98 protein-coding genes, 1 tRNA gene and 3 pseudogenes (1 of these 102 running past the window's edge) are annotated in these 115343 nt (G+C 36.6%); 49 read left to right on the forward strand and 53 right to left on the reverse strand.

The window, feature by feature from the left end; genetic code table 11:
- Nucleotides 1-517: pseudogene (locus LB449_RS12445) on the forward strand (transposase); the annotation flags it as partial.
- 102 nt (nt 518-619) lie between these two features.
- Here LB449_RS12445 and LB449_RS12450 read toward each other — a convergent pair.
- From LB449_RS12450 to LB449_RS12495, 10 genes are all read right to left on the reverse strand, one after another.
- Nucleotides 620-1546: a hypothetical protein gene (locus LB449_RS12450; RefSeq protein ID WP_224455441.1), complete on the reverse strand. Its 927-nt coding sequence runs from the start codon at nt 1544-1546 to the stop codon at nt 620-622.
- Between the two features lie 291 nt (nt 1547-1837).
- The gene (locus LB449_RS12455; protein ID WP_224455443.1) at nt 1838-2449 is read right to left on the reverse strand and encodes a DUF6705 family protein; all 612 of its coding nucleotides are present in this window, start codon (nt 2447-2449) and stop codon (nt 1838-1840) included.
- 11 nt (nt 2450-2460) lie between these two features.
- Complete coding sequence (locus LB449_RS12460; RefSeq protein ID WP_224455444.1) at nt 2461-3525, reverse strand: hypothetical protein; 1065 nt, start codon at nt 3523-3525, stop codon at nt 2461-2463.
- On the reverse strand, nt 3525-4028 hold the full coding sequence (locus tag LB449_RS12465) for a hypothetical protein (RefSeq protein ID WP_224455446.1): 504 nt from the start codon (nt 4026-4028) through the stop codon (nt 3525-3527). The genes LB449_RS12460 and LB449_RS12465 overlap by 1 nt, the downstream gene beginning before the upstream one ends.
- Nucleotides 4029-4508: 480 nt before the next feature.
- Complete coding sequence (locus tag LB449_RS12470) at nt 4509-4658, reverse strand: hypothetical protein (RefSeq protein ID WP_224455447.1); 150 nt, start codon at nt 4656-4658, stop codon at nt 4509-4511.
- 2 nt (nt 4659-4660) lie between these two features.
- On the reverse strand, nt 4661-6901 hold the full coding sequence (gene katG / locus LB449_RS12475) for a catalase/peroxidase HPI (protein WP_394372323.1): 2241 nt from the start codon (nt 6899-6901) through the stop codon (nt 4661-4663).
- A gap of 402 nt (nt 6902-7303) precedes the next feature.
- Complete coding sequence (locus LB449_RS12480) at nt 7304-8890, reverse strand: 4Fe-4S binding protein (RefSeq protein WP_224455452.1); 1587 nt, start codon at nt 8888-8890, stop codon at nt 7304-7306.
- A gap of 2 nt (nt 8891-8892) precedes the next feature.
- Nucleotides 8893-10197 (reverse strand): NAD(P)/FAD-dependent oxidoreductase, encoded by a 1305-nt coding sequence (locus LB449_RS12485; protein WP_224455454.1) that lies wholly within the window; start codon nt 10195-10197, stop codon nt 8893-8895.
- A 119-nt stretch (nt 10198-10316) separates the two neighbouring features.
- Nucleotides 10317-10982 (reverse strand): TIGR04283 family arsenosugar biosynthesis glycosyltransferase, encoded by a 666-nt coding sequence (locus tag LB449_RS12490; RefSeq protein ID WP_224455456.1) that lies wholly within the window; start codon nt 10980-10982, stop codon nt 10317-10319.
- Between the two features lie 5 nt (nt 10983-10987).
- The gene (locus tag LB449_RS12495; protein ID WP_224455458.1) at nt 10988-11719 is read right to left on the reverse strand and encodes a DUF547 domain-containing protein; all 732 of its coding nucleotides are present in this window, start codon (nt 11717-11719) and stop codon (nt 10988-10990) included.
- 255 nt (nt 11720-11974) lie between these two features.
- Here LB449_RS12495 and cysQ point away from each other — a divergent pair, with 255 nt between their 5' ends.
- The 10 genes from cysQ to rodA all read left to right on the forward strand — a co-directional run bounded on the left by cysQ (nt 11975) and on the right by rodA (nt 23071).
- Nucleotides 11975-12775 (forward strand): 3'(2'),5'-bisphosphate nucleotidase CysQ, encoded by an 801-nt coding sequence (gene cysQ, locus LB449_RS12500; protein WP_224455460.1) that lies wholly within the window; start codon nt 11975-11977, stop codon nt 12773-12775.
- Complete coding sequence (gene cysC / locus LB449_RS12505; protein WP_224455461.1) at nt 12772-13365, forward strand: adenylyl-sulfate kinase; 594 nt, start codon at nt 12772-12774, stop codon at nt 13363-13365. The genes cysQ and cysC overlap by 4 nt, the downstream gene beginning before the upstream one ends.
- A gap of 4 nt (nt 13366-13369) precedes the next feature.
- Entirely contained in the window at nt 13370-14275 is a 906-nt protein-coding gene (cysD, locus tag LB449_RS12510) for a sulfate adenylyltransferase subunit CysD (protein WP_224455463.1), read from the forward strand.
- 52 nt (nt 14276-14327) lie between these two features.
- Nucleotides 14328-15584 carry a sulfate adenylyltransferase subunit 1 gene (locus LB449_RS12515; protein ID WP_224455465.1) on the forward strand — a complete coding sequence of 419 codons (1257 nt, stop codon included), beginning with the start codon at nt 14328-14330 and terminating at the stop codon, nt 15582-15584.
- 435 nt (nt 15585-16019) lie between these two features.
- Nucleotides 16020-17552 carry a bifunctional phosphoribosylaminoimidazolecarboxamide formyltransferase/IMP cyclohydrolase gene (purH, locus tag LB449_RS12520; protein ID WP_224455466.1) on the forward strand — a complete coding sequence of 511 codons (1533 nt, stop codon included), beginning with the start codon at nt 16020-16022 and terminating at the stop codon, nt 17550-17552.
- A gap of 34 nt (nt 17553-17586) precedes the next feature.
- Entirely contained in the window at nt 17587-18615 is a 1029-nt protein-coding gene (locus LB449_RS12525; protein ID WP_224455467.1) for a rod shape-determining protein, read from the forward strand.
- A gap of 9 nt (nt 18616-18624) precedes the next feature.
- Nucleotides 18625-19449, forward strand: coding sequence for a rod shape-determining protein MreC (gene mreC, locus LB449_RS12530; RefSeq protein ID WP_224455468.1), 825 nt, complete (start codon nt 18625-18627; stop codon nt 19447-19449).
- Nucleotides 19450-19953 carry a rod shape-determining protein MreD gene (gene mreD / locus LB449_RS12535; RefSeq protein WP_224455469.1) on the forward strand — a complete coding sequence of 168 codons (504 nt, stop codon included), beginning with the start codon at nt 19450-19452 and terminating at the stop codon, nt 19951-19953.
- Complete coding sequence (gene mrdA, locus LB449_RS12540) at nt 19950-21818, forward strand: penicillin-binding protein 2 (protein ID WP_224455470.1); 1869 nt, start codon at nt 19950-19952, stop codon at nt 21816-21818. Before mreD ends, mrdA begins: the two co-directional genes overlap by 4 nt.
- A gap of 2 nt (nt 21819-21820) precedes the next feature.
- The gene (gene rodA, locus LB449_RS12545; RefSeq protein ID WP_224455471.1) at nt 21821-23071 is read left to right on the forward strand and encodes a rod shape-determining protein RodA; all 1251 of its coding nucleotides are present in this window, start codon (nt 21821-21823) and stop codon (nt 23069-23071) included.
- Between the two features lie 14 nt (nt 23072-23085).
- Here the strand turns inward: rodA and rimM are convergent, their stop codons facing one another.
- The 3 genes from rimM to LB449_RS12560 form a co-directional block, all read right to left on the reverse strand.
- Nucleotides 23086-23616: a ribosome maturation factor RimM gene (gene rimM, locus LB449_RS12550; RefSeq protein ID WP_224455472.1), complete on the reverse strand. Its 531-nt coding sequence runs from the start codon at nt 23614-23616 to the stop codon at nt 23086-23088.
- A 14-nt stretch (nt 23617-23630) separates the two neighbouring features.
- On the reverse strand, nt 23631-24203 hold the full coding sequence (locus LB449_RS12555) for a 30S ribosomal protein S16 (RefSeq protein ID WP_224455473.1): 573 nt from the start codon (nt 24201-24203) through the stop codon (nt 23631-23633).
- Between the two features lie 153 nt (nt 24204-24356).
- Complete coding sequence (locus LB449_RS12560; protein WP_224455474.1) at nt 24357-24890, reverse strand: sigma-70 family RNA polymerase sigma factor; 534 nt, start codon at nt 24888-24890, stop codon at nt 24357-24359.
- Nucleotides 24891-25218: 328 nt separating this feature from the next.
- Here LB449_RS12560 and LB449_RS12565 point away from each other — a divergent pair, with 328 nt between their 5' ends.
- Genes LB449_RS12565 through dinB form a run of 3 tightly spaced genes read left to right on the forward strand, consistent with a single transcriptional unit; the run spans nt 25219 to nt 28742 of the window.
- Nucleotides 25219-25932, forward strand: a complete 714-nt coding sequence (locus LB449_RS12565) for a 3'-5' exonuclease (protein WP_224455475.1) — start codon at nt 25219-25221, stop codon at nt 25930-25932.
- Nucleotides 25932-27590: an ABC transporter ATP-binding protein gene (locus tag LB449_RS12570; protein WP_224455476.1), complete on the forward strand. Its 1659-nt coding sequence runs from the start codon at nt 25932-25934 to the stop codon at nt 27588-27590. The genes LB449_RS12565 and LB449_RS12570 overlap by 1 nt, the downstream gene beginning before the upstream one ends.
- Before the next feature lie 48 nt (nt 27591-27638).
- Nucleotides 27639-28742, forward strand: coding sequence for a DNA polymerase IV (gene dinB, locus LB449_RS12575; RefSeq protein ID WP_224455477.1), 1104 nt, complete (start codon nt 27639-27641; stop codon nt 28740-28742).
- Here the strand turns inward: dinB and LB449_RS12580 are convergent.
- From LB449_RS12580 to xrtF, 8 genes and pseudogenes are all read right to left on the reverse strand, one after another.
- Nucleotides 28739-29452 (reverse strand): heavy metal translocating P-type ATPase, encoded by a 714-nt coding sequence (locus LB449_RS12580; RefSeq protein ID WP_224455478.1) that lies wholly within the window; start codon nt 29450-29452, stop codon nt 28739-28741. The genes dinB and LB449_RS12580 overlap by 4 nt on opposite strands.
- A 32-nt stretch (nt 29453-29484) precedes the next feature.
- Nucleotides 29485-31125 carry an efflux RND transporter periplasmic adaptor subunit gene (locus LB449_RS12585; RefSeq protein WP_317196224.1) on the reverse strand — a complete coding sequence of 547 codons (1641 nt, stop codon included), beginning with the start codon at nt 31123-31125 and terminating at the stop codon, nt 29485-29487.
- 100 nt (nt 31126-31225) lie between these two features.
- Nucleotides 31226-31375: pseudogene (locus LB449_RS12595) on the reverse strand (permease); the annotation flags it as partial.
- Nucleotides 31376-31383: 8 nt separating this feature from the next.
- Complete coding sequence (locus LB449_RS12600; RefSeq protein WP_224455479.1) at nt 31384-32664, reverse strand: TolC family protein; 1281 nt, start codon at nt 32662-32664, stop codon at nt 31384-31386.
- A 4-nt stretch (nt 32665-32668) separates the two neighbouring features.
- Nucleotides 32669-36556 (reverse strand): efflux RND transporter permease subunit, encoded by a 3888-nt coding sequence (locus LB449_RS12605; RefSeq protein WP_224455480.1) that lies wholly within the window; start codon nt 36554-36556, stop codon nt 32669-32671.
- An 87-nt stretch (nt 36557-36643) separates the two neighbouring features.
- Nucleotides 36644-37042 carry an HYC_CC_PP family protein gene (locus tag LB449_RS12610; protein WP_224455481.1) on the reverse strand — a complete coding sequence of 133 codons (399 nt, stop codon included), beginning with the start codon at nt 37040-37042 and terminating at the stop codon, nt 36644-36646.
- A gap of 26 nt (nt 37043-37068) precedes the next feature.
- Nucleotides 37069-37503, reverse strand: coding sequence for an exosortase F system-associated membrane protein (locus LB449_RS12615; RefSeq protein ID WP_224455482.1), 435 nt, complete (start codon nt 37501-37503; stop codon nt 37069-37071).
- On the reverse strand, nt 37496-38047 hold the full coding sequence (xrtF, locus tag LB449_RS12620; RefSeq protein ID WP_003443530.1) for an exosortase family protein XrtF: 552 nt from the start codon (nt 38045-38047) through the stop codon (nt 37496-37498). The genes LB449_RS12615 and xrtF overlap by 8 nt, the downstream gene beginning before the upstream one ends.
- A 136-nt stretch (nt 38048-38183) precedes the next feature.
- Here xrtF and LB449_RS12625 point away from each other — a divergent pair, with 136 nt between their 5' ends.
- Nucleotides 38184-38645, forward strand: coding sequence for a GAF domain-containing protein (locus LB449_RS12625; RefSeq protein ID WP_224455483.1), 462 nt, complete (start codon nt 38184-38186; stop codon nt 38643-38645).
- On the opposite strand, the gene LB449_RS12630 is transcribed toward LB449_RS12625, so the two are convergent.
- Nucleotides 38646-40511: a polysaccharide biosynthesis protein gene (locus LB449_RS12630; protein WP_224455484.1), complete on the reverse strand. Its 1866-nt coding sequence runs from the start codon at nt 40509-40511 to the stop codon at nt 38646-38648.
- Between the two features lie 224 nt (nt 40512-40735).
- On the opposite strand from LB449_RS12630, the gene LB449_RS12635 reads away from it, so the two are divergent.
- The 4 genes from LB449_RS12635 to LB449_RS12650 are packed head-to-tail and all read left to right on the forward strand — an operon-like array spanning nt 40736 to nt 46476.
- The gene (locus LB449_RS12635; protein ID WP_224455485.1) at nt 40736-41500 is read left to right on the forward strand and encodes a polysaccharide biosynthesis/export family protein; all 765 of its coding nucleotides are present in this window, start codon (nt 40736-40738) and stop codon (nt 41498-41500) included.
- Between the two features lie 9 nt (nt 41501-41509).
- Entirely contained in the window at nt 41510-43897 is a 2388-nt protein-coding gene (locus LB449_RS12640; RefSeq protein ID WP_224455486.1) for a GumC family protein, read from the forward strand.
- Nucleotides 43898-43953: 56 nt separating this feature from the next.
- Nucleotides 43954-44400 (forward strand): C40 family peptidase, encoded by a 447-nt coding sequence (locus LB449_RS12645; protein WP_224455487.1) that lies wholly within the window; start codon nt 43954-43956, stop codon nt 44398-44400.
- 15 nt (nt 44401-44415) lie between these two features.
- Nucleotides 44416-46476, forward strand: a complete 2061-nt coding sequence (locus LB449_RS12650; RefSeq protein WP_224455488.1) for a ComEC/Rec2 family competence protein — start codon at nt 44416-44418, stop codon at nt 46474-46476.
- Here LB449_RS12650 and LB449_RS12655 read toward each other — a convergent pair.
- Genes LB449_RS12655 through LB449_RS12665 form a run of 3 tightly spaced genes read right to left on the reverse strand, consistent with a single transcriptional unit; the run spans nt 46473 to nt 51119 of the window.
- Nucleotides 46473-47012: a thioredoxin family protein gene (locus tag LB449_RS12655; RefSeq protein WP_224455489.1), complete on the reverse strand. Its 540-nt coding sequence runs from the start codon at nt 47010-47012 to the stop codon at nt 46473-46475. The two genes, LB449_RS12650 and LB449_RS12655, sit on opposite strands and share 4 nt — an antisense overlap.
- 4 nt (nt 47013-47016) lie before the next feature.
- Nucleotides 47017-48924 (reverse strand): peptide MFS transporter, encoded by a 1908-nt coding sequence (locus LB449_RS12660; protein WP_224455490.1) that lies wholly within the window; start codon nt 48922-48924, stop codon nt 47017-47019.
- Nucleotides 48925-48929: 5 nt separating this feature from the next.
- Complete coding sequence (locus LB449_RS12665) at nt 48930-51119, reverse strand: S9 family peptidase (RefSeq protein WP_224455491.1); 2190 nt, start codon at nt 51117-51119, stop codon at nt 48930-48932.
- Between the two features lie 202 nt (nt 51120-51321).
- Here LB449_RS12665 and LB449_RS12670 point away from each other — a divergent pair, with 202 nt between their 5' ends.
- Nucleotides 51322-52632 (forward strand): hydroxymethylglutaryl-CoA reductase, degradative, encoded by a 1311-nt coding sequence (locus tag LB449_RS12670; protein ID WP_224455492.1) that lies wholly within the window; start codon nt 51322-51324, stop codon nt 52630-52632.
- Nucleotides 52632-53543: a GYDIA family GHMP kinase gene (locus tag LB449_RS12675; protein WP_224455493.1), complete on the forward strand. Its 912-nt coding sequence runs from the start codon at nt 52632-52634 to the stop codon at nt 53541-53543. Before LB449_RS12670 ends, LB449_RS12675 begins: the two co-directional genes overlap by 1 nt.
- Before the next feature lie 58 nt (nt 53544-53601).
- On the opposite strand, the gene LB449_RS12680 is transcribed toward LB449_RS12675, so the two are convergent.
- From LB449_RS12680 to LB449_RS12710, 7 genes are all read right to left on the reverse strand, one after another.
- Complete coding sequence (locus tag LB449_RS12680) at nt 53602-55695, reverse strand: peptidylprolyl isomerase (protein ID WP_224455494.1); 2094 nt, start codon at nt 55693-55695, stop codon at nt 53602-53604.
- A 150-nt stretch (nt 55696-55845) separates the two neighbouring features.
- A complete protein-coding gene (locus tag LB449_RS12685; protein ID WP_224455495.1) occupies nt 55846-57135 on the reverse strand; it encodes a hemolysin family protein in 1290 nt (429 codons plus the stop codon).
- Entirely contained in the window at nt 57135-57326 is a 192-nt protein-coding gene (locus LB449_RS12690) for a hypothetical protein (RefSeq protein ID WP_224455496.1), read from the reverse strand. Before LB449_RS12690 ends, LB449_RS12685 begins: the two co-directional genes overlap by 1 nt.
- A complete protein-coding gene (gene lptC, locus LB449_RS12695) occupies nt 57326-57883 on the reverse strand; it encodes an LPS export ABC transporter periplasmic protein LptC (RefSeq protein ID WP_224455497.1) in 558 nt (185 codons plus the stop codon). Before lptC ends, LB449_RS12690 begins: the two co-directional genes overlap by 1 nt.
- A gap of 1 nt (nt 57884) precedes the next feature.
- Nucleotides 57885-59255, reverse strand: a complete 1371-nt coding sequence (locus LB449_RS12700) for a tetratricopeptide repeat protein (RefSeq protein WP_224455498.1) — start codon at nt 59253-59255, stop codon at nt 57885-57887.
- Nucleotides 59256-59267: 12 nt separating this feature from the next.
- Complete coding sequence (locus LB449_RS12705; RefSeq protein ID WP_224455499.1) at nt 59268-60518, reverse strand: lipid outer membrane transport protein FadL-like protein; 1251 nt, start codon at nt 60516-60518, stop codon at nt 59268-59270.
- Nucleotides 60518-61249: a type III pantothenate kinase gene (locus LB449_RS12710; RefSeq protein ID WP_224455500.1), complete on the reverse strand. Its 732-nt coding sequence runs from the start codon at nt 61247-61249 to the stop codon at nt 60518-60520. Before LB449_RS12710 ends, LB449_RS12705 begins: the two co-directional genes overlap by 1 nt.
- A 95-nt stretch (nt 61250-61344) precedes the next feature.
- Between LB449_RS12710 and LB449_RS12715 the strand changes: the two genes are divergently transcribed.
- The 4 genes from LB449_RS12715 (at nt 61345) to LB449_RS12730 (ending at nt 62365) form a co-directional block, all read left to right on the forward strand.
- A tRNA-Phe gene (locus LB449_RS12715) sits at nt 61345-61417 on the forward strand.
- Between the two features lie 49 nt (nt 61418-61466).
- Nucleotides 61467-61748 carry a GIY-YIG nuclease family protein gene (locus LB449_RS12720; RefSeq protein WP_224455501.1) on the forward strand — a complete coding sequence of 94 codons (282 nt, stop codon included), beginning with the start codon at nt 61467-61469 and terminating at the stop codon, nt 61746-61748.
- A gap of 88 nt (nt 61749-61836) precedes the next feature.
- Nucleotides 61837-62118, forward strand: coding sequence for a GIY-YIG nuclease family protein (locus tag LB449_RS12725; protein WP_224455501.1), 282 nt, complete (start codon nt 61837-61839; stop codon nt 62116-62118).
- 88 nt (nt 62119-62206) lie between these two features.
- Nucleotides 62207-62365: a GIY-YIG nuclease family protein gene (locus LB449_RS12730; protein WP_224455502.1), complete on the forward strand. Its 159-nt coding sequence runs from the start codon at nt 62207-62209 to the stop codon at nt 62363-62365.
- A gap of 74 nt (nt 62366-62439) precedes the next feature.
- On the opposite strand, the gene LB449_RS12735 is transcribed toward LB449_RS12730, so the two are convergent.
- The gene (locus tag LB449_RS12735) at nt 62440-64569 is read right to left on the reverse strand and encodes a prolyl oligopeptidase family serine peptidase (RefSeq protein WP_224455503.1); all 2130 of its coding nucleotides are present in this window, start codon (nt 64567-64569) and stop codon (nt 62440-62442) included.
- A gap of 185 nt (nt 64570-64754) precedes the next feature.
- A complete protein-coding gene (locus tag LB449_RS12740) occupies nt 64755-65747 on the reverse strand; it encodes an aspartate-semialdehyde dehydrogenase (protein ID WP_224455504.1) in 993 nt (330 codons plus the stop codon).
- Between the two features lie 156 nt (nt 65748-65903).
- On the opposite strand from LB449_RS12740, the gene LB449_RS12745 reads away from it, so the two are divergent.
- Nucleotides 65904-67775: an ABC-F family ATP-binding cassette domain-containing protein gene (locus tag LB449_RS12745; protein WP_224455505.1), complete on the forward strand. Its 1872-nt coding sequence runs from the start codon at nt 65904-65906 to the stop codon at nt 67773-67775.
- Here the strand turns inward: LB449_RS12745 and LB449_RS12750 are convergent.
- Nucleotides 67772-67933 carry a FeoB-associated Cys-rich membrane protein gene (locus LB449_RS12750; RefSeq protein WP_224455506.1) on the reverse strand — a complete coding sequence of 54 codons (162 nt, stop codon included), beginning with the start codon at nt 67931-67933 and terminating at the stop codon, nt 67772-67774. The genes LB449_RS12745 and LB449_RS12750 overlap by 4 nt on opposite strands.
- An 81-nt stretch (nt 67934-68014) precedes the next feature.
- Here LB449_RS12750 and LB449_RS12755 point away from each other — a divergent pair, with 81 nt between their 5' ends.
- From LB449_RS12755 to mfd, 3 genes are all read left to right on the forward strand, one after another.
- Nucleotides 68015-68788, forward strand: a complete 774-nt coding sequence (locus tag LB449_RS12755) for an O-methyltransferase (RefSeq protein WP_224455507.1) — start codon at nt 68015-68017, stop codon at nt 68786-68788.
- Between the two features lie 44 nt (nt 68789-68832).
- On the forward strand, nt 68833-69009 hold the full coding sequence (locus tag LB449_RS12760; RefSeq protein ID WP_224455508.1) for a hypothetical protein: 177 nt from the start codon (nt 68833-68835) through the stop codon (nt 69007-69009).
- A 61-nt stretch (nt 69010-69070) separates the two neighbouring features.
- Nucleotides 69071-72439 carry a transcription-repair coupling factor gene (gene mfd / locus LB449_RS12765; RefSeq protein WP_224455509.1) on the forward strand — a complete coding sequence of 1123 codons (3369 nt, stop codon included), beginning with the start codon at nt 69071-69073 and terminating at the stop codon, nt 72437-72439.
- Between the two features lie 141 nt (nt 72440-72580).
- On the opposite strand, the gene rfbD is transcribed toward mfd, so the two are convergent.
- Genes rfbD through LB449_RS12800 form a run of 7 tightly spaced genes read right to left on the reverse strand, consistent with a single transcriptional unit; the run spans nt 72581 to nt 79972 of the window.
- The gene (gene rfbD / locus LB449_RS12770; protein ID WP_224455510.1) at nt 72581-73450 is read right to left on the reverse strand and encodes a dTDP-4-dehydrorhamnose reductase; all 870 of its coding nucleotides are present in this window, start codon (nt 73448-73450) and stop codon (nt 72581-72583) included.
- Entirely contained in the window at nt 73447-73995 is a 549-nt protein-coding gene (rfbC, locus tag LB449_RS12775; protein WP_224455511.1) for a dTDP-4-dehydrorhamnose 3,5-epimerase, read from the reverse strand. The genes rfbD and rfbC overlap by 4 nt, the downstream gene beginning before the upstream one ends.
- On the reverse strand, nt 73996-74850 hold the full coding sequence (rfbA, locus tag LB449_RS12780; protein ID WP_224455512.1) for a glucose-1-phosphate thymidylyltransferase RfbA: 855 nt from the start codon (nt 74848-74850) through the stop codon (nt 73996-73998). It lies immediately after the preceding gene.
- 2 nt (nt 74851-74852) lie between these two features.
- Nucleotides 74853-75872 carry a dTDP-glucose 4,6-dehydratase gene (gene rfbB, locus LB449_RS12785; protein WP_224455513.1) on the reverse strand — a complete coding sequence of 340 codons (1020 nt, stop codon included), beginning with the start codon at nt 75870-75872 and terminating at the stop codon, nt 74853-74855.
- Nucleotides 75873-75875: 3 nt separating this feature from the next.
- The gene (locus LB449_RS12790; RefSeq protein ID WP_224455514.1) at nt 75876-77579 is read right to left on the reverse strand and encodes a DUF6909 family protein; all 1704 of its coding nucleotides are present in this window, start codon (nt 77577-77579) and stop codon (nt 75876-75878) included.
- A 20-nt stretch (nt 77580-77599) separates the two neighbouring features.
- On the reverse strand, nt 77600-79090 hold the full coding sequence (locus LB449_RS12795) for a GH3 auxin-responsive promoter family protein (protein WP_224455515.1): 1491 nt from the start codon (nt 79088-79090) through the stop codon (nt 77600-77602).
- A gap of 9 nt (nt 79091-79099) precedes the next feature.
- Nucleotides 79100-79972, reverse strand: coding sequence for a M23 family metallopeptidase (locus LB449_RS12800; protein WP_224455516.1), 873 nt, complete (start codon nt 79970-79972; stop codon nt 79100-79102).
- Between the two features lie 108 nt (nt 79973-80080).
- On the opposite strand from LB449_RS12800, the gene LB449_RS12805 reads away from it, so the two are divergent.
- Entirely contained in the window at nt 80081-80281 is a 201-nt protein-coding gene (locus tag LB449_RS12805) for a Sec-independent protein translocase subunit TatA/TatB (RefSeq protein WP_224455517.1), read from the forward strand.
- 42 nt (nt 80282-80323) lie between these two features.
- On the opposite strand, the gene LB449_RS12810 is transcribed toward LB449_RS12805, so the two are convergent.
- Nucleotides 80324-81088, reverse strand: a complete 765-nt coding sequence (locus LB449_RS12810) for a UDP-2,3-diacylglucosamine diphosphatase (RefSeq protein WP_224455518.1) — start codon at nt 81086-81088, stop codon at nt 80324-80326.
- A 310-nt stretch (nt 81089-81398) separates the two neighbouring features.
- Here LB449_RS12810 and LB449_RS12815 point away from each other — a divergent pair, with 310 nt between their 5' ends.
- From LB449_RS12815 to LB449_RS12830, 4 genes are all read left to right on the forward strand, one after another.
- Nucleotides 81399-82091: a head GIN domain-containing protein gene (locus LB449_RS12815; protein WP_224455519.1), complete on the forward strand. Its 693-nt coding sequence runs from the start codon at nt 81399-81401 to the stop codon at nt 82089-82091.
- 10 nt (nt 82092-82101) lie between these two features.
- Nucleotides 82102-83103, forward strand: coding sequence for a ligase-associated DNA damage response exonuclease (locus LB449_RS12820; RefSeq protein ID WP_224455520.1), 1002 nt, complete (start codon nt 82102-82104; stop codon nt 83101-83103).
- Nucleotides 83104-83452: 349 nt separating this feature from the next.
- Nucleotides 83453-84355: an ABC transporter ATP-binding protein gene (locus LB449_RS12825; protein ID WP_224455521.1), complete on the forward strand. Its 903-nt coding sequence runs from the start codon at nt 83453-83455 to the stop codon at nt 84353-84355.
- A gap of 5 nt (nt 84356-84360) precedes the next feature.
- Nucleotides 84361-88020: a M1 family aminopeptidase gene (locus LB449_RS12830; protein WP_224455522.1), complete on the forward strand. Its 3660-nt coding sequence runs from the start codon at nt 84361-84363 to the stop codon at nt 88018-88020.
- Nucleotides 88021-88434: 414 nt separating this feature from the next.
- On the opposite strand, the gene LB449_RS12835 is transcribed toward LB449_RS12830, so the two are convergent.
- Nucleotides 88435-88635 (reverse strand): hypothetical protein, encoded by a 201-nt coding sequence (locus LB449_RS12835; protein WP_224455523.1) that lies wholly within the window; start codon nt 88633-88635, stop codon nt 88435-88437.
- A 6-nt stretch (nt 88636-88641) separates the two neighbouring features.
- Complete coding sequence (locus LB449_RS12840) at nt 88642-89214, reverse strand: MarC family protein (protein ID WP_224455524.1); 573 nt, start codon at nt 89212-89214, stop codon at nt 88642-88644.
- Between the two features lie 167 nt (nt 89215-89381).
- On the opposite strand from LB449_RS12840, the gene LB449_RS12845 reads away from it, so the two are divergent.
- From LB449_RS12845 to LB449_RS12855, 3 genes are all read left to right on the forward strand, one after another.
- Nucleotides 89382-89951 carry a DUF3109 family protein gene (locus LB449_RS12845; protein WP_224455525.1) on the forward strand — a complete coding sequence of 190 codons (570 nt, stop codon included), beginning with the start codon at nt 89382-89384 and terminating at the stop codon, nt 89949-89951.
- A gap of 201 nt (nt 89952-90152) precedes the next feature.
- Complete coding sequence (locus tag LB449_RS12850) at nt 90153-91133, forward strand: ribonucleotide-diphosphate reductase subunit beta (RefSeq protein WP_224455526.1); 981 nt, start codon at nt 90153-90155, stop codon at nt 91131-91133.
- Between the two features lie 84 nt (nt 91134-91217).
- Entirely contained in the window at nt 91218-93665 is a 2448-nt protein-coding gene (locus tag LB449_RS12855; RefSeq protein WP_224455527.1) for a ribonucleoside-diphosphate reductase subunit alpha, read from the forward strand.
- Between the two features lie 113 nt (nt 93666-93778).
- Here LB449_RS12855 and LB449_RS12860 read toward each other — a convergent pair whose 3' ends face one another.
- Together LB449_RS12860 and LB449_RS12865 are read right to left on the reverse strand one after the other, a co-directional pair.
- A complete protein-coding gene (locus tag LB449_RS12860) occupies nt 93779-96010 on the reverse strand; it encodes a M56 family metallopeptidase (RefSeq protein WP_224455528.1) in 2232 nt (743 codons plus the stop codon).
- Entirely contained in the window at nt 96010-96375 is a 366-nt protein-coding gene (locus LB449_RS12865; RefSeq protein WP_224455529.1) for a BlaI/MecI/CopY family transcriptional regulator, read from the reverse strand. Before LB449_RS12865 ends, LB449_RS12860 begins: the two co-directional genes overlap by 1 nt.
- A gap of 227 nt (nt 96376-96602) precedes the next feature.
- Between LB449_RS12865 and dgt the strand changes: the two genes are divergently transcribed.
- On the forward strand, nt 96603-97949 hold the full coding sequence (gene dgt / locus LB449_RS12870; RefSeq protein WP_224455530.1) for a dGTP triphosphohydrolase: 1347 nt from the start codon (nt 96603-96605) through the stop codon (nt 97947-97949).
- 306 nt (nt 97950-98255) lie between these two features.
- Here the strand turns inward: dgt and LB449_RS12875 are convergent, their stop codons facing one another.
- Both LB449_RS12875 and LB449_RS12880 read right to left on the reverse strand, forming a co-directional pair.
- Nucleotides 98256-99032 carry an alpha/beta fold hydrolase gene (locus LB449_RS12875; RefSeq protein ID WP_224455531.1) on the reverse strand — a complete coding sequence of 259 codons (777 nt, stop codon included), beginning with the start codon at nt 99030-99032 and terminating at the stop codon, nt 98256-98258.
- A gap of 85 nt (nt 99033-99117) precedes the next feature.
- Entirely contained in the window at nt 99118-100410 is a 1293-nt protein-coding gene (locus LB449_RS12880) for an aminopeptidase P family protein (RefSeq protein ID WP_224455532.1), read from the reverse strand.
- A gap of 217 nt (nt 100411-100627) precedes the next feature.
- Here LB449_RS12880 and LB449_RS12885 point away from each other — a divergent pair, with 217 nt between their 5' ends.
- The 3 genes from LB449_RS12885 to LB449_RS12895 are packed head-to-tail and all read left to right on the forward strand — an operon-like array spanning nt 100628 to nt 104062.
- Nucleotides 100628-101293, forward strand: coding sequence for a succinate dehydrogenase cytochrome b subunit (locus LB449_RS12885; RefSeq protein ID WP_224455533.1), 666 nt, complete (start codon nt 100628-100630; stop codon nt 101291-101293).
- A gap of 11 nt (nt 101294-101304) precedes the next feature.
- Nucleotides 101305-103308 (forward strand): fumarate reductase/succinate dehydrogenase flavoprotein subunit, encoded by a 2004-nt coding sequence (locus LB449_RS12890; protein WP_224455534.1) that lies wholly within the window; start codon nt 101305-101307, stop codon nt 103306-103308.
- A 7-nt stretch (nt 103309-103315) separates the two neighbouring features.
- Nucleotides 103316-104062, forward strand: coding sequence for a succinate dehydrogenase/fumarate reductase iron-sulfur subunit (locus LB449_RS12895; RefSeq protein WP_224455535.1), 747 nt, complete (start codon nt 103316-103318; stop codon nt 104060-104062).
- Between the two features lie 56 nt (nt 104063-104118).
- On the opposite strand, the gene LB449_RS12900 is transcribed toward LB449_RS12895, so the two are convergent.
- Both LB449_RS12900 and LB449_RS12905 read right to left on the reverse strand, forming a co-directional pair.
- Nucleotides 104119-105036, reverse strand: a complete 918-nt coding sequence (locus LB449_RS12900; protein WP_224455536.1) for a WYL domain-containing transcriptional regulator — start codon at nt 105034-105036, stop codon at nt 104119-104121.
- Between the two features lie 171 nt (nt 105037-105207).
- Nucleotides 105208-106164, reverse strand: coding sequence for an NAD-dependent epimerase/dehydratase family protein (locus tag LB449_RS12905; RefSeq protein ID WP_224455537.1), 957 nt, complete (start codon nt 106162-106164; stop codon nt 105208-105210).
- Nucleotides 106165-106277: 113 nt separating this feature from the next.
- Here LB449_RS12905 and LB449_RS12910 point away from each other — a divergent pair, with 113 nt between their 5' ends.
- The 6 genes from LB449_RS12910 to LB449_RS12935 all read left to right on the forward strand — a co-directional run bounded on the left by LB449_RS12910 (nt 106278) and on the right by LB449_RS12935 (nt 113023).
- Nucleotides 106278-106805, forward strand: a complete 528-nt coding sequence (locus tag LB449_RS12910) for a hypothetical protein (protein ID WP_224455538.1) — start codon at nt 106278-106280, stop codon at nt 106803-106805.
- A gap of 9 nt (nt 106806-106814) precedes the next feature.
- On the forward strand, nt 106815-107303 hold the full coding sequence (locus LB449_RS12915) for a nuclear transport factor 2 family protein (protein ID WP_224455539.1): 489 nt from the start codon (nt 106815-106817) through the stop codon (nt 107301-107303).
- Between the two features lie 54 nt (nt 107304-107357).
- Nucleotides 107358-109412: a M13 family metallopeptidase gene (locus LB449_RS12920; protein WP_224455540.1), complete on the forward strand. Its 2055-nt coding sequence runs from the start codon at nt 107358-107360 to the stop codon at nt 109410-109412.
- A gap of 282 nt (nt 109413-109694) precedes the next feature.
- Entirely contained in the window at nt 109695-110327 is a 633-nt protein-coding gene (locus tag LB449_RS12925; protein WP_224455541.1) for a hypothetical protein, read from the forward strand.
- Between the two features lie 65 nt (nt 110328-110392).
- Nucleotides 110393-110854, forward strand: a complete 462-nt coding sequence (locus LB449_RS12930; RefSeq protein WP_224455542.1) for a TlpA family protein disulfide reductase — start codon at nt 110393-110395, stop codon at nt 110852-110854.
- Nucleotides 110855-113023 carry a peptidase domain-containing ABC transporter gene (locus tag LB449_RS12935; RefSeq protein ID WP_224455543.1) on the forward strand — a complete coding sequence of 723 codons (2169 nt, stop codon included), beginning with the start codon at nt 110855-110857 and terminating at the stop codon, nt 113021-113023.
- 7 nt (nt 113024-113030) lie between these two features.
- Here LB449_RS12935 and LB449_RS14100 read toward each other — a convergent pair.
- Nucleotides 113031-113327, reverse strand: a pseudogene (locus LB449_RS14100) (helix-turn-helix domain-containing protein); the annotation flags it as partial.
- A 495-nt stretch (nt 113328-113822) separates the two neighbouring features.
- On the opposite strand from LB449_RS14100, the gene LB449_RS12945 reads away from it, so the two are divergent.
- Nucleotides 113823-114017, forward strand: a complete 195-nt coding sequence (locus LB449_RS12945; RefSeq protein ID WP_224455544.1) for a hypothetical protein — start codon at nt 113823-113825, stop codon at nt 114015-114017.
- 38 nt (nt 114018-114055) lie between these two features.
- Nucleotides 114056-114250, forward strand: a complete 195-nt coding sequence (locus tag LB449_RS12950) for a hypothetical protein (protein ID WP_224455545.1) — start codon at nt 114056-114058, stop codon at nt 114248-114250.
- Between the two features lie 301 nt (nt 114251-114551).
- Here LB449_RS12950 and LB449_RS12955 read toward each other — a convergent pair whose 3' ends face one another.
- On the reverse strand, nt 114552-115343 hold the final stretch of the coding sequence (locus LB449_RS12955) for a S9 family peptidase (protein ID WP_224455546.1). The gene runs 1560 nt beyond the window's last position; the window shows 792 of its 2352 coding nt (coding positions 1561-2352); its start codon lies off the right edge, out of view; its stop codon occupies nt 114552-114554.

The raw sequence follows: 115343 nt of genomic DNA on the forward strand, positions 1-115343 counted from the left end.
TAAAACGCCAAAGGAAGCAGTTGGATAAAGAAGTAAAAGCGATTGAGGAAAAGATCCTGTCCTTGGTCAAGGAAGATCAAGAGCAGCAGCTCACCCTCTTAACCTCAGTGCCTGGAATAGGGCAGAAAACGGCCTTGTTTCTGATTGTAATTACCGATGGCTTCTCTAAATTCGAAAAGGCCTCGCAGCTTTGCAGCTATGTGGGAATAACACCCACTACAAGAGAGTCTGGTAGCAGCGTAAGAGGTAGGGCGAGGATCTGTCTTGCCTCCGACGAGCAGATTGCGAGAGGAAGGCATGAAACAGGAAACTGCGAAATCTACTGTTCTTGTGCGCCTTTAATGCCTGTAAGCACAACAAGGCTTGTAGAGAAATCTATGAGCGTATAGTAAACAAAGGCAAGAGTAAGAAACTAGCGCTGATTGCAGTGGCCAACAAGCTACTAAAACAATGCTTTGCGATAGCCAAATCAGGGCTGCCGTATGATGAAACTTACGTGTCTGTATTGCCGAAGTAAAGAGTACAATAGAAAGGAACAAAAAAGTTCAAAGTATCCATTAAAGGAATCTATGAGCCTAGAATAATTATGTCTCAAATTAATTAAGAAAAGAGTTGTTTTTTACCTCAGTTCTTTGTTGTGCGTTCGTGCTTTCATTTTTCCATCAATGTAATCTTGTTTGTTTTCTTTTTCCAACAGTTCATTTAAGAGTAGACTAGCAAACCATTCTGAAAATATTTTGGCTCCTTTATAGTTTAGATGTCCTAAATCTCCATATTTTGAATTTGAAAGAGGAAAGTTCGAGAAATCTAGGTATTCAATATCTGCATATCGTGATTTAACTATTTCCATATACTTTTCTTCGTTTTTATAGCCAGAATACTCTTTGTGTTGTGGACTTCTAATCAAAATAATTTTTCTGTCATTTTTTTTACAAAATTCGATTATGTCATCTAGGTAAGACAAGTTAGCTTCAGAAATATTTATTTTAACTGGAATAACTGAACTTGCAGTTTGTTTTAAACTTATCATACTATTGATAATTGAGTCTGTTTTATCTCTGTCCAAATATAAATATCCACCTATTTTAGTCGAAAAATTTAAATCATTCTCAAAAATTCTAGTAGATTTTTTTCTTATAGAAAGAGATAGCGCATTGGTGTAGGCTGAAGGATTGTTTTTAAATAACATTAAATCATCATCATTTAATGCACTAAAGTAACCTTTACTAAAAATAGCCCTTATGTTCTTTGACATATTTGCGTGTCTGCTCGCAGTTTTTCGTTTAGTGTTTTCATACATTATCAATATGTCTTTGGAAGTAAAGGTATTCGTTCCGTGATTGCTCGCATAATAAGCATAAACCATTATCCATTCTGTTTCTGAAGATGGAAGTTGCTTCATTATTACATCTTTAATTGAAGGAACGCTAGTTTCTTCTTCATCGATATCAACAATGTCAGGGGTATTAAGTTGCTTTAAATTATTAGATTGTTCGGGTAGCTCAGAATTAGCCAATAAGTTTTCTTCAGATAAGTCAACGCCCATAACTATATTACCTAGACCATTTTCTTTGATGTCTTTAAATTCAGATTGGACAGTATCTTTATCTCCTTCTAATTCAATTTCAAAACTCTTGTATTTCAGTTTAATTCTTAGGTTTCCAATATTTCAATGTATGTTTTTTAAATTATGCCCAACGGACTTGCATATGTTGCAGTAGCGGTAAAATATACTTGTTTTTTTGATTTATAATTAACTAAGCAAATCAAAAGCGACTTTAGGTGTAAACTTAAGCCGCTATTGAACATATGCATGGTTGTGGTTAGTTTTTTAATATCAGTTTTGTTTAATTAACACAATATTATCCATACGCCAAGGTAATGTTGGATCTGGTGCTGGGCCACTTACATCACGAAAATAGTTCATAGAAATATTAGCTTTTAAGGCTTCTTGCCCATTAATAGTTCTTTTAAATAATCTTAAAGTGCCTATGTGCCCTTCTAAAGGAACATCATTTATTGATAAGTCTAAGTTTTTTTCTCCATCTACACAATCATCAACAGGTGAGTATCTGCAATTATTATAGATATTGTTGCCTCTAATACTTGCAGCTCTACCAATACTTGGGTCATTTGCATCAGAAAGCGTGTTTATTTTTTCTACTCTATTTTCTATGTACTGATAGCCACCAATCAACAAATCCTCGTAAAAATCGCCGTTAAAATATTGAGTACTTTTTACTAATATTATCTTTAAAGAGGTATTCCCATTGGTATATAACCATGCACCTTCAAAATTATTGAGAGTATTATTTACATCTTTATAATATGAATTATCAGGGGCTTTACTTTTAGTAACATTTGCATCTTCCATATTTAATACTGGACTTTGTGCTTTACAATTGTAAAAAATTAATCCAATTGCTATTATTGATATTATTTTTTTCATCACTTTAAGTTTTAATTACAAGGGGTTTCGGTTACGGTTTCGTTGTCATTTTCATCTAACTCTAATTGTTTCCAATTGCTTAAGGTAGCATCTGTGGCTTCATAGAAGGAAATACCGTAATCACCAAAAAGCTCTAAAAAGGTTTTTTCTAAGTTGCTGCTATTACTATAATCTTCTCTCATTTCTTCCTTAATATATTTTCTTTTTTCATCATCATTATTCCCTTTAGCATTTTGCATATCGGCATCAATTTTATCAATAAGGGTTTGAATATTGTCTACTCTTAAAGCATAAGTGATGTTGTTTGGTGCTACAACCATAATAAATACTTCATCATTGAAAACGTCGTAGGATTCGGTGTGTAGCAATTTAAGAGCTCTTATATCTAGCCAAGAAGGCACTGCAAATTTGCCTTCAGGGTGCGAATGAATTTGGCCTATCCAAGTAGTGGTATAATTAAAAGGTGATCTTTCATCTGAAGGCCCTTCTTGTAAGCCATCATCATCGGTTACGTTTTTTCTGCCCTCTTCTGACCAAACATTTTTATAGCTCATAGACCACTCATTGTTACCTGCGCCTAATTTTGTTCTTAATTGGTTGACAACTGGTAATATATCTGAACCTAAACCATCGGTTTGTACTAATCTGTTTAAGCGTTCACATTTTATATCTTGTAGACACTCTTCTACGGTTCCTCTATCTGCCACACACTCACAAACTTCTTTGCTATTGCCTTGTAAAAGACAAACTTCATAAGCATCTAATTTACAATCCCCATTTAAATCGCCAGGCGGTGGATTTTCACATTCTTCACCTGGTGGAATAAGTACAGTTATTGGAGTATCGTCAGGTGATGTGCCATCGCCATTTCCTGAACCACCTCCACCACCCCCTGGATTAGGGTTATTGGTATCGTCCCTTGGATCGGAACCATAATCGGTAGCATCGCAATAATAGTAAGGTATTTCATGGTAGCCTGACCACATTGGACTGCTACTAGTACATCCTTGGCAATCATCCCCAGGCATATGACCGCAACCACAGGAATAGGCTACACTTTCATAAGTTACTATCACTACACCATCACAATTAGTTGGGTAGTAGGGGCTTCCTTGAGGGTCTGGCGGATAGCCACTTCCTGGTTCAGTTGGGCCACCGCCACCGGATGGTGGTGCATGTGTAATATCATCACAATACCCATTGTTGTAATATTACCTTCGAATACTTGATTTTGATCGTTTAGCCAGTTTTGGGTTGGTATGTATTGAGTAACAAACATATCAGGTTGTCCGTTCTTGTCCTCAAGAGTAAGATTATAAAAGATACTGCTTTGGTCATTTTCAGAAGTGATTCTCATGGTATAAGATTTATAATTACCTAAAGTAACTTCTTTTATGACATCCGTATAAACAGATATACCTAACGTGTCCTTCGTAGTTTTGCCATGTATGTTTTTTTGTTCTAGTTGCAAGTAAGGGTCAATATTTAACTGAGAAGATAGATTATTAAAAGTTTGTCCTACATTAACTTTGGAAAGTGTTTTTACAGTTGGTACAAATGCATTATTGTTTTCTTCCAATGATTATTCAACAGCGATGTCTTTTTCGCAAGCATTATTCAAAAGCAAAATTCCAAAAAGCAAGATGCCAAGTTTGAGATAAGTTACGATTCGTTTTTGTTCCATACCATTTATGGTTTAAAGTTAGTAATTCAAATTTATATTCACTCTATTTATTTTCAAATTGAGAATGAATAAAACTTAACATTGGGCCAGGTAACTACTTTTCAGTTTGAGTTAAAATTAACCCCAACTCGTTATATGTTTATAAAAAAAACACGCTTATCATTTATTTATTAGGGATAAACGTATGTCTTTATAGTTTTTATCAATACTGTTTGGTCTCAAGTTTTCTTTGGTTGATAACCATACACTTTTAAAGGGAATTTGAATACGGTTGAGCGTAAACTTATTTTGTGTCCAGCGTCAATCCGTTCATTCTGGCTTTAAGTTATCTTTCACCCTTCAGTCAAAACTACAAACCAAACTGGGTCTTAAAAGCTAACTCAACCCATTAAGAAATGTATCGTAAAACATCATTTCAACGCTGGCAAAATCAGAATAAAGCTTTTGTGTAAAAGCCCCTAAAGTCAAGGCATAAAAAAGGTGATTTGTTGCCAAACCACCTTTTTCAACTTTATTATAAATCAATATTAATCTAAATCGAATCTGTCCAGGTTCATCACTTTGTTCCAGGCTTTGGCAAAGTCCTTGACAAATTTCTTGTTGGAGTCTAAACTTCCGTAGACTTCGGCCAGGGCTCTCAACTCGGAGTTGGACCCGAAAATAAGATCGGCGCGCGTGCCTGTCCATTTTTTCTCTCCTGTTTTGCGATCGCTGCCTTCAAACAAGGTTTGCTCATCATTGATGGATTTCCAAGTCGTCCCAAGGTCCAGTAAGTTGATAAAATAATCATTGGTCAACACTTCTGGCTGGTCTGTAAAGACACCGTAATTGGAGTGATCGTAATTGGTATTGAGCGCTCGCATACCCCCAAGTAATACCGTCATTTCTGGTGCTGTGAGGGTCAATAAATTAGCTTTATCGATCAATAATTCCTCATCAGTTACCTTCTTATACCCTTTGGTATAGTTTCTAAATCCATCGGCTCTGGGCTCCAAAGCATCGAAGGAATCGACTTCAATCTGCTCTTCCAAAGCATCAGTTCTACCAGGGTAAAAAGGAATGTGCAACTCGTGTCCAGCTTTTTCGGCCGCTTTTTCTACCGCTGCATTACCTCCAAGCACAATCAAATCTGCCAGAGATACTTTCTTATTGCTTTTCTGAGCTGAATTAAAATCGGTTTGCACACGGTCTAAAACGCCAAGCACTTTCATCAATTGGTCTGGATTGTTAGCTTCCCAGTTGCGTTGGGGATTCAAACGGATATGAGCGCCGTTGGCTCCACCTCTTTTATCGGAATCTCTGTAGGTCGAAGCCGAAGCCCAAGCCACCGATACCAATTCTGAAATGGAAACATCAGAATCCAAGATTTTGGATTTTAAATTTTCAATGTCTTTATCATTAATCAACTCATGGTCTACTGCTGGGACTGGATCTTGCCAGTTGAATTGTTTTTTTGGCACGTCTGGTCCCAAATATCTTTCGATGGGTCCCATATCACGGTGCATTAATTTATACCAGGCTTTGGAATAAGCATCTGCAAATTCTTCTGGGTTTTCATAAAAATGACGTGATATTTTTTCGTAAGCAGGATCTTCCTTCAGGGCGATATCTGTCGTCAACATAAATGGCGCATGTTTTTTATTTGGATTGTGCGCGTCTGGAACTGTCCCGGCACCAGCATTGTCTTTGGGTTTCCACTGGTGTGCTCCGCCTGGACTTTTGGTTAATTCCCAATCGTATTCAAATAAATTTTTGAAGTAAGTATGACTCCATTTGGTCGGTGTATCGGTCCAAGCGCCCTCTAGTCCGCTAGTTATAGTATGTTCTCCTTTTCCAGATTTGTAATTGTTTTTCCAACCCATACTTTGCATTTCAATGGGTGCACCAGCTGGTTCTGCCTCTAAATACTCAGCATCATTGGCTGCGCCATGGGTTTTTCCAAAGGTATGTCCACCAGCTGTCAATGCTACTGTTTCATAATCGTTCATGGCCATTCTACCAAAAGTCACGCGAATATTGTGAGCTGCCCCAAGTGGATCTGGATTTCCGTTAGGTCCTTCTGGGTTCACATATATTAAACCCATATGAGAAGCGGCTAGTGGGTTTTCCAATTCTCCTTCAGAATAACGAGATTGATTGTCTAGCCATTCTTTTTCTGCTCCCCAATATACATCTTCTTCAGTTTGCCATATGTCTTCACGTCCACCGCCAAAACCTTGCATTTTGAGTCCCATGGATTCATGGGCTACATTACCTGTAAGAACAATTAAATCTGCCCAGGATAATTTTCTACCGTATTTCTGCTTAATTGGCCAGAGTAATAATCTGGCTTTGTCGAGGTTGGCATTATCTGGCCAGGAATTGAGCGGTGCAAAACGCTGCGATCCAGAACCAGCTCCACCTCTACCGTCTTGTATTCTATAGGTTCCTGCTGCATGCCAAGCCATACGTATAAAAAACGGACCATAATGTCCGTAATCTGCCGGCCACCAGTCCTGACTGGTCGTCATCAATTCTTCTAAATTTTTTTTGACTGCGGCTAAATCCAGAGTTTTGAATTCTTCCTGATAGTTAAAATCTTCGTCCATAGGGTTTGCCATGGCTGAATTTTGTCTCAGTATATTAAGATTAAGTGAGTTTGGCCACCAGTCTTTATTATCTTTTCCACTGCCAGCAGCCCCTTTCATATCTCCATCTAGAAATGGACAACTTGCAGAAGAGGAATTCACATCCCCAGCTTTTGATTTATTATCGGCATTATTTTTCATATCTTCCATTGTAAGCGTATTAAAAATTAGACTGTAAAGAAATTGAATATAATCTTTAATTAAGTATAAGTTTAATCTATATAATAAATGTAATCATAAGAAATTTTGATTCATTTCTAATAAATGAAATTTAATTAATAAAATGTGATTAAAGATTTAATTAAGTATTGTTTAAGAATGGACTGTATCAGGTTTTTTTGTAAAAACCTTAGAGTTAAACTCTAGTAGAATTAAAACAGAATAGTTTTTCCTTTTTATAACAAGGAAATTTAAGTCTTAGTTTAAGGTGTTCCCGTCTAATTTATTCTAGAATTTAAGTTTGGAGCAAAATGTAAAACTTAAAAACCTCTCTACTAAAAAAAAGTAAAGAGGTTTTTATATGATTCAATTTTACTTGATTGCTTACTTATTCTGATTCACCAAATCCATTAAATCCACATCGTTGCCTAATAAAACTTCTTGAGAATTAATTCTACCAGCTGGTGTATCATTCTCCAATTTTAAAACTCCTCGTGGACAAACGGAAGCACAAATTCCGCAGCCAACACAAGAAGATCTAACTATGTTTTCTCCTTTTTGTGCGTAGGCTCTCACATCTATTCCCATCTCACAATACGTTGTACAGTTTCCACAAGAAATACATTGACCACCATTGGTCGTAATTCTGAATTTTGAAAATAAGCGCTGTTGAAATCCTAAAATAGCAGCCATAGGACATCCAAATCTACACCAGACTCTATTCCCAAAAATAGGATAAAACCCCACTCCTACAACTCCAGAGAAGATGGCACCAATTGCAAAACCATAAGTTGCTCTTAAGGTTTCAGCTTCAAATAAAAAGACCTTATCTATAAGTCCAGAAAAGTGAAGTCCCAGCAAGGAAAGTATAACGACAAAAAAACCAATCGCCGCATATTTAGCATCGTTTTGCAATTCTTCACGCTTATAGACCATCGTCCAAGTAAAAACAATCGTCAATAAACTAGCTACACTTATCAGAAAAGCACTACCAGACAACCAATACTTATCAGTATTTAGATATGAATAAACAACCGCAGTCGTCATTATAACAACAAAAACAACAACTGTATGGACTAACCAACGCTCCAATTTCCAAGAAGACTGGGATTTGTCGCTCAAATGACGGAAAGAATCTCCAGCAGTTTCTGCTAATCCTCCACAACCACACACCCAAGAACAATACCAGCGCTTACCATATTTATAAGTTAAAATGGGAGTGATGATAAGGATAGAAAGAACTCCAAAAATAAGGAGTCCAATACCAACAGTCCCCGAATTTATAAACTGGTCGACTCTATATTGCTCAAAATTATAATAGTTTAAAGGCCATATGTTGACAAAGTTATAATAGGGTAATGAAAAATTATCTCCATTGAGTCTTGACATCAGCTCTGGAATTAAAAATGCAAATCCCAATTGGAAAAACATAACTGAAAATGTGCGTAAGCGTTGATAGCGATTATGACGATATTTCCAGAGGAATTTCACACCAAAACCAACAATAGCTAGGGTATACAAGGTGCCGTAGACAAACCATTGGCTTGCTGCATTCCCACTTATAGCTTTGCTTAACGGATCAAACAAAGCTATAACCCCTGTGTTTTCTCCATCGCTAATCAATCCTATCCAGCTGGGATAAAAATAAAGCACAATATAAAACCCTGTCAAAGCTAAGCCTAAAATATAGGCCCAAAATCCCCGATTGGTTAGAGATTTAAAATAAATCCGATCGTTTTTGATACCTTCAGTCTTATGCCCATAACTCACTTTGGAATACCAAAAAATCCCTGCGAAAACCATGATAAGCGATAAACTCACCCAAACAATTTTAGGCTGAAATTGAATATTGAAACCCGATAAGGTCATTATAAAAATACCCAACAATCCTAGCGCAGAAGATAGTTTTTGCTGGACGTTTAAAGCTTCTGGCGAATTGCCTGTAACAGACATGTTTACATCTACACTCATAATTAGGTTGTTTTTAGTGTATATTGAAATTTATTTTGAATTTCTTTCTCATAAGACTTAAAAAATTCGGGATCAAAGTTAGCCGACTTCAGGTTTTTAATAACCTCATCAACTGTAACTTTCTCAGTTAACCATCGGTCAAAAACCTCATGGCGCAGTCGAATGCCAAAAGTATTGATGCCTTTAAAGATCCGTGATTCTTTTTCATACTGAATATGAATACACTTTTTACCATCTTCATGTTCCCAGTAAAAATCGGTTTGCCCTTCTTTTGGTTTTGGAAACACCCAGCCGTAAGTCTGATATTCAATATCAAAAAATTTGGCCGAGTTAAACCAATGCCCAGGCTTGTATTCCATAGGATTTCCGCAAAGCGTCTGCGCCAAAGTCTCTCCCATCATTCGACCCGTATACCAAACGGCTTCAATCGGCGGTCGATTGCCAATCGGCTCCCGCTGCTCGGCGCAATCGCCAATGGCATACACATCTGTTTCACTGGTTTCTAAACTTCTATTGATCAAAACACCCCGGTTCAAATCAATAGTACTCGATTTCAAAAAACTTATGTTTGGAGAAACGCCAGGCGTTAATCCTACCAAATCACAGTCTAAAACCTCGCCAGTTTCTTTTATTTTCACTGATTTCACTTTTCCGTTTTCGTCGGTGATGATTTCTTCAAGATTAGTTTCTAGTCGTAAGTCGATATGATGTTCCCGGATGTGGCGGTCGATTAATTGCGCCTCTTCAGCGGGCAAAACATTATTCCAAAAATGTTTCTCTCTCACTAAAAATGTGACAGGAATATTCCTAGTGGAAAGCATTTCTGCCAGCTCCACGCCAATTAATCCTCCTCCAACAATGACGGCTCGTTTACAAACTTTATTATTTGGAGCCAATTCTTCTAGCTCTTCCAAATCTTGTTTATTCACAAGTCCGATGACTCCCTTAGCATCCTGACCTGGCCATCCAAACTTGTTATATTTCGAACCGCAGGCGATGACTAGCTTGTCATAAGAAAACACTTCGCCAGACTCAAAAGTTAATTGTTTTTGCTGAGTATCCACATGCTGCACATGCGCTTGCTTTAACTCCAATCTATTTTTTACCCAAAACTTATCTTCATAAGGCTTTAAATGATTCCACTTCATATGTCCCATATAGACATACATCAGCGCCGTTCTGGAAAAGAAATGTTCACTTTCTGAAGAAATCAACGTGATGCGTTTATCGGATAACTTCCGAATGTGCCTCGCCAAAGTCACTCCCGAAATGCCGTTACCAATGATAACAATGTGTTCTTGTTTCAAACCATTTGGATTTTAATTATAAAGCTAGTCGATATTCCATTTGAATACTTACCAAAGTTCGGTATAAACCAATAATTTTGAGCACAAAACCTTCAGTTGTTTATTTTTTTAGCATAAAATTAATACAATTCGTCCGGACTGGCGCCACTCCATTTTTTAAAGTAAATCACCCAAAATAAAAGTTGCAATTTCAAAATACCTTTTGTTTTAAAACGCCTGGCAGATGTAGAAATCCAGTGCTGAATCACGTCAAAATCGGTGAGCTCGTAAAGTGGCTTTAGGATTTCGTGGTCTTCATAAATCAAATAATCTTCGTTGTAACCGCCGATTTTTTCAAAAAGAGATTTGGTTACAAACAAACTCTGATCTCCTCCTCTGCAGGATCTGGCTTTAAATTTGGTCAGCCAGCTGATGAACTTCAGCCAGGGATGTTGACTCCTGAATTTCATTTTAAAACAACCAGCTTCATGTCCTTTATTGACAGATCCAACTATCAATTGGTCAAAATTCTGAGGTGGGAAGGTATCAATATGCAAAAAATACAGGATTTCTCCATTGGCTTTTGCCGCTCCAAAATTCATTTGTCGTGGTCTTCCTTTAGAGCTTTTAAACACCTCAACTCCTTCAACAGTTTTAGCGTTTTCAAAAGTAGCATCCGTGCTTCCACCATCGATGACTAAAGTTTCTTTCACCAATCTGGACGCGCTTATTCTCTTCTGAATTTGATTCAAGTTGGCTTCAATCAATTCAGCTTCATTATAAACAGGGATGATGACACTAATCATTCAACTTACTTTTCGTTCAACTTCCAGGAATAGGACAAATAACTTACAGAAGCATCTTCATTAATGGTTTCTTTTGAATACGTATTGATGAAGTTTATAACTGAATTTCCATCTTTTTCAAAATCTGATGCATACCATTTGAAAATTTTAGACAATTCGACTTTCGTTCTGGAGAGTTTATTTTCTTCAGAGTTGATAAAATAACTCGCTGAAGCATCCAATTGTTTATCCAGTTTGGAAGCCACATAGGCTTCATTCAGAAGTTTCGGACAGGACTCTGAAGCACAATTGACTGCAAAATGCACACGAGGATCTCCCATTTTCAAAAGCATTCCTTTTTCAATATCATCTAGTGAATACTCTTTATCTCCAATTTTAGCAAATTCTGTGCTGAAAGGGTTACTAAAAAATCCTCCGATATCCCTAATGCTTTCTGTAGGGTAGTTCTCTACGATAAGTTTTACTGTAAACGCGTTGTAGGCATTGATGAGGTAAGCTTTCTTTTCATTTTTGGACCAAGAGTCTTGAGGTGGATTGTTTCCTAATAACTTTAAATAAGAATCCAATTTACTTTCATTTTTCTTGAAAGCTTTATAATCAACTTTCCCATTTTGACCGACATGGTTTTGTAATAAAAGATTCCATTCGCTATGCTGATGGATCTGTTGGCTTTGTGCATTTTGGATTCCAAAGCTTGAAAAAAGAATGGTGATAAGAATAAGGTTAAATGGTCTCATTGGTTTTTATTTATATATACGAAAATTTGATCCTTTAAGTTGATTAAATCTATAGTCGCAAATCTTTGTGTCATATTACGTATTAAATTCAGAATAAAATTTAACTAAAGCAATATCTCTTTCTAATTTGATTAGTCTACCAAATTGGTAGAAATTATATACTTTTGGCAAAAATTAAAATGAATTGATTATTGGAAGGCAAAATTAAGCCTCTAAACATTTGATAATCAAACAGAATAAGATTTGACTGATCCTATGAATGAAAATAAACTAAAAGCGATTGAAGCTTCCATAAAAGCCGGCGATGCGATTATGGAAATTTACAAAGAAGATTTTGATGTGGAGTATAAGGATGATGCTTCGCCTCTGACTGAAGCCGATAAAAATGCCAATAAGGTGATTATGTCTTTTTTGGAAACGACTTCTATTCCTATTATAAGTGAAGAAAATAAACAGACAGATTATAGTGAGAGGAAAACCTGGAGTTCGTGTTGGATTGTAGACCCACTGGATGGCACTAAGGAATTTGTCAAGAAAAATGGTGAATTCACCGTAAATATAGCTTTGATCGATCAACAGAAATCAGTGTTTGGAGTTATCTATGTCCCGGCTCAACGCTTACTTTACGTGGGTGATGTAGAGTCTAATAAAGCTTTCAAAGCTGAAGTTCCAGAATCTAACTGGGATGTAGACACGTTATTGAAAGCTGCGATTTTGCTCGAGCCAAGTCATAATTCAAATCCCATCCGTGTGGTTGGAAGTCGTTCTCATATGAATCAAGAGACGCTGGATCACATCGACAACTTGAAAGAAAAGCACCAGAAACCAGTAGAAATTGTTTCTAAAGGAAGTTCTCTAAAGTTCTGTTTGGTAGCAGAAGGCAATGCCGATGTCTATCCGCGTTATGCCCCAACCATGGAATGGGATACGGCTGCCGGACAAGCGATTTGTAAAGCTGTAGGCTTGGAAGTAATCAGCCTGGATACTGAGAAGGAAATGCTATACAACAGGGAGAATTTACTGAATGGATACTTCCACGTGAAAACAGAATTATGAGCGAAAATATAGTCATACACGACTACGAGATTTCTAGGTCCAAGCGAAATAAGGTCAACGGACATGAGTCGTTCGTACTTTGGTTTACAGGACTTTCTGGCTCTGGGAAATCGACTATTGCCAACAAAGCAGAAGAAGAATTGTTTTACAAAGGCGTTTCTACTTATGCGTTGGACGGCGATAACATACGAAGTGGCATCAACAAAGGACTTGGATTTACCAAAGAAGACCGACTTGAAAATTTAAGACGGATTGCAGAAGTTTCCAAACTCTTTGTGGACGCAGGCATAATTACGATTGCCGCATTCGTCTCTCCTTTGATCTCTGATCGCGATCAGGTTAAACACATAGTTGGGGAAAACGATCTGATTGAAATTTTTGTAGACACTTCACTTGAAGAATGCGAGCGTCGTGATGTCAAAGGACTTTATAAAAAAGCCAGAGCTGGTGAGATCAAAAATTTTACGGGAATTGATGCGCCTTACGAAGCTCCATTGAATCCTGAAATTCATATCGAAACCGAGACAACTAAAGTGGACGAAGCGGTCCAGCACATCATAGAATATTTAGAAAAAACACACAGAATTTAGCTATATGAGTACTTATTATTTAAACTATCTAGAAGAACTAGAATCGGAAGCCATTTTCATATTGCGGGAAGTTTGGGCACAGTTTCAAAATCCAGTTATTTTATTTTCTGGAGGAAAGGATTCCATTTTGGTGACGCATCTGGCTAAAAAAGCCTTTCATCCTGCGAAAATTCCTTTCGCTTTGATGCACGTAGATACAGGTCATAATTTCCCTGAAGCCATTCAGTTTAGAGATGACATCGTTGATAAACTTGGCGTTAATCTGATTGTAGGGTCAGTTCAAAAATCAATTGACACAGGAAGAGTCGCCGAAGAAAAGGGAAAAAATGCCACTAGAAATGCTTTGCAAATCACCACCCTTCTGGACACGATTGAAGAGCATAAAATTGACTGTGCGATTGGCGGAGGACGTAGAGACGAAGAAAAAGCGAGAGCCAAAGAGCGCTTCTTTTCTCATAGAGATGAATTTGGACAGTGGGACCCTAAAAATCAAAGACCAGAACTTTGGAATTTGCTCAATGGAAAATATTTTGAAGGCGAGCATTTCCGAGCTTTTCCTATCAGTAACTGGACCGAAATGGACGTGTGGAATTACCTGACCAAAGAAAAAATAGAAATCCCTTCCTTATATCTAGCTCACGAAAGGGAAGTCGTAAAACGAAACGGTTCCTGGATTCCTAATTCAGAATTTTTGAAATTAGAGCCTAACGAAGATATCGTTAAGAAAAAAATACGGTTTAGAACGTTGGGAGATATTACCATCACTGGTGGTATTGAATCTGATGCGGACACGATGGAAAAAATCGTTGAAGAAGTTTCTACGATGAGAGAAACCGAACGTGGTAACCGAAGCGACGACAAGCGTTCTGAAACTGCTATGGAGGACCGTAAAAAAGACGGTTATTTCTAGATTTTCGCTTTAAAACTTTTTAAAATTCTGATTACAAAAACTGACTTACACGATGAAAATAGATAAAAATCAACTGCTTAGATTCACCACCGCTGGAAGCGTAGATGATGGTAAAAGCACACTCATAGGACGATTACTTTACGATTCTAAATCCATTTTTGAAGACCAACTCGCTGCTGTGGAAAGCTCGAGCAAGCAGAAAGGCATTGAAGGTGTGGATTTGGCCATGTTTACCGATGGCCTTAAAGACGAGCGTGAGCAAGGTATTACCATTGATGTGGCTTACCGGTATTTTACAACGCCAAAACGTAAATTTATCATTGCCGATACGCCTGGTCATATCCAATACACCAGAAACATGGTGACAGGAGCTTCCACTGCCAATGCCGCAGTTGTCCTCATTGACGCCAGACATGGCGTGATCGAGCAAACCAAAAGACATACCTTCATCGCTTCATTATTGAATATTCCTCACATTATTGTTTGTGTGAATAAGATGGATTTGGTAGATTATTCTGAAGATACCTTCAACGCCATCGTTGAGCAGTTCGAAGAGTTTTCTTCCAAATTACTTATTAAGGATGTGCGTTATATTCCTATAAGTGCTTTGAATGGAGATAATGTTGTGAACCGCTCAGAACACATGTCCTGGTTCCAGGGTTCACCAATGCTCCATGAACTGGAAACCTTGCACATCAGTAGTGATATCAATAAAATTGATGCCAGATTTCCTGTGCAAACCGTGTTGAGACCTCAGCGTAAAGGTTTTGAAGACTACAGAGGTTATGCGGGAAGAATCGCTAGCGGGATTTACAGGGTTGGTGATGAAGTAGCTGTTCTGCCGTCAGGATTTAACTCGAAAATAAAGTCGATTAACTCTGGAGATAAGGAGGTTGAAGAAGCTTTTGCACCCATGTCTGTGGCGATGACCTTAGAAGATGATATCGACATCAGCCGTGGAGATATGATTGTTAAAATGAACAATCAGCCGGAACTCTCTCAGGAATTTGACGTGATGTTGTGTTGGTTGAACAACTCTCCGGTAAAACCAAGAACCAAATACACCATCATGCACACCTCCAATGAACAGAAAGCAGTCATCAAAGACATCGTTTACAAAATGGATGTGAACACCTTCAAAAGAAATGAAGACGATAAGGATTTAAAGATGAATGATATTGCGCGTGTAAAACTCAAAACCTCTCACCGCCTGATGCTGGACAGTTACAGAGATAATCGCAACACAGGAAGTGTGATTTTGGTAGACGAATCGACCAAAGAAACAGTTGCAGCTGGAATGATTGTTTAGGTAATTAAAAAGTAATTTGTCACCCTGTTCCGAAGCTTTGGGACAGGGTTTTATTTATTCAAAATTTTAACCCGGCTTCAGATGAACGAGGATTTCTAAAACTCATCGAGGGTTTAAGTTATCTTCCCCATGCGATCCCAACATTTAGTTTATCTTGAAGGATGAGGCTTATAGTCTATACAGTTTAAAGTTAACAGAGGCAAAATCAGAAGAAACTTTTGAGCGATTCGTTTTGATTTTATTGAGTACTGAGTATGACTTAAAAGGTGTTTTTAGAGGTTTTAATTAAGTCATAATAATGAAATATTCCGAAGCTTTTGGACAGCATGACAATTCGAAAAATTGGAGGTATTATTTTATAAATAATTGAGAGCCAACAATTAGTTATTCATTAACAAAGTCCTACTTTTGCAGCATCTAAAAAAGAATTTTATAATGGCTCAAGCAAAAGGAATAAAATCTGCTTTAATCTCGGTTTATCACAAGGAAGGTTTAAAGCCTATAGTGGAAATTTTAAACCAACTAGGTGTAAAAATTTACTCCACTGGTGGAACTGAAAAATTCATAACAGACCTAGGCATCAATGTCATTCCTGTAGAGGACATCACCTCTTACCCTTCGATTTTGGGAGGACGAGTAAAAACGCTGCACCCAAAAGTTTTTGGAGGTATTTTAAATCGTGGTGAAAATGCTTTGGACCAGGAAGAATTGAAGACTTACGATATTCCTCAAATAGACTTGGTGATTGTTGATTTATATCCTTTTGAAGACACTGTAGCTTCTGGTGCTACTGAACAAGACATCATTGAAAAAATAGATATCGGTGGTATTTCACTCATAAGGGCTGCTGCTAAAAACTTTAAAGATGTGCTTTGCATTTCTTCAAGAGAAGATTACACCTCTTTTGAAGAAATCTTGAAGGAAGATAAAGGAGTGGTAAGCCTGTCGCAAAGAAAGAATTTTGCAGCGAAAGCTTTTCAAATTTCTTCACATTATGATACAGCGATCTTCAATTATTTCAATACCACTGAAGAAATTCCAATTCACAAACAAAGTTTTGATAATGGAAAAGAATTGCGCTACGGTGAAAATCCACATCAGCAGGGCTTTTTCTTTGGAGATTTTGAAAAAGTATTCAATAAGCTTCACGGTAAAGAGTTGTCTTACAACAATCTGCTTGATGTTGATGCTGCTGTGAATTTGATGTCAGAATTTTACAGGGAAGCCCCAACTTTTGCGATTCTCAAACACAACAATGCTTGCGGGCTTGCACAAAGAGATACAATTCATCAGGCTTACGTAGATGCTTTGGCTGGAGATCCGGTTTCAGCTTTTGGCGGGATATTGATTTCAAATACAGAACTGGATAAAGGGACTGCTGAAGAAATTCACAACCTCTTCTGTGAAGTTGTGATTGCACCAAGCTTCACCGATGAGGCTTTGGAGATTTTAACCAAAAAGAAAAACCGAATTCTTCTGGTCCAGAAAGAATTTCAGTTTTCTGATAAAATCGTGAGAACCTGTTTGAATGGGGTTTTAGTTCAGGATAGAGATGGTAAAACAGATGCCGTTGAAGATTTTAAAACCGCTACAAAACTATCGCCTAACGATGCTCAAATAGAAGATTTATTATTTGCTTCCAAAATTTGTAAGCATACCAAATCCAATACGATTGTACTTGCAAAAAACAAGCAATTGCTGGCCAGTGGAACTGGTCAAACGTCCAGAGTTGATGCCTTGAATCATGCGATTGAGAAAGCTTTGAGTTTTCAGTTTGATCTAAAAAATTCGGTGATGGCTAGTGATGCTTTCTTTCCTTTTCCAGATTGTGTAGAGATCGCTGGAAATGCTGGAATTACTTCTGTGATCCAACCAGGAGGATCCATAAAAGATGAATTAAGTGTCGATTATTGTAACGAAAATAATATTTCCATGGTGATGACAGGAACACGTCATTTTAAGCATTAATTAATTAACTTTATCCTCTTCAAACAATATACTCATGGGATTTTTTGATTTTCTTACCGAAGATATAGCTATAGATTTAGGAACTGCAAATACGCTTATCATTCATAATGATAAAGTAGTCGTGGATAGCCCGTCGATTGTAGCACGAGATCGATTAACTGGAAAAATTATTGCGGTAGGAAAAGAAGCTGCTATGATGCAGGGAAAAACGCATGAAAACATAAAAACTGTACGACCACTGAAAGATGGAGTTATTGCAGATTTTGATGCCAGTGAGCAAATGATAAGTATGTTCATTAAAGAAATTCCTGCGCTCAAAAAACGTTTGTTCACACCGTCTCTTCGTATGGTCATTTGTATTCCAAGTGGAATCACAGAAGTTGAGATGCGTGCTGTTAAGGATTCTGCAGAACGTGTCAACGGTAAAGAGGTTTATCTGATACACGAACCTATGGCCGCGGCTATTGGTATTGGCGTCGATATCATGCAACCCAAAGGAAACATGATTGTGGATATTGGTGGTGGTACTACAGAAATTGCTGTGATTGCTCTTGGAGGAATCGTATGCGATAAATCTGTAAAGATTGCTGGTGATGTGTTTACCAACGATATCATTTACTTCATGAGAACTCAGCACAACCTTTTCATTGGAGAACGCACTGCAGAAAAGATCAAAATCCAAATAGGTTCTGCTACAGAAGATCTGGAAACAGCACCAGAAGATATGAGCGTTCAAGGACGTGATTTATTAACTGGAAAACCTAAGCAAGTGGAGATTTCCTTCAGAGAAATAGCTAAAGCTCTCGACAAATCCATCCTAAGAATTGAAGATGCTGTTATGGAAACATTATCACAAACTCCTCCAGAATTGGCCGCAGACGTTTACAATACAGGAATATACCTCGCCGGCGGTGGTTCTATGCTGAGAGGTCTCGATAAACGTTTATCTCAAAAAACAGACTTACCAGTTTATATAGCCGAAGATCCATTAAGGGCCATTGTAAGAGGAACAGGAATTACACTAAAAGATCTAGAAAGATACAAAGCTGTTCTTCTAAAATAAGTCTAAGCTATGCAGCAAATCATTTTATTTCTTATTAAAAATAAGACAGGTTTGGTGTTTATCATTCTTATGACAATAGCGCTTGGATTAACCTTCAAAGCGCATACCTACCATAATAGCAAAGTGGTTTCCTCTGCAAATTTCGTTACTGGAAATGTTTTAGAAACTTCAGAAGGTATTTCACAATATTTTGGTTTAAAGACTCAAAATGAAATTCTTGCTGAAGAAAATGAAGTCTTAAGAAAAAAATTATTAAACCTTTCTCCTTCTGAAGATACTTTAGAACCTAAATTAGACTTTATTACAGATACGTTATACAGAATTCAAAAGTCGACTGTTGTTTCAAATTACTACGACAAAATAGATAACTTTCTTCTCATCAAAGGTGGAGTAAAAGATAGCATTAAAGAAGACCTAGGAGTTATCTCCAGCAAAGGCATAGTAGGAATAATAGAAAATGTGAGTCAGGAGTTTTCGAGAGTGATTTCAATTCTGAATACTAACACATCCATAAATGCTCAACTCAAAAAGACAAATCATTTTGGAACCTTGACTTGGGATGGAAAGAATCCAAATATATTGAGCTTAGTAGATGTTCCCAGATCTGCACCCGTTAAAGTTGGAGACACCATAACTACAGGTGGCCGTTCTCTTATTTTTCCTGAAAATGTTCCAATTGGAATTATAAGCAAGTATGAGTTGGACGAGAATGTAGGTTATTATAATATTTCAGTGAAATTGTTCAACGACATGACGAATTTAAAACATGTTTATGTCATAGAAAACACGAGAAGAGAAGAAGCTTACAAATTATTAAATCCTGAACAGCCCTAGATGAAAACATATTTCATAAATAGCATAAGGTTCGTCCTTCTTATTCTAGTTCAGGTTTTGATTTTGAACCATTTTGAAATATTCGGGTATATCAATCCTTATATTTATCCATTACTTATCATCTTATTACCTTTCAATATCAACTCTATCCAAAAGCTTTTTTTAGCTTTTGCTTTGGGCATTTGCTTAGATTTTTTTGAAGATAGCGGAGGGATTCATGCGGCAGCAACTTTAGTTATAGCTTACTTAAGACCTTTGTTTCTTAGAAATGCATTTGGCTTAAGCTATGATTATCAAACCTTAAAGTTTTATGATGCACCTTTCAAATCTCGATTTGTTTATGTAAGTTTAATGGTTTTATTACATCATACAATTCTTTTTTCCCTGGAAATTTTTAGTGTTAATCATTTATTATATCTGTTTGAAAAGATTGTTTATTCTTCAATTTTCAGTATAATCTTGATATTGATCACTTTAAATTTAATTCGAAAAACCAGTAAATGAGAAAGTTACTCCCCATCATTCTAGTAAGTTTTACAGCCTTCCTCTTTTTGATTCGACTATTTTATCTACAAATAATGGATGATAGTTATGACGAAGTTTCAACAAACATTTCTGTAAGGAAAGTTTATGATTATCCTCAGCGAGGTTATATCTACGATAGAAATGGAGAATTGATGGTGGGCAACCAACCCGCTTATGATGTGATGGCTGTACCTCTTGAAGTTAAAGAATTTGACACTTTAGAGTTAGCAAGTCTATTAAAATTAACTCCTGAAAGACTTAAAACTCAACTTGAAAGAGCCTGGCGTTACTCACCAAGGCTAGCATCAGTGATCACACCTCAACTTACAAAAAAGGAGTATGCTTACCTGCAAGAGCGCATGCATAAATACCAGGGGTTTTATATTCAGAAAAGATCTTTAAGGGATTATGATGTAAAACATAGCGCCAATATTTTAGGCTATATAGCAGAAGTTGGTCAAGGAGAAATTTCAGAAAAATCTTATTACCAATCAGGTGATCTGAAGGGAAAACAAGGCGTAGAAGAACAATACGAAGAAGTCTTAAGAGGAGAACGGGGAGTTAAACATTACCTCAGAGATATTCATAACAAAAACATCAAACCCTTTAAAGAAGGTAAATTTGATACGGTTTCCAAAAAAGGAAGTGATTTACATCTTACCATAGATGCAAAACTTCAGGCTTATGGCGAAAAGTTGATGAAAGGAAAGCGCGGGGGGATTGTTGCTATAGAACCTAGTACAGGTGAAATTTTAAGCTTGGTCACAGCACACTCTTACGATCCAGACTTATTGGTAGGGAGAAAACGTTCCAGAAATTTTACAGAGTTGTATTACGATACTATCCAAAAGCCCTTATACAATAGAGCTTTGCAGGCGATTTATGCTCCAGGCTCTCCATTTAAAGCACTTACTGGCCTGGTAGCTCTTCAGGAAGGTGTAGTAGATTTAGAAGAAGATTTTAGGTGCAATGGTGGGTATTCCTATGCTAGAGGTGTAAGAATGGGATGTCATAACCACCCGAGTCCAGTTCAAATGGTTACTGGCATTGCGCACTCTTGTAATTCTTATTTTGCTCAAATCTATAGACGAACTATTGAAAAATATGATACTCCCCAAAAAGGTATAGACGTCTGGCGAGGTCACATGGCAAGTTTTGGTTTAGGGGATTATTTAGGATATGATTTACCAGTCGGTAGAGCCGGATTGTTACCAGATGCTGATTATTATAACAGAGCGTACAGGTATCCGACATATCAATGGTATGCAAGTGCAACCTTATCTAATGCTATAGGTCAAGGAGAGGTCCTTACCACGCCAATTCAATTGGCGAACGCCACAGCTGCTATTGCCAATAAAGGTTGGTTCTACAGACCTCATATCATTAAAAAAGTAGACGACAAATCCATAAAAGAAGAAAAATATACAACTAAGCAAGTCACTACTATAGATAAAGAACATTTTGATCCTATTATACAAGGGATGCACGATGTTTTCAATTATGGTACTGCAAAGTTTCTTAGAGTTCCTGGTATTGAAGTGTGTGGAAAAACAGGAACTTCAGAAAATTACACTAAAATTGACGGGGAAAGAGTTCAGCTAACAGATCATTCAATTTTTATCGCTTTTGCTCCCAAGGATGACCCTAAAATCGCCTTAGCCGTTTTTGTAGAGAATGGCTACTGGGGTTCTCGTTATGCTGGTAGAATCTCTACTCTTATGATAGAAAAATATCTTAAGGACGAAATCGAAAGAACAGATTTGGAAAGATGGATTTTGAATAACACTCTGGAAGATGAATATGCTAAACCTTATTCTGGTGAACCTTTTAAAATTAACCAGTAAAAATGCCCAAAACGTTACTGCAAATCGATTGGCTTACGATTCTTATCATTGCGATTCTTATAGGTTTTGGCTGGGGCAATATTTATTCTACCACATTTGTAAGTCCTGATGAAAGCATCTTGGATCTTTCCAAGATATATGGAAAGCAGCTGCTATGGATATTCTTAGGGGCTTTAATTGGTGTTGTCATCTTAGCCCTGGAAAGCAAATTCTTTGAAAGATTCGCCAATATCATTTATCTTTTTGCTGTTTTGTCACTTTTAGGCCTTTTCGCTTTCGGAAAAACCATCGCAGGACAAACAGCTTGGTATTCTTTTGGAGCATTTAGTATTCAACCTGCTGAATTTGTGAAAGTAGCTGTTGCATTGGCTTTGGCAAAGTATATAAGCGATTTAGACAATGACTTGTCACGATTTAAATCCCAATTTAAAGCCTTTGCTATAATTGGTGTTCCTCTCGCACTCATTATGCTTCAACCTGATGCGGGTAGCGCACTTATTTATTTAGCATTTTTGATTCCACTCTACAGAGAAGGCCTTCCTCACTTTTACATAAGCATTGGTTTCCTCACTGCAGCCATTTTCATTCTTACACTTAAATTTGGTTTTACCCTGTTCGCACCCATTTTTGGTGTTTTAATCATCATTGTATATCTGTTCAATAAAAGGAATAAGCCAAAACTCTGGAAATACGCATTGATATTATTATTCGGAATTGGATTTTCATATTCTGTCAATTTTATTTTAAATTCAGTTTTGTTACCTCACCAAAAAGATAGGTTTGATGTGCTTATTGGTGAGACCAATGACATCAAAGGGTCTGCGTTTAATCTTTATCAAAGTGAGGTCGCTATTGGTAGCGGTGGATGGACAGGAAAAGGCTGGCTAAAAGGTTCTCAGACCCAAGGTCGGTTTGTGCCAGAACAACATACTGATTACATCTTTAGCACCGTAGGAGAGGAATGGGGCTTTATGGGAACAAGTATTGTGGTTATTTTATTTACGCTGCTTATTTTAAGATTATTTCACCTTGCCGAACGACAAAAAAATCAGTTTAGCAGAGTTTACGGATATTCGGTAATGTCAGTAATTTTTGTGCACTTTTTTGTAAACGTTGCCATGGTAATTGGCTTGTTTCCAACCGTGGGAATTCCATTGCCATTTTTTAGCTATGGCGGCTCAGGCTTGTGGGGATTCTTGATATTAGTACTAATTTTCCTTAAGCTGGATGCTAAAAGAAAGAGCTTGAACTAGCTAGAGCTAGCTATCTAATCTTCAAGATACATGTCGATTAGACCTTCAGGAGTTTTGAAGTAAATCGTTTTTTCTTCTTTATCCACTTTTTGAATAAACCTGTCATTAACAGGGATAATGATCTCTTTCCCGTTGAAGTCAATAAAAAAAAGCGCCTGCATGGTTTGGTCATTGACGAACTTAATGCTGCCGATTTCTCCATGAGTTTCATCAACAGCTCTATAATCTATAATCTCGTGATAGTAAAATTGATTTTCTCCTAGTTTAGGCAACTGAGACAATGGTAAGTAAACATCTCTTTTAAGCAGGTCGTCTGCATCTGCTTCCTCATCAACTTCCTCAAGTTTGACACGAAGTAGATTGCTTTTTTGGAGATTGGATTTTTCAATAAAAAAAGGAATCAATTTATTGCGGTAATCCACAAAAATTGATTCCAGGTTTTGGTAGAGTCCAGGTTCGTCGGTATCCAATTTGATTTGCAACTCCCCCTTAAAACTAAATTTACTCACGATGTGACCCAAATAAAAACACTGGTCTTTTGTCATCGTAAATCCTTTAGTTAATCCTCTTTTTTAGTCTCTTCTTCAGAAGCTTTTTCTTCTTCTGCAGGAGCTTCTGCTTCCGCTTCCGCAGCTGCTTTAGCCTCTGCTTCTTCTTTTGCTTTTGCTTCTTCCTCTTCCTGAGCAGCTTTAGCTTCAGCTTCACGCTTAGCACTTACTTCTCTTTCCGCTTCCAATGCTTTTTCTCTTTCTGCTTCTTTAGCTTTCGCCGTTTTTTCTGCAGAAGTCGATATTTTATCCTCTTTTTCAGACATCCAAGCTTCGAATTTCTTCTCTGCTTCTTCCTCTGTCAACGCTCCTTTGTCAACACCCGCTAACAGGTGTTTTTTCATCATAGCGCCTTTGTAAGATAAAATACGTCTTGCAGTGTCAGTTGGTTGAGCACCGTTTCTTAACCATTTCACAGATGAATCTAGGTCTAGTTCAATAGTTGCAGGTTGAGTTACAGGATTATAAACGCCTAATTTCTCTAGGTATTTACCATCTCTTTTTGAACGAACATCTGCAGCGACGATCCAGTAAAAAGGTTTTCCTTTCTTACCGTGTCTTTGTAATCTTATTTTAACTGGCATAAAAAATTAAATTTTGGAGTTCCCGACCCCTGTTATTAATAATGAGGTGCAAAAGTAAGTTTATTTTTTGAAATACAGAGGTTTGGGTTTAAGATAATTACCTTCTCTGCTGAAGTTGAATAGAACTATCTTTAGTGTCTTTAAAACTAGCCCTTAGTTAAAGTCGTCTTGACAGGTAGAGCAGTTTGATTCTCCTACCAGCTTACCATTTCTATCAATTTCATATTTACAACATTCATTAAAGTTCACTTTTAAAATGCACTTTGCTCTTCTAATTCTAGCTTTTAAATTTTCAAGGCTTATCCCCAACACTTTTGCAGCATCTTTTTGCTTTTCCCCTTTTATATACACTTCATTAATAGTCTCTTTATAAATCTGAGGCAATTTGTTTATAAACCTGTCAAAAAAACATATCTGCTGAAAGTTTTCTAGAGCAATTTCATTTTCTGTATTGAAGTTTTCCACATACACCAATTCTTTGTTGAAGTAATTAGCGATTTCATGGCGAGCGATTTGAAAGATCCAGGCTTTCACTTTTCCATCACTTTGAAGTGAAGACCGATTTTTATGAATTTTTAAAAAAGTGTTTTGAAAAATATCATTCGCAACTGTTTTGTTCTTTACTTTTTTTAGAATGAAAAAGTACAATTCTTCATTAAAATCGTTCCATATTGTTTTTGTTTCCATCTTTTTTGAAATAAATAAAAGGCAGGACATTAATCCCGCCTTTTGAATTTAACAACAATCACACTTGTTACAGTCACATTGAGAACAAGGACAGTTGTTTTCTAAACAATTTTTGCAATTGCATTTAGTACAGTCACAGTTTGTACACTTGCATGTATTCATGATTTTTGGATTTATGATTCAATAAGTAGACTAAATAAGCTTAAAAAGGATACATTAAATTGAAAATCTTTTTATTGACATAGGCACTCAACATATAGTGAAATGGGCAAATAAGGAAATTTAACAAAATAATTCCTAACTTAGTTAATCTGAAAAACATCCTCTCATGCTACACAAACTCAACCTGGAACACGTTCTCTTTCTGGATATTGAAACGGTTCCTGAAGCTGAAAGTTTTAACGACTTGTCTACCGTCAAGCAAAAACTCTACGCAGACAAAACCCAATACCAGCGAAAAGAAGACTTTACTCCAGAAGAATTTTACGACCGAGCTGGCATTTGGGCCGAGTTTGGAAAAATTGTATGTATTTCTGTCGGTTACTTCAATTTTAAGGGCAGCGAACGAAAATTCAGAACTACCAGTTTCTATGGGGAAGAAGCCGATTTATTAAAACGTTTCAAACATCTTTTGGAAGACTACTTCAGCTTACCTCATCACCTCATGTGTGGCCACAATGCCAAGGAATTTGACTTCCCTTATATCGCCAGACGTATGTTGATTCTTGGCATCTCACTTCCCGAAAAGCTTCAGTTGTTTGGCAAGAAACCCTGGGAGATCCCGCATTTAGATACTTTAGAATTGTGGAAATTTGGGGATTACAAACACTATACCTCTTTAAAATTACTCACCGAACTTTTCAATATCCCATCCCCAAAAGATGATATTGATGGCAGCCAGGTACGAGATGTGTTTTATAAAGAAAAAGACCTGGACAGGATTGTAACTTACTGCGAAAAAGACGTTATTGCTGTGGCGCAGTTAATTTTAAAACTCCGCCAAGAAGAACTTTTGGAAGATCACGAACTCATATCTGTCTAATGCTTAACGTCAAACAGCTTAACATAAACTTTGGAGAACAACAGGTCATCAAGAATATCAGCTTTGACTTGCAGCCCAATGAGATTTTAGGAATTGTGGGCGAATCCGGTTCGGGGAAGTCGGTGTCTACCTTATCCATTTTAGGCTTACTAGGCTCTAAGGCAAAAGTAGATGGCAGCATTTTATTTCAAAAGCAAGACTTGATCACATACAGTAATCAGCAATTTCAAAACCTAAGAGGAAATGACATCTCCATGATTTTCCAGGAACCCATGAGTTCTCTAAATCCTTCAATGCGCTGCGGGAAGCAGGTGGCAGAAGTCTTGATTCGGCATAAGCAACTTTCAAAAACTAAAGCAAAAAAAGAGGTACTTAACCTCTTTGAAAAAGTAAAATTACCTCGACCAGAAGCGATATTTAAAAGTTATCCTCATGAAATCAGCGGCGGACAAAAGCAAAGGGTGATGATCGCTATGGCCATTGCCTGCAAGCCCAAAATTTTAATTGCCGACGAGCCTACCACAGCACTAGACGTCACAGTCCAAAAAGAGATTTTAAAATTGCTGAAATCACTCCAGCAAGAAACCCAAATGAGTATCATTTTCATTTCTCACGATCTGGCGCTGGTCTCTGAAATTGCAGACCGGGTGGCCGTCATGTATCAGGGGGAGATTGTAGAACAGGACGACGTGGCTAGTATTTTCAAAAATGCCAAACATCAATATACCAAAGCTCTCCTGGCTTCAAAACCTTCTACAAATCACCGTCTTAAAGCCTTGCCTACCGTTAAAGACTATATACTGGAGACTCCAAAAGCTGCCGTGGAAACTTCAGAAGAAAGGAAAAAAAGACATGAATCAATTTATTCTCACCCCCCTTTACTGGAGGTCAAAAACATCAGGAAAACCTTTATTTCTAATGACGGATGTTTTTCAAAACCAGAAAAAGTAAACGCCGTTGACGATGTCAGTTTTAAAATATATGAAGGCGAAACCTTGGGTCTAGTTGGTGAATCTGGCTGTGGAAAATCAACGCTGGGGAATGCCATACTTCGACTTGATGATCCTACTGAAGGTGATATTTTGTATCAGGGCAAATCCATAACCAACTTAAAAGGCGAAGCTTTACGCCAACTTCGAAAAGACATTCAGCTGATTTTCCAGGATCCGTTTTCAAGTTTAAACCCCAGGCTTTCGGTAGGCAAAGCCATCATGGAACCTATGAAAGTGCATGGTTTATATGGGGATGCAGAATCCAGGAAACAAAAAACAATTCAATTGTTGGAGCGGGTGGGCTTATCTGAGGAGCATTTTGACAGATATCCCCATGAGTTTAGCGGCGGCCAGCGACAGCGTATCGGCATTGCCAGAACCATCGCCGTAGAGCCCAAATTGATCATCTGCGACGAATCGGTGTCAGCGTTGGATATTTCAGTTCAAGCTCAGGTCTTGAATTTACTCAACGAACTTAAAACTGATTTTGGCTTCACCTATATCTTTATTTCGCATGATTTGGCCGTCGTCAAATACATGGCAGATCAGTTGCTTGTGATGCACGAGGGAAAGATCGTAGAACAAGGGGAGGCTAATGAGGTCTATGCGCATCCTCAAAAAGCCTATACACAACAGTTAATTGAAGCTATACCGAAGGGTATTTAATTACATCTTAATACCAAAGTTTTCCTTAGTCTTTCCCTATTTTTGCTCATGAACTTTCAAGACCATCTCCGTAAAATTATTCACGTGGATATGGACGCTTTTTATGCGTCTGTAGAACAACTGGATGATCCAAGTTTACGGGATAAGGCATTGGCCGTGGGAGGGAGTTCTAAACGCGGTGTAGTGGCTGCTGCTAGCTATGAAGCGAGAAAATACGGTGTGAAAAGCGCCATGAGCGGTCGACAAGCGGCAAGATTGTGCCCACACCTGATATTTGTAAGACCTCGCTTTGAGCGTTATAAAGAAATCTCTCAACGCATCCGAAAAGTTTTTTTTGAGTACACCGACCTGGTTGAACCCCTTTCTCTGGATGAAGCCTATCTGGACGTCACCGTCAATAAATTTGATTTTCCCAGCGCCACGATTTTAGCAAGAGAGATCAGAGAGAAAATTAAATCTAAAACGGGGCTGAATGCTTCTGCAGGTATCTCCATCAATAAATTTATTGCCAAAATAGCCAGCGATATCAATAAACCGAATGGTCAGAAAACCATTCCACCAGAAGAGGTAATCTATTTTTTAGAACAATTGGATATCAGAAAATTTTACGGTGTTGGAAAAGTGACTCAGGATAAAATGTACCGATTGGGTATTTTCACAGGCGCCGATCTAAAGCTTAAACCTCTTGATTATCTACAGGAACATTTCGGAAAAAGCGGCTCGCACTACTACAATGTGGTTCGCGGTATTCATCTTAGCGAAGTCAAGCCCAGCAGAATTCGTAAATCTCTTGGCGCCGAACGTACCTTTTCTGAAAATATTTCTTCGGAAATCTACATGCTCGAAAAACTGGAAGACATAGCAGACGAAGTTGAAAAAAGATTAAAAAGCAGCAAAGTAGCAGGGAAGACCATCACCTTAAAATTAAAGTATAGTGATTTCAGTATCCAAACCCGAAGCAAAACTTTAAAGCTATTTATCGCTTCCAAAGCCTTGATTATGGAAGAAACTAAAGCTTTATTGTATCAGGAACCCATCAAAGATTCCATTCGATTATTGGGAATTTCGCTTTCCAACCTCAACACCGAAGGATCTAAAACCATCAAAGCGACTTCTATTCCGAAAGAAGAGCAGTTAAAATTACCATTTTAAAAAAACAACATCCACACAGCCATCACCAGCATGATCGTGTTTTCAATAAAGGTAGCTTCAGTCATCGGTAGATTAAGCGCTGTCCCAAGACAGGCACATTTAATCACTTTTTTGGAGAATAAGGAGCGTGTTACTCCAATGCTCGTGATTCCCAAGATTACAATTGTAGCGACCAAAGCCACGTCAATTTCAAACCTTAAAAGAAACATCAAGCCCAGGGCCGTTTCTATAAAAGGATACGCCCAGCCGTAAGCAGGCAAAACTTTGGCTAACGGATCGTACATTCTAAATGAGTCTGGAAATCCTTTATAATCAAGAAATTTGAAGAAACTAAAAACAATATAAAACAGGCCCATAAAATCAAACATAAACGAATCCAATTCCCAAGAAGTGGAATTCAATAGCACTGAAGCCCCTGTGATATATCCAAAGATTAGAAACAAGGGGAAAAGTTGTTGAAACTTAGACTGTTCTTGAAGATTTGCACTCGAAGTATCTTTAAAATCAGATTTTTTGGAGATCTGATATTTCTTTGAAATAGCTTCTTGGAGGGTAGATACTTCTATATGCTGTTCCATGTCAATTTCAGCTTCCTCAGCTTCTAGATTAACAGAAGCGGACTTAACGTGTTCTAGATGTTCTAGCCCTTCTTTTACGCTTGCTTTACAATATTGGCAGGTCATGCCAGTCACTTTATAGGTGTGTGTCATTATGCTATCTTTAAATTATGATATAAAGTTAATCATTGAATCGAGTCTATAGTGCTTCCACAGGTCAACATAGAGGCTCCATAATAGGGATTTTCAATCTCTTTGGTAAAGCTTAGCCAAGACGCTCCTTCACTATTATTAGCCATAGGGCAACGCTGTACATAAAGTAACTGATCAGTTGGGTTTGAAGATTTTGCTATCGCAATGATATCTTCTGAAAGGACTAGAAACTCTTCTCTTAGTTCGTCTATGGATTTAATTTTATCTGCATTCTGAAGCTTTCTCAGCTTCAGCTTAGAAAAAGAAGTCGCCAATTTTTTATAATTGATTTTGGCATCTTCGAAATTATCTGAAGATAAAGCAGTTTTAAGTTGCCTATAATCGGATAAAAGCTGAGCAATAGCTTTCGGATTTAAGTTTATCTCTTCTTCAACAGAGAACTTTGGCTTTGGCTTTTCTGTTTTTGGGTCCATCATGCTAGTCTTATCGGCAAGTTGTGCTTCAGAATCAATACTAAAAGCCCCTTGAGTAACCACCTCATCTCCTACTTGCAATCCTGATAAAATTTCAATATTGTCTCCTGAGGTTTGTCCTATTTCAACTGTCGTTAGTTTGAAATAAACACCGTTTTCGTTTTCCAATTGCTTGTAAACTATAGAGCGTTTACCTGTCCAAAGCACTGAAGATTTGGGGACATATAAAGGAGTTTCGTTTTTTGTGTTTGTAACGTTAGTACTAACTACTCCTGTGACAAAAACGCCAGGCTTCCATCTCAAATTAGGATTTTGGACCACAACCCTTACTTTGGCAGATCGCTCTTCTGTATTGAAAATAGGTGAAATAAAATCCACTTTACCTGTCACCGCTGCTCCTCCTATATTCATGCTCATTTCATCACCAACTTTAATGAGGTTTAGGTCTTGCTCATAAACATCAAACATCGCCCAAAGCGTGGACAAATCTGTAATTTCCATAAGTGCTTGTCCAGCTTTCACTTGGTCGCCCTGAGCTACCATTAGTTGTGTAACATTCCCTGTTTGCTGAGCTCTCAATGATATTGTTGAAGACTTAGACTTGTTTTGAATGTCTTGTAAACTCAGTTCTAGATTCTCAATTTTTTGAACCACACTTTGCATTATGCTTTCGTTATCCGTGCGTTTCGCTAAAGCGTATTCATCTTTCAAAACTTGAATAGTGGAAGAATACAATTCAGCAACTACTTGATTGTTTTGAACGGTTTCCCCTTCAAAATTTATGTTTAGCTGCTCAATTCTACCATCAAAATTTGTGGTTAAACTCGTTTTACTTTTTTCATTAATGTCTAGTTGACCAGAAAGTTCTAAGTTTGAAGTGGTCCTTTTCCCATCGCCAACCAGCGTTGTTTCTATTTTAGCCAGAGCCCTTGCAGACTTAGTCATTCGGATAGCATCTGGATCTACCGTTTCCTCTAGGGTGTTGGCAGGAATCAAGTCCATCCCACAGATAGGACAATCGCCTGGTTTGCTGTTACGGATTTGTGGGTGCATAGAGCAAGTCCAAACCGAAGATTCTGTTTCTGCGGAATGATTATGATCCTCCGCATTCTCTTCAGAAGAAAATAGGCTAGCTCCAATGAAAATACCAAGAACTAAAACCAGTCCGGCGATTAAGTACGTTTTAAATTTAGTGTTCATTATTGAAATATGTTCGTTAATAATTAAATATGTATTGGACTTGAATTCCAACCAACAGCCAAATAAAGCTTATGAAGGCGAGGTATTTTAAAGCTTTTTCTAAAAGCAAAATTCCACCACCATATTCACCCAAAACAAATTGCCAGCCTAAAAACATAGAGATGACAATTCCGAGTACTATGACCAAGTTTGTGGAAGCCAACAAAAACGCCATTGAGGATACAAAACTAGCTCCTTTTTTGAAAGAGATATCGCTGCTCATAAGTCTGAGTTTGAAGTTAAGTAGATTAAAGTTTCATCGGTTTTTTGAAGATCGGCCAACGTTTTGGCCCGTTGTTTCTCATAGAGTAAACGCTCTTCTTGCAAGCGCAAAACTTCTTCTATTCCCATGCTAGCATTGGCTAATGCGGTTTCAGAAAGTTGAAGGATATCTTTTAAGCTCAATAGCTGCTTATCGTATAAGCTAAGTAGACTAAAAAGTTCATCTTGTTTATAAAGAGCAACTTGAATTTCGGTTTCCAAACGCGACTCTTCGTTTTCCAATTGGAATTCAATAGATTCTCCTTGAAGTGAAACTGCCTTTTTTCTAGATTTATTCTTCTTCCCAAAGATAGGTAAGCTCACCGATAACATAGGCATAATCGCATCTTGACCAGCCTCTGCATTTTGAACATTTCGGTCTTGGATAATAGCATAATCCAATCCTAAACCAAACTGTGGCATCGCTTCTTTTTTGGCCAAATCGCTTTCTGCCTCATTGGAGGCTTTCAATTTGCGAATCGCTTCTAGTCTAGGGTGATTTCTAACCATAGAATCTATTTCAATCGATTCATTTTGTTCCAGAATCTGCTTTGGGTTTAGAATATGGACAGGAGTGTTCAACTGCCTATCTATCAATTGATTGATTTGGGTGACAAAAGCTTGGTCTTGGTCTTTTAAAACTTGAATTGTACTCAATTGTTTATCCATTTCCAGATCTACTCTCAAAATATCAACCAACCTGGCTTTATTATTTTTGTAGTTAGATTCTACTATAGCTTTCAGATTTTCCAAAATCTCAAGTTGTTTAGTTTCAAGTTCTGTGATATACCTTAAGGCCAAAAGATCGTAATACTTCTGAGCAACATTAAGAAATAACTTCAATTTTTGATCTTGAAATTTTTCAAATTCAGCTTCAGCTCTAAACGCAGCAATGTTACCTTTAGCTTTATAGGTTCCAAACCATGGTAGCTTTTGAGTCAACGAAAATCTTGCAATCTGAGGACCAACTCGGGTTTCTATTGGACTTATAAAATATCCAAAACTCAAGTTGGGATCTTGCCAAGATTTGGCTTCTGTGATATCTTCAAGTTGTGCTTCAAAACGTTTGAATTGTGCTTTCAATTCCAAATTGTTTTCAGCCGCTCGGTGTTGTAAGTCTTCGAGGCTTTGACTAAAAGAGGACCAGCTGAACATCAAAATACTTATAAAACAACAGACTACAGTCATCCTATGAGTGCTCTTGAAATTGTGATGTAAGGGGTGTAAAATAGATTTCATGAGTTTAAGATTGAGTGGTGTTCATCGTTTTCTTATAAAAAAGGTAGAATAAAATAGGCAACAAAAAGTAGGTTAAACTTGCCATCAACATTCCACCAAAAGCAGGAATCGCCATAGGTACCATGATATCCGATCCTTTTCCAGTGGAAGATAACACAGGCAACAGAGCGATAATAGTTGTAATGGAAGTCATCACGGCTGGACGAATTCGCTTTTGCCCACCTTCCATAACGGCGGTTTTCAATTCTGAAATTGTCTTCGTTGGATTATCTTTTAGTGATTGTTTTAAATATGTAGCCATCAATACGGCATCGTCTGTGGCAATACCAAAGAGGGCAATGAATCCAACCCATACGGCAACACTCGAGTTGATAGTCTTCAACTGAAAAACATCTCTTAAGTTTTCTCCAAAAACACTGAAATTTAAAAACCAGCCTTGCCCATAGCACCAGATTAAAATAAAACCTCCACTGAAGGCTAGCGCTATGGAAGAAAATATCATAGCACTTATACTCACTGATTTGAACTGGAAATAAAGGATTAAGAAAATGACCAGCAACACCAGTGGTAAAATAATAGATAAGCGTTTTTCTGACCGTACTTGATTTTCAAAATTTCCTGCAAAGCGATAACTGATTCCAGAAGGGACAATTAAGTTTCCGTTTTCTATTTCAGTAGTGATAAGAGCTTTAGAGTCTACAACTGCAGTGACTTCAGCAATTCCCTCAGCTTTATCAAAAAGAACATAGCCCGTTAAAAATGTATTTTCACTTTTGATGTTTTGAGGACCTCTAGCATACTCGATATCTACAATCTCCCCAATCGGGATTTGAGTCCCATTGGATGTAGAAATCAACATCGTTTTAAGAGTTTCTGGTGAATTTCTCAATTCCCGTGGATATCTTACCCTAACCCCATAGCGCTCTCTGCCATCAATCAGCTCTGTAAGTGGCATCCCTCCAACAGCTACGGAAATAAAGTTTTGGACCTCATCTACACTCAGCCCATATTTTGCCAGGTTTTGACGCTTTAAGACGATGTTCAAATAAGGTTTACCAACAATTCTATCGGCAAAAACAGCTTCAGTTTTGACGGTTTCAACCTGTTTTAAGATCTCTTCTAGTCGAAGTCCGAAAGCTTCAATCGTTTTTAAGTCTGGTCCAGACACCTTTATTCCCATTGGAGCACGCATTCCCGTTTGTAACATAATTTGCCTTGTTTCTATAGGCTGAAGCTGAGGTGCAGAAGTTACTCCGGGGATTTTAGTCACTTTCGAAATTTCATCCCAAATATCATCTTTAGATTGAATGTGCTTTCTCCAGTTTCTGAAATAACGCCCGCCTGCATCTTGAATTAAGTAACGTTGAAAATGATTATCGACCTCGTAGAATAACTCATCGTTCACCTTGTCTGGCAAAACTTCGCCATCTGCATCTACAAACCTGAAGGTTTCGTTATCAAAATACAATGAAGTTAAGTCTGAAAACTTGGATGTATAAAGTGTTTCAGAAATTTGATAGTGTCCATTTTCATTCACACGATAACCAACGCGTTTACCATTCTCATCCAAGGCAAATTCTGACTTATAGGTGATGAGATTTTCGAACATAGAAATTGGCGCAGGATCTATAGCAGACTCGACTCGACCTAATTTACCAACAACGGTTTTCACTTCTGGAATCTGACTTACCAACACATCCATTTGTTGAAGTTTTTCTTTGTTAAAAGAAATTCCAGAGTGTGCCATGCTGGTGGGCATCAGGATAAAACTTCCTTCGTCGAGACTGGGCATAAACTCTTTTCCAATGCCAGGAAAAGTTCTCTCTAAGCCTTTCCAAACTTGGGTTTTTTCAACAGAAAACCCTATGGAATTGGAAAGGGGTTGAGACCATCCAAATACACTTGAAAATCCTTGCCACATTAAAACAGCTACCAGCAGGAATAGAGCTACTAAGGCTAGAAAGCCTTTCATTCTGGCCATAAAGAAATTCAAAATATCTAGGTAGTATTTTTGTAAAATGAGATAAAAGCCTAAAATGACACCTAGTAAAACCCCTACAAAAAGAAAATTACTAATTATAGAATTTGCTGGACCTAGTGGAGACCAAAGCTTAGCTAAGCCTATCAAAAACCCTAGGATAATGACAAAATAATGCAGGTATTTGAGGGCTTTCAAATCGCGATGGGCATTTTTGGATACCCAAAAACTCAGGGCATAGAAAATAATAAAAATCCCTAACCAAAATGAATAAAAAACAGCCCATACTCCCAATAAAACAAGAAGGGCGTTTAAAGACCAAGACAATTTTGATCTGTTCAATTTTATTTTAAAAATAAAATACATCAAACTCGGTAAAATCAATACAGTCACCAAAAAAGCCGAAGCAAGAGCAAAAGTTTTAGTGTAAGCCAAAGGGATAAAGAGTTTTCCTTCTGCAGCTTCTAAACTAAACACAGGAACAAAACTTACAATGGTAGTTAGCACAGCAGTTAAAATGGCAGAACTCACTTCTGAAGAACCATCGAAGATGTTTTTAAGTAGATCGCGATTCGGATGGTCTTCAAATTTTTTGACCACGTTTTCTGTTAGGATCACCGCAAGATCGATCATGGTTCCTATGGCAATAGCAATTCCCGAAAGGGCAACGATATTGGCTTGTATATTGAAAATCTTCATCGCTATAAAAACCAGCAAAACCGATATGGGTAAGACGGATGAGATCACTAAAGACGTCCTCAGATTGAAGATGATAATAATAACCACCAATATGGCGATAATCAACTGTAAAGTGATGGCTTCCTCTAAAGTGCCAATGGTTTCGTTGATTAATTCTGAACGGTCATAAAAGGGAATGATTTTGAGTTTACTTTCTGTACCGTCTTCCAAGATTTTAGTTGGCAAGCCAGGGGAGACTTCTTCTATTTTATCTTTAATATTTTGAATGGCTTCCATGGGGTTGTACCCATCTCGAGCAACAACCACACCTCCAACAACCTCAGCTCCCGCTTTGTCCAGAATCCCCCTTCGCTGGGCTGGTCCAAGGTTAACTTTCGCAATATCTTTGATATAGACAGGAACATTATTTACCTCATCCACCATCGTATTTTCAATATCTTTTAAGCTTTCGAGATCTCCTAGGCTTCGGATAATATATTCAACCTGATTGATCTCTAAAGTTTTGGCTCCCACATCTTGATTGCTAGACTTTACAGCATTAGCAACCTGCATGAGTGAAATACCGTAAGATCGTAAAGCCTCCGGATTCACATTTATTTGGTACTCTTTCACATACCCGCCGATGGAAGCAACTTCAGAAATTCCTTTGGCACTACTCAAGCTGTACTTGACAAAATAATCTTGAATACTTCTTAGCTCTTGTAAACTCCACCCTCCTGTTGGATCATTATTTTTATCTCGCCCCTCAATAGTATACCAATACACTTGGCCCAAAGCAGTGGCGTCTGGACCTAAGGTGGGTTTCACATCTGGAGGCAATAAATCTTTTGGAACGGCACTCAGTTTTTCTACAATTCTAGATCTAGACCAATAGAACTCGGTGTCCTCTTCGAAGATGATATAGATACTAGAAAATCCAAACATAGAAGAGCTTCTCACCGTCTCTACGCCTGGCAAACCAAGTAGGTATGTGGTAAGCGGATAGCCAATTTGATCTTCAATATCTTGTGGAGATCGCCCTGGCCATTCTGTAAAGACAATCTGTTGATTTGCTCCCGTGTTGGGAATCGCATCTACAGGAATAGGATTTTTTGGTAAAAAAGAAAGATTCCATTGAAAGGGAGAAACTATTAATCCTCCTAGGACAATCGTGGAAAGTAGAATAAACGACAATAGCCGTTGATTCAAAAAAAACTTTATAATGGTATTCAGCATAAGAATATGATATTAAAACAGTTACAACATGTTTTACTTTTATTCTGAAGTTGATTCAGTTAAAGTAAATGCGGTAAGTTTTAATAATCAAATAAGGAAAACCTGGTTAAGCAGCTGAAGGTCTAACGAATATTGGGGGGGATTGTAAAATTGAAATTCATCAATTTGCTTTTCAAAAACATCTAAATCGCAGAAGTAAATTAAACTGAAAACAGTAAATTCTAAAGGAATATCCAAATCAAATTCAGCTTTAGAAAATTGGAGGATATCTTGCCCCTCAATAGTTTCAACCTCGTTATCACAACAACTAGACTCCTTTTCTGAAGGCATATGTTGGTGCATTTCACAAGTTTGTGCTTTAGATAAAATAGCTTTATCTACTAAAATATTACCACAGTAATGAGCATCGATGGTAAATGACATCGTGGAGACTAGCACCAGAAGGGCTATAACAATTGATCCTATTTTAGAAATTAATGATCTCATAATTCAAAAGTAGTTATTTTTATGAATTAATCTTTTTCTTTAACACTATACTTTTGATAGTAAAAGGCTGGTAATAATACAAATATAGGTTGGATTAAAAAACGCCTGATGTAAAAAATAGTTAGAAAGTTTTCTCTTTCCATATCATTTATAAAGAACCAAAACAAGAGCGTCAAAATCAAATAGGCCAAAGCATAAAATACCGCTGCAAACAGTATGGTTTTTCTATAAGGAAAAACAATCCCAATAATTGCTATAGAGATTATAGAATTGAGTAAGAATCTCCAACTTGTTGAGCCAAGTACTTGCATAACATCAAAATCTGGCGCTTGAGCATAACTAAACTCTGAGCTGTAAAATTCCAATAAGGGGTCGGAAAAGAGTTCATGCTCATAGAACCGAATTAACACAAGCCCTAAAAGCAAAATCCCGATTAAGCCAATTTTTAAGACTTTATTCATCAACAGACTTTACTTTAGGTTTATAATTTTTGATCCATACAATCCAAAGCAAAAATACCAATCCATAGATAAAGGCTGGAAATAAAGTCCCGTGCATAAATTCTTGGTAGTCTGGTATCTCATAAATTCCAATTGTAAGCAAGGCTATACGAAGGACATTCAGCGAATAAATGATAACGCTCCCCGCAAAAATGAATAGAACTGTAGACCTGAAGTCCTTTTTAAATGCTAAAATGAAGGATAAAAAGAGGATGATGACACTTACAGCATTACAGCCTTCTATAACTCTAACCAAGTAATCCCCGTTTATACCAATTCGCATAGAAGGATCGTAATGACTGGGAATACTATTGGTTTCATATCCAAAAAAGCTGATTAAACTTTCTGTCTGTAAAGCGACCATATGAGTAATAATTTCCGGAAAATAAGGTTGCTCTGGAGCGTAATCTAGATACAACTGATAGGCTATGGTTAGCAGAATATAAGTGCCAAAGAAAACGCCAAGGAACTTAATAACCGCTTTATTTTTTTTAAAAATTTCCAAATTATTGTCTTTATAGCAACTTCCTAATTGAAACTTAATTGAGAAGAAATCCTTCGCTAATATTTAACAAATTTATAGAAAATACGTCGTCTCTAATGCTTTTGGAATAAATACTTTTGTTCCAAAATATAATATGATGAGTTTAGAAGATCTTAAACCAGCCGTTGAAAAATTAATTTCCCAAGAAAATCTGGATATTAACCATAGACTTACAGAGGTTTGTGACTTGCTACAGACTAAAGTTGACACTTACGATTGGGTTGGTTTTTACTTCAAAAATGGTGATAAAAGAGAGCTTATCTTAAAGGCTTTTGCAGGAGAGCCGACTGACCATACTATTATTCCTTTTGGAAAAGGAATCTGCGGACAGGTGGCAGAATCCAATAAAAACTTTGTAGTCGATGATGTAACCGCCCAGGATAATTACATTGCCTGTAGCATCAACGTGAAGTCTGAGGTCGTCGTTCCTTTATTTGTAAATGGAGAAAATATTGGTCAGATTGATATTGATTCTCACACCAAAAATGCATTTACAAAATCAGACGAGGATTTTTTGACTTGGGTAAATGCACGAGTGAGTCAACAACTCGAGACTTAATTAAATAACATTTTTCTGACGTTCTGCTTCGGTTAGTGGAATAAATTCAGGCACCAGTTTTTTAAGAACCTCAATAGATTTCAATACATTATTGTTTGAAATCTGATTTTGTAGATTATTAAGCAAAATCAATTTTTCGCTGTCAAAATCATAACTTGCTTTAGCAATCAATATTTTCTGGTGATGGGTAGGAAGTGTATTCTCTTTGTCGGCCAGCAATTCTTCATAAAGCTTCTCCCCAGGCCTTAATCCCGTGTAAACAATGTCTATGTCTTCATAAGGGATAAATCCAGATAGTCGAATCATTTGCTTTGCCAGATCGATAATTTTAACTGGCTTACCCATATCAAAAACGTAAATTTCGCCTCCATTCCCCATGGCTCCAGCCTCCAAAACTAGCTGGCATGCTTCATCAATCGTCATAAAATACCTTGTGATGTCTGGATGAGTGACCGTCACGGGACCGAGATTTTCTATTTGTTCTTTGAAATGCGGAATCACAGAACCATTGGAGCCTAAAACGTTTCCAAATCTTGTGGTAATAAATCGTGTTACAATTGATTTGTCTCTGGCAACAGATTGCAGGTATATTTCGGCACTACGTTTGGAAGCTCCCATAATGTTGGTTGGGTTGACAGCTTTGTCGGTCGAAACAAAAACAAAACGTGATACTTTATATTGAATAGCAAGGTCAGTAAGATTTTTGGTTCCTGTAAAATTCACATCTAAAGCTTCGATTGGGTTGGCCTCCATCATAGGGACATGCTTGTAGGCCGCTCCATGAAAAACAATTTCGGGTTGGAAATAATCAAAAATTGACTCTAAACGTTTAAAACTTCTAACGTTTGCTATGATTTTTTCAAAATGAAGGTTGGGATGAGTGGACTCCATTTCCAGACTCATATGATGCAATGGTGTTTCTGCCTGGTCGAGCATGAGAATAGATTTAGGCTTGAAGCGAATAAGTTGCCTTACTATATCGCTACCTATAGAACCTGCAGCTCCAGTCACCAAAATCACTTTACCTTCATAGATTGACCTGAGTTTATCTCGCTGTAATTTTATGGGAGTTCTTTGAAGAAGATCTTCTAAATTGACTTTTTTGATTTCAGAAGAAATAGACTCACCGCTCCAATCCTGTAATTCTGGAAGTTTATAAATTTTAAGATTTAGTTCCAATAGTTGATTCAGAATATCAGAATCTGCGGTTGCTAATTCTCTCAATTTTTGGCTTGAAACAATGACAGACGTTCCCCCTCGTATTTTTTTGTGTTTTAATTGATCAAGATTGACAATCGGTAAAGTAAGAATTCTGGTCTTTTTTAACTTATTGACTTCGCTGATGAAACCAACAATATCAAAGCTAGTCCTCGAATCTGAAATAATACTTTCTGCTATAGCAACATCGGTAAGACTTGTGCCTAGCAGATAGGCTTTGGTTGACGAAGAATCTGCGTGAATAAGCTGATAGGCTCTTTTTACTATAACTCTAAATAAAAACAACATTGAAAAAACAATAAACCCATAGATAATTGCTCCTCCATTGACTAAAATTTTTGTTTGATAAATGTTATAAACAATTTCATTGATAACGATGAGAGTCGCTACAGTTGTAATAATTGTCTGAAGTTGTTTGATAGAGTCTTTGAAGCCTGTATATCTTACGATTCCTGAGTAAGATCTAAAAATCAGAAAAAATAATATTTGTATAGTAACAAGAGAAACAAACTCCCAATTGAGGTGGATAAATTTGAGTTTTCCTTCACTTACGGACGAGATTAAAAAAAAAGTAAGTTGGGCAGATAGTATCGAAATGCATACATCTATAATTAGTATAACGGCTCTAGGCACATAATTACGCGCCATCCGTTTTAAAATTTGTAAGCTGAAGCGCTTAAAGGACAGGATAAGGTTCATTTCAATTGGTTAAGATTCAAATGCATGACAAACTTAATGATAAATTTTTCATAAGTCAGTATTGTTCTTTTCAAAAAACAATAATGAATGATAAAGAGGGTTTTAAGACTAAAAGGCTTTCTTTTAAATAAAAAAATGCGCTTATTTGTATTAAATTTGTTTAACTTAATTTAATGAAACGATTCATCCTCTTTTTTTTCTCTTTACTTCTTTTTAGTTGTTCCTCAAAAAAAGATGTAATCTATTACCAAGACATAGATAATAAAGAATTTTCTTCTTTAGAATCCATTAATTCACACCCTAGAATTCAAATCAATGATATTCTGAATATTTCAACTGCTGCTTTGAATCCAGAAAGTGTTTTACCTTTTAGTTTCAATACTGGAGAAAGTTCGTCGGTACAACCTAGACAAGTTGAGCTTTTGAAGTTGACAGGCTACCTAGTGAACAGTGATGGGGAAATCAATTTTCCTCAACTTGGCAAAATTGAAGTTGAAGGAAAAACTACTCAAGAAATCCAATCTTTACTTGAAGATAAATTATCGCTTTACATTAAAAATCCAACAGTAAATGTGAGAATTCTGAATTTTAAATTCACAATCCAAGGAGAAATAAGGCAACCCGGAACCTATGAAATAATTGAAGAAAATATGACACTTCCTCAAGCTTTAGGTCTTGCAGGAGATTTAACTATCAATGGAAGACGTGATAACATAATGATTTATAGACAAGAAGGTGGTCAACGTGAAGTGAAACGTATTGATCTTACTCAAAGTGACTGGATGAATTCTGATTATTTTTTTATAAAACCAAATGATATCATTTATGTAGAACCGAATAATCCTAAAGTAAAGTCTGCTGGGTTTGTTGGCAATGTAGGCACTTTACTTTCTGTCGTTTCTATAATCTTTTCTGCAGTCGTATTATTGGCTCGATAACCTCATTTTATGGAAAACACAAATATCAATACTAATTCCACATCAGAAGATAGCAGTGAAGACTTAAAGAAAATTGTGCTTCAGTACCTAAAGTACTGGCCATGGTTTATTATTTGTCTCGTTATTTCTGTATCGATTGCATTTATTTTTTTACGCTATTCTACCAATATCTATCAAACTAATGCACAAATAAAAATACTAAAAGATCAAAGTGGTCTTGATTTATCAGGATTAAGTGGTGGGTCGCCACTTATCGACATGAGCAAAGTCAATCTAGAAAATGAGAGAAGTGTCTTAAAGTCTAGAAGAATTGCTTCTAAAGTAGTAGACAATCTTGATCTTACAAGCAGCTATTATAAATCTGGAAATTTCAAATCATCTGAAATTTGGAAAAATGAGAAACCTTTTAAAGTAGAGTGGATAGTTAACGATTCTGTTTATGACGTTTCAACACCAAAATACACGGTAATATTTGAAACTCTTAATAAGTTTGAAATTAAAAATCCGGAGACCAATTTTTCTAATACTTATACAGTAGGCGAACCTATGAATGTGGAGGGATATCCACTCGTTCTCAATTTCAATCCGGACTACAATGGGGATATTACTAAATTGGAAGCCGTTAACTTCAACTTTAGTTTTCGGTCGGTTTCGCAAGCAGTGAGTTCATTAACTAATCAAATAAGTATAGAGCCACTAGGGGATAGAAGTGAAATTCTGAACATTTCCATTAAGGGTCAGAATAAAGCTAAAAGTGAAGATATCCTGAACTCCTTAATAGACCAATTCAATTCTGATGGAATTGATGATAACCGTTTAGTTGCTAAACGAACAGAAGAATTTGTAATTGAACGTCTGGAATATCTCGTAAGTGAATTAGATACAGTAGAAAGTGGTCTTGCTGGCTATAAAAGTGATAATGATCTTGTTCAAATTGAGAATAACGCCACCGCTCTATTCAGCAAAAGTACCGAAGCAGAATTGAGGGTTTTTGAGCTTAGCAATCAACTTGCCTTAACTCAAGATTTTAAAGAAGAACTTACAGAGCAAGATGAATATGACTTGCTTCCTGCTAGAATTAGGATAACCAACGATAACATCAACAGCTTTACTGAAACTTACAACCAGAAAATTTTAGAAAGAGATCGTTTACTTATTTCTTCTACAACAGAGAATCCAAGCGTAAAAGAGCTTGATAAGCTTATTTTGCAATTAAGAAAGAACATTCTCAATACAATCAATAACTACATCAAAAGCCTTGAATTTTCTTTGCAAGAAGTACAGCGTAGAGAAAGAGAATTTGATTCTAATATCAACAAACTACCAGAGCAAGAAAAGGAAATAAGAAATATCAAGCGTCAACAAGCCGTTAAAGAAAAACTTTACCTGTTTTTACTTCAGAAGCGAGAAGAAGCAGCGTTATCTTATGCTATAACGGCTCCTATTATTAAGGTTGTAGACTATGCGTATACTCAACCAGCGCCAGTAAGTCCTAAATCTCAAATAATTTTGCTGTCAAGTTTGGTCATTGGACTCGTTGTTCCTTTTGGAATCCTTTATATTGTATTCTTATTTGATACAAAAATTAAGACCAAGGACCAGATTAGAGCATTCTTACCAAATCTACCAATTGTAGCTGAAGTCCCTCAACACAAAGAAGAAGAGAATAAAGTTATTCTTCCAAACGACCGCTCTTCTATTGCGGAATCTTTTAGAATAATGAGAACGAACCTAAACTTCATGAGCGTCAAGAAGGGAAAGAATACACCTTCCACGTCTGAGGTTGTATATGTAACCTCGACAACCAAAGGAGAAGGAAAAACTTTTGTTGCTATCAATCTGGCCTCATCACTTGTCGCGGCGAAAAAGAAAACTTTACTTATTGGTTGTGATTTAAGAAATCCACAGATTCACAATTATTTGAATCTTAAGAAAGATCAAAATGGGGTTACAAATTTTCTTTACGACAATTCAGTTTCTATTGAAGATCTGATCATTAAAAACTCGGTAGAAAATTTAGACTTAGATGTCATCCTTTCCGGAGATATTCCCCCGAACCCTGCAGAATTGCTTATGAGTTCGCGATTTGAAGAATTGATTAATGAAGCAAAACAGAGATATGACTATGTAATTATTGATACTGCACCAACTATTTTAGTTACCGATACTATCCTTATATCAGACTACGCAGACATCACTTTATATATCACAAGGTCGGGATATACAGATACGAGACTATTACCACACATCAGAGACATTCACAACCAAAAGAAGCTTACCAATATGGGTATTGTAATCAATGGTCTGGATGAAACGGGTATAAATGCATACAATTATGGATACGGGTATGGGTATGGCGAGAAGCAACAGAAGAAAAAATCCTGGAAGTTTTGGTAATTAATATTATAAAACAAAATAGAATCAATTTTAAAGTTTTGCTATGCATCCTTAGCATGGCACTTGTATCTTGTGGAAGTTCCAAAAGAGCTAAGCAGGCTAAAATAGAAAGAGCAAATACGGTTACAAGTGTAGTGAGTTATTCCAAAACTTATCTGGGTACGCCTTATAAATATGGAGGAATGGATCCATCTGGATTGGATTGTTCTGGACTGCTCCAGCTCTCTTTTATGCGATATGGAGTTGAATTACCCAGAACGACAAGACAAATGTCTAAGGCTGGGAATAAGGTGAAGCTAAGTCAAGTGGATGTTGGAGATCTTATTTTTTTTCGAACTTCGAAAACTAGTAGAAGAATAAATCATGTAGGATTGGTCGTTAAGAAGACGAACAAAACTATAGACTTTATACACTCCAGCTCATCTCAAGGCGTGATGATCTCTTCGATCAACAACCCATACTGGCGAAAGAGCTATGTAAAAAGCAGACGGGTGATCTATTAATCTAGAATAAATACGATGAAGTATGCTAACCTTCCTTTACTGCAAGTTTGTTTAGTGTTCTTCTTTGGAATTTGGTTTGGTTTCATAGAATTCAATTTTGAATTTTCAGCCTATGTGACTACTAGTGCAATTCTTTTTACTCTTGTTATCCTTTCTTTTTTGATATCCAAAAAAGATTCAGAATTGAAATCAGTTTTTACGATAGTTTCTCTTTTATTTCTTTTCAGTTTAGGAGTCATCAACACGAAAACACATCTTCCCAGACATCAAAAAAATCACTATTCTCATCTCTTATCAGCAGATTCTATTCAGAATAACTTTATCACTTTTGAAGGAAAAGTAATCAAATCTTTAAAGTCGAGTGCCTTTAAAGATAAATATGAAATCAGTTTAATTTCTTTGAATAGCACCAAAACCAAAGGCAAAATCTTACTTCAGGTGCCTGCTCATGAAGATTCGATTTTTAAGGCAAATTCTAAGGTGACTGGTTACGGTAAAATAAAAGCTTTTACAGGCCCACAGAACCCTCAACAATTCAACTATAGAGAATACATGTTCCATCTTCAGATGAGCCATGTTATAGACTCTGACGTTGATCAACTCTCGATTGGGAAACCGCTAGGGTTTAGTTTTAGAAGCCTGGGAGAAAGAGCTAGAAAAAATATCCAAAATTCCCTGAACAACTACTCTTTTTCTAAAGACCAAATGGATATTATTCAAGCTTTATTATTGGGTCAAAAACAAAATATTGATCCAGAAACTTATAAAAGCTTTTCTAAAGCTGGCGTGGTTCACATTCTTGCAGTGTCAGGATTGCATGTTGGGATAATTTTACTCATCCTGCAGTTCATTACAAAAGGTTTTCTAAGGATAAAATATGGTCGTTTAATACGCCAGATTCTAGTACTAATCGGCATCTGGTGTTTTGCTACCCTAGCTGGCTTCACCCCATCGGTGCTCAGAGCTGCTGTCATGTTTTCATTTTTAAGCTTAGCGCTTAATTATAAACGGAAAACCAGCGCTATTAATACCTTGGCGCTTTCAGCCATCTTTTTGATTATTATCGATCCTTATTTTATTTATCAGGTCGGTTTCCAATTGAGTTATCTGGCCGTATTGAGCATAGTCACTCTACAACCTCGATTTTCCCAACTTTACCAGCCTAGATTTTATTTAGATAGAAAAGTTTGGGAGATCCTTACTGTTACAGTCACTGCTCAATTGGGAGTTTTACCTTTGAGCTTATACTATTTTCATCAATTTCCTGGTTTGTTTATAGTGAGTAATTTGGTGATTTTACCCGGACTTGGAGTTTTACTAGGCGGAGGTATTTTGATAATCTTTTTAAGCCTTTTGCATTTGCTACCAGACTTTTTAGCTCACATTTATGGTCAAGCGCTAGACCTACTTCTTAATTTTGTGAACTGGGTCGCCTCAAAAGAAGAGTTAGTTTTTTCAGACATTTACTTTACAAAGCCGATGCTCATCACAAGCCTAGTTTTACTTTTTAGTCTTATACTTTGGAATAGAAAACAAAAACTTCTTAGCTATTCTCTTCTGAATTTGTCTCTACTCGCTTTAATGATTTATATTCATATAGAAAAACGAGAGCAACTTCAGCAAGAAGAAGTTCTGGTTTTCCAGACCTATAGGAACTCACAGCTTGGAGAATTGAAAGGTTCACATCTAAATTTGTATAGCGGTAAATCTATATATCAAGATTCAATCAAAGATGCGTATCACATCAAAAACTATAAAACATTAAAAGGAGTTGAAACGATACACATAGCGAGCTTTAGAAATCTATATGAGCTTGATTCCACTAAAGTTTTATATGTGTTGGATAGCATTCCTGTGTATCCCTGTAAAGAATTTCATCCTGAATACATTTTACTCAAAAATTCACCAGATGTAAATTTTGACAGAGTTTTATTGAATCTAAAACCTCAACAAGTAATCGCAGACGGGAGTAATTATAAAACGGATATTGAACGCTGGAGAGCTTCAGCAAAAAAATTTAAGGTAAAGTTCCATTCCACATGGGAAAAGGGAGCTTTCGTGTTTCCTAAAAATTAATTTTTGAAAGCCCCTTCAAAATTAGATTGATATTCCTTCCATGCTTCTTGAGAGGTCAATTCTTTATAGGCGTCTGTAGCAATCATTTTTAGATAAATCTCAAGCTGTTCTGGTGTTCTATAGCCAACAACTGGAGAAATTACATTTGACTTTTCATCAAAAAAGACGACCGTTGGGTAGGCTGAGACTTTTAGCGCATTAGCGAAAAAGTGCTGAGCATTACGTTTTCCTTTTCGCTCTGGCTTATAGTTCGGGTTGGTGTACTCAAAGCCTTTATAATCTACTTTCTCCGTCCCTTCTGCATTAAATTTTACCGGATAAAAATGTTCATTCACATAGTTTGCTAAATCTGGGTTTGAAAACGTATTCTTATCCATCAGTTTACAGGGTCCGCACCAGTCTGTATAAACGTCTGCAAAGATCTTTTTGGGTTCTTTTTTTTGAGCCTGCAGTGCCTCATTCATGGTCATCCATTCTATTTGCGACTGCATAGAATGGAAAACCAAAAACAATAAACTAAAGCATATATATTTCATAATGTTATTTTACTTCGTCATCTGCAATCTCAAATCCTTCTGCTTCAAGACCTTCGATTTCTTTTTCTTCAGCGCCATGAGTTAGACGTTTCAGTGGTTTTAACAGTAGAATAACCAATATACCAAAGGCAACTGTAAAGACTACAATTCCTGTAAATGTCTTAAACTCAAGATCGGTTTGGAATTGGTCTATTGCTATTATTCCATTATACTTCCCTTCTTTATAATCAAATTTTAAATAAGTCAGCAGCTGATTTTCTTTTGAAGCATCATAAGGGTCTATTCTGTCTAATAATTCAGATTTGGAATTTTCACCTTGATAAGTGAAAATAGAATTAATTTGTTCTCCGGTATTTACGTCTTCAAAAACAACTTCACCAGATGAGTTTTTGTAAAGTTGTGTTTCAATTGTAAAGGCTTTATTGTCTTTGAAAACATCTTCAGCATCTTCGTTTGCAATAAATTGTGAAAGTTGGCTCTGGTCTGCGCTGAGTCCTATTTCGATACGTGCAGCCTGAGAAGATTCGCCTATAATACCTGCTACTTTATTTCCAAGGCCTGTTGCTGCAAAATAAAGTCCCATCATCAAAGCTCCGTAACGTAGTGGTGCCAATTTGGTGATGAATGATAAGGCTACAGGGGAAGCTGAAAGTTCTCCAATAGTGTGAAGCAAGTAAGCAAATATAAGCCAGTAAATTGCAGATTCGCCATTGGCTTCATAATCCATTGTTGCAAAAACCATGAAAACAAATCCTAGCCCCATGATGATAACACCAATAGCCATTTTAAAAATTGAAGAAGCTTCTTTACCTCTGCTTTTCATCCATGCCCAAAATCCAGCAACGGGAATACCAAAAATGATGATATAAGTAGGATTTAAAGATTGAAAAAATGCAGCCGGTACCGTGTAATCAAAAGCAGGCAGGAATCTGTCTGTCTTTTGTTGAGCGTAAATGTTCAGCAAACCTCCAGCTTGCTCAAAAGCTCCCCAGAAAACTATAACAATTAAAAAAGAAAGAAGTAAAACGATAAATCTATCTTTTTCAACTTTACCGTTTAGGTCTTCATAAACAGTCATCATAAATCCTACAACAACAGATAAGAAGATGAAGAAGACAATATAAGCACTTACCTCTGTATCCATAAATTGAATAGGGATTACGAAAGATAAAGCTACAAGTAAGACGAGTACAGCAAGAGATTTCTTCGTAGAAAGCATTCTTTGAAAAATCTCTTTGATAGAAACTGAAGCGTCGTTGGCATTGATCAAACTTGGCTTATTACCGACGTGAGATAAGTATTTCTGACCATAAATATAAACCAATTGGCCGAGTACCATACCGATTGCAGCTAAGCCAAACCCATAATGCCATCCGTATTCTGAAGCAATATAACCTACTAAAATAGCTGCTACTGCTGCTCCAACATTTATACCGATGTAAAATATGGAGAATCCTTTATCTCGTCTTGAGTCTCCTTCCTTGTAAAGACCTCCAACCATAGTAGAGATGTTGGGTTTCAACATTCCAACTCCAAGCACAATCAATAAAAGTCCACTGAAGAAAGCCCAATCTTGTTCGATAGATAAGACTCCATGACCCGCGACCAATAGCCAGCCTCCAATCATCACCGACTTCTTTTGTCCAAGAATTTTATCGGCTATAATTCCTCCAGGAATAGACACGACATAGACTAGCATGGTGTACCATCCATAGGTTGCAAGTGCTTTTCCTTCTTCCCAGCCTAAACCAGGATTTTCGGAACTTACTTTGGCAAGCATATATAAAGTAAGGATAGCTCGCATTCCGTAGTAAGAAAAACGCTCCCATAATTCTGTAAAAAATAAAATGTAGAGACCTGCTGGATGTCCGAACAATTCTTTTTGATAAGCTGGTTTTGTTGTGGCTTCCATAAAGATTATAAGTTTTCTTTAATAAAGTTAGTCATCAACGTATAAAGGTGAAGACGCGTGTTTCCTCCATAAATCCCGTGATTTTTATCAGGATAAATTCTCCAGTCAAATTGCTTATTGGCTTGTACCAATGCTTCAATAAGCTGCATCGTATTTTGAACATGGACGTTATCATCTGCACTACCGTGAACCAACAAGAAATTTCCTTTATCAAACTCGCCAACGTGGGTGATCGGGGAATTATCATCATAACCAGAAGCGTTTTCTTGCGGTGTAGTCATGTAGCGTTCTGTGTAAACGGTGTCGTAGAACCTCCAACTCGTCACTGGGGCTACAGCAATAGCTGCTTTGAAAACATCATTGGCCTGAAACATAGCATTGGAAGCCATAAAGCCACCATAACTCCATCCCCAAATGCCTATTCTATCTGCATCTATAAATGCTTTTGCTCCAAACAATTTAGCTGCAGAAATTTGATCCTCTAACTCGTATTTGCCAAGTTCTTTTTGAGTTACTTTTTTGAAGTCTCTGCCTTTGTAACCCGTTCCTCGGCCATCAACACATGCAACAACATAACCTTGCTGAGCTAACATTTGGTACCAATAATCGTTAGTTCCAAAAAATGTATTGGATACCGACTGTGAACCTGGCCCTGAATATTGAAACATCAATATAGGATACGTTTTTTCAGGGTTGAAATTTGGTGGTTTGATCATCCAGGTATTCAATTCATTGCCATTCACATTTATTGTAGAAAGTTCTTTTGGAGATAGATTATAATTATCCAATTTGTTCTGCAGAGCTGAATTGTCTTTTATTTCTCTTACCAATTCTCCATTGCTTGCTTTAAGAAGGGTGTAGACCGCTGGAGTTTTTGTGTTTGTAAAGGTATTTACAAAGTAGGTGAAATCTGCACTAAAATCTGCTCTGTGAGTTCCAGTTTTACGCGTAAGTCTCAATTTGTTTTTTCCATTAGCCAAAACTGAGTAAACATCTCGATTCACACTTCCATTTTCTGTACTTTGAAAATAAATTCTCCCTGACATATCATCAAAACCATAAAAATTGGTCACTTCCCAGGCACCATCTGTAACCTGATTGATCAAGCTCCCATCTTCTGAATAGTGATAGATATGTTTCCATCCATCCTTTTCACTTGTCCAGATGAAGCTGTTATTGTTGAGAAAAGTTAAATCATCTGATACATCAACATAAGCATTATCTTTTTCAGTTAAAACTAATTTAGGTTGATTAGTTTCAGCATTTACTAGATAAAGCTTTAATTCATTTTGGTATCTATTCAAGGTTTGGATACTAAACAGATCTTCATCTTGAGTCCACTCTAATCGTGGGAGGTATTCGTAATCATCCAATTCAATTGCTGAATTTGTTTTAGAATTTAGATCAAAAAGGTGAAGACTAACCTTAGCATTTTCTTCTCCAGCTTTAGGATACTTAAAGACCTCCTGCTTTGGGTATAAGCTTTGACCGTAATTGCCATATAAATCCATTGAAAATTCTGGAACGTTTTTTTCATCAAATTTCAAATAAGCAAGTTTAGTTCCACTTGGATTCCATTCAAAAGCACGTACAAATGAAAATTCTTCTTCATAAACCCAATCTGTCACCCCGTTGATGATTTCATTTTTCACACCATCTGTGGTTACCTTAACGATTGAATTTGTTTCTAAATCTTTATAGAAGATGTTGTTATTCTTAACATAACCAACTTTGCTTGCTTCCGGTGAAAAAGTTGGAGATTGAATCTTTTCTTCATCAATTTTGACAAGCTCCTTACTTTCCAGATCATAAACGTAAAATATTCCACGTGTGGAACGTCTGAAAATAGATTCGACATTGGTTCCAAGAATAACTTTGGTCTCATCATTACTTAATTGAAATGTCTGAAAAATCGATAGTCCTGGTATAGCCTTACTGCTAATCAGCGTTCCTGTTTTTTCTCCTGTCTTATAGCTGTAGATATCCACCTTCATATCTTGACTAGCTCTATCATAATCCTGGACAATGTAAGACTTGCCATCTTTCAGAGACTGCAGACTTTGCATTCTCTCCTGGCTAAACTCTCCACTCCAGATATCCTCCAAGGTAATATCTCGGGTCTGAGCATACACAGAGGCAATTGAACTGGTCAAAAAAATGACTAATAAGTTTAAAATGAACTTTTGGCTTTTCATGGTATTTTATTTGGAGGTCAATTTTACTAAAAAAACATCAAAAATCGCTTCCTTTTTTTAATTAAACTCTAATTAATAGTCGATTTTATAAGAGATCTGGATTATAATCTATAAATAGCTTGCTTCAAAATAGTATCACCAGGTTAAAGTTTCTTATTAGTTATGAAGTGTATCTTTGTAATCAAATTTTTAAAGAATTAAAATGTCTAAAATATCTGGCTTCTCCAAGTTGACCAAACTCGAAAAAGTAGATTGGATCACGGAGCATTATTTATCTCACTATCCCAAAGCAAAAACTATCATAAAACAGTATTGGAATACAGATGAAGCTTTGCAAAAACTTCATGATGAATTCACAGAAAATACAATTTCAAACTATTATTTACCATTAGGAGTTGCACCTAATTTTGAAATAGATGGAAAGCTGTATGCCATTCCCATGGCAATTGAAGAAAGCTCTGTGATTGCAGCTGCAAGTAAAGCATCTAAGTTTTGGTTGGATAAGGGCGGCTTCAAAACTGAAATTTTAGGAACAACTAAAGTAGGTCACGTTCACTTTAATTTTAGTGGTAAATCCCAGGTATTACAGGACTTTTTTGAAAAAATCAAACCTCAATTTTATAAGGATACAGCTTCCATCACTAAAAACATGGAAAAACGTGGAGGTGGAATAAAAGATATTGCCTTAATCGATAAAACTGAATCTTTAGACAACTACTTCCAGCTTTACTGTACGTTTGAAACCGTAGATGCTATGGGAGCGAATTTTATTAATTCTTGCTTAGAGCAATTTGGACAGACTCTGGAAGCTGAAGCTAAAACCTATGACTCCTTTACTTCTGAAGGCAATTATCCTGAAGTTATCATGTGTATTTTATCCAATTATGTCCCGGAATGTTTGGTAAGGGCTGAAGTTTCATGTCCAGTTTCTCAACTCGGAAAAACTCAAGAAGAGGCAGACCAATTTGTTAGAAAATTTTCTCAGGCTATCAAAATTGCAGAAATAGAACCTTATAGAGCCGTGACTCATAATAAAGGAATTATGAACGGCATTGATGCAGTCGTGTTGGCTACTGGTAACGATTTCAGAGCGGTAGAAGCTGGCATACATGCTTTTGCTTCGAGAAAAGGGCAATACAGCAGCTTAACTCATGTAAAGGTAGAAGATGGACTATTTAAATTTTGGATTGAAGTGCCTCTAGCTTTAGGAACCACTGGTGGGCTCACAAGTTTACATCCGCTCGTGAAATTATCACTTGCAATGCTAAATAATCCTTCCGCTAAGGATCTGATGAGAATCACTGCAGTGGCCGGACTTGCTCAAAACTTTGCCGCCGTTAATTCATTGGTGACCACTGGCATTCAAAAAGGGCATATGAAAATGCATCTGATGAATATTCTCAATCAATTTGAAGCAAACGAAAAGGAAAGAGCAGAAGCTGTCGACTACTTCAAAACCAATACAGTAACACATTCAGCAGTTATAAGTTTACTTGAAAAAATGAGGTCTTAATGGAGTCTCAGCGCTTTTATAGTCACGGCAAACTTTTATTAACAGGGGAATATCTGGTATTGAATGGGGCCGAAGCGCTTGCGATTCCCTGTAAATTTGGTCAGCACTTAGAAGTTACTCCTTCTGAAAATGAAATATCTACCTGGTTAAGTTACGACCACGAAAACCGTGTTTGGTTAGACCTGGAATTTGACCTTCATAAAGTGATAAGTCAAGAACTTGAAGGAAAAGATGATTTTGAGAAGCGACTCTTTCAAATATTGATTGAAGCACACCAACTTAATCCAGAAGTCTTTACTCAGAATTACAATTTCAAAACTCGCCTTGAGTTTCCGAAAAACTGGGGACTTGGGACTTCCTCTACTCTTATTACAAACGTTTCAAAATGGGCCAGTGTTGATCCTTATCAATTGCTGGAGAAAACCTTTGGCGGTAGTGGGTATGATATTGCCTGTGCAAAATCTGAATTCCCATTGGTTTATTCACTGGAAAATAAAAAATCAAAAGTCAAGAAAACTGAAATACCAAAGGCCTTAAAACCATATCTATATTTCGTTTACCTGGAAGAAAAGCAGAATAGCAGAGAAGCTATAGCCAACTATAGGAAAATGAAACCAAGAAATCTTGAAGCATTGATTTCTAAGATCAATGATATTACTCAGAAATTTCAAACCGTTGAGTCATATAAGGATGCGCAGCAATTACTCCTTTCTCACGAAGAATGCCTTTCGCAGATTCTAAAAATAGAGCCCATACAATCTCGTGTGTTTTCAGATTTTGACGGGGCCGTTAAAAGTCTTGGGGCTTGGGGAGGTGACTTTGTAATGGCGATTTGTGAAACTAATCCTTATTCCTATTTTAAAAATAAAGGCTATAACACAGTTCTTAGTTTTAACGAAATGTCCTTATAAGAAAAGCGCTCTACAATAAAAATATCGAAGAGCGCTTTACAAATTTTCTCGTTTTTGATTAGTAAATCAAATGACGATTATCTTCAATTTCTTTACTGTTCTTTAAGGCCTCAATAATAGGGCTTGTTCTTGGATTCAGTAATGAACGAGTTCTTTTTTCACTTTCTTCTTTTGCAATAGATCTATAAGAAGCCAAAGGCTGTGCTTTGTTCTTCTCAACAAGTCTAAGAACATATACACCACTATTTCCTTCTAATGGTTTTGATAATTCTCCTTCCTCCATTGCAAATGCAGCTCCAACAATTTTAGGCTCTCTTCCTCCACCTGGTATTATTGGATTACTCATGTTCACAGAAGTTGCTTTCTGTTGGGTCACTCCAAAAGCTGAAGCAACGGTTGCCAGTTCATTGTCTTCGATTTGAGAAATGATTTTCTCTGCTTGTTTGCGTTTTTTCAAGATTGGAGTCACTACAGCGGAAGCTTCTTCTGGAGATTTTAATCCTTTCTTCTTGATGTTGGTTACTCTGGCCACAATATATCCAGAACCGGTGTCAAAACTTTTTATCTCTCCAACTTTGCTTCCATTTTCAAAAGCCCATTTCACAACAGATCTTTGTCTGCCTGCACCTGGAATGGTTTCATCAAGCTTATTAATTCCGTTTACAGGTTTTACTGTTTTATCAAATTCCTCAGCTTGCTCTAGAAAGTCACCATCTTTTGCTGCAAGTTCAAATTTACTAGCTGAGCGATAAAGCTCATTTAATGTTTTTTCTGAAGGTTCTACTCTTTTTACTATGGTAGCAAGTTTCAAGGCGTTCTTTGGGGCTGTTCTATCTTCGATGTAAACAACGTGATAGCCGAAATCTGTTTCAACAACACCATAGCTATTCACTGTTGCATCTTCAAAAACATAATCATTAAACTCAGGAACTAATGCACCATAATTGATCCAACCTAAATCTCCACCGTTTTGAGCGCTTTGTCTATCAGAAGAAAATTCAGTTGCTAATTCTGAAAACTTATCTGAATTTCTTTTAACTACAGATGTAATACTATCCGCCAGACTTTTAGCTTCTTCTTTGCTTCTTGTTACAGAACCATCAACACGTGTCCCGTCATATGTAACTAGAATGTGGCTTGTCTGAACAGAATCTGGTTTTTGTGTGCGTTCCAGAAGTTTAGTCACTTTATAGCTTTGATTTTCAAAATATGGACCATAAACTTCATTTAAGTCTAAGTCTAAAATTGCATCTGCATTCTCTCCTTTGATATCATATTCGAATGTGTAAACATCGTTAAAAGGAACTTCAGAATTAATAGCTAAGAATTCTTCTACATCTTCTGTAGCTCTAAAGTCCTGATCACCTTCAGTTACAAGTTTTTCAACTTCAGCTAAGACTAAAGCATTATCTTCATCTGAAGCTTGTTCATCAAAAGAAACATATTCTATATCTCTTTTAGCTTCCTGTTGAAAACGCCCCTTGTGTTCGTTGATATAGCTCTGAATATCAGATTTAGTTATTTCAACATCTTCCGCTTTAGTAAATGGAACTTTTACAAATTCAAAAGTAAGATTGTCATTTTCTTGGTGGTAAATTTGTTTTCCTTCAAGAATGGTTGCTGTAACTCCTGCTTTTACCATGTTGAAGTAAAGTTGAGATTTCGCATTGACTTCCATGGATTTCTCGAAGTTTACCCACTGCTGATACTGTTCTGGCGATGTCACCTTAAGTTCTGCAATAAACTGCTTGAGTTTAGCTTCATCAAAAAATCCTGCTTCATTAGAAAATCTTGGATCTCCTGCTAATTGCTGAGCCATGACATCTGTAATCTGGTCTGCACCAACTTCAAGTCCTAATTTTTCAAATTCCTGCTTAAGCAAAATACTTCTTAAGTTATTTTCCCAGGCTTGTTTTGCAGCCTGTAGAGTGCTTACTCTCCCCTGGCTTTGTTGTACAATGCCTTCGACCTGAGAAGCGAACTGCTCTCTACTTATCTCCTCATCACCAATAACTCCCACCGAACTGGAAGCTTTATCAGCAGTAAACCCACCGTTTCTGAACAAGTCTGTAAGCACAAAAGCAAACAATGCCAATGCAATGATGACTATAAGGAAAACTGTACGTTCTCTAATTTTACTAAGTATTGCCATTTTAAGATATTTTAAGAAATCTAGGGGGCGAAAATAAGATAATTCGCCCATATAAAAAACCTAGTCGTTCAAAATATTTAATTCGTTTTAGCACAAGGCCAATGCCTCATAAATATTGCTGAACTGCAGGTTTCAAGTTGAAGGTTTCAATTACTCTCTGTTAAAAATTTTTACTGATACCAGTTCAATTTTTTTATTGGAAGCTTCCAGTATTTTTATTTTGAATTGATCAATAATCACTTCTTCTCCTACGTCTGGAATTTCTTCTGTGGTATTCACAATCATTCCTCCAAGCGTCTCGTAATTCTCATTTTCTGGCAAGTTGATGTCATACTTTTCGTTGATGTAATCCACATCAAGCCTTGCAGAAAACTTATAAAAGTTCTCGCTTACATTTTCTTCTACTAGAATAATAGAGTCATGTTCATCCTCAATTTCGCCAAAAAGCTCTTCTACAATGTCCTCGACAGTCATCATTCCGCTGGTTCCTCCATATTCATCTACGACCACAGCAATGCTTTTACCTTTTTTAATCAGAATATTCAAAATTTCCTTCACCAACATGGTTTCTGGAACGAATACAACAGGCATTAAAATACTTTGAATGTCTTTGGGTTGTCTAAACATTTCAAAAGAATGGATGTAACCTACGATATCATCGTTGCTCTCTTTATAGACCAGTAACTTGGAAAGACCTGTTCTTGTGAATATTTCAGTTAAGTTTCCAGTATCTTCAGAAATATCTACTGCAACAATCTCGTTACGGGGGATCATAACTTCACGAGCTTTAACTTCTGAAAATTGCAAGGCATTTTGAAATATTTGGATTTCTGAGTCGACCTCTTCTTTAGAATCTACCGCTTCCATTTGTTCATTGATGTAATCGCCTAATTCAACTTTGCTAAAGTTCAGCTGAACTTTATCTCCTTCTATCTTAAATATTTTTTTCAGAATAATATCTGAAATCCAGATGACAAAGCTTGAGATGAAACTGAATAAGTAGTAGAATATGAAAGCGGGAACACTAAATACTTTCAGAAGAACATTAGCATAAATTTGAAAGAATACTTTAGGTAGGAATTCTGCAGTAAATAAAATGACTAAAGTTGATATTAAAGTCTGTGTAAAAAGACTTGCCTCGGTAATTAAGTAGCTCAAAAATTCATTCTGAACAGGTTGCATGCCTAAGAACCAGTTCATGATCAAATCTCCCATGAAAAATCCATAAACCACTAGGGCAATGTTATTTCCTACCAACATTGTAGCGATAAACTTGGAAGGTTTTTTCGTCAACGTTTTTAGGACGCTGGCAATAATATCAGTCTGGTTTTTTTGTAATTCTATGTGCACCTTATTAGAGGACACAAAAGCAATTTCCATTCCCGAAAAGAAAGCTGAAAGAAGCAAGCATACAATAATGATGAGGACTTCTGTACTCATTACTTCTTGTTTTTATTTTCAATTTTTTTTCTGAAACGCCTTTTAAAGAAAAACATAAAGCAAGCTAAAGCTGAAAAAAACAGATAGAGGTAAGCTCTGCTTTCGCTATCTGCCCATACTCTAATGGCTTCAATGATAAAAAAAATTGCAAAAGCTATGTAGGCGAATTCAAAGTATTTAAAAAATTTCATCAGTCTTTTATGTATTGGATTCCAGTATTTGATCTGGAATTGAAGGTATTAAATTTCTGGTCAGAATCAAAGCCCTCGCCCTCGTTTCTGGCCCCGTTTGGTAATTGTAGGCTGTAACTATAATCTGTGAATAACCATTCCTGCTGTTGGTCCCAATACAGTTGTGGACCTCTTAAAATTGTGCTGTCCGAAGTTACAATTTTTACATTTTTTCTAAGATCTATAAGGCCAGTTTCCAGGTATTGGATAGCATAGTCTGAATATACGGTGTTTTTACTCGAGTCTTGCTCAAAAAAATCCAATTCTATTCCCTGTGGGAATTCTCTGAAGGGGAATTTTCTATTGGAGTAATCTAGCATTTTCGGACTTCTTAAATTGGCTCTCACAGACCCACTATCTGTGTAAAAAAGATTGAGATCATAGACTTTGGATTGGGGCTCCAGGAAATCTTTTTCCATTTCCTTCACCTCCTTTAGATTGCCCTCACATGAAAAAAGCATTGCTGTAAATAAACATACAGCAATGCTTTTGTAAATGAATGTATTTCTAAATATCATTTTAGAGATTTGGTACCGTCACGCTCTCTCCTATCCAACAGTTAGAAAATGAGATTTTTTTACCAGCTGCATCTTCCTGAAAGATATCAGATTTTTGCGGAGCTCTACCATTATAACTTTCTACTGTTGCGCTAACATTTGAACTTAGAGAAGGATCTACACGTCCCGCTCTCTTTGCATAATCTGCTGCCAACCAGTAAACTGATCTTTTTTCGAAAACGGTTGTTCCACAATCGTTTGCACTTTTAGCATACATTTCTGCAATTTTCAAATAAGCAACTCCCAAAGATGGCTTGTTATCCAAAGCTCTTCTGTAATAAGATCTTGCTTGAGAAAAGCTACCTTGTGCTTTGTAATTGTTTGCTATTCTGTAATAAATTCTAGATTTTCTTGATTTATCTTTTGCTAGCTCTGCAGCTTCATTTAGATAAGCCAATGCTTTTTTTCTATTACCTTCAGCTTCAGCTAGCTGTCCTAATGAATAAGCAGAATTTGCTGATGGCTCGATTTTATGAAGAGCTTCAGAAACTTTAAAGAATAAAGGATCCTCAGTACAATCTTTTGCAGACAATCTAGCGTTTGCATTTCTTAACCAATCTACATCACCTTTTTTCGCCTCAAAGTCTTTGTTGTATAAAGGAATCAAGTTATCACAATCAGCTTTCGAACCAAGTAATGAATTTACACTGCCTTTAATTTTAGTATAGTTTCTTAAGTAAATCTCAGAGTTTTTAAGGATTCTGGACTCTCTACGTGTTAACTCTTCCTGTGCTTCCTGCTTTTCGATAAGAGGCTTAGCTTCTGCTGCCTTATCGTTTTCCTGAGTCTCGATAAGCTCAATCACTTCATCATACTTATCAAATAAGAATTGGATATCTCTTTCTCCTGCATCATTTAAATCATTAGCGATTCTAAAGTATGCGTAAATCGCAACTGGTGAAGAAAAATTATCCTTGTCTGTTTCAACAACCTTTTCGAATGATTCAAGTCTTTCCTCTAAACTTCCAACTTCATGCTTATACTTGATCATTGCAACATCTGCCAACATATCGCCTTCCTTGGTATCATTTGGAAACTTCTCCAAACGCATCATTTGGTTATTGATATATTCTTGGATTAACTCTTGTTTTCTTTCTTCAGTTTCAGCAACGTCTATCATATCTTCAAGCATTTTTGCACCACGTTGATAGATTAGTTTATTGAAATCTGAACAGTTTTCCAGCAATTGCTTGTATTTAGGATAAGCATCACTGAAATTGTTAACTTTAGCACTTTCGTTAAACAAACTAAGTGTAACTGTACAATCTTGAGCACTTGCCACGTTAAACGCGAAGAATACTCCCAAAAGTGTAAAAGCGATTTTAAACTTCATAATTTTAAGTATTTAATTATATTTAGATTTAATAAACCATTTGTCGTTGAAAGAAAAACTCATAAACACACTTATAAAATTCTCTTGTATCAAGTTATTAGATGTAGTACCTCTTTCAAAATATTCAACTCCTATGTTGGCATTGGTAAAAACCCGACCAGCAGGTAATCCTAGACCAAATGATATGCCAAACTCATTTATATCTTCACCTCTATATTGCAAACCACTCTCTTCGTATCTTATTCCAGCTCTATAAACTATTCTTTTGAAGTAACTTACAGGATCGTTGTACCTTGGAATATAAAATCCACCGAATTTGAACGTGCTTGCTTCTTTTTGCACAACTTCAGAACCAAAATTGAAACCCAATTCAGAAAAATCACCGGCTGTGTAGTTTTCATACTCCAAACCAACAAACCATTTTCTGTCTTGACCAAGTCCTAAACCAAAAGCGTACATTTCTGGCAAGTCAATTTCCGTATCAACAGGATCTACATTAATTTGATTTACAACATTTTCTGCTCCATTCTGTCCTTGCTGAATGGTAGATAATTCTCTCCTTCTGCTTACGTCCAGAGAAGATTCAGTCTCATATCTAACCGACGATTTCAAGGTGATTTTATTGCTTAATTTAACATCGTAAAGAGCACCAATATCAAATGAAAATCCTTTTATATCAGTAAAGTTAATTTCTCTTGATGCAAACTGAACTTGATTTCTGAAAATTATAGCTTTATTCTCTATATCACCAAAGTTATAATTTGCTGTACCTCCAAGTCTTAAATTTTTAATAGGCTCAAAACCTACTGAGAAATAAACTGTATTTAGCCCTCCTCGACCTTCAAATCTAGAAATAGATGTTTGTGAGCTCTCTTCCAATTCGTAGCCTACAGCGCTTCTTGGCTTGACACCAAAGCCAACACCTAAATTATTGAAAGGCAATCCAATACTTATATAATCTAATGTGAAGTAATTTATGTCAGTTGATGTTGTATTGGTTTTCAGCTTAGTTGAATTAGCTGTGACACCAGCAGAAAAAGCTGTCAGTTGTAAATCTGAATATGCTGCAGGGTTTCTTAAGTTAAGGTGTATGCTATCACTAAAAGTGGCTAAACCACCCATTGATCTATTTTCCACCGTTCCTCTAAATGCTTTGGTTCCTAAACCTAGGAAAGAATAAGGTGATGAAGAACCCTCTTGCGCTGAAGTAGAAAATCCTGCAATAAGTAATATCGAGATAAAAAGAATAAATCTTGTGAACATTAATTTGAGTTGAGTTGTAGAATTTTATTTAATCCTTTCAATAGAAAATTAGAAGTGGCAAATATGCTATTTTTTATAGATGCTGACAACAAATAATAATCTCCGCCTGTTAAAACAACTGTTAAATCTTCATAATCAGTGAGATAATCTTCAATATAAGCATCTATTTCATAGCAAATTGATTTGTAAACTCCGATATGCATTGCTTCATGTGTAGATTTACCTATATAATGATCCGGCTGGGTTGTTTTTTTGAGTAATGGTAACTTTCCTGTAAAGGTATGCATAGCTCTGTATCTCATTCGCAAACCTGGAGAAATGGCTCCACCTTGATACACCGAATTTTTATCTATAAAGTCGTATGTGATGCATGATCCCGCATCAATAACCAAAACATTCTGTTTTGAAAATAGTTCTGCAGCTGCTGCAACAAGTGCTATTCTATCTAAACCTAGAGTCTCTGGAGTTTTATAATCATTAGTAAAATTCAAAATACTTTGATGTGAAAATTTCACAAGATGTAGGTTCTCAGATAACGTTTTATAAAGGTTTGCTGAAATTTCTGCAGTGGATGAAATAATACCTTTTGAAAGATTTGGATACGTCTGAAATATGTTTTGAAGGGATTCTCCTGCTTGTTCTGGGTCTATGGCAATTTTTTCTATCAATAAGCTTTCATCAAACACAGCAAATTTGATTTGGGTATTTCCTATATCGACGATTAAATTCATAGCTAAATTAAAGCCCAAAGATAAGGATAAGAATATTTCATGTTTTCTTTTGTTTAATTAAATAATGGTTTTATATTTGCACCCGCATTAAAATTGGTGCCTTAGCTCAGTTGGTAGAGCAATGGACTGAAAATCCATGTGTCCCTGGTTCGATTCCTGGAGGCACCACCTTTTAAACCTTAACTTTAATTAGTTGAGGTTTTTTTATTTTTAGTCTATGCATTTTCTTTATATCATTTACAGTCCTAAAACCAATAAATTTTATGTCGGTGAAACTAAAAATGTTGAGCAAAGGCTTGCCTTGCATAATCAGCACAGCTTTAAAAAAGCATTCACTACCAGTGCTAAGAACTGGGTCATTAAATTATCTTTTGAGTGCAAGTCCAGAGAAGAAGCTTTAGATCTGGAACAGTTTATTAAACGAATGAAAAGTAAAGTCTTTATCCAAAAAATCATCAAGGATCCTAATATTCTAAAAGATATTCTCAATAAAAAATAAGTCCCTGGTTCCCCCGAAGCGTCGGGGCTGGAGGCACCACCTTTTAAACCTTAACTTTAATTAGTTGAGGTTTTTTTATTTTTAGTCTATGCATTTTCTTTATATCATTTACAGTCCTAAAACCAATAAATTTTATGTCGGTGAAACTAAAAATGTTGAGCAAAGGCTTGCCTTGCATAATCAGCACAGCTTTAAAAAAGCATTCACTACCAGTGCTAAGAACTGGGTCATTAAATTATCTTTTGAGTGCAAGTCCAGAGAAGAAGCTTTAGATCTGGAACAGTTTATTAAACGAATGAAAAGTAAAGTCTTTATCCAAAAAATCATCAAGGATCCTAATATTCTAAAAGATATTCTCAATAAAAAATAAGTCCCTGGTTCCCCCGAAGCGTCGGGGCTGGAGGCACCACCTTTTAAACCTTAGCTTTAATTAGTTGAGGTTTTTTTATTTTTAGTCTATGCATTTTCTTTATATCATTTACAGTCCTAAAACCCATAAATTTTATGTCGGTGAAACTAAAAATGTTGATAAAAGACTGGAAGTGCATAATTCACATACATTCAATGGAGCGTTTACTAAAGGTGCAGAAAATATCAAAAAAGGGGCTTGCTTATAAGTATTTTAAAAATTCAAAAACCCCAGACAAATGTCTGGGGTTTTTGAATTAAATTAGGTATATAATAGAAATTATTACATCTCCTCGTAGCCCATATTATAAAAAGTAAATGCAAAAATATCTGCATATTCTTGAATAATTTTTGAGGTTGGTTTTCCAGCTCCATGTCCAGCATCCGTTTCAATGCGTATCAAAGTTGGGTTATCACCAGCTTGCTTACTTTGCAGCTCTGCAGCAAATTTAAAGCTATGCGCTGGGACAACTCTGTCGTCATGATCTCCGGTAGTCACCAAAGTCGCAGGATATTCAGTTCCCTCATTGATGTTGTGTAAAGGGGAATAACCTCTTAAATATTCAAACATTTCTGGATTATCCTCAGAAGTTCCATAATCGTAAGCCCATCCTGCACCAGAAGTAAAAGTATGGTAACGCAACATGTCCAAAACACCCACAGCTGGAAGTGCTACTTGCATCAAATCTGGTCTTTGCGTCATTGTAGCCCCAACCAAAAGTCCACCGTTAGAACCTCCGCGGATGGCTAGTTTATTAGAAGAAGTGTACTTTTCATCAATTAGATATTCTGCAGCAGCAATGAAATCGTCAAAAACATTTTGCTTTTTCATTTTGATCCCTGCATTATGCCACTCTTTACCGTATTCACCGCCTCCCCGTAAATTGGCAACAGCATAAATTCCTCCATTTTCTAGCCAAACTGTATTTGCCGTGCTAAATGATGGCGTCAATGAAATATTAAATCCTCCGTACCCATAAAGCATAGTTGGATGTGTACCATCCAATTCAATTCCTTTCTTATGGGTGATGATCATTGGAATTTTTGTTCCGTCTTTAGAAGTATAAAATATCTGCTTGCTTGTATAGGCTTCAGTATCAAAATCTATAGCAGGTTTTTGATAAACTTCATAAGTACCACTTTCAGGATTGTATTTATAAATCGTTCCTGGTGTCGTGTAATTAGTAAAAGAGAAATAAAGCTCTTCAGCCTCTTTCTTTCCTCCAAAGCCACCAACAGAACCTGCTCCAGGAAGTTCAACTTGACGTACTAGTTCTCCTGAATAGTCATATTGTTTAACTTGAGAAACTGCATCTACCATATATTCTGCAAAGAAATAGCCAGATCCTGTAGATGGTGACAATACGTTTTCAGTTTCAGGTATAAAATCTACCCAGTTTTCCGGTTGAGGTGAACTGGCATCGACGGTCACAATCTTTTTGTTGGGCGCCTCTTTATCTGTGACAATAAATAACTTGCTACCATCATTTTCTATGATATATACATCACTATCGTAAGTGTCTATAACGTCAACAAATTCAGAATTTGATTTGGTTAAATCTTTTATCATCAAACGGTTACCAGAAGTCGATTTAGAAGCAGAAACGATCAAGTAATGGCTGTCTTCGGTCACACTCCCAGAAACATATCTATGTTTTTGTTCTTCAGTTCCTCCATAAATAAGTAAATCTTCATCCTGAGAAGTTCCTAACTTATGGTAGTAAAGTTTATGTTGATCTGTTTTAGCTGATAATTCACTACCCTCAGGCTTGTCATAGCTAGAGTAGTAAAAACCGTCGTTGTCTTTCCATGAAATCCCGCTGAATTTCACATCCACAATAGTATCACCTTTTTGTTTCTTGGATTCCGCATCCAGGACAATAATCTTTCTCCAATCGCTTCCACCTTCAGAAATTGAGTAGGCCAAAAGCTCTCCATCTTCCGTGAAGCTCATACCAGCCATCGAAGTTGTTCCGTCTTCACTAAAAGTGTTGGGGTTCAAAAATTCTTCAGCCTCTTCAATACTTTCATCGTTTTTATATCGGTAATACACGGACTGATTCTGTAGACCATCATTTTTAGAAAAATAAGTATACTCTCCTCTTTTGAATGGAGCTCCAATTTTCTCATAATTCCAAACCTGAGTTAGACGTTCTTTTAACTTGTTGCGGTATGGAATATCCTCCAAGTAACCAAAAGTCAGATCATTTTGAGCTTCCACCCACTCTTCGGTCTCATCGCTGCGGTCATTTTCCAACCAACGATAAGGATCTTTTACTTCGGTGTCAAAATACGCATCTACCGTATCGACTTGTTTTGTTTCTGGATATGTCAAATTTGCTTGATTTTTTTCGCCTTCATTGCAGGATGCTAAAAGGCATACAGCTGCAAAAGGCATAAGTATTTGTTTCATTGGTTTTGATTTTAGACGTAAATATAACGAATCCTGTTCATTTCTTAATGGGATAGGGTTATTCTGAATTTGAAACTGCTAGCTTAATGCTTTTCGTATATCAAGATTTAAGGTGACGTCTTAAAATCAAAAACCGTCTTTCATAAAATTAGAAAGACGGTTTGTATATAAATAAATTTAAGCTTTTAAGCTTTAAATCGAGTCGTCATAAGATATTCTGCAATTTGCACTGCGTTGGTTGCCGCTCCTTTTCTTAAGTTATCGGAAACTATCCACAGGTTCAGCGCATTATCTCTGGTGAAATCTCGACGTATTCTTCCTATAAAAACATCGTTTTTTCCTTCAGCATAAATTGGCATTGGATACGTGTTGACTTCAGGGTTATCCTGAAGAGTGATTCCGTCAGTTTCACTTAGAATTTTCTTCACGTCAGAAACTTCAAATGCATTTTTGAATTCAATATTTACAGATTCAGAATGACCTCCAACCACTGGAATTCTAACAGCTGTAGCCGCCACTTTCACAGAATCGTCGGATAAGATTTTCTTGGTCTCATTAGTCAACTTCATCTCTTCCTTGGTATAATCGTTTTCCAAAAATACGTCGCAATGGGGGATGGCGTTTTTATGAATAGGATAAGGATAAGCCATTTCGCCACTCTTCCCTGCATATTCATTCTCCAACTGCTCAACAGCTTTAACGCCTGTTCCTGTAATCGACTGGTAAGTAGAAATAACAACTCTATCAATTTGATAAGCCTTATGTAATGGCTGTAAAGCCATCACCAATTGAATGGTAGAACAATTAGGATTAGCGATAATCAAATCTTCTGGTGTAAGTTCTGAAGCGTTGATTTCTGGTACAATCAATTTTTTGGTTGGATCCATTCTCCAGGCAGAAGAATTGTCAATCACCGTCGTTCCAACTTCAGCAAATTTTGGCGCCCATTCTTCAGAAGTATCTCCTCCTGCAGAAAATAAAGCGATTTCAGGTTTTCGTTTCACTGCGTCTGCAAGGCTTACAATTTCGTAAGACTTTCCCTTATAAGTGATCGTTTTCCCAACCGACTTCTCCGAAGCCACAGGAATTAGCTCTGTTAAAGGAAAATTACGCTCCTCAAGAATCTGGAGCATCACTTGGCCTACCATACCGGTAGCGCCGACAACAGCTACTTTCATTTGAATTTGATTTAAAAGTTATAAAGCGTCAAAAATATAGTTTTGTAAGCAAGCTTAGACTGATTTAGGAAATATTTATTGGCTATTTGAAATCCTACTAGGTTTAGAATTAGCTATTTCAAGCGGACTTAAGTACTTTTGCAAAAAATTAGAACATTGAATTATCTATCAGTTGAAGAAGTTTCAAAATCATTTGGCACACTCGAGCTATTTGAAAATTTATCATTTGGCATCAGCCAAGGTCAAAAAATAGCTCTCATTGCCAAAAATGGCACAGGGAAAACCACGTTACTAGACATTATATCTGGCAAAGAAGCACCAGATAGTGGACAAGTAGTTTACAGAAAAGGGGTGAGATTTGGTTTTTTACCTCAGGAACCAGATCTGGAACCGACTTTAAGTATTGAGGAAACTATCCTTTCTTCTGATAATGAAATTCTAGGAATCATCAATGCTTATGAAAAAGCACTTCAGAATCCAGATGATGCAGAAGCTTATCAGAAAGCTTTTGACCAAATGGAGGCCAAACAAGCTTGGGATTTTGAAACGACATACCGTCAAATTCTTTCAAAATTAAAACTCGACGACTTGTCGAAAAAAGTCAGAGACTTGTCTGGAGGGCAGAAGAAAAGACTGGCACTCGCCAATCTCTTACTTGGCAAACCCGACTTGTTAATTCTCGATGAGCCTACCAACCACTTGGATCTGGAAATGATCGAATGGCTTGAAGAATTTTTAAAAAGTGAAAATCTTACTTTATTTATGGTGACTCACGACAGGTATTTTCTAGATCGGGTTTGTAACCACATCATCGAGTTGGAGGACAAAACGCTTTACAATTACAAAGGAAATTATAGCTATTATGTAGAGAAAAGAGCTGAACGCATTGAAGTAGAACAAACGACAACCGCCAAAGCCAAACAGCTTTATAAAAAAGAGCTGGACTGGATGAGACGTCAGCCTAAAGCCAGGACAACGAAGTCTAAATCCAGAATTGAAAGTTTTGGTGACATAAAAGACAGAGCAAGCAAACGCCGTAACGATCATAAAGTTGAGCTGGAAATCAACATGGAACGATTGGGTTCCAAAGTTTTGGAAATGCATAAAGTGTCAAAAGGTTTTGAAGACAATTACCTCTTTCAAAATTTTGATTACATCTTCAAAAAGAATGAACGCATCGGTATTATTGGAAAAAACGGAACTGGAAAATCAACCTTTTTAAATGTCTTAACAGGCGGGTTGGAGCCAGACCAGGGAAAAGTAGTCCATGGTGAAACTTTGAAAATTGGCTATTACACACAAGGCGGAATTCAGGCAAAAGAAGGTCAAAAAGTAATCGAAGTGATCAAAGATTATGGTGATTATATTCCGTTGTCCAAAGGAAGGCAAATTTCAGCTTCGCAGTTATTAGAGAAGTTTTTATTCGACCGAAAAAAGCAATACGATTTTGTTGAAAAACTGAGCGGTGGGGAAAAAAAGCGTCTGTATTTATGTACAGTTTTGATACAAAATCCAAACTTCTTGATTCTCGATGAACCTACCAACGATCTCGATATCGTCACCTTGAATGTGCTGGAGAATTTCCTTCTGGATTTTCCTGGCTGCTTGATTGTTGTGAGTCACGACCGGTATTTTATGGATAAAATTGTAGATCACTTGTTTGTTTTTGGTGAAGGAAAAATCACCGATTTCCCTGGGAATTATTCAGATTACAGAGATTTGAAGGCCATGGAGCTCGAAGCTAAATATGAAGAAAGTAGCCAGACTACAACTTCGGCTTCAGTGAAACCCAAAACCACTTCAGATTCTAAAAGTGCATTGAGCTTTAATGAGCAAAAGCTGTATAAAAAACTTGAAAAAGAAATCAGTACGTTAGAGAAGAAAAAGGAAAAGATTGAAGCTGAATTTCTAAAAGATTTGAGTCCGGATGAAATCAAAGAAAAAACGATGACTCTTCAAGACATTCAGCAGGAATTGGAAGCCAAAACCGAACAGTGGTTTGAGTTGTCTATGAAGATGGAAGCTTAAGCGTTTTCTTCGCTTTGCTTCTCCTCTCTTTCTTTTTTACCGGCTTTTGAAATATAGTAAATCACAAAGCCCACAAGGCTGATAATGACGAGTCCAAAAATAGCGGTCATTATAAATGCGCCATTGCTCCAATTGACAAAAAGTGTTTGTAGAAACATATCCTTATATTTTATGCAATTTTACATCTAGATTGGATCAAAAAGAATGATTTTTGTCAGTTAAACTGATTTCTTATAAAAATGTGGTTTCAAGTTAAAGCGTATCTGAAGTTTTTATGGCACTCTAAAAATCAGCATGGAATTCATTCTCCATTTGTTTATAAATTGATTACTAAATGCTTCTATAATAAAAAGCATTTTGAAGCTTATGAGCTTTGGGATGAGGCTCATAAAGGTGCTTTAGAATCTGAAATAGTACTGAATGTCAAAGATTTTGGCGCAGGATCTAAAATCTTTAAAAGTAATTTAAGGCCTGTCTCCAAAATCGCCAAACACGTTTCAATTTCAAAAAAGCGAGCCAAACTAATGATTCGGTTGGTGGATTATTTAGGGGTTGAAAAAGCGTTAGAATTAGGAACTTCAATAGGTTTTGGAAGCATCAGCATTGCTGGGTCTGGCCAGGTAAATTTAAAAACAATTGAAGCGTGTTCAGCAACTTCAGATTATGCTAAAAATCAATTTGAAAAGTTGAAGCTCACGCAAATCACTAGTATCAATTTATCTTTTGCTGAAAGTCTAGCAAAATTAGGTTCAGAAGAAAAATTTGATCTCATTTTCATCGATGGGCATCACGATGGTAAAGCTACGCTTGAATATTTTGAAAGTTTACTGAAATATAAACACAACGATACTTTATTTATTTTTGATGACATCCACTGGTCGCCGTCCATGGAAATGTCCTGGAAACATATTAAAACGCATCCTGAAGTTCAGGTCACGATTGACACGTTTCAATGGGGGTTTGTATTTTTCAGAAAAGAACAGGTGAAACAGGATTTTATCATCCGCGTTTGATTTTTGAAACACCACAAACTCATTAATTTTAAAAAAATTAAGTCATGCTCGAGCAATTTTCAACAGACACCCAATTTATAATTGTTATTGCGATTATCGCAGTGCTTTTTCTTCTGGTTTTTTTTAATAACAAGCGTAACAAGCGAAAACGTTACGATCGAAAGAATAGAAATTTCAGAAGAAATTTCTATGAGAAAAAACAAAACAAAAAGGAAGATTAAAAACGGCTTTACGAAAGCTAAGAGGCTATCAATTTGAGTTTTTCTAGTATCTTTGCGCGCGATGAAAAAAGCTGATATTACAGAAAAAATTTCAAAAAATCCTGCAATTGGCGAGCTTAAGAAAGCTCTGGATTCTCAGGAAAATCAATCCATATTTCTAAAAGGTCTTGTAGGTTCTGCCGTGTCTTTTGTTCAGGCGGAAGCTTTTCTTTCTTCGGAACATCCGTTTCTTTTGATTTTTAACGATAAAGAAGAGGCGGCTTATCATCTTAACGACCTAGAACAGCTGGTGGATGAGAAAAACGTCTTGTTCTATCCAGGGAGTTACCGAAGACCTTATCAAATCGAAGAAACCGACAATGCCAATGTTTTGTTGCGATCTGAAGTGCTTAACCGCATCAACTCCAGAAAAAAACCTTCCATTATAGTTACGTATCCAGAAGCGCTTTTTGAAAAAGTAGTGACCAAAAAGGAACTGGATCGCACGATTTTAAAAATAAAATTGAACGACGAACTATCTATTGATTTCGTCAACGAAGTGCTTTTTGAATACAAATTCAAACGGGTAGATTTTGTCACTGAGCCCGGAGAGTTTTCGGTGAGAGGCGGAATAATCGATGTGTTTTCTTTCAGTAATGATGAGCCTTACCGGATTGAATTTTTCGGCGATGAAGTCGATAGCATTCGCGCTTTTGACGTGGAAACACAATTGTCGACTAAGCAAAAAAAGCGCATCGACATTATGCCTAATGTTGAAAAGAAGGAATTGGATGAGGTGCGAGAAACTTTTATCCAATACATCAGCAATTCTACAACTGTGTTCATCAAAAATATGGATGTGCTATCGCAAACCATAGATGATCTTTTTGCTAAAGCTGAAAAAGCTTTTTCTGAACTTTCTACAGACATCAAACACAGCAAGCCTGAGGAACTCTTCTGTAAAAGTGAACTTCTTAAAAAACAACTTCTGAATCTGAAAGTAGTTGAATTTGGAACTCAGGCATTTTTGAATCCTAAGCAAACTATTCTATATCCTACAAGCCCTCAACCGTCCTTCAATAAGAAATTCGATTTACTGATTGAAGACTTAAATTCTAAGCACGAAAAAGGTTACGAAAACTGCATTTTATGCACTAGCGATCAACAGGCGAAGCGCTTTAAGGATATTTTTGAAGATCAAAATCAGGAAGTGCATTACAAAACTTTAGTGCTTTCCATGCACCAGGGCTTTATTGATGAGGTCAATAAATTGGTGTGTTATACCGATCATCAGATTTTTGATCGCTACCATAAATTTCATTTGAAGAATGGTTACGCCAAAAAGCAAGCTATCACCTTAAAAGAGTTGACCAGCCTGGAGATTGGTGATTATGTGACTCATATTGATCATGGAATTGGCAAATTTGGTGGTCTTCAGAAAATTGATGTAGAAGGAAAAATGCAGGAAGCGGTGAAGTTGATTTATGGTGATCGCGATATTCTTTACCTCAGCATACATTCTTTACACAAGATTTCAAAGTTTAATGGTAAAGACGGCAAACCGCCACAAGTTTATAAACTGGGAAGCAAAGCCTGGAAAAGCCTTAAGAAAAAGACCAAAGCCAGAGTTAAGAAAGTCGCTTTTGATCTGATTAAACTCTACGCCAAACGCAGACTGGAAAAAGGCTATCAATACGGTCCAGATTCATATCTTCAACATGAGCTGGAAGCTTCCTTTATTTATGAGGACACGCCAGACCAAAGCACAGCCACTCAGGATGTAAAAAGTGACATGGAAAAAGAGCAACCCATGGATCGCTTAGTCTGTGGTGATGTAGGTTTTGGAAAAACTGAAGTTGCTATACGCGCAGCCTTCAAGGCAGTGGATAACGGAAAACAAGTTGCCGTTTTAGTGCCTACAACGATTTTAGCCTTCCAGCATCATAAAACCTTTTCGGAACGTTTGGAAGAATTTCCTGTGACTGTCGATTATCTCAATCGTTTCAGAACTGCAAAGGAGCGCCGAACGGTTCTGGAAGGACTTGAAAATGGAAATGTAGATATCGTTATTGGCACTCATCAATTGGTAAATAAGGCCGTGAAATTCAAAGATCTTGGTCTTCTCATTATTGATGAAGAGCAGAAGTTTGGTGTCACCGTAAAAGATAAATTGAAAACCATCAAAGCGAATGTGGACACCTTGACTTTAACGGCGACACCAATTCCACGGACATTGCAATTTAGCTTGATGGCAGCAAGAGATTTGTCTACTATTAAAACCCCTCCGCCTAACCGGTATCCTATTGAAACGCATGTAATTCGGTTTTCTGAAGAACAAATTCGGGATGCGGTGTCCTATGAAATTCAAAGAGGTGGGCAGGTCTTTTTTATTAATAATAGAATTCAAAATATTCAGGAGGTCGCAGGTTTGATCCAACGATTGGTGCCCGATGCCAAAATTGGCATAGGTCACGGTCAAATGGAAGGTAAAAAACTTGAAGATCTCATGTTGAAATTCATGAATAACGAGTTTGACGTTTTGGTATCCACCACCATTATAGAAAGCGGTTTGGACGTTACGAATGCGAACACAATTTTAATCAACGACGCTAATAACTTTGGCATGTCCGATCTTCACCAGATGCGTGGTCGTGTTGGGCGAAGCAACAAGAAAGCCTTTTGTTATCTCATCACACCACCTTTAACGATGATGACCGACGATGCAAGAAAACGATTAACGGCTTTGGAGCAATTTTCTGAATTAGGCAGCGGCATCAACATTGCCATGAAAGACTTAGAAATTCGTGGAGCCGGAGATTTATTGGGCGGAGAGCAAAGTGGATTTATATCTGATATCGGTTTTGATACGTATCAGAAGATTTTAAATGAAGCCATTCAGGAATTGAAGGAAAATGAATTCAAATCGGTTTACGAGGAAGAAAACGAGAAGGAAGACAAAGTGTTTGTAAAAGACGCTCAAATTGATACAGATTTTGAAATTTTATTTCCTGATGATTACATCAATAGCATCAAAGAACGCTTGAGTTTATACACTAAATTAAATAAAATTGAAGACGAAAAAGGGCTAAAAGATTTCGAAAAAGAATTGAGAGATCGTTTCGGGGATATCCCTAAAGAAGCCCGAGACCTCATCAATAGTGTGAGGTTGAAATGGATCGCAGCCAGTATTGGTTTGGAGAAATTAGTCTTGAAAAAAGATAAAATGATTGGCTACTTCTTGTCCAATCAAGACTCTGGTTTTTATAATTCCAAACGCTTTAGGGACGTACTTCAATACGTACAAATGCATCCAAGGCAATGCACCATGAAGGAAAAACAAACCCGAAATGGATTGAGACTTTTACTCACGTTTGATAACGTAAAAAGTATTGATAGGGCTTTGGACTTGTTGCAGCCGCTGGAGCATAAGGAAACAATAGAAGCGTCATAAAAGGCCTACCCTAACCCTAAATTAGGTAATAAGTAGTGGTCTTTAGGTGATAGGAAATAGTTCTTTCAAATTAATTGAAAAGCAACTATTTTACTCACGACTTTTAAATTTATACTGAATTATAATCCTAAAGCCTAGTCCCTAGGACCTAAACTCCTCTGAATTCACTTCTTTCAATAGACCCACCAAGCTTTCTCTCCAATGTGGAACTTTACATTTGAAAGCTTCTTCAACTTTTGACTTGTCTAAAACACTAAATTTTGGTCGTTTGGCTTTGGTGGGATAAGAAAATGTCGCCTTCAGATTAACGTCTTTTTCAAGTTGTTTTTCTTCCAAAATTAGTCTGGCAAAATCATACCATGTCGCTTCACCTTGGTTACTGTAATGATATAATCCAAAAGCCTTTGAGTTTTCTTTTATCAAATTCAGAATAAAAAGGGCTAAATCGTTGGCATTGGTTGGCGTGCCGATTTGTTCGGTGGTGATATTCAATTCCGCACCTTCATTAGCTTTTTTCAAAATAGTATTGAAGAAGTTGTGTCCAAATTCTGAATACAACCAACTTGTCCTAAAAATAAAAAAGTGGTCCATCGTTTCAGAAATCATGACTTCGCCCTGTAGCTTTGACCCTCCGTAAACATTGATGGGATTTGTTGTATCTGTTTCTATGTATGGACTTAGTTTATTCCCGTCAAACACATAGTCTGTAGAAATATGAACGAGTTTGGTATTGTGAGTTTTACAAGATTGAGATAATGTTTTGACAGCTTCAGAGTTAACTTGAAACGCAAGCTCTTTTTGATGTTCTGCCGCTTCCACGTTGGTATATGCAGCGCAATTGATACAAAAATCAGGCTGATGTCTATTGAAGTAATTACCTACTGACTCTACCGAAGTAATGTTTAGAGTCTGAGAAGATTCAAACAAAAATTCTAGTTCAGGAAACTTTTCAGAATGCTTTTGAAGACATTTCCCTAATTGACCGTTGGCTCCAGTGACTAATACTTTCATGAGTTTAAGTAAGCTTCTAAGGTTGGTAAATGCTCATCTTTTTCTGAAATGATTTGATCTTTCTTCGGAATTTGCCAATCGATAGCTAAGGTTTTATCGTTGAACAAAATTCCACTTTCTGAAGCTTTATCATAGTAATTATCGCACTTATAGACGAAAATAACTTCAGAAGAAAGGGTCGCAAATCCGTGGGCAAAACCCTTAGGCACGAATAATTGATGGTTGTTTTCACCGGTCAATGTATAACCAAATTGCTTTAGGTAGGTTTCAGAATCGGGTCTCATGTCTACTACAACATCTAAAACTTCACCTTGAGCTACTCGTATCAGTTTAGCCTGAGCGAACTCACCTGTTTGAAAATGAAGACCACGTATGGCTCCATATTGGGAAATCGACTGATTGTCCTGAACAAAATCAATCTCTAAGCCTGTATTTTTTTTGAAGGTTTTATAATTAAAACTTTCAAAAAAACTTCCACGTTTGTCTTTAAACACTTTGGGTTCAATAACAAAACAGTCTTTTAGCGGGGTTTGCTTAACAGTCATTTACTTTGGATTTATATTTTTGGCATAACCACTCTTTAAAAAGGGTTCCGTAATTTTACGTAATTGGTCTTTGGAGATAAACCCCATTTTGTAGGCAGTTTCTTCAATAGAACCAATTTTGAGACCTTGGCGTTCTTCAATCACCTCAACAAACTGAGAGGCTTGCATTAAAGAATTGAATGTTCCAGTATCCAGCCAGGCCGTCCCTTTATCTAAAATACTCACGCTCAATTTCCCACGTTGAAGGTAGGCGTTGTTCACATCAGTAATCTCAAGTTCCCCTCTATCACTGGGCTTTATGGATTTAGCAATATTAACCACCTCATTATCATAAAAATAAATCCCTGGCACCGCGTAATTTGACTTTGGTGTTTTCGGCTTTTCTTCAATGGAAATCACCTGACCACTTTCATCAAAATCTACCACACCGTAGCGTTCCGGATCATGCACGTGGTAGGCATAAATAATTCCTCCATCAGGGTTGGTATTATCTTGTAATAACTGATCTAAGCCTGTTCCGTAGAAAATATTATCGCCTAGAATTAAGGCGACTTTATCTTTTCCAATAAAGTCTTCTGCAATGATAAAAGCTTCAGCAAGTCCGTTAGGCTCAGCCTGAATAGCATATTCGAATTTACATCCTAGATTTGACCCATCCCCAAGAAGCTTTTCGAAAAGGGGTAAATCGTTGGGTGTTGAGATAATTAGAATCTCTTTTATACCTGCAGACATCAATGTGGACAAAGGATAATAAATCATCGGCTTGTCGTAGATTGGCATCAATTGTTTACTTACAGCAAGAGTTAGAGGATGTAGTCGAGTCCCGGAACCGCCGGCTAGAATAATTCCTTTCATAGTTACGAATTCTGAAGTTGGTTATATTTTGCAAGATACCATTTCACAGTTTTCTTAATGCCTGTTTCAAAGGTCTCATCAGCTTTCCATTTCAATTTTTTTTCAATTTTGGAGGCGTCAATCGCATAACGGAAATCGTGTCCTGGCCTGTCAGTTACATATTCTATTAGTTGATTATGAGGCGCATGCTCTGGTCTTAGACCGTCTAAAATTTCACAAATTTTAGTAGCGATATATATGTTTTGCCGTTCGTTTTTTCCACCAATATTATAAGTTTCGCCAAGCTCTCCAAAATGAAGGGCCAGATCTATTCCCTTACAATGGTCATCTACGTAAAGCCAGTCTCTCACATTCTTACCATCTCCGTAAATAGGAATGGGCTGTTTCTGAATTGCTTTTCGAATAATTGTTGGAATCAGCTTTTCATCATGCTGATGAGGTCCGTAATTGTTGGAACAATTAGTAGTCACAACAGGGAAACCATAGGTATGAAAATAACTTCTGGCTATCATATCTGATGATGCTTTAGACGCACTGTATGGACTATTTGGAGCATAAGGGGTATCCTCTGTAAATAAGCTTTCATCATCTTCCAAAGTACCATAAACCTCATCGGTTGACACATGCAAAAATCTTGAATTTTCAAATCCGTTTCTGAATTTAAAAGGCGATTCCATCCACAATGTGTAAGCTTGATGAAGCAAATTGAAAGTTCCGGTAATGTTCGTTTTGATGAAGGCGTCTGGATTGGTGATAGAATTATCGACGTGAGATTCTGCTGCAAAATGAATTACTTTTTCGAATTTATAGTTTTCAAATAATTCTTTCAGCATCGAAACATCACAAATATCACCCTCTACAAACGTATAATTTTCATAATCTGAAACTTCAATATTCTTTAAGTCTCCTGCGTAAGTCAATTTATCTAGATTGACGAAATGGTACTTTTTTTCAGGAACATAAAGATTTAAAAAGTTAGAGCCTATAAATCCAGCTCCTCCTGTAACTAAAATAGTTTTCATAGATTAGGATTTCAAATTCTGAACAGCATCGTTGAAAATCTGTTCTAAAATCTTTTCAGTAATTATATAAGTTGGTTTAACTCCAGCGGTTCCAAGTCCCCCAGAGGCTAATGTACTTCCAGTTTCTAACGGGTTATCACTGGCGTAATAAGCATATCTCAGTTTCACTTCTGGAGAAATATTGCCTCTTAGCTTGGCAGCTGCTTGTATCGCTTTTTGGTAGTGAGCTCCCTCCATTTCAAGACCTATAACATTCCAGGTAGAATCATGGAAAAACTTGAGTAAATCTCTATTCTGAAGTGAAGTTCCTAGCACTGTTACCATAGAACCATCAAACACTTGAAGACCTTGACCTTCAAAATCAGATTTCTTTAGATCGTTTGGAAATGGGTAATTATCAGCAGTCCCTTCAAATAAATGCGCATCTGGAATCATCAAGTCTCCTTTTCCACCTTGCAGGATTCCGGCTTTTCCCATGATGGAAATTGAATCAACATTCATGTATACTTGCTCTTCCTCGTCCTTATAGGGCTTCAATAACTCATCCATGGTTTCATAAGCTTGCTCTCCAAAAGCGTAATCCATCACAATAATCACAGGCGCATCTTTTTTCCCATTAAGACCTTTATAACCTTTATAATGGCTCAGTTTTGCAAGGTCAAAAATCTGGACATCTATGTTTGTACCACTTTTATCATCAAGAGAAATCATACCCTCCTGGAGTGCTTTTTTAGTGACGGTTTCTCTTAATTTATCATTTTTGGCATTGCTTAACTGCTCATAAATTTCAAAGCTGGATTTTTCCTTCAGCATATCTTCCAATGCTAAAGGAGAATACAATGTATTCATAACACTATGCATGTTGGCACTAATGATATGAAGTTTTCGATTCAATAACCCATGTTTATGCAAGGTTTTTTTTATGGTATTGGCCCAGACTTCACCATGAATGTGATGTCCTAAACGCTCTCGCACAATTGGACTAAAAGTGATAACGCGTTTATCGCCATGAATAACTTCGCGAATGGCGAGTTTACCTAAGCTATGGATCAGGTGTAAAAATTTATGAGGGTTCTCTGTTGTTGCAAATCGATCATATACTTGATTGATTTCAGCAAATGTTCTGCCTAAAATATTTGCCGTATGCGTAATAGCGATTTCTTTTTCTTTTTGGGCCAAATCTCCAACTTTTGAAACTGCTGCAGATAATTTTTCCCAGTCTCTGGAAGTGTGGCCTACCTCATTGATCACTACATTCTGCATGATTTTATGAGATTCAATAAACATAAACGTGAGATGAGTTAAGATATCATAGATTTCTGAACGACCACGTGTGATTTCAATGTTCATTTGCTCTTCATCTATTCTATAGCAGTTCCTTCTTCGCTTTGGAGGGATAATAGGTTTAAAGTGCGAATTGGAATAGCCTTCATCACTGGTGAGGTTGATAAAACTACACTCTTCAATGCCTTCCGGGAGCCTTTCTATAATGTATTGAAGTCCGCTCAGTTCTACTTTGGATTCTCCAATGCTCCCATAAATTTCTGGTCTAAGCGTCAGTAATGCTTCGCGTAAAGTTTCACCAGAAACTCCCATAGGCTTATAAAATCCGCGTATAAAAAGATGTCTCATAGTAATGTACATACGCTCTATGGCGTTTGTACTTTCTTGAGCTCTATTTCGTCCAATATTTAATAGTTCTGTCATATATTAATTATCTTATTAATCTAAATTTGTTTTTCTAATTCTTGTGCTATTTTCCTGTCATTAGAAAGTCTTGGTACTTTATTTTGACCTCCAAGTTTTCCAACAGATTTCATATACTCCTGAAATCCATTTTTTGGAACTTTTGTAATCACTAAGGTCCTTAACATGTTTCCTTTAACAAGGTCTTTGTAATAGGAATTCTGCTTCTGAAGCAATTTATCGATTCTATCTGCAAATGCTTCAAAATCGCTTGGTTCTTTTTCAAATTCTATAAACCATTCATGGTAAGGCAAACCCTCTTCAGGAGTGATCTGTGGAGCTACGGTAAACTCATTGATTTGTACGTCAAATTCTTCTGAAGCTGAAATTATAGATTTTTCTACTTCTTGGGCAATTACATGTTCTCCAAAAGCTGAGGTAAAGTGTTTAATTCTGCCAGAAACTTTTAATCGATAGGGTTTTTTGTCTGTAAACATAACCGTATCACCAACGTTGTATCTCCACAAACCAGCATTGGTAGAAATTACCATGACGTAATTCACACCAACTTCAACCTTTCCTATAGTAAGTATTTTAGGTTTTTCATCATAAAACTCGTCTGCTTTTATAAACTCATAAAATATTCCTGAGTCCAATTGCAGAAGCATACCCTCCTCTTTCTGAGAATCTTGAAAAGCGAAGAAACCTTCAGAAGCCGGGTATAACTCTATACTGTCCACAGATTTCCCAATCAGGTTTTCAAATTTGGACCGATAAGGTTCGTAATTCACACCCCCATAAATGAAAAGTTGCAAGTTGGGAAACAACTCTCCTATTGTTTTTCCTGTTTTATGGTGAAGCTTCTCAAAGTAAGTTTGAACCCAGGAAGGAATTCCACTTATAATGGTCATATCTTGATCATAAGTCTCCTCAACTATAGCATCGATTTTCTCATTCCAGTCGTCAATGGAATTTGCCTTCCAGCTAGGAAGCCTGTTTTTCTGCAGATAATTTGGAACAAAGTGAGCCACAATTCCCGAAAGCCGCCCAAAGTATATTCCGTTTTTTTCTTCCAATTCCGGGCTGCCTTGCAAGAAAATCATTTTCCCATCTACAAAACTAGAATTTCCTGTCTCATGAATATAGCTGAGGATTGCATTCCTCGCAGCGTTGGTGTGATTGGGAATTGACTCTTTGGTCAGTGGAATATATTTTGCACCGCTTGTCGTTCCAGATGTTTTTGCAAAATACAAGGGCTTTCCAGGCCATAATACATCCTTTTCACCATCGACAACTCTATCAACATAGGGCTTTAACTCTTCATAATCCTGAATGGGAACATTATCAAAAAGATCTTTAAATGTTTCGATCTCATCAAAGTTATGATCTTCACCAAACTTGGTTTTTCGACCTGCTTTAATTAGACTTTTAAATACCTTCAACTGTGTTTGCTCTGGTTGAGAAGACCAGCTTTCAATTTGAGATGAAATGTATTTAGCAAATAACTTTGCACCAAACGATTTTATCGACATATATAAATTCTATTCAAAATTGATGTAATCTGAAGGATTTACCGGATATCCATCTACCCAGAGTTCAAAATGCAAATGAGGCCCGTAAGAATATTCTCCCGTATCGCCAACTACTGCAATTGCTTCACCTGCTGTAACCAGGTCTCCCTGACTTTTTAATAAAGAATCATTATGTTTATAAACAGAAATTAGCCCAAAGCTATGTTCTATAATAATGACATATCCTGTTTCTACGGTCCACTCTGCAAAAATAACGGTGCCGTCTAGTGTCGCTTTCACAGGCTCATTCTTTTCAGTCACAATATCGACCGCATAATGTTTTTGCTCTGCATTATAAACTTCGGAAACTCTTCCAGAAACCGGAGGAAATAAGGTGAAATTTGTATTGAAAGTAGCCTTTTCAAGCAAACTGTATTTATCCTCCTGCTCTACTTTTACTCTCAAAATGGAATCTTGCTCAGAAGCAGATAGATTGACCGATTCCGGGTCTACAGGCTTCATATCATTTAAGCTGTAAGACATCTCAGTATCTAATGAATCTACTTTCCCACTGAGAACATTTCTTATAGATTGAAAGTATGCTGAATTTTTATCAACTACCGTCGTGAGAGAGTCTACAACAAGGGTAAGCCGTGTTGCTTTATTCTTTAAAGCTGTGGAAGAATATCCAGGTATATACTCTCTTACTGGAGTAAAAGCAATTAAAAGCGCAGTTCCTGATACCAGTAGTAATGCTGAAATTGTAGATAAAATGATAACATTAAGTTTTGATAACTGAAAGGATAATCTCTCCTCAAATGTATCTTCATTCAAAATCACCAAACGGTACTTATGAAGCAGTTTCTGCTTGATTTTTCGCTTATCTTTTTTTGGTGATTCCATAGTTTAAAAACTCTTACAAAGATAGAATAAAGTTAATTTATGTAGGTTTTAGATTCATAAACCTTTGATTTAGATTTTTATCACTAATTTTGTATCAAATTTAAAGCTATGAATGCACTTAATGTTATAATGGGAATGGTAGGACCATGGCAATGGGTAATCATTGGTATTGCAATCCTTCTACTCTTTGGTGGAAAGAAAATACCAGAATTGATGAGAGGTCTAGGTAGTGGCATCAAAGAATTTAAAGATGCTTCCAAAGAAGATGAAACTAGCGAGACAAATAATGAATCTAAGTCTATTAAATAGATTTTTGAGACACTTAAATTTCTAACCCTGTTTACTTCGTATTCAGGGTTTTTTATTCAGTTTTTCTAAAGAAAACTCGTTCCCGTCAAACACGCCAAAGGTGTAGTGAGCAATCCAATCTCCAAGATTTATGTACTTAGAATTTTCTCCAACTTGTATTTCCATTGGCAAATGGCGGTGTCCAAAAACAAAGTAATCATAATGCTCATCTTCAAGTTTGCGCTTGGCATACTGTGCAAGCCATTCATTGTCTTCGCCTAGAAATTTAGCGTCATCGTCACCAGAAATCAGTTTGTTTTTTACTGAAAGATGCTTAGCTAATCTCACTCCTAAATCTGGATGTAACCATTTAAACAGCCATTTTGAAACAGGATGTGTAAAGACTTTTTTCATGCGTTTGTAACCTTTATCTCCTGGACCAAGTCCATCGCCATGACCTAGAAAAAACTTTTTTGAATTAAACTCAAAGACCTGGGGTTTATAAAACACGGGGATATTAAGCTCGTCTTTAAAATAGTCTTTCATCCACAAATCGTGATTTCCTACAAAATAATAAATCTCGATTCCAGAATCTTTCAGTTCTGCCAATTTCCCCAAAGTCCTTACAAAACCTTTGGGCACCACTTCCCGATATTCAAACCAAAAGTCAAACAAATCACCGAGTAGGAAAATAGCATGCGCATCAGTTTTGATGTGATCTAGCCAGGAAATAAATATTTTTTCACGCTTTAAGCTTTCAGAATGTGTTGGAGCTCCTAGATGATTATCACTGGAAAAGTATACTTTTTTGCCTTCAGGAAGTTTCATTCAATTAAAATCTGGCTCAAATATACTGAAAGGATTAAAAACGTCAAGTTACTGGACATAAAGTCTTCTAGTTTTTGAACAATAACAACTATATCTAGTGAAACATGATAGAAAAGAACAAAGGTGCTCGGGACAAAAAATAAGATATGAGACTCAATAAAAAAATACTGGTTTCATATTCAAAATTTGAAACTTTCACCTCCAACCTAATCACCTAAATCCTCATTCCTCCCCACTAAGTTTTAGGTTTAATTTAATGTGGCTGCAAGAGATATTCCTGTATTTTTGAATTCAATCCAAATCAAAAAGAATGAAATTCAAAATAAATATTATAGCCTGTTTATTTTTAATAGCCTCTACTTCACTAGTGGCTCAAGTAAAATCAGTAGTTCCAGGCAAAGACTTTACTAGTATAAGAGTATCAACTGGACTTTTTGTTGAAATCGTAACCAATGCTGATGAACATAAAATTGAAATCAAAGGTTTAGAACGCGATAAAGTCAATATCGATATTAAAAATGGAGAGTTGGACCTCAGCTTGCCACTTGGTCAAATTTTTACTGAAGCTGAAATCTTAGTTACCGTTTACGCCAAAGAAGTAGAAGAATTAAAAGCACGAAATGGTTCTGAAGTAGAGTTTATTTCAGTAGTAGATCAAAAAGAACTCCGCTTAATTGCTTCGGAAGGTAGCTATATTGGTGGCGAATTGAAGTTGGAGAGTCTTTCTGTAAAATCGGTAACGGGTGCAAGTATAAGCCTTGTTGGTACTGCAAAAACAACAAGTGTAGAAGTGAAAACTGGCGGTTCTTACGATGGAGATGATTTAATTTCCGAAACAACCAGTGTTGGTGTCAGTTATGGAGGTGAAGCCACTGTTCATGCTACTGAAACTTGTTCTGCAAGCGTTACAGCTGGAGGATCTATTGAAATTCATGGAAATCCATCTACTCTGAGTCAGAAAACCAAATTGGGTGGAAATATAGAAGTCATTAAAAAAATGTGATTTAAATCTTATGAAAGAACCCTTATTAGCGTTCAATCAAAATGGAATCTATTGTGCCGTCGCTGATGTCTACTTAGACCCTTGGCGAAAAGTTGATAAGGCAATCATATCTCATGGTCACGCTGACCATTCCCGCCGGGGAAATAAAAAATACATCACGCATCACCGCAACATCCCTATTATGAAACATAGGTTGGGTGAGATAGATGTGGAGGGCAAAGCGTACGGCGAGCTGTTTATAATTAATAATGTAAAATTTAGTTTTCATCCTGCTGGTCACGTGATTGGAAGTTCACAAATTCGTGTAGAACATAAGGGTGAAGTTTGGGTGTTTACAGGCGATTACAAAGACGAGGCTGACGGAGTTTCCACTCCTTATGAACCAGTGAAATGTCATACTTTTATTACCGAATGCACCTTCGGTCTACCAGCTTTTAAGTGGAAACCTCAGGCAGAAGTGATGAGTGACATTAACCAATGGTGGGCAGAAAATAAAGCTGAAGGTCGAACCTCTGTATTGTTTGGCTATTCGCTGGGAAAAGCACAACGACTCCTAAAGCACCTCAATCCAGAAATTGGAAAAATCTACACTCACGGAGCCATTGAAAATATGACTGATGTGTTGAGGGAAATGGTCCATTTCCCCGAAACCACACGAGTAACCAGAGAAACTACGAAAAAAGAACTAAACGGAAACTTGGTCCTCGCCCCACCAAGCGCCCATGGTGGCACCTGGATACGGAAAATGGTGCCTTACGTTACGGCATCTGCCAGCGGCTGGATGACCTTCCGGGGAGCAAGACGGCGACGCGCTATCGACAAAGGTTTCGTGATGAGCGATCATTGCGACTGGGATGGTTTGCTCAATAGCATAGAAGCGACCGGCTGCGAAAAAGTAATTTGTACTCATGGCTATACCGATATTTTCTCTAAATACTTGCGTGAAATTGGCTTCGATGCCAGGACAGAGGCAACCCAATACGATGGAGAAACCGATGATTCTGATTTGTAAATTCTTTTTGCTGTTTCAATTTGTTTTTTATATTAATTATAGCTCGTGACATAACATATTTTACTCAAATTAAAATTTGATTTACAGACCTCAGGTTTTAAAACCTGAAGTCTTGATACAAGAACTTTTTGATAGGTGCCTATGAGGTTTTAGTTATCGGTATAATAAAATTGAAGGCTTTGCGAATCTACTAGTGATCTTTGCGTGAAATCATTTTATACATTAATTTATTCTACTTTCAGAAGATTGATGTTTTTAATTGAAATCGATATAATTCTGACTTTATAAGTAACATTTTACTAAAAATGTTACTTATAACATAGTTTTATATGTTTTAAAAACCAATCCTATGAATCAACTTCGCTTACTCAACGTATCCAAAACTTATAAAAACGGGGTTAAAGCCCTGGATAATGTCTCTATCGAAATCAATTCTGGCATGTTTGGACTTTTAGGTCCCAACGGAGCGGGAAAGTCCACGCTTATGCGGACCATTGCCACTTTACAGCAACCCGACTCTGGTGAAATTTACCTGGATGACATTGATATTCTGAATCAAAAAATGGAATTGCGTAAAGTCTTGGGCTATTTACCCCAGTCTTTTGGGGTGTATCCAAAACTTTCAGCCGAAAAACTCCTGCATTATTTTGCGGAATTGAAAGGACTTTCCAACAAAGCTGAACGCAAACAGATTGTAGATTATGCTTTGGAAGTGACTAATCTCTATGATGTCAAAAACAAACATGTCGCAGGCTATTCTGGCGGAATGAAGCAGCGTTTTGGGATTGCGCAGTTGCTTTTAAACAACCCCAAACTCATCATTGTCGATGAGCCTACCGCTGGACTGGATCCTGCAGAACGTCACCGTTTCCTCAATGTTTTACGAGAAATTGGCACCAATCATATTGTAATTCTTTCCACCCATATTGTCGATGATGTGAAAGAATTATGTACCGACATGGCTATTTTGAATGGTGGTAAACTCCTTTGTCACAAAAAACCAATCGATGCAGTTTTAGATTTAAAAGATAAAATCTGGGGTCTTACAATTGATCGGGAGAATGTCGAAAGATATGAATCTGAATACAATATTATCTCTACAAATTACAATCAGGATAATTCGTTGAACATTCGCGTGTATGGTGAAACCAGTCCAGGAGATGAATTTATGAAAGTGGAACCCGATTTGAGCGATGTCTATTTTGTACACCTCAAAGGAGATGAAGTAGAAGCTACTAACCCTCAATCTTAAGCCTTATGTTTTCAAAAATATTCAAGTTTGAAATCAAATCCTGGTTCCGGGCTCCCATCACTTACATCTATTCAGTCATCATGTTCATCTTTGCTTTTTTAATGATGGCATCGGCGGGTGGACTTTTTGATAATTTTACGGTTACAACCACCTCACCAACCTATGAAAATTCGGCTTTGGCGATCAATAATATGATCAACGTTCTAAGCGTTTTTTTATATTTCTTATTGCCTTCAATCGTAGGTGCTTCTATCAACAAAGACTTTAAATACGACATGCATCAGGTGTTGTATTCATATCCCATTTCAAAAGCAAGCTACTTATTTGGTAAGTTTCTAAGTGCCATGAGCATCGTCGTCGGCATTATTTTATTGATTTGCCTTGGTGTCTATATCGGTACTATTTTTCCCGGCACTAATCCTGATTTGTTTACCGATTTTGATATTTGGAATTATATCCAACCTTTGCTCATTTTCGTTATTCCCAACATATTATTATACGGCGCCGTAGTTTTTGCCGTCGTGACCTTTTCCAGGAATATTTTTATAGGATTTATAAGTGTTCTGATATTGATTACGATTCAAAGTTTTGCCCAAAGCCTTACTGCAGATATCGACAATAAGACACTTTCTGCCCTCATCGATCCTCTTGGTGCTCAAGCTTTAGGTTTGGAAACTGAATATTGGACGGTTTTTGAAAGAAATAATAATTCGCTTCCTTTTGAAGGTTATATCATTTACAACCGTTTGCTCTGGGCAGCCATTAGTATTTTGATTTTTGCGTTTGTTTTTTTCAAATTCAAATTTAATCAGCAGGCCATTCAATTCAAACTTTTTAAAAGTAAAGCAGAGCGTGTAATTAAGCGAAATTTTGGAAGCCTTGTTCGCATTAAATTACCCAATGTCGAAAAAGCCTATCATTTTAAGCATTGGTTAAAGATGGCGTGGAAACACAGCAATTTTGAAGCGAGGTATATTTTCAAAAACTGGGTATTTATTTCATTTGCTATCGTGACTTTGATTATAACCTTATCTACGCTAGCAGTACGCACGCCTATTTACGGTACTTCAACCTATCCCGTCACTCGAGAATTAATGCAGAACGCTTCAGGAGTAGTGAGTGGGTTTATAATTATCATCACCTTTCTTCTCGTGGGGATGCTGGTCAATAGAGCGAAGAGCTCCAATATGAATCAGCTTGTGGATGTCACCCCTTTTCCCAACTGGTCGTTTCTACTGGCAAAATTCATTGCTATTTTCAAAATGCAGGCTTCTTTTTACATTTTGGCATTGGTTTTAGCGGTAGGCGTTCAGGTTTACAATGAATATTACAAGCTGGAGTTGGATTTATACCTGTTTCAGTTTTTTGCCATCGATTACCTAAGAGTACTGGCATGGACAGTGATGGCCTTTTTATTTCATTCACTCATCAAAAATCACATTGTCGGTTTTGTATCGCTTTTAGCATTTTTGATTTTACTTGGCTTCTTTCCACAATTTGGCATCGAACAAAGTATTTTCAGATTTAATTCAGGCGGTGGTGCTACGTATTCTGATATGGTGGGTTATGGTCCAGGTTTAAAAGTCTTTTATGTCTACAGACTGTATTGGTTTGCTTTGGCAATCGTATTGTATGTCATTGCCATTCTATTTTACCGTCGAGGTGTTTCCTATTCTGCAAAGCAAAGAATAGAGCTTGCTCAGGAAAAAATGAACCCTCTATACAAATCAATTATTGCGGTTTGTTTAGTCATCTTTGTGGGAGTTGGCTCCTGGATTTATTACAATGATAATGTCATCAATGAACGCCTTTCCGGAAACGAACGCGAACAACTTCAGGTGGATTATGAAAACCAATATAGTCATTTGAAAATGCTGAATTCACCTCGAATCACCAGCGTCAATGTTAATTTGGATTTGTTTCCAAACACTCGGGATTTTAAAGCTAAGGGTGAATTTATCTTAAAAAACAAAACCGAGCAGCCTGTAGATTCAATCTTAGTTAATCTAAGCGATGCTTACATTCAAAGCTATGCTTTAAATAAAAAAGGAAAGACTATTCTGAAAGATACAGTTTACGACTTTGAGATTTTCAAATTTGATGAAAGTCTACTTCCAGGTGAAGAAGTGACATTCAGCTTCGACATGGAAAATAAACCCAATACCCTATTGAACAACAATTCGCCTGTAAGAACCAACGGAACGTTCATCAACAATCGAATTTTTCCAAGTTTTGGGTATAGCGAAGGCTATGAAATATCAAATAACAAGACTAGAGAAAAATACAATCTTGAGCCTAAAGAGCGAATGATGTCGCCTTACGATTCTACGGCATTGGGTAATACCTACATATCAGATGACGCCGATTGGATTGATTTTGAGACGACGGTATCGACCTCCAAAGATCAAATTGCTGTAGCTCCAGGCTACCTTCAGGAAGAATGGATAGAAGGAGACAGAGCTTATTTCCATTATAAAATGGATAAAAAAATATTAAATTTTTATGCGTTCAATTCAGCTAAATACGAAGTCTATGAAGACCAGTGGAACGATGTAAATATTCAGGTATTCTATCACAAACCTCATAATTATAACATAGAGCGAATGGTTTCTGCTACCAAGAAATCTTTGGACTACTATTCTGAAAATTTTAGCCCTTACCAATTCAAACAACTTCGAATTTTAGAATTTCCATTAACGTCCGGGTCTTTTGCACAATCCTTTGCCAATACGGTTCCATATTCTGAAGCCATTGGATTTATTGCTAAAGTGGATGATGAAGATAACGAAAGCGTAGATTATCCTTTTAGTGTGACTTCTCATGAAGTTGCTCACCAGTGGTGGGCGCATCAAGTAATTGGTGCCGATGTACGTGGAGCCACTTTACTTTCTGAAAGTATGTCAGAATACAGTTCGCTAAAAGTCCTGGAAAAAGAATATGGCGCACAGCAGATGCGGGTATTCCTGAAAGATGCTTTGGATAAATACTTAAGAGGACGGCGTTTTGAAAGTCAGAAGGAATTGCCATTAATGCTGAATGAAAATCAGCAGTATATTCATTATAACAAAGGCTCTTTGGTACTTTACGCGATAAGCGATTATTTAGGGGAAGAGAAAATGAACTCTATTTTGAAATCTTATGTTGATAAAGTCGCTTTTCAGGAACCACCTTATACCACCTCAGTGGAATTTGTAAGCCTTCTGAAAGAACGTTCGCCGGATTCACTTCAATACCTGATTAAAGATATGTTTGAAACCATAACGCTTTATGACAATCGAATGACTGAAGCAGCCTCCGATACTTTAGATAATGGAAAGTATGAAGTAACACTGAAAGCCTATGCCCAAAAGTACAGATCTTCTGAAAAAGGAGAGAAGATCTTTTCCAATGCTGAAGGCGAAAGCATAAGGTTTGAGACTGAAAAAGACTCTTTAGAGTCGCTTCCGCTCCGGGATTATATTGAAATTGGAGTTTTTGGAGAGTCGGATGAAACAATTGATGGCGTTAAAAAGGAAAATGTATTGTACCTGAAAAAACATCTCATTTCTGAAATCAACAATGAATTCACCATTACTGTGGATGAGAAACCTACTGAAGTTGGCATCGATCCTTACAACAAATTGATAGATACGAATTCCGGAGATAATCGAATGAAGGTGGAGTAAATGTAAAAAGTAAGAAAAAAGAGAATAGAACAAAGACTGGTCAACTGGTCAACTGGTCAACTGGTCAACTGGTCAACTGGTCAACTGGTCAACTGGTCAACTGGTCAACTGGTCAAAAAATAAAATTCCAGATCTTGAAAAACTAACTTGAAATGGAAAGTTTGACATGTAAAATGCACAGTGAGTGAATGCGTGAGGGATAGAAGTGGAAAGCTCAGGATGTAAAGCTTTTTAAAAAATAAAGCCTAGTGAAGCGACCAAAGGAAGCTCTTACTAGGCTTTATTTTTTGAGCTTTACTGAACTGGCTTGAAGCGGATAGCCCGACCCCCAAAGCATTGGGGGGCACGCCCTAAAAGCAAAAAAGCTTCTCGAGAAATTTCTTGAGAAGCTTTTTAGTTCGGTCAAAATACCTTTTACTCGTAGTACTTTTCTTTCAGCTTTCTTGATAACAATAAAATAAAAAGTAAAACTATAATACACAGGCATACTAAAATTCCCAGAACACCTGTAAAACTCTTTTTATCTCCTACCAGATCATCTGGGTTCACAAGAGTCCCACTGAAAATCATTAGTCCAACTGATGAAAGCATTAAGAAATAAATAAAATACTTCATAAATTTTTAATTGAATAAACTCTGAATATTCGTTGCGAATAATTTTACCGCAATGGCCAGCAAAATTACGCCAAATATTTTCCTAATCACAGAAATCCCCTGATTTCCAAGAATTTTTTCTATTTTTTTGGATGACTTTAAGACAGCATAAACAACTATGACGTTCAAAATAATCGCAACAATGATATTTGGTGTATCAAATTCAGATTTTAAAGACAAAATGGAAGTCATTGTCCCCGCACCAGCAATCAAAGGAAATGCTAAAGGAACAATAGCCGCAGTTTCAGGAGCGTCGTCTTTGTAAAGCTGTATCCCGAGAATCATTTCAATGGCCAGAAAAAAGATAATAAATGCTCCTGCCACGGCAAAAGAGTTCACATCGATACCGATCAAATTCAGAATGGTTTCTCCTACAAAAAGAAAAACAATCATCAAAATACACGCGACAATCGACGCTTTTTCGCTTTGGATATGACCTACTTTTTTTCTTAAGTCTACAATAATAGGAATACTGCCTACAATATCTATCACAGCAAAAAGGATCATTCCTGCAGTGAAAATCTGTTTAAAATCGAACATAATAGTCTTCTGTAATTTTTTGCAAAAGTACTTCTGATTCATGGATTGGCAATCTCATGAAATCTTGTGAACAACAATTTTTTGTTAAATATTTTATGCTGAATTCACCTTAGGAAGAGACTTTAAATTTTGAGTTATAACTTCATAATTGAGTTAGCTTTGCGACCATGATTAAAATTGACAAAACCCTTATTTCTGAATCGATTATAGATACAGAATTTGCCTGTAACCTGTCAGCTTGTAAAGGCGAATGCTGCGTTGCTGGAGACGCGGGAGCACCACTGGATGAGCACGAGCTGGAAATCTTAAAAACGATTTATCCCAAGGTGAAGCCCTATCTTAGAGCAGAAGGCATAGAAGCTATCGAGCAACAAGGCACTCATATCATGTCAGATTTTGATGAGCCAGAAACACCTCTGGTTGATGGAAAAGAATGTGCCTACGTCAATTTTACCGAAAACGGTACCGCACTTTGTGGCATCGAGTCGGCTTACCGTGCCGGCGATATCGATTTCAAAAAGCCTGTGTCCTGCGAACTTTATCCAATTCGAGTTCAAAAACTTTCAGAACTGCAAGCCGTCAATTACGATCGCTGGGATATTTGCAGCGATGCCTGTGACTTAGGCAAAACCTTAAAAATGCCGGTCTACAAATTCACCAAAAACGCACTGATCAGAAAATTTGGGGACGATTGGTATGCCGAATTAGAGCAGCGAGCAAACGAAATCAATTCGTAGCATTTCTAATTATTTTTAGAATTCAACAATTCACAAAATCGAAAATAATTAAAGGACCAAGTTCTTAACTGGTAAGCTTTTGAAGCGATTGTGGATAACTTTGTGGATAACTTTCATTTGATTTTCAGGAAATTTCAGGCATTTATTTTCATATTTGTTTAGATCATAATGAAATAATAAACCTCTCAAAATCATAACCCTATGGCTCAGATGGAACCCATTCTAGAAGAAAATGAAAACAGATTTGTACTCTTCCCTATCAAACATCACGACATCTGGGAATGGTATAAAAAATGTGAAGCGAGTTTCTGGACCGCAGAAGAAATTGATTTACACCAAGACCTTTCCGATTGGAAAAATAAACTGAGTGGTGATGAGCAGTATTTTATAAAACATATCCTTGCATTCTTCGCTGCATCCGATGGGATTGTCAATGAAAACCTGGCTGAAAACTTCGTCAACGAAGTTCAATATACAGAAGCCAAATTTTTCTACGGCTTCCAAATCATGATGGAAAATATCCATTCTGAAACTTATTCTTTATTGATCGATACTTACGTTGATGACGACAAAGAAAAAGATCAGTTATTTAAAGCCATCGAGAATTTTCCAGCCATCAAGAAAAAAGCTGATTGGGCATTAAAATGGATAGAATCCGATTCCTTTGCTGAACGATTAATCGCTTTTGCTGCCGTAGAAGGCATCTTCTTTTCTGGAGCTTTTTGCTCAATCTTCTGGTTGAAGAAAAGAGGCTTGATGCCAGGACTTACCTTCTCCAACGAATTGATTTCTCGAGATGAGGGTGTGCACTGTGACTTTGCAGTTCACCTACATAATGAGCATTTGGTAAATAAAGTTTCAAAAGAACGCATTAGAGAGATCATTGTGGATGCTCTAACTATTGAGAGAGAATTTGTGACTGAATCGCTTCCTGTAAGCTTGATTGGTATGAATTCTAACTTAATGACTCAGTACCTAGAATTTGTAGCGGATAGACTTTTATTCGAATTGGGTTGTGATAAAGAATATGGAACGGCTAATCCTTTTGATTTTATGGATATGATTTCACTTCAGGGTAAAACCAACTTCTTTGAGAAACGTGTTGGTGAATACCAGAAAGCAGGAGTCATGAACAAAAATAAAGAAGAAGACAGCAAAATTAGTTTCGACGCTGATTTCTAGTTTTTTTTGAAATCCTAGCTTTTTAAAATTACGATTATTAACTACCTGGAGTCCTTGGGCTCTAAACTTCAAATACCACCTACTATGTACGTTATCAAAAGAAATGGACAAAAAGAGCCTGTAATGTTCGACAAAATTACAGCACGAATTAAAAAACTTTGCTACGGATTGAACCCACTCGTGGAACCTCCCAAAGTCGCAATGCGTGTCATAGAAGGTCTTTATGATGGTGTAACCACAAGTGAACTCGATAATTTGGCTGCAGAGATCGCCGCAACAATGACCGTGAGTCATCCTGATTATGCACAGTTAGCAGCTAGAATCTCGGTATCCAATCTTCACAAAAACACTAAAAAGACGTTTAGTGAGGTGATGACCGATCTTTATGAGTATGTGAACCCACGTAATAATAAAAAGTCTCCACTTATTGCAGATGATGTTTACAAAATCATCAACGATAATAAAGAAGAAATTGATTCGAGAATTATCTACAGCAGGGATTTCAATTACGATTATTTCGGATTTAAAACTTTGGAACGCTCTTACCTTTTAAAATTGAATGGTAAGATAGCAGAGCGTCCACAACATATGTTGATGCGAGTGTCTATAGGTATTCACGGTGAAGATTTAGAATCTGCCATGGAGACTTACGAGCTAATGTCTAAAAAATACTTTACTCACGCCACACCTACCTTATTTAATTCGGGAACACCGAAACCACAAATGTCTTCCTGTTTTTTGTTAACGATGAAAGACGATAGTATTGACGGTATTTATGATACTTTAAAGCAGACTGCCAAGATTTCTCAATCTGCAGGAGGTATCGGTTTATCGATACATAATATAAGAGCAACAGGCTCTTATATTGCCGGAACCAACGGAACATCAAATGGAATTGTTCCAATGCTTAAAGTATTCAATGATACTGCACGCTATGTAGACCAGGGTGGTGGAAAAAGAAAAGGCTCTTTTGCTATGTATGTAGAGCCCTGGCATGCGGATATCTTTAGCTTTTTGGACTTAAAGAAAAATCACGGAGCTGAAGAAATGAGAGCGCGTGATTTGTTCTACGCCATGTGGATTCCGGATCTTTTCATGAAGCGTGTGGAGGAAAATTCTACTTGGACACTGATGTGCCCTAATGAATGTCCTGATCTTTATAATATTCACGGGGATGAGTTTGATGAGTTATATCTAAAATACGAAAGCGAAAACAAAGGTCGAAAAACCATTAAGGCGAGAGAACTATGGGAGAAAATCTTAGAATCTCAAATTGAAACAGGAACGCCTTATATGCTGTATAAAGATTCAGCTAACCGCAAGTCCAACCAGAAGAATCTTGGAACGATTCGTTCTTCTAACTTGTGTACGGAAATCATGGAATACACCAGTCCAGATGAAGTAGCTGTGTGTAATTTAGCATCCATTGCTTTACCAATGTTTGTCAAGAACGATAGTTTTGATCATAAAGAGCTTTATAAAATCACCAAGCAAGTCATCAGAAACCTCAACAAGGTTATTGATAGAAATTACTATCCTGTAAAAGAAGCAGAAAACTCCAACATGCGTCACAGACCAGTTGGGCTCGGAATTCAAGGGTTGGCCGATGCATTTATCATGTTGAGAATGCCTTTTACTTCTGATGAGGCTAAGAAATTAAATCAAGATATTTTCGAAACTTTATATTTTGCCGCTGTAGAATCTTCTATGGAATTAGCAAAAGCTGAAGGTCCTTATTCTTCTTACGAAGGCTCGCCCATCAGTAAAGGAGAATTTCAATACAACCTTTGGGGATTAAAAGATAAAGACCTCAGCGGTCGCTGGGACTGGAGCAAACTGAGAGACAAAGTGATGAAACACGGTGTGCGTAATTCTTTATTGATGGCTCCAATGCCAACAGCTTCTACTTCTCAAATACTAGGTAACAATGAAGCTTTTGAACCTTATACCTCTAATATTTATACCAGACGTGTCCTATCCGGTGAATTCATTGTTGTGAATAAACACTTATTGAAGGATCTTGTCGCTTTAGGTCTATGGAATGACGACGTAAAAGACGCGATCATGAGAGCAAATGGTTCTGTTCAAGGTATCGACATCATTCCAGACGATATCAAAGAATTGTATAAAACGGTTTGGGAATTATCGATGAAAGATATCATAGATATGTCCAGACAACGTGGTTATTTCATAGATCAATCACAGTCATTGAACTTGTTTATGGAAGGCGCTACGTTCGCCAAATTGACATCTATGCACTTCTATGCCTGGAAAAGCGGACTTAAAACAGGTATGTACTACTTAAGAACAAAATCTGCCGTAGATGCGATTAAGTTTACACTGAAGAACGAAAAGAAAGAAAAACAAGTTCCTAGTGAAGTAGCTGAAAAAGCAGCAAAAACTTATCAGGAAGCACAAAGCCAACAAGTCAAAGTGTCTGATGATTCATCATTGAGCCCGAAAGAATTGAAAGCTTTGATCAAGCAATCTAAAGAATCTGAAGGCGATGATTGTCTGATGTGCGGATCTTAATATAAATTGGAATTAATTATTAACCCCCGATAAATTCAAATTTATCGGGGGTTAATTTTTGGGTGATTTTGATATGGTGACTCCTTTGAACTCCTTTTAGCTAATAGAGATCACTATTTGATTTTAATCTTTTCATCTACCTTTGAATCGCCCTTTTTGGTACTGATTTGAATGACTCCATCAATTTTCTTAGGGTCATAACCGTTTCTTTTTAGGTTATCGGGGGACTTTATAATAACCATTGATTTTACTTGCTCAGGCTTGAGTTTGTAAAATTCTTCCTCATCGACTTCCTTTTCATCCACTTTGTAAATGAGTTTACCAGTATTTTTAGCAAAAGCAGGTTTTTGAATTGTGTTGTAATTTTTACGTTGAGATCTGTTTATAGAAGTCTCCTTTTTCGTTGTGATTTTAATTAAACCATCAATCTCTTTTGGATCGTAGCCAGCTTGCTTTAAATCATAAGATGATTTTATCACATCCATCGATTGGATGTCTTCAGGGTTAACATTTTTTATTTGATCATCATCTAATTCTTTACCATCTAAAATAAAGATGACGCGACTATTAATCATGCTTTTACTAGCTTTTCCATCAATTTTAGGGGTTATATTCTTGAAAGGGTTTGCTTTTTTAGTCGTGATTTTCATAATTCCGTCCACTTCTATTGAGTCAAATCCCAAGTCTTTAATTTTGGATAAAGATTTAATCACATCTACAGATTGAATTTGCCTGGGAGCAATCTCATTAAGGTTTTTATAATCTACTTCTTCGCCATTCACAAGGTAAATAACAGATCCATCGGTGTTTAAAGCTTTGTTATTGGAATTTTCATTTTGAGATGCATTGACTGCAGCCGCTTTTTTAGTGGTCACTTTAATTACCGCATCAATAAAATTTGAATTGTAACCTTCAGCTTTAAGCTCTTCAGGTGACTTAAGAATTTCTACAGATTCAATTTGATCTGTATCAATATTGACAATTTCTCCATTTTCTGCTTTGACGCCATCTATAATGAAAATCATTTTTTGGTTGTCATATTCACTCTTAAATTCTAAAAACCTCTTTTCAGACTTGGAAGACATATTAGAAAGAGAAATGTTTTTGTTTAGTAGAGGTTGCTTCGTGTTTTCTGAAGTTTCAATATTTTCAACTTTCATAGTCGCTACTTTATATTCACTAGAAATGATAAAATATATAAATTCACCAAGGGCTTTATCTTTAAGTTGAATTTCCTTAAACATTGCCAAGTTATCAGAATAATAAGGCTTAGAAAACTCCGTTCTGGTAGTTACTGAAAGTGTTTTAGAGGTGTCATCATATTGAAAATCTTCAACCGGAATATATTTCTCAACAAGCTCTTCTTTGTCTATTGTTTTTCCATTGATGATAAAGATCTCAGCATTTTTAATGCCTTCTATTTCCTTTTGAAAATTGGAAGTTTCGGTATTTAATTTAGTGTTTGCTTCTTTAATTTGAGCCTTTGTCTCTACTTGAAAAAGGAGAAAAAACACGACTAGAACTGGAGACACAATAAATAATTTCCAGAACGATTGTTTTTTATTTTGATTGAGCATGGCGATTCGTTTTTTGATTGGTGATTGGTGAAAGGATTGTTGAAGTTGAGATTTATACTGTTGTTGTGTGATGCTATAAAGTGTCATTTGGTAGTCCCTTTTAGCAGTGGTGTTAACCGCATTAGCATCTGCTTCGTACTCTAAATTAAGAATCAAACTTTTTTGATATAACCAGGCAAACGGGTTGAACCAGAAGAAGCATTTATAGATATGAGAGAAAAGTATATCAAAACTATGCTTATGAGTTACGTGCGCTTTTTCGTGATCTAAAATAATCTTCAATTCGGCTTCAGAGTAGAGTTTTGGATCGAAGACTATATAGTTCAAGAATGAAAAAGCGCCCTCAGGAATAGCTTTTTCTACGTAAAAAACACCTTCAGTTTTATAAGCTTTTGAGTTTTTTAAAAACTTTAAAAGCCTAGAGAATTTAAGTAGCAATTGGAGAACAAAAATAAATGAGATACTGATGAAAAGAATTTCAATTATAGCATTTTCAGTTATATACGACCAGATTAATTCAATAGTGGTTGGTTTAATTTTAGTAGCAACAAATTCAGAAGTATTAGGAAAAAAATTTGTTGGTGCAAGAGTGATTTCTTGGATTTTAGTAAACGTGAAAAGCGGCAAAATCAAACTTGATCCATAACCAACATGAAGATAAATTCGTTTCCATCTATGGTAAGTTTCAGCTTCCAAAAAGAGTTTATAAACTACCCAAAATAGGGTCAAAAGTAAAGAAGCTTTGGCAAGATAAATAAGCAAATCCATTAGCTTTTGTTTTTGATGAGTTCCAAAATCTCTTCCAACTCTTGTTCTGAAATCTTATCCTGCTGAGCGAAAAACGATACCATATTCTTATAGGAGCCGTCAAAAAATCGGGAAGAATTCTGTTCTAAAATCTTCTCACTATAGCTTTTCTTATCTACCACAGGAAAATATTGGTGGCTTTTCCCAAAGACTTTATAGGCGACATAACCTTTGTCTTCTAGCAACCTTACCAACGTAGAAACCGTGTTATAATGTTGATTTCCCTCAAGTTCTTCTTGAATTTCCTTTACAAAAGCCTTTTTCAACTTCCATAACACAGCCATTACTTCTTCTTCTTTAGCCGTTAATTTCTCAGAATGTTTCATGATTAAATTAATTATAGTAACGAATGTAAACTAAAAAAACAGTTAAATAACTATAAATCCAGTTTTTAACAATCTCATTTCTTTTTCATTTTAAACTTAAAGTTATCTTAGTAACCAACTATTTAGTAGAATAAGTCAAGAGTTCTGGAATTTAATAAGGAAATTGGGTAAGTAAGAATTACAGCTTAAGAACAAGAATTCCTTACATTTGACCCAAAACTAAAGGCATGCCAACCTGGGAATCTCTATTGTCACTAAAACGCCAAGGCGACACCAACAAACGTATTCGCAAAGAACAAGATGATACGCGACTAGGCTTTGAAGTGGATTACGATCGAGTGATTTTTTCTTCAGAATTTAGAAGTTTGCAGGACAAAACCCAAGTGATTCCCTTGTCCAAAACTGATTTTGTCCACACGCGGTTAACGCATAGTTTGGAAGTTTCAGTCGTTGGCAGATCTCTCGGCAGGCTTGTAGGAAAGAAAGTTTTAGAAAAGCACCCTCAACTGCAAGGAACTCACGGACATCATTTTAATGATTTTGGAGCCATTGTCGCTGCCGCAGCTTTGGCTCACGATATTGGTAACCCGCCTTTTGGTCACAGTGGTGAACGCGCGATTGGTGATTACTTCAAATTTGGTAATGGAAAGCGGTTTCAAGAACAACTTTCTGAAACGGTGTACCAAGACCTATCGAAATTTGAGGGTAACGCCAACGGTTTTAAATTACTCACCAACGATAATTACGGATCGCCGGGCGGTTTGAGATTGTCATACGCTACTTTGGGAGCGTTTACCAAATACCCAAAAGCTTCGCTTCCTCACAAACCCACCAAGCAAGTGGCCGACAAGAAATTTGGTTTCTTTCATCAGCAAGTGGATAAATTTCAAGATGTCGCTGAAGAGCTGGGTCTTGAGAAAAACTCTGATGGTAATGGTGTTCGTTACAAAAGGCATCCGCTAGCCTTTTTGGTTGAAGCCGCGGACGATATTTGCTATACCATTATCGATTTTGAAGATGGTATTAACTTAGGATTGATTCAAGAGGAATTTGCTTTAGAATACTTATCAAAGATCGTCCATAAAAACATCAATACAAAAAAGTATTCCAAACTCTCAACCACAAAAAACAGAATTAGTTATTTACGTTCTTTGGCCATAGGTGCTCTTATTGAAGATGCCGTTTCCATTTTTATGGAGAATGAAGAAGCGATTCTGAAAGGGGATTACCACCATGCGTTGATGGACAAGTCCATTTACAAAGTTCAAATTGAGGACATCATTAAAATCAGTGTCAAAAACATATACCAGAGTCAGGAAGTCCTCGACAAAGAAATAGCTGGTTATAAAATTCTTACCAAGATTTTGGATGATTTCACCACGGCTGTGGAGCATCTACATGCTGGATATGCCTCTAACTTTGATAAGTTAATTCTAAAAAACTTCTTGAAAGATTTTAATTTTTCGGACAGTAAACTGGAAGACTGGCTTATAGACGTGTGCTCTTTTGTGGCTTCGCTTACCGACAGTAACGCCTTGAGAACTTATAGAAAGCTGACCGGGAGTGATCTGTGAAAATATTAAATACTAAAGACAGGATTTCAAATTTCAAATCTGTTATTTCAAATTTTGTAATTATAATTCAGAAATAGCTTTTAAGCAAGTGATAAATTTCACATCAACTCAGTTTCTGTCATGCTGAATTTAGTTCAGCATCTCCACGTCATTTCCATCAAACCAATCCTACTGATTTTATCACATTATTTCAAGCCATCACCTACATAATACAGTTCTCGTTCACCTCATTAAGACCCTGAAACGTCGTTCAGAGTGACAAATAAAAAACGCCAATCACAAGTTCACATTTCACCTCTCAACGACTCACCGACTCAAAAACTCATGAAGAGTTTTCAGCAGTAACTCCGGATGTTCCAAATAAGACATGTGTCCGCCTGGTAGAATATTCAATTCAATACCAGCTTCTTCAGCTATATTTTTGGTCTTTTCAAAATTGATGACTTTGTCCTGTTTACCTAAAACCAATAAACTCCTCTCTTTATGGTTTTTGAGCACCTCTGTTCTATCTTTTCGATCGCGCATACCATTTAGGGTATTGATCACTCCCTGTTGCGAACATTGCTTTGCCTCTTGTATGGCTGCCTCAATTTCAGTTGATAATCGCTTTTGATCTTCTGGTAAAAACAAATGTTTTACCGCCATGCTTATAAAAGCATCCGGATGTCTTTGGATCATCGCTATCGCGCGATTTCTTTCCTTTTTCTTAGTTTCAGAATCGGCTAAAGAGCTTGAATTAAGCAGAATGAGTTTTTTAAGTTTCGCTGAATTCAATTCAGCTACAGCTAAGGCTACATACCCTCCCATAGAGTGCCCAATAATACTAAACGTTTCCAACTTTTTAGAGCCTGCAAACCCTACGACTAAAGAAGCATAATCTTCCATCTTATGGATGTAGCCTATCGCTTCAGTATTGCCGTGACCGGGCAAATCTAAGGTGTATAAGCGGTGTGTTTTAGAAAGCTCTTTCCCAAGCATTTTCCACATGGACGAATTTTCCAGAAATCCATGAAGAAGAATAATGGGCTCTCCATTACCTGAAGATGTGTAGTGAATTTTGGTTTGCTTGTATGTAAAGGTCATAACATTAAAATAAAACTAGTCAACTGGTTCACTGTGGACCGGTTGACTAGGTAAAGTATACTTTAAAAATAAGAGTGAAAGACTATTAACTATTCATCAGGTCTTCAATCTCTTCAATTTCAATAGGAATATTGCCCATCAAATTCTTAGGAGATCCTTTTTCTTGAATCACCACATCGTCTTCGAGTCGAATGCCCATATTTTCATCGGGCAAGTAAATCCCAGGCTCTACTGTAAAGACTTGATTGGCTTTCATTGGTTCATGTAGTAAGCCGTAATCGTGAGTATCGAGTCCGATATTGTGAGAAGTCCCGTGCATAAAGTATTTTTTATACGCTGGCCAGTCTGGGTTCTCATTTTGTACATCGGCTTTATCGAGTAGTTTTAAATCAAGTAGTTCAGAAGTCATCAATTTGCCTACTTCAATGTGGTAATCTTTCCAGATGGTTCCGGGCACCAACATATCAGTCGCCAGTTTTTTTACTTTATTGACAGCCGTATAGATTTGCTTTTGCCTGTCTGTATATCTTCCTGAAACAGGAATAGTACGAGTCATATCGCTAGTGTAGTTGGCATATTCGGCACCAACATCTATCAAGATTAAGTCTCCGTCTTTCAGTTGTTCTTTGTTTTCTATATAATGAAGCACGGTCGCATTTTTTCCTCCGGCAATGATGGGAGTGTAAGAAAATCCGCGGGATTTATTGTTTAAAAATTCATGCATAAATTCAGCTTCGAGCTCGTATTCCCATTTGCCTGGTTTAGTAAATTTGAGAACTCTTCTAAATCCTTTTTCGGTGATATTACAAGCTGTTTGCATCGCTTGCAGTTCCAGCGGATGCTTTATAGAACGCAACCTTTGAAGGATTGGATTACTTTTTGAAACCTGGTGCGCCGGATAGTTTTCCTTTAGCCACTTGTTAAAACGATCTTCTCGTGTTTCGGTAGCGTGAGCTGCTCTGTAATGCTCATTGGTATTCATATAAACCATACCGGTAAGCGCCATCAACTCGTTAAACACCTTTTCAAAATCCTGCTTCCAATACACCGTTTGTATACCAGAAGTATGTAGCGCTTTTTCTTTGTTGAGTTTCTCACCCTCCCAAACGGCAATGTGTGGGTTGGTTTCAGTTAAGAATAAAATCTCTCGATGCTTCGGATCTGGTGCATCTGGAAATAAAACCAAAATACTCTCCTCTTGATCTACCCCACTTAAGTAGTAGATATTACGATCCTGCTGAAAAGGAATCGTACTATCTGCACCTATTGGGTAAATATCATTGGAGTTGAACACGGCCAGACTTCCTGGCAACATCTGACTCATGAAGTTTTTTCTGTTCTGAATAAATAATTCGCTGGATATAGGCTCGTATCTCATTTTTTTCAATTTTCATCAAAGGTATAAAATGGAGATTAAAAAATCATCAAGGATTGAAAAGACGAAAATAATTGTGTGACATCCGAATTCACGACAAGGTTTTCGTGGTTTTCCTTCAATAGGCTTTAAATTTATTCTAAATTAAGCGTAAATCATTGACTTCATTTGTTTCAGAGCTTTGTGTAGCGTATTTTTGCACAAAATCAAATACAGAATAATGGCTGGAATAAGCAAAACATCAATAGCAAGGAAAGTTGCTATGGCTCTTTCAGGACTTTTTTTAGTCCTTTTTTTAGCTCAACACTTCACTATTAACTTCACTTCGGTAGTAAGTCCTTCTACTTTCAATGAGATTTCTCATTTTATGGGAACTAACTTTGTTGTACAGGCTATCCTGCAACCTATTTTAATCGCAGGAGTCGTTTTTCATTTCGTAATGGGGTTTGTACTCGATGTACGAAACAGAAAAGCGAGAGGAGTAAAATATAATAAATTTAAAGGTCAAGCCAACTCTCCATGGGTATCTAGAAATATGATACTTTCTGGTTCGGTAGTCTTAGCTTTTTTAGGATTGCACTTTTATGATTTCTGGATCCCAGAATTGATTCATAAATATGTAGAAACAAATCCTGATGATCCCTTCAGGTATTATGACGAAACGATAGCTAAATTTGCAGGCAATCCAATAAGAACTGGTCTTTACAGTATATCATTTGTTCTTTTGATGTTACACCTTCTACATGGTTTCGCTTCTTCATTTCAAACGATGGGCGTTAACAATAAATACTCTAGTGGTATTAAGATTTTTACCAAAGCTTTTGCGATTGTTATTCCAATGGGTTTTGTGTTTATTGCGATATTTCACTATTTTAATAACTTATAAGCGAAAGGATTATGTCAGTTTTAGAATCAAAAATTCCAGAAGGTCCAATTGAAAAAAAATGGACAAAACATAAAAATGAAATCAATCTTGTAAATCCTGCTAATAAAAGAAACATCGACATTATTGTTGTTGGGACTGGACTTGCAGGCGGAAGTGCTGCAGCAACATTTGCAGAACTAGGTTACAATGTAAAAACTTTTTGTTATCAAGATTCCCCACGTCGTGCACACTCAATTGCTGCACAGGGTGGTATTAATGCTTCCAAGAATTACCAAGGTGATGGTGATTCTGACTATAGATTGTTTTACGACACTGTGAAAGGTGGAGATTACAGGTCTAGAGAAGCTAACGTATATAGACTTGCAGAGGTTTCTAGTAATATCATTGACCAATGTGTTGCTCAGGGAGTTCCTTTTGCAAGAGAATATGGCGGTCTTTTAGATAACCGTTCTTTTGGTGGTGTATTGGTATCAAGAACTTTTTATGCCAAAGGTCAAACCGGCCAGCAATTGTTACTTGGAGCTTATTCAGCAATGAATAGACAAATCAATAGAGGAAAAATTCAATCATTCAATCGACATGAAATGATGGATTTGGTACTTGTCGATGGAAAAGCTAGAGGAATTATCGCTCGTGATCTTGTGTCAGGAAATATTGAAAGGCACTCAGCTCATGCTGTTGTTTTGGCCTCTGGTGGTTACGGAAACGTATTCTACTTGTCTACCAATGCTATGGGAAGTAATGTGATGGCAGCCTGGAGAGCTCACAAAAAAGGTGCTTTCTTCGCCAATCCTTGCTTTACACAAATCCACCCAACTTGTATTCCTGTCTCTGGAGACTTGCAATCCAAATTAACTTTGATGTCGGAATCCTTAAGAAACGATGGACGTATCTGGGTGCCAAAACATGAAAAAGATGCCAAAGCGATAAGAGAAGGAAAATTAAAACCAACTGAACTTGCTGAAGAAGATAGAGACTACTACTTGGAAAGAAGATATCCAGCATTTGGTAACTTAGTTCCTCGAGATGTGGCATCAAGAGCTGCTAAGGAACGTTGTGATGAAGGATATGGTGTGAATAAAACAGGTCAGGCGGTCTATCTTGATTTTAAAGCTGCTATCGAGCGTTACGGAAAAGAAAAAGCATTTACTTCTGGACATAAAAATCCAAGTAAAGAAGAAATTATAAAATTAGGAGAACAAGTAGTCGAGTCTAAGTATGGTAACCTGTTTGAAATGTATGAAAAGATTACAGATCAAAATCCTTACAAAACTCCTATGATGATTTTTCCAGCTGTTCACTACACAATGGGTGGTCTTTGGGTCGATTATAATCTAATGACCACAATTCCTGGATGCTATGCTGCTGGAGAAGCTAATTTCTCAGATCACGGTGCCAATAGACTTGGAGCTTCAGCTTTGATGCAAGGTTTAGCGGACGGTTATTTTGTCCTTCCTTACACTATTGGAGATTACTTAGCAGACGACATTAGAACTGGAACAATTTCTACTGAAACTGAAGAATTTGTAACTGCTGAGAAAGAAGTTAAAGAACGAATTCAGAGATTATTTGACGCTAAAGGCAAGAATCCTGTAGATTACTACCACAAAAAGCTTGGTAGAATCATGTGGGACAAATGCGGAATGTCTCGTAATGAGAAGGAGCTTAGAGAAGCTATGGAAGAAATCAAAGAGTTGAGAGAAGATTTCTGGAAAAATGTAAGAATAACTGGTAAAGCTGAAACTAAAAATGCTGAATTAGAAAAAGCAGGACGAGTTGCAGATTTCCTTGAGCTTGGAGAACTTTTTGCTAAAGATGCCCTAGAAAGAAATGAATCTTGCGGTGGTCATTTTAGAGAAGAATATCAAACTGAAGATGGAGAAGCTTTGAGAGACGATGAGAATTTCAAATTCGTTTCAGCGTGGGAATACGTAGGAAATCCTAGAGATGCTAAGCTTCACAAAGAACAGTTAGAATTTGAAAATATAGAATTAAAAACAAGAAGCTATAAATAATTGAATTATGAAGCTTAAACTTAAAGTATGGCGTCAAGAAGACGCTCAAGATAAAGGAGGATTTAAGAACTATGATGTAGATGGAATCGACGGTGATATGTCATTCTTGGAGATGCTTGATGTTCTGAATAACAATCTGGTCAATGAAGGTATTGATCCAGTAGAATTTGATCACGACTGTAGAGAAGGTATTTGTGGCTCTTGTTCATTGCAAATTAATGGTGAACCTCATGGTCCAGACAGAAGAATAACAACCTGTCAGCTACACATGAGAAAATTTAAAGACGGCGATGAAATTGTTATTGAACCATTTAGAGCTACCGCATTTCCAGTAATAAAAGATTTAGTCATTGACAGATCTGCTTTTGATAGGATACAGCATGCAGGTGGGTATATTTCTGTAAACACTTCAGGAAATACGCAAGATGCGAATTCTATTCCAATCGATAAGCAAGATGCTGATGATTCATTTTATGCTGCGACTTGTATTGGTTGTGGAGCATGTGTTGCTGCCTGCAAAAATGCAAGTGCAATGCTCTTTACTTCCGCTAAAGTATCTCAATTTGCATTGTTGCCTCAAGGAAAGATTGAAGCTCATGAGCGTGTCTTAGAAATGGTTCATCAAATGGATAAAGAAGGTTTTGGTAACTGCACAAACACCGGAGCCTGTGAAATAGAATGTCCAAAAGGAATTTCATTAGAAAACATTGCAAGGTTAAATAGAGAGTATTTAAGTGCTAGCGTATTTAGTTAGAACTTAGACTAATGAACTTTATATTAAAGCGTTCTGGATGAATTCCAGGACGCTTTTTAATTGGTAAATATATTTCGATACACAAAAGGGATTTCAGCTTTAGCTGTAGATTCACATTCTCGAAGTGTTCTTTCGTCGAGCAATTTTAATTTTGGAGGATTTAAGACCTTAACATTGTACATCCATTGAAAAATCCATCCCAAAAGTTCTCTATTGATTCCGCAGTGGAAAGTCAATAAGTAATTTCCATCTAATTTGATAATCTTTTGAGAGTGATGCCAAAAATGATCCTCTATAAAACGGCCAGTTACGGAGGTGAATTCAATTTCAATATCATAGACTTTTTCGTCAATATTTTTAGTTACGCCAAAACGTTTACTAAGCTCTATGTCAAGAAGGCTTTTATATTTCTTATAACCAGTAAACGACTTACCTAACTTGATCTGACCCAATTGTCTTATACCAAAAATCTCAATTATATTCTTCTCGGGATTGTAACATGCTAAATAATAGGAAGCCCTGTGATAAATTATATCAAGAGGAAAGACTGTGAATTGAAAGGAGTCTAAATCTAAATTATCCCCTGTCTCATCGTCTCTGACCAGAGAAGCCTCTAATGCGCTTTGTTGATAGATCGACCTTTCGATTAGGGCAATGGTCTTGGTTTTTGATTTATCAAGATACTGATTCGAAAACCGAGTAGTTAAAATATTATCCGCTGTTTTAAAAGACAACTTATGATCGGGTGAGGATAGAGCTTTTATATAAAAGTATTTTTTTCCTTCTTCAAAGTAAGTGTTCAACTCGCCACCCTCTTCAATTATAAAGTATAATGATTTAAGGTCTCTTTGAATTTGACGCTGAGAAACAATAAAATTTTCTTCTCCCAACATGTCAACCAATTGACTGGTAGTGAATGCGTTTGATTTAAGGTATGACTTTAAAACTGCTAATCGTTTTAGATAATCGCTCATGTATAGACGTTTTATGTCGTTTCAGGAAATAAATATAAAAAAAAGTCAATTGGATATACATTTGCATAACAAAAAGACATATACTCGAGCTTCATCCTAATTCTCTGTATATAAAAACACCTGCTTGAGGGCAGGTGTTTTATTTTTTCAAAAAGTTCTAAACAAAAAATACTAGTGAGTAATCTCAAGTGATTTGACACCTTCCAGCATTGCTTTTACAATCATTTCGAGATTAAAATCATGTTTCCAGCCCCAGTCTGTTCTAGCATCAGAATTATCAATACTATCTGGCCAGGAATCGGCAATATCTTGTCTGAAATCAGGTTCATAATCAATATGAAAGTCTGGAATATGCTTTTTGATTTCAACATAAAGATCTTCTGGGGTAAAACTTACGCTGGCAAGGTTATAAGAGGATCTTATTTTAACAGATTCTTCAGGGGCATCCATGATAGAAACGGTAGCATTTATAGCATCATCCATATACATCATAGGAAGAATAGTTCCTTTTGAAAGGAAAGAGGTATACTGTGATGACCTCAAGGCTTCATGAAAAATTTCAATAGCATAATCTGTAGTTCCTCCTCCTGGAGCAGTTTTATAACTAATCAATCCTGGATAACGGATACTTCTCACATCTACTCCATAACGTTTGTGATAGTATGCACACCAACGTTCGCCGGACTGTTTGCTGATGCCATAAACGGTAGATGGCTCCATGATAGTTTGTTGTGGCGTATTAACTTTGGGTGTCGTAGGGCCAAAAACCGCAATACTGGATGGCCAGAATATTTTATTTACCAATTGTTCTTTACCGAGATTAAGAACATTGAATAAAGACGTCATATTAAGATCCCAACCTTTCTCAGGATATTTTTCAGCAGTTCCGCTTAGCATAGCTGCCATCATATAAACCGTATCAATCTTGTGCGTAGAAACGACGGTTTTGAAGTTCTCATAGTCGGTAGCATCTAAAATTTCAAAGAGTCCACCACTTAACTCTGAAGACGTAGAAGGTTTAATATCACTAGCTACCACAGCATCATCTCCATGAATGTCTCTTAAAGCTAGGGTAAGTTCTGAACCTATCTGACCACAGGCACCAACTATCAATATTTTTGAAGGCATAATTTTGAATTTTGTGCAAATTTAAGCTTTGATAAACATATTGGAATAAAAATATCGTAATTATGAAAAACTTAATCCTCTAGCTTTTACATTTGAATACAGAAAAATTCATTATGAAAAATAAATCAGCGCTACATATAGTATCAGTTCTAATTTTTTTTGCTGCTGCAGTGTCCTGTAGTAATCAAGAGAAAGGAAATAAAGCCGATAAATTTGATTCGGAAACCTCAGATGAACTTGAGGAAAAAATTAAACTGGATACCATTCAGCTTGTCAAATTGTCTGATGAAACAAAAAAGGCAATCGAAGATTGGAATAAGTATATTGCTTTAAATTCTGAAATTGAACGTTTTGAAAACTACACTGTATTAGATGTCATCAATAATGCTGGTACCATAGGAAATGTTGTGGATTCACTAAACTTTACAGTTCCCAAAGTTTTTGATACTAAAGCTGTGAAAGCTAGAATTGTAACCATCCAGACACATACAATGCTACTGGATGAAAATTCTAAACGTGTAGAGCCCAACCCAACGGAAATAAAAGATTTGAGTGCAAAAATAAAACTGGATTTCAATAACCTCAACATACAATTAAACGAAGTCTTCATCATAGAAGACAATTCTTTCCAAATCGATTAAAATATACATATGAAACCTATTCAAAGCCTTTTAATCTTACTGTTTTTTTCTAGTATAAGTAATGCGCAAACTGAGCAAATCAATATTACAATTGATAGTTGGCACAAAGCTGCAGAAAAAGCAGACTTTGAAACGTATTTTGATTTAATGAGTAAAGATGCTGTATTTGTGGGATCAGATGCAAGTGAAGTTTGGGATATTAAAGAATTTAAAGTGTTTTCTAAACCTTATTTTGATGCTGGTAAAGCCTGGACGTTTATACCAGTCAATAGAAATGTTTATACCGGAAGAAATAAAAATATCGCTTGGTTTGATGAGGTTTTAAATTCAGAACATATGGGGATTTGCAGAGGGTCTGGTGTTCTTGTTCGAAATCAAGATGAAGACTGGAAAATCAAACATTATGTACTTTCGCTTGCTATACCAAATTCGCTGGTTGATCAACTTGTGAAGCAGAAAACAAATTTAGATAACGAATATCTAAAGTCTCAACCCTAAATTTTCTTTCAACATAAAAAGCTGTATTTTTAACCAAAATAAAATTAGAACATTATGAATAAAGTAAAATTAATGTTTGTAGCTATAGGAGCTTCAACATTGCTTTTTTCGTGTCAGGATTCCAACAAGGAAACTGCGGACGAAAGTAGAGGCATTGCCTTACAATACATGGACACCACAGTGAATCCTCAGGATGATTTCTACAGCTATGTTAATGGTGGCTGGATGAAAACAGCAGAAATTCCAGATGATAGGACGTCTTGGGGTGGGTTTCAAATCTTGAGAAAATCCACAGACAATGACGTTTTGGAAATTTTAAAAACCGCTGAAGAATCAGGAAAATACTCAGCAACTTCAGATCAAGGAAAAGCAATTTCAGTTTTCAACTCTATCATGGATACGTTGTCTAGAAATGTTGCTGGTGTAGATCCAATCATGGATAAACTAGACCTTATTAATGAAGTAAAAACTAAAAAAGATATACAAAAACTTTTAGCTGAGTATCCAACAGCTATTTCCGCACCATTTTTTGGTGTTTCCTCGTATTCAGATCCAGATGATAGTAACACAAATGCTGCTTATGTAGGAACTGGAAGCCTTGGCCTACCAGATAGAGATTACTACCTGGATCAGGATGATAAATCCAAAGAAATAAGAGAGCAGTACAAAGAACATATCGTGAAAATGCTGGCTTACTTTGGCGGCTCTAAAGAAGATGCGAAATTCAGAGCAGAGACTATTCTTAAGCTTGAAACACAACTGGCTGAACCAAGACTTGATAAAGTAGCAAGGAGAGATTTTAGAAATTTCAACAATCGCTATGCAGTTAGTGACCTCAATACGGTTGCTAAAAATATAGATCTTAAAGCTTATATGACTGATCTAGGAATAGAGAAGTTACCCGATACAGTTTTGGTCATGGAGCCAAAATACATGGAGGCTTTAGATCAAATGATTGCTGAAACACCGCTTAACGATTTAAAGAGCTTAATGACCTGGTCAACTATCAATTCTGCATCCAATCAACTTTCTACTGAAATAGCTACAACCAACTGGGAGTTTTATAGCAAAACCTTGAGCGGTGCAAAAGCGCAAAGACCTTTGGATGAGCGTGCGCTATCCGTAGTGAATGGAAGTATAGGTGAAGCGGTTGGTAAGCTATATGTGGATCAAAAATTCCCACCAGAAGCTAAAGAAAAAGCTGAAGACATGGTTGGAAATGTAATTACAGCCTTCAAAAACAGAATCAATGATTTAGAGTGGATGGAAGATAAAACCAAAACTAAGGCTATTGAAAAACTAGATAAATTCACCGTGAAAATTGGTTATCCGGATGAATTTGAAGATTATAGCGACTTAAGTGTGTCTCCAGAAAACACCTACTACGAGAACATGCAGGCGGTTTCTAAATGGAATTATAAAGATAACCTCAGCAAAATAGGTGAGCCTGTAGATAAAACAGAATGGGGAATGTCACCTCAAACTGTAAACGCTTATTTCAATCCATTATACAACGAGATTGTCTTTCCTGCTGCTATTTTACAACCTCCTTTCTACGATTACAAAGCAGATGCTGCCGTGAATTATGGTGGAATTGGAGCCGTCATTGGTCATGAAATTTCTCATGCTTTTGATGATAGTGGATCAAGATTTGATGCCGATGGAAATTTAAAAAACTGGTGGTCCGATAAAGATCTTGAAAAATTTACAGAGCGTGGAAATAATCTTGCTGAACTTTACAGCAGTATAGAAGTTTTAGATAGTGTCTACATCAATGGCAAATTCACCTTAGGAGAAAATATTGGTGATCTAGGTGGAGTCCTCGGAGCTTATGATGGTCTGATGCTTCATTATGAAAATAATGAAAAGCCTGGTAAGATTGCTGGTTTCACACCTGAGCAACGTTTCTTTATGTCTTGGGCAACCGTTTGGAGAACTAAAACCAGAGATGAAGCTTTGAGAACTCAAGTAAAAACGGACCCACACTCTCCGGGACAATACAGAGCTTACGTACCTCTTCAAAATATAGATGCATTTTACGATGCTTTCGATGTCAAAGAAGGTGACGATATGTTCATCGCTCCAGAGGAAAGAGTAAGAATCTGGTAAGTCTAAACTAATATTAAAATAAATTGCTTTAAAAAGGCGGTTACAACTTGAGTTGTAACCGCCTTTTTCTTCAATAAATATTTTATTCACTTCTGTTCTAAAGGAACACAAGGTAATATTGGAAATACTAAAGTCAACCTGCATTATTTTTCAGGGTTATTGTGATAATTTTTACACGATCATTCTTTATTAAATAATTATAATCTGTATATGTTAGTTAAAATCTAAATAAAAGTCTCTTAAGGTTTACCATAAGTTTGCGTCCAACTAAACCAACTAGCCTTGAAACTTAAATACTTTAACCTTTTTTTCCTTTTATGCCTTGCTTATCTTGGAATAGGGATAATCACTCAAGAACTATTAAAAACAGAAATTCTATTAGCGGAAACGCTTTTAGAACAATTTACACGAGATCAAGTGATTGAAGTGGTCAACTTCAATAGAAAGTGGGAATGGATTACTTATATATTGCTTCCAATAATTCTTCTCCTCAAAATTGCAGTCATTGCAAAAATTATAGATGTTGGTGCTTTTTTCATAGACAAAAAAGTGAGTTATTCTAAATTGTTCTCTGCTGTATTAAAGGCAGAATTTATTTTTTTAGTAGCGCCAGTTTTAAAGCTCGGATGGTTTTATTTCTTTAAAACAGATTTCGGCCTGGTAGATTTACAAAACTTTTATCCGCTATCCCTTATCAATATTACTGGCTACGAAAATCTAAAGAGTTGGTTTATTTACCCTTTGCAAGCCCTTAATCTTATTGAGATGGCTTACTGGTTCTTATTAGCCTATCAAATTAAAAAATTACTTGAAATCGATTTTGGAAAAAGCTTTGGCATTGTGATGAGTAGCTATGGAGTCGTTCTCCTGATATGGATAATAGCAGTCATGTTTTTCACCCTTAATATGAGCTAATGATGACCAAAAAGAAAAAAATAAAGACCCTCATCTTAATATCAGTTAGTCTCCTGTTTTTAATCTTGGCTTACTCCTTTGTTAACTCGTATTATACTAAACATACTAGAGAAGCTGAACTTATTGAATTACCAGATATCCCTTTGCATGATCTAAGTGGAAACAATTTCAATATTGAACAACTTGAGGGTTTGAAAATTCTCGTGTTTATGGATCCTGATTGTATTTATTGTAAAAATCAAATCAAAGAGTTCAAAGAACTTAGAAAACGGCTTAGTTATTTGACTATAGTAGGTATTTCTGAACAGCCTTTGGAAAAACTTAAAGATTATATCAACACAGAACCTTTTTTTAACGAACCTAAAAACTTTATGACCCATGATTACACTAGTAAAATGGCTGATCATTTTTGGATTGGAACTACACCTCATCTTTTAATTTATGATGAGAACAATCAACTGATTAAGCAAAATAAAGGTTTTATTAATGCTGATAAGTTAATAGCCATACTTGAAAAAGTTCAGTAAATGAAAAACTTAAAACAAATCAGCAAAACTCATGTTTTACAACTAGACCAAAGCGATTGTGGTGTGGCTTGTCTGTTGAGTTTAGTAAATTACTATGATGGTGAATCTAGCTTAGAGCATTTAAGAAAGCTTAGCGGAACAAGTAAACAAGGAACTACGCTTTTAGGCTTGTATCAAGCAGCTCAAGATTTAGGTTTTGATGCACAAGGCAATGAAGCAGATATAAAAGCCATAATTGAACATAATGAACCTACTATCTTGCATGTAGTTATCGAAGAACAGTTACAGCATTATGTGATTTGTTATGGCTACAATGGCAAAACCTTTACTATAGGCGATCCGGGTAAAGGCATTTATGAGTACACCAGAGAACAACTCGATAACATCTGGCAATCCAAAACTTGTCTTACCTTGAAACCTACGCAAGCATTTGAGAAAAAGAGCAAACTCAAGAAATCTAAAAAAAAGTGGTTTTTCCAGGTTTTGAAAGAAGATTACCGCGTCATTAGTTTTAGTCTAATTCTAGGTCTGGCTATTTCTATATTAGGCATGACCATGGCGGTCTTTTCCCAAAAGTTGATCGATGATATTTTACCTTCCAATAATATTCAAAAGTTAATCGCAGGTATTGTTTTAGTAGGCTTTTTGTTATGCATTAGGATAGGTTTCAATGCCTTAAGAGATTATTTTCTCATTCATCAAACCAAGGAGTTCAATACTCGAATTATAGATAAGTTTTACTCCTCGTTATTACATTTACCCAAATCCTTTTTTAACAGTCGTAAAATTGGGGATCTTGTGGCCAGATTAAATGATACACAGCGAGTACAACGTGTGATTAACCGAATAGTAGGCAATGTATTGATAGATATTTTGGTTACACTCTCTTCATTAGGATTAATTTTTATATACTCCTGGCAATCAGGCCTCATCGTCATTGTAAGTTTACCACTTTATGCTATTTTGATTTATAGATTTAATAAACCTATCATCACTTCACAAAAAGAAGTGATGCAGGCTTATGCGCTCAATGAAAGCAACTATATCAACTCCATGAATGGCATTTCGACCATCAAAAACAACAATAAGCAATCGATATTTCAAGATATAAATAACGTTATTTATGGTAACTTTCAGTCCAAAGTATTCGATTTAGGTAAAATTAACCTGAAGCTGAGTGCTTACTCAGGCTTATTTTCAACATTTTTTTTAATTGGAATTTTAGCTTATGCTAGCTTTAGTGTGTATAGAGAAGATTTACAATTGGGAGAATTAATGGCTATTTTGGGCGTTTCTGGATCCCTTTTGCCTGCTGTAGCCAATTTAGCCTTAATAAGTATTGCCATCAATGAAGCTAAGGTTGCTTTTAACCGCATGTTTGAGTTTGCCTCTATTACACCAGAACAATCAGGGTCTAATGAAATAAAGAATTTTAAACAAATTGAGCTAAAGAACATAGCTTTTAGATTTCCAGGGCATAGCCTCTTATTTGAAAACTTGAGTTTAAGCATAAAAAAGGGAGAGTGCCATGTGCTAGTTGGTGAAAGTGGTAGTGGAAAAAGCACCATTGCCGAAATCTTACAGAAATCTTATGAATTAAGCAGTGGACAAATTATCCTGAATCATTCCATTAAACTGAAAGACATAAATATAGAGTCCTGGAGAAAAGTGATTGGTGTTGTTCCGCAGGATGTCACCCTTTTTAATGGCAACCTCCTATCCAATATTACTTTAGGTGATGAAATGGATCCTCAAACTATGGAAGAATTCTTTCAAGAATATCAATTTGATAAATTTATTCAAATGTTACCACAAGGCTTGGCAACTATCGTGGGTGAAGAAGGTATAAATCTTTCTGGTGGGCAAAAACAAATGGTAGGCTTAATGCGTGCTCTCTATAAAAAACCGCAATTTTTAATTTTAGACGAGTTTACGTCCGCGATGGATAGGCTTACAGAAAATTTTGCCTTAGACTGTATTTCCAAAATTAAATCTGAAATAGGTGTGTTTTTTATCACGCACCGTTTAAGCATTGTTCCAAGAATTGCAGACAAGATATCTGTATTAGAAAAAAAGTCGATAAAACTAACAGATTCACATAAAGAACTACTGAAACACAATAATTTTTATAGTCAATATTGGAATGAGCTTCTAAACTTAAATGAATAATGTTGTATCAACTTTTTTTATTCAGAAGTTTTCTTAGGAAAAGTATTTCCTCTTTTAAAAATCTCACATGTTCAAAATCCATATCAATGGATTCTTCAATTGACTGTTTGTCGCTTTTTGGAGCTATTTTATTGATGCTTGAAAGAGGTTTTTCATTAAATAAATCCGAGAGACTAATTTCCAATATGTCTGCAATTTTTTTCAGCCTTTCAATATTTATTCTAGAGTCTTGAGCCTCAAGTCTGGCATAGCTAGGTTGGGTTATACCGAGCTCTTCGGCTATATATTCTTGGGATATTCCTTTTAAGACGCGTAGCTATCTTATACGTTTACAAACAACATTACTTTTCATGAAACTAATTTTTGCCTTTTGATTATGCTTGTTTAAATATCAAGTGTTTATTTTCTTTAGAGATTTAGACATATCAATTAAGTTTATGCATTATTATCTTTAAGTAACTCAACAAGATTTGAATGAATTAATTATTTAAATTTAGAGGAATTAAATTATAATGAGTTACGGTTCAACCTTACTTATGTTACGGGAAAACCGCATTTAACTTTTGTTCAAAGATTAAAATTAAAAACAACAGATTTTACTCAGTGCTAACATTGACAGTATTTAATACACTATATTTATATATCGAATACTTTTAATTAAAAAACAATTAAGTTAATTAAATTGTGAATAATCAATTACTACTATTCCATTTTACTTTAGTAGTGTTTAAAATTGGTAACGCCAAGCCCAATTTTAAAACTTAAAAACTTGCTTGGCATTCACTTAATATTTATTTTTATGAAAAATTTAGAATTAACTCAGATGGAACATTTGAGTGGTGGAGAATATGACTGTGACTTTCATATGAGTCTAGGTCTAACTGTAATGACTGGGGGACTTACAACAGCTTTTACTCCTGGAGGTGCTGCAATACTTTTTGCTGGAGCTTTATACAGCTTTTATTCGGCTGAAATTAAAGGTTGTACAAACTAGTAATACAAATTAATAATTCTAATAAAAACTTTTAAAAAATGAAAAAACTATCTATAGAAGAAATATTAAATGTAAATGGTGGTAATAGTTCATATGATGGTGTTTGTGCCGGAGCTTACGTATTGTCTGTTGCAGCTGCAGTAAACATTTGGAATCCTGCTGGCTGGGTGATGGCAGGAGTTGCAGCTGTTAGTTTCCATTGTTTTGTTAGTGACTTTGAATCTAGATTTTAAGTCTTTACTTATGCGACCATTAATATCTGTTTTATCCATATTAGGATTAATTATATTATACTTAGTAGAAACTGATGTTATAAATATAAAAAACAGATTATATGTTTACGGTTTAGGAATTTTGTTTATAATATATGCATCTATAAGTTATAAGAAAAAATAGATTTTATTTATATTCCTTAAAACCACCTCCACCCGAGGTGGTTTTTGTTTTTTATAAGGCCCAATTCATGTTTCCAAACGTTATTTTCCCTGTTTCAGAGTTGAGTAAAAGTTCACCCTTGGGGGGGGTTGGGGGCTTCTACTTTCCAATCGTATTTTCAAACAGTTTAAGAATTCTGCTATACTCATCCGTCCAGCTGCTCGGCTGAGTAAAGCCGTGTCCTTCAATAGGATAAAGCGCCATCTCCCAGTCTTCTTTTTCAAGTTCAATTAAACGCTGAGAAAGCCTTACTACATCCTGGAAATGAACGTTGGTATCTACCACACCATGAGCGATGAGTAAATCACCTTCCAAACCTTCAGCAAAGTAAATAGGTGACGACTTTCGGTAAGCTTCTGGATCTAGGTGAGGCTCGTTCAAGATGTTTGAAGTATAGCCGTGGTTATAATGTGCCCAGTCGGTCACAGAACGCAAGGCTGCTCCTGCTGCAAAAGTGTCTGGCTCGTTAAACATCGCCATTAAGGTGATGAAACCGCCGTAACTCCCCCCGTATAGGCCTATTTTATCAGCGTCGATACCATGATTCTCAACTAAATATTTGGCACCGTCCACCTGATCTGATAAATCTTTTCCGCCCATATGACGATAAATTCCCGTTCTCCAATCTCTTCCATAGCCTGCACTTCCTCTGTAATCAACGTCTAGGACGGTATAGCCTAAATCGGTCAACAAATTATGAAACATATATTCTCTAAAGTAGCTCGACCACCATTTGTGAGCATTTTGCAGGTAACCCGCGCCATGCACAAAGATCACGGCGGCATTTTTATCTATGCTTTCTTCAGGTTTATAAAGTCGGGCATATGGTGTTGCACCATCTTCAGCTTCAAATTGAATCAACTCTGGCGTTCTCCAGTCGTAAGCTTGAAA

Origin of the sequence: Psychroflexus lacisalsi, from assembly GCF_020164495.1 — a bacterium.
Lineage (GTDB): Bacteria > Bacteroidota > Bacteroidia > Flavobacteriales > Flavobacteriaceae > Psychroflexus > Psychroflexus lacisalsi.

Excerpts from the sequence above, each read along its gene's own strand:
- LB449_RS12450 (WP_224455441.1), bottom strand. The coding sequence starts at position 1,546 with ATGGGCGTTGACTTATCTGAAGAAAACTTATTGGCTAATTCTGAGCTA.
- LB449_RS12455 (WP_224455443.1), bottom strand. The coding sequence starts at position 2,449 with ATGAAAAAAATAATATCAATAATAGCAATTGGATTAATTTTTTACAAT.
- katG (WP_394372323.1), bottom strand. The coding sequence starts at position 6,901 with ATGAAAAATAATGCCGATAATAAATCAAAAGCTGGGGATGTGAATTCC.
- LB449_RS12480 (WP_224455452.1), bottom strand. The coding sequence starts at position 8,890 with ATGAGTGTAGATGTAAACATGTCTGTTACAGGCAATTCGCCAGAAGCT.
- LB449_RS12490 (WP_224455456.1), bottom strand. The coding sequence starts at position 10,982 with ATGATTAGTGTCATCATCCCTGTTTATAATGAAGCTGAATTGATTGAA.
- LB449_RS12495 (WP_224455458.1), bottom strand. The coding sequence starts at position 11,719 with ATGAGACCATTTAACCTTATTCTTATCACCATTCTTTTTTCAAGCTTT.
- cysQ (WP_224455460.1), top strand. The coding sequence starts at position 11,975 with ATGAATGAAAATAAACTAAAAGCGATTGAAGCTTCCATAAAAGCCGGC.
- cysC (WP_224455461.1), top strand. The coding sequence starts at position 12,772 with ATGAGCGAAAATATAGTCATACACGACTACGAGATTTCTAGGTCCAAG.
- cysD (WP_224455463.1), top strand. The coding sequence starts at position 13,370 with ATGAGTACTTATTATTTAAACTATCTAGAAGAACTAGAATCGGAAGCC.
- LB449_RS12515 (WP_224455465.1), top strand. The coding sequence starts at position 14,328 with ATGAAAATAGATAAAAATCAACTGCTTAGATTCACCACCGCTGGAAGC.
- purH (WP_224455466.1), top strand. The coding sequence starts at position 16,020 with ATGGCTCAAGCAAAAGGAATAAAATCTGCTTTAATCTCGGTTTATCAC.
- LB449_RS12525 (WP_224455467.1), top strand. The coding sequence starts at position 17,587 with ATGGGATTTTTTGATTTTCTTACCGAAGATATAGCTATAGATTTAGGA.
- mreC (WP_224455468.1), top strand. The coding sequence starts at position 18,625 with ATGCAGCAAATCATTTTATTTCTTATTAAAAATAAGACAGGTTTGGTG.
- mreD (WP_224455469.1), top strand. The coding sequence starts at position 19,450 with ATGAAAACATATTTCATAAATAGCATAAGGTTCGTCCTTCTTATTCTA.
- mrdA (WP_224455470.1), top strand. The coding sequence starts at position 19,950 with ATGAGAAAGTTACTCCCCATCATTCTAGTAAGTTTTACAGCCTTCCTC.
- rodA (WP_224455471.1), top strand. The coding sequence starts at position 21,821 with ATGCCCAAAACGTTACTGCAAATCGATTGGCTTACGATTCTTATCATT.
- rimM (WP_224455472.1), bottom strand. The coding sequence starts at position 23,616 with ATGACAAAAGACCAGTGTTTTTATTTGGGTCACATCGTGAGTAAATTT.
- LB449_RS12555 (WP_224455473.1), bottom strand. The coding sequence starts at position 24,203 with ATGCCAGTTAAAATAAGATTACAAAGACACGGTAAGAAAGGAAAACCT.
- LB449_RS12560 (WP_224455474.1), bottom strand. The coding sequence starts at position 24,890 with ATGGAAACAAAAACAATATGGAACGATTTTAATGAAGAATTGTACTTT.
- LB449_RS12565 (WP_224455475.1), top strand. The coding sequence starts at position 25,219 with ATGCTACACAAACTCAACCTGGAACACGTTCTCTTTCTGGATATTGAA.
- LB449_RS12570 (WP_224455476.1), top strand. The coding sequence starts at position 25,932 with ATGCTTAACGTCAAACAGCTTAACATAAACTTTGGAGAACAACAGGTC.
- dinB (WP_224455477.1), top strand. The coding sequence starts at position 27,639 with ATGAACTTTCAAGACCATCTCCGTAAAATTATTCACGTGGATATGGAC.
- LB449_RS12580 (WP_224455478.1), bottom strand. The coding sequence starts at position 29,452 with ATGACACACACCTATAAAGTGACTGGCATGACCTGCCAATATTGTAAA.
- LB449_RS12585 (WP_317196224.1), bottom strand. The coding sequence starts at position 31,125 with ATGAACACTAAATTTAAAACGTACTTAATCGCCGGACTGGTTTTAGTT.
- LB449_RS12600 (WP_224455479.1), bottom strand. The coding sequence starts at position 32,664 with ATGAAATCTATTTTACACCCCTTACATCACAATTTCAAGAGCACTCAT.
- LB449_RS12605 (WP_224455480.1), bottom strand. The coding sequence starts at position 36,556 with ATGCTGAATACCATTATAAAGTTTTTTTTGAATCAACGGCTATTGTCG.
- LB449_RS12610 (WP_224455481.1), bottom strand. The coding sequence starts at position 37,042 with ATGAGATCATTAATTTCTAAAATAGGATCAATTGTTATAGCCCTTCTG.
- LB449_RS12615 (WP_224455482.1), bottom strand. The coding sequence starts at position 37,503 with ATGAATAAAGTCTTAAAAATTGGCTTAATCGGGATTTTGCTTTTAGGG.
- LB449_RS12625 (WP_224455483.1), top strand. The coding sequence starts at position 38,184 with ATGAGTTTAGAAGATCTTAAACCAGCCGTTGAAAAATTAATTTCCCAA.
- LB449_RS12630 (WP_224455484.1), bottom strand. The coding sequence starts at position 40,511 with ATGGCGCGTAATTATGTGCCTAGAGCCGTTATACTAATTATAGATGTA.
- LB449_RS12635 (WP_224455485.1), top strand. The coding sequence starts at position 40,736 with ATGAAACGATTCATCCTCTTTTTTTTCTCTTTACTTCTTTTTAGTTGT.
- LB449_RS12640 (WP_224455486.1), top strand. The coding sequence starts at position 41,510 with ATGGAAAACACAAATATCAATACTAATTCCACATCAGAAGATAGCAGT.
- LB449_RS12645 (WP_224455487.1), top strand. The coding sequence starts at position 43,954 with ATGGCACTTGTATCTTGTGGAAGTTCCAAAAGAGCTAAGCAGGCTAAA.
- LB449_RS12650 (WP_224455488.1), top strand. The coding sequence starts at position 44,416 with ATGAAGTATGCTAACCTTCCTTTACTGCAAGTTTGTTTAGTGTTCTTC.
- LB449_RS12655 (WP_224455489.1), bottom strand. The coding sequence starts at position 47,012 with ATGAAATATATATGCTTTAGTTTATTGTTTTTGGTTTTCCATTCTATG.
- LB449_RS12660 (WP_224455490.1), bottom strand. The coding sequence starts at position 48,924 with ATGGAAGCCACAACAAAACCAGCTTATCAAAAAGAATTGTTCGGACAT.
- LB449_RS12665 (WP_224455491.1), bottom strand. The coding sequence starts at position 51,119 with ATGAAAAGCCAAAAGTTCATTTTAAACTTATTAGTCATTTTTTTGACC.
- LB449_RS12670 (WP_224455492.1), top strand. The coding sequence starts at position 51,322 with ATGTCTAAAATATCTGGCTTCTCCAAGTTGACCAAACTCGAAAAAGTA.
- LB449_RS12675 (WP_224455493.1), top strand. The coding sequence starts at position 52,632 with ATGGAGTCTCAGCGCTTTTATAGTCACGGCAAACTTTTATTAACAGGG.
- LB449_RS12680 (WP_224455494.1), bottom strand. The coding sequence starts at position 55,695 with ATGGCAATACTTAGTAAAATTAGAGAACGTACAGTTTTCCTTATAGTC.
- LB449_RS12685 (WP_224455495.1), bottom strand. The coding sequence starts at position 57,135 with ATGAGTACAGAAGTCCTCATCATTATTGTATGCTTGCTTCTTTCAGCT.
- LB449_RS12690 (WP_224455496.1), bottom strand. The coding sequence starts at position 57,326 with ATGAAATTTTTTAAATACTTTGAATTCGCCTACATAGCTTTTGCAATT.
- lptC (WP_224455497.1), bottom strand. The coding sequence starts at position 57,883 with ATGATATTTAGAAATACATTCATTTACAAAAGCATTGCTGTATGTTTA.
- LB449_RS12700 (WP_224455498.1), bottom strand. The coding sequence starts at position 59,255 with ATGAAGTTTAAAATCGCTTTTACACTTTTGGGAGTATTCTTCGCGTTT.
- LB449_RS12705 (WP_224455499.1), bottom strand. The coding sequence starts at position 60,518 with ATGTTCACAAGATTTATTCTTTTTATCTCGATATTACTTATTGCAGGA.
- LB449_RS12710 (WP_224455500.1), bottom strand. The coding sequence starts at position 61,249 with ATGAATTTAATCGTCGATATAGGAAATACCCAAATCAAATTTGCTGTG.
- LB449_RS12720 (WP_224455501.1), top strand. The coding sequence starts at position 61,467 with ATGCATTTTCTTTATATCATTTACAGTCCTAAAACCAATAAATTTTAT.
- LB449_RS12725 (WP_224455501.1), top strand. The coding sequence starts at position 61,837 with ATGCATTTTCTTTATATCATTTACAGTCCTAAAACCAATAAATTTTAT.
- LB449_RS12730 (WP_224455502.1), top strand. The coding sequence starts at position 62,207 with ATGCATTTTCTTTATATCATTTACAGTCCTAAAACCCATAAATTTTAT.
- LB449_RS12735 (WP_224455503.1), bottom strand. The coding sequence starts at position 64,569 with ATGAAACAAATACTTATGCCTTTTGCAGCTGTATGCCTTTTAGCATCC.
- LB449_RS12740 (WP_224455504.1), bottom strand. The coding sequence starts at position 65,747 with ATGAAAGTAGCTGTTGTCGGCGCTACCGGTATGGTAGGCCAAGTGATG.
- LB449_RS12750 (WP_224455506.1), bottom strand. The coding sequence starts at position 67,933 with ATGTTTCTACAAACACTTTTTGTCAATTGGAGCAATGGCGCATTTATA.
- LB449_RS12755 (WP_224455507.1), top strand. The coding sequence starts at position 68,015 with ATGTGGTTTCAAGTTAAAGCGTATCTGAAGTTTTTATGGCACTCTAAA.
- LB449_RS12760 (WP_224455508.1), top strand. The coding sequence starts at position 68,833 with ATGCTCGAGCAATTTTCAACAGACACCCAATTTATAATTGTTATTGCG.
- mfd (WP_224455509.1), top strand. The coding sequence starts at position 69,071 with ATGAAAAAAGCTGATATTACAGAAAAAATTTCAAAAAATCCTGCAATT.
- rfbD (WP_224455510.1), bottom strand. The coding sequence starts at position 73,450 with ATGAAAGTATTAGTCACTGGAGCCAACGGTCAATTAGGGAAATGTCTT.
- rfbC (WP_224455511.1), bottom strand. The coding sequence starts at position 73,995 with ATGACTGTTAAGCAAACCCCGCTAAAAGACTGTTTTGTTATTGAACCC.
- rfbA (WP_224455512.1), bottom strand. The coding sequence starts at position 74,850 with ATGAAAGGAATTATTCTAGCCGGCGGTTCCGGGACTCGACTACATCCT.
- rfbB (WP_224455513.1), bottom strand. The coding sequence starts at position 75,872 with ATGAAAACTATTTTAGTTACAGGAGGAGCTGGATTTATAGGCTCTAAC.
- LB449_RS12790 (WP_224455514.1), bottom strand. The coding sequence starts at position 77,579 with ATGACAGAACTATTAAATATTGGACGAAATAGAGCTCAAGAAAGTACA.
- LB449_RS12795 (WP_224455515.1), bottom strand. The coding sequence starts at position 79,090 with ATGTCGATAAAATCGTTTGGTGCAAAGTTATTTGCTAAATACATTTCA.
- LB449_RS12800 (WP_224455516.1), bottom strand. The coding sequence starts at position 79,972 with ATGGAATCACCAAAAAAAGATAAGCGAAAAATCAAGCAGAAACTGCTT.
- LB449_RS12805 (WP_224455517.1), top strand. The coding sequence starts at position 80,081 with ATGAATGCACTTAATGTTATAATGGGAATGGTAGGACCATGGCAATGG.
- LB449_RS12810 (WP_224455518.1), bottom strand. The coding sequence starts at position 81,088 with ATGAAACTTCCTGAAGGCAAAAAAGTATACTTTTCCAGTGATAATCAT.
- LB449_RS12815 (WP_224455519.1), top strand. The coding sequence starts at position 81,399 with ATGAAATTCAAAATAAATATTATAGCCTGTTTATTTTTAATAGCCTCT.
- LB449_RS12820 (WP_224455520.1), top strand. The coding sequence starts at position 82,102 with ATGAAAGAACCCTTATTAGCGTTCAATCAAAATGGAATCTATTGTGCC.
- LB449_RS12825 (WP_224455521.1), top strand. The coding sequence starts at position 83,453 with ATGAATCAACTTCGCTTACTCAACGTATCCAAAACTTATAAAAACGGG.
- LB449_RS12830 (WP_224455522.1), top strand. The coding sequence starts at position 84,361 with ATGTTTTCAAAAATATTCAAGTTTGAAATCAAATCCTGGTTCCGGGCT.
- LB449_RS12835 (WP_224455523.1), bottom strand. The coding sequence starts at position 88,635 with ATGAAGTATTTTATTTATTTCTTAATGCTTTCATCAGTTGGACTAATG.
- LB449_RS12840 (WP_224455524.1), bottom strand. The coding sequence starts at position 89,214 with ATGTTCGATTTTAAACAGATTTTCACTGCAGGAATGATCCTTTTTGCT.
- LB449_RS12845 (WP_224455525.1), top strand. The coding sequence starts at position 89,382 with ATGATTAAAATTGACAAAACCCTTATTTCTGAATCGATTATAGATACA.
- LB449_RS12850 (WP_224455526.1), top strand. The coding sequence starts at position 90,153 with ATGGCTCAGATGGAACCCATTCTAGAAGAAAATGAAAACAGATTTGTA.
- LB449_RS12855 (WP_224455527.1), top strand. The coding sequence starts at position 91,218 with ATGTACGTTATCAAAAGAAATGGACAAAAAGAGCCTGTAATGTTCGAC.
- LB449_RS12860 (WP_224455528.1), bottom strand. The coding sequence starts at position 96,010 with ATGGATTTGCTTATTTATCTTGCCAAAGCTTCTTTACTTTTGACCCTA.
- LB449_RS12865 (WP_224455529.1), bottom strand. The coding sequence starts at position 96,375 with ATGAAACATTCTGAGAAATTAACGGCTAAAGAAGAAGAAGTAATGGCT.
- dgt (WP_224455530.1), top strand. The coding sequence starts at position 96,603 with ATGCCAACCTGGGAATCTCTATTGTCACTAAAACGCCAAGGCGACACC.
- LB449_RS12875 (WP_224455531.1), bottom strand. The coding sequence starts at position 99,032 with ATGACCTTTACATACAAGCAAACCAAAATTCACTACACATCTTCAGGT.
- LB449_RS12880 (WP_224455532.1), bottom strand. The coding sequence starts at position 100,410 with ATGAGATACGAGCCTATATCCAGCGAATTATTTATTCAGAACAGAAAA.
- LB449_RS12885 (WP_224455533.1), top strand. The coding sequence starts at position 100,628 with ATGGCTGGAATAAGCAAAACATCAATAGCAAGGAAAGTTGCTATGGCT.
- LB449_RS12890 (WP_224455534.1), top strand. The coding sequence starts at position 101,305 with ATGTCAGTTTTAGAATCAAAAATTCCAGAAGGTCCAATTGAAAAAAAA.
- LB449_RS12895 (WP_224455535.1), top strand. The coding sequence starts at position 103,316 with ATGAAGCTTAAACTTAAAGTATGGCGTCAAGAAGACGCTCAAGATAAA.
- LB449_RS12900 (WP_224455536.1), bottom strand. The coding sequence starts at position 105,036 with ATGAGCGATTATCTAAAACGATTAGCAGTTTTAAAGTCATACCTTAAA.
- LB449_RS12905 (WP_224455537.1), bottom strand. The coding sequence starts at position 106,164 with ATGCCTTCAAAAATATTGATAGTTGGTGCCTGTGGTCAGATAGGTTCA.
- LB449_RS12910 (WP_224455538.1), top strand. The coding sequence starts at position 106,278 with ATGAAAAATAAATCAGCGCTACATATAGTATCAGTTCTAATTTTTTTT.
- LB449_RS12915 (WP_224455539.1), top strand. The coding sequence starts at position 106,815 with ATGAAACCTATTCAAAGCCTTTTAATCTTACTGTTTTTTTCTAGTATA.
- LB449_RS12920 (WP_224455540.1), top strand. The coding sequence starts at position 107,358 with ATGAATAAAGTAAAATTAATGTTTGTAGCTATAGGAGCTTCAACATTG.
- LB449_RS12935 (WP_224455543.1), top strand. The coding sequence starts at position 110,855 with ATGAAAAACTTAAAACAAATCAGCAAAACTCATGTTTTACAACTAGAC.
- LB449_RS12945 (WP_224455544.1), top strand. The coding sequence starts at position 113,823 with ATGAAAAATTTAGAATTAACTCAGATGGAACATTTGAGTGGTGGAGAA.
- LB449_RS12950 (WP_224455545.1), top strand. The coding sequence starts at position 114,056 with ATGAAAAAACTATCTATAGAAGAAATATTAAATGTAAATGGTGGTAAT.